The sequence below is a fragment of the Humibacter albus DSM 18994 genome, from assembly GCF_000421825.1.
In the GTDB taxonomy this organism is placed as follows: Bacteria; Actinomycetota; Actinomycetes; order Actinomycetales; family Microbacteriaceae; genus Humibacter; species Humibacter albus.
On sequence record NZ_ATXT01000011.1, the window covers coordinates 340,773 to 456,115 of the forward strand.

Here is a 115,343-nt window from a genome sequence, read left to right on the forward strand (position 1 = left end):
CGACACCAAGACCCTCACGGGCATCCTGGAAGACCTCCTCCTCGCCGCCGACCCCCGCCAAGACGCCGAGCGCACCAACGTCGACCTCACCGCTGCCGCACGCGACGCCGCCGCCACGCTGCGCCCAGAAGCCGACGCGCGCGGCGTGAGCATCCGCGTCGAAGGAGACGGTCCGGTGCCCGTCCATGGCGTGCGGGTCTCGCTGTCCCGCGCGATCCTCGCCCTGATCTCCAACGCGCTGGACCACGCCCGCACCACCGTCACGATCACGACCCGGACCGAAAGTGGCTGGGCGGTCCTGGACGTGTGCGACGACGGGCCCGGCTTCCCTCCAGGAACCACCCAGCGGGCCTTCGAGCGCTTCGCCAGCAGCCGGGCCGAGAGCGCGGACGAGACCGGGCGGCGCCACTACGGCCTCGGCCTGGCCCTAGTCGCCGAGGTCGCCCACCGACACGGTGGCACCGTGTCCATCGCCACCACCGGCCCCACCGGTGCCGTGCTGCGCCTGCGCCTTGCCGCCGCAACCCGCTGACCCTAACCACCAATGCGGGCGCAGAGCTCGCCTACAGCAGGACGGCTCCGAAGATGTCGACGACCCCGGTGTTCGCGCTCATGAGGGCATGCCTGGCCTCCTGAAGACCGGCGGGCCTCACGCGGCGCGAGGTGTCGTCTAGCTATCGGGATGGTCTTCCGTCCTCCGCTGTGGGGCGATGAAGACCAGGGCGGGGTAGGTGACGGCGGCGACCGCCACGTGCATCACCGCGAGCACCAAGACGGCCGGCGCGCTCTGGCCCTTCATGAGGATCCGCACATCCGGGGCGAAGGAGACCACGGTGACAACGACCGCCGCCCACAGGAACAAAGGGCGCGCCGCCCGCGAGCTCGCCAGGGTGGCCACCGGCCAGGCGATCCAGGCGATGACGACGCCGATCACTGTCAGCTTCGTGTAGTCGCCGAAGCGGAAGTGCACGTATCCGGCCGTGGAGGGGAAGACGAGGGGTCCGAGCTTCGCCAGGATCGCGCAGGCCAGCACCGAGCCGACCACCGCGACCACCAGCGCGGCACCCAGCCGCCACCACGACGACTGCCGCCTACCGAGGGGCCAGTCCAACATGAAGTAGCGCATCACGGCCTCGATTGGGCCGGCCTGTTCCGCCGTCACGGCTCTCCGCCCTTCTGCGCGCGCATGAACGCACCGCTGCCGGTATAGAGGATCCCGGCGCGGCTCTAAGACGCCTCTGAGCTTCCCGCGACCCAGCCCGCTGCCGCGCACCTCAGCTCAGGCGCAGCAGCGCAGACGGCCTGCCACGGCGGCGTGGAGCCTAATCATCCCCGACCGCATCGCTCGTTCAGGCCGCAGCGATCCGGGGCGCCAGATCCTCGACCCGCCGTGCAAGCAGCCGGTACGCGTCCTCGAACGCCTGCGTGGTCCCGGCCGCTACCGGGTCCGGGATCGACCAGTGCAGGCCGGACTGAGCGCCGAGCTCCTCGTGGGCGTGGTCGCACACGGTGATGACCAGGTCACCCGGCTCCACGACGCCATCCAGGCTGCGCGGGGCGGCATCGGGGAGGTCCAGGCCGTGCCGGCGGGCCGCCGCGATCGCCCCGCGGGCAATCCGGTCCGCGGGGCGCGTTCCGGCAGAGGTGGAAGGCACCCGGCTTGCCTGTCTCCACAGGGCGTCGGCGAGGTGGGATCGGGCGGTGTTGGCGGTGCACACGAACACCACCCGCGGCGCCACCACCGCAGCCCCCGGCACGATGCCGGTGAGGGCCTCCCGCTCGAGGTTCAGGTAGCTGCGCCGCCGGTCGGCCTCGGAGCGGTGCCGGCTGATCAGGCCCGCGTCTTTGAGGATCTTCAGGTGGTGGGCGATCAGGTTGGAGGGCATCCCGAGCGCGAGCTGCAGCTCCACCGGGGAACGGTCGCCTACGGTGAGCAGGTCCACGATCTGCAGCCTGGCGGCATCGCCCAGGGCGGCGTGCACCGCCGCCCGCCGCGACAACCCTGTTTGCTCAGTGTTCATTGAGTCAAGGTTGACTGAGTGAGCATCAACCGGTCAAGCTGTTGCGCGTGATCTCCTCCCTGTGGCGCCGCGCGGCCGCCGAGCTGCTCGGCACCGGGCTGCTGGTGACCGTCGTCGTCGGCTCCGGGATCGCGGCCGCGCAGCTGTCCCCGGACGACGTGGGGGTGCAGCTGCTAGAGAACTCGATTGCCACCGCCTTGGGGCTCGGAGTGCTGATCCTGATGCTCAGGCCGATCTCGGGGGCGCACTTCAATCCCGTCGTCACCCTCGCCGATGCTCTCCTGCGCGGCCGCAGCTGGCGGGAGGTTCCCGTCTACGTGGCCGCGCAGCTGGTCGGGGCGGTCGGCGGCACCGAGCTCGCGAATGCCATGTTCGCCGTGCCGCCGGCCTGGTCGGTGAAACACCGTGCCACGACTCCACATCTGCTGGGTGAGGCGGTGGCCACCGCGGTCCTCATCCTGCTGATCTTCCTGCTCGCCAGGACCGGCCAGACCTATGCGGCGCCGGCGGCGATCGGGGCGTACATCGGCGCCGCCTACTGGTTCACCAGCAGCACGTCCTTCGCGAACCCCGCCGTCACGGTCGGGCGGATGTTCACGAACACCTTCGCCGGTATCGCCCCAGCCTCCACCCCCGGCTTCATCGCCGCACAGCTTGCAGGCGCTGCGATCGGGCTCGGCCTGCCCGTCGTTCTCGTCCCGGCGTCGCGCGCCCGAGCCGCGGATGCCGTCATCCCCGAAAGGACACTCTCGTGACTCACCTGATCGCCATCGGCGGCAGCGACGCCGGTATCTCCGCCGCGTTGCGCGCCCGCGAACTCGACCCGTCCGTGAATGTCACGGTCGTGGTGGCCGATCGGTACCCGAACTTCTCCATCTGCGGCATCCCCTACTACTTCTCCGGCGACGTCACCCCCTGGCAGTCCCTCGCCCACCGCACCACAGCCGACCTCGAAGCCACCGGAATGCGACTGCGCCTCGACACGCTCGCCACCGGCATCGACGTCGCTGGCCGGAAACTGCAGCTCCGCAACCCGGACGGGTCTGTGGAGGACCTCGGCTACGACGAGCTGGTCGTCGGCATCGGCGCGCTGCCCTCCCACGCGGGCATTGTCGGCCTCGACCAGCTCGGAGCGGAGGACGGAGTGCATGTCATCCACTCGATGGGAGATACCTTCGCCCTCGACCGTCACCTCACCGAGCGCGCGCCGAGGTCGGCGATCATCGTCGGCGCCGGCTACGTGGGCCTGGAGATGGCCGAGGCGTTCACCGTCCGCGGCATCCGCACCACGCAACTGCAGCGCGGCCCCGAGGTCCTCTCCACCCTCGACCCCGAACTCGGCGCCCTCGTCCACACCGAGCTGGATCAGCACGGCGTCGAGGTCGTCGTGAACTCCACCGTGAAGACCATCCGGAAAACAGCCGCTGGGCTCACCGTCACCGGCATCCACGAGGACGCCCCCTTCGAGCGCACCGCCGATCTCGTCCTGGTCGTCGTCGGTGTCAGGCCCAACACCGCGCTGCTCGAGAAGGCCGGCGCCACCCTCGGCCCAGGCGGCGCGGTCGTGGTCGACGAGGGCATGAGGACCGGGCTTCCGCACGTCTACTCCGCCGGAGACGGCACCATCACCCACCACCGCCTCCTCGGCCCCACCTACCTGCCGCTGGGAACCACGGCGCACAAGCAGGGCCGCGTGGCCGGCGAGAACGCCCTCGGCGGTGATGCGAAGTTCGCCGGCTCCGTCGGCACCCAGGTCGTCAAGGTCTTCGACCTCGTCGCCGCCCGCACCGGACTGCGCCACCACGAAGCCGCCGCCGCCGGCTACCGGCCCCTCACCACCGGCTCCTCAGCGGACGACCACTTGCGGTACTACCCGGGCGCCCACCCCATCAGCTTCCGCATCACCGGCGATCACCGCGACGCACGTCTCCTCGGCGCGCAGCTCGTCGGCAGGCTCGGTACCGAGGTCGCCAAACGCGTCGACACTTTCGCCACCGCCCTCTACGCCGGACTCACCGTTCCACAGATCTCCGAGCTCGACCTGGCCTATACGCCACCGCTCGGCTCCCCGTGGGACGCCGTCCAAGCCGCCACCCAGGCTTGGGAAGCTGCCGCCCCAGGCCGGAGGGCGTCGGCTCGCAACGCATCTGGAGCCAAGCCGCAGACGAAGCCGCCGATGCTCGCGCAGCGCGACCCCTCACGCACGCAGGATCCCCGCATCGACAACGCATAGCTTTCCTGCGGCCTCTTCTCAGCCGGAGTAAGAATTCGGAGAGAATCCCGCCTCACGCTGGAGATGTCAGCATCAGCGAGAGGACCCTTATGGACACCCGCCCCCGAAGGCCGCGCCCGACCGGCGCCCCCGCGCAGACGAGAGCGGCCCGCGCATGAGGAGCCGGATCGTCACGCTTGCCGTCATCCTCGGCGGCGTCGCGGTGGTGGCTTTGTGGTGGCCGAGCGCGGTCGTCTCGCTGAGCCCGTCGACGCTGTCCACGGCGATCGCCGAGCTGGTCGGGATGGTCGGCTCGTACCTGGTGTGCGTGCAGGTGCTGCTGATCGCCCGGATCCCGTGGTTCGAGCGGATGGTGGGCCTGGATCGCCTGGTGGCCTGGCACCGCATCGTGGGGACCACCACCTTGTTTCTGATCCTGGCGCACGTGTCCTTCATGACCCTCGGCCAGTGGGTCACCGCTGGAGGCGGCCCGGTGCACGCGTACCTCGGCCTGTTCGGCCTATACCCGGACATGCTAACCGCGACCATCGGCACCGCGATCATGCTGGGGGCCGGTCTGCTGAGCGCGGGAGCGCTGCGCCGGCTGTTGCCGTACGAGCTGTGGTACTGGACGCACGTCACGTTCTACCTCGCGATCTTCCTGACGTTCCTGCACCAGATCAGCGCCGGCCCGGTCTTCGCCGGCCACCCCGGGCACCGGGCGATCTGGATGGCCCTGTATGGTGGCACGGCCGCCTGCGTGGTGTGGTGGCGGGCCGTGGCGCCTCTGCGGCACTTCTCCGTCCACCGCTTCCAGGTCGTCGCCGTCGTCCCGGAATCCCGGCGGATGACCAGCGTGTGGATCCGCTCCAACCGTCCCGAGCTGCTGAAGGCGAAGGCCGGGCAGTTCATGCTCTTCCGATTCTTGGCCTGGGGCCACCTGCTGACCGCGCACCCGTATTCGATCTCCAACGTCCCGCAGGACGGTCTGCTGCGCATCACCGTCGCCGACCTCGGCGACCACTCCGGGGCGCTCAAACACGTGCAGCCGGGCACGAAGGTGATCGTCGAGGGGCCTTTCGGCGGCTTCTTCGGCCGGCGCCGCCGGGCCGCCGCGGTGCTGCTGATCGCCGGCGGCGCCGGGATCGGCCCCATCCGGGGCCTGGCCGAACAGTTCGCGCGCATGGGCCGCAACGTGGTGGTCGTATACCGAGCCAGCGCACTCGACGACCTCGCCCTGTACCACGAGGTCGCAGCCCTGCCCGGGGTGCACCTCATCCCGCTCGTCGGACGCCGCGCCGAGCTGGGCTACGACCCGCTGGAGGCTGCACGCCTCGCCCGGGCGGTGCCGGACATCCAGCACCGGGAGACCCTCATCTGCGGCCCCGAGCCCATGATCGCCCGCGTGCGAGAGAGTCTGACCGATCTCGGGATCCCTGACCGCAAGATCCACTCCGAGGAACTGAGCTTCGCATGAGACGCAAATGGCAGGGAACCACCCTCTTCGCCCTGATCATGGCCGGGGCCGCCGCAACCATCGGCGGACGCCTCGCCACCGCCAGCACACCGACCCTCGGCACCGCCCAGGCGCCACAGAGCAGCATCGGAACCGCCACCGGCTCAACGCCCGCGAGCACCCCGGCGCCCAGCAGCACCGCCAGCCCGGCCACCGCCGGCACCCCTTCGGCCTCCAGCACGACCGTGACCGGACAGACCGAGCAGACCCCCTACGGGCCCGTCCAGGTCGAGGTCACCTTCACCGGCACGAAGATCACCGCCATCAAAGTCCTGCAAGTCCCGGACCGCAGAGGCCGTGACGCCGAGATCGCCAGCTACGCCGTCCCCCAGCTGGAACAAGAGGTCCTCGCCTCCCAATCCGCCCAGGTCGACACCGTCTCCGGCGCCACTTACACCTCCGGCGGCTACCTCGCCAGCGTCCAATCCGCGATCGACGCACACGGATGAGACGCATCCGCCAGCTGATGGGCACCGCCTTCTCCCTCGACGTGCGTGGTGAGATCCCGGACGAACTGATTGAGCAGGCCTTCGACGCCATCGAGCAGGCCGAGGCGCGCTTCAGCGCCTTTCTGCCGGGCAGCGAGCTATCGCGCCTGAACCGGGGCGAGCTCGGCCTAGCTGAGACCAGCGACGACATGCGCGAGGTGCTACGCCTAGCCGACGCTTTCCAACAGGCCAGCGGCGGTGCGTTCTCCGCCCGCCGCGACGGCAAGATCGACACCGACGGGATCGTCAAAGGCTGGGCCGCCCAACGCGCCGCCGACCTCCTCGCTAACGGCGGGGCGACGGACTTCTGCCTGAATGCCGGCGGTGACATCATCACTCGCGGCGCCCCCGAGCCCGGCCGCCACTGGCAGGCCGGCATCCGCGACCCCTTCGAGGCCAGCAAGCTCCTCGGCGTGCTCGTGCTCGGACAAGGTGCCCTCGCCACCTCCGGCGCCTACGAACGCGGCAACCACATCGACGACCCCCGCACCAGCGCCACGCCGCGCACCTGGGCCTCCGTCAGCGTGCTCGATCCCGACCTCACCATCGCCGACACCCTCGCCACCGCCGTCTACGCCATGGGAGCCGACGGACCACACTGGGCCCAGGAAGAGTTCGGAGTCTCCGTCATCACCGTCGACCACGCCGGACACCTCACCATCACCGGACCCGTGCGCTGGGCGCACCCGACAACAGCCAGAGCGCGTTCCGCGCCGTAGCCAGTTGCGAACTGGCCTGCACCGTCGCGGAGGTCGAGGGCTTCCCGCCCCGTCGGCCCGCACCCAGATCAGTCGCCCATGGCTGTGATGTGAGCGGACCTCCCTCCTTTGCTCGGATGCGGGGCCAAGTGCTGGCATCCCCGCCAGAACCGCGCCCCATCTGGCGAATATCGCCGTACGTCTGCGCCGACGGCGGAGCTGCATCCGCCACATTGTCTACGGCATTGGCCAGCAACTTTCCTCCTGAATGTGTTATGTCTCAGGACTTCGGTGACGCGCGTGCATCAGGACTTCGGTGACGGTTCTGGTGTTCTTGGTGGTGACGCTTCTCCCGCTGTGATGGAGGGTGCCGAAGCCGAATGATCCTGTTGATGCCCGTGTCCGTCTCGCGATCGCCCGGTGGCCGGATGATGCGCCGCGTGGCAGCGTGTCCACGTTGTGCGCTGAGCATGGCATCGCTCGGAAGACGTTCTACGCCCTTCGTGCCCGCGCCCGAGAGGAGGGGCAGGCGGCGGTTCTGGAGCCGCGCTCGCGCCGCCCGAGGACGAGCCCGGGGAAGGTCACCGACGAGGTATCGCGGCAGGCGATTCAGGTGCGGGCAGCGCTGGAAGCATCGGGTCTGGATCACGGGCCGATCAGCGTGCACGACAAGATGGTGGCGCTCGGTCTGACCACACCCTCGGTCGCGTCGCTCGCGCGGATCTTCCGGCAGGCAGGGGTCGCTCGGAAGGAACCGCGGAAGAAGCCGCGGTCCTCGTATCGTCGGTTCGTCTACCCGGCGCCGAACGCGTGCTGGCAGCTGGATGCGACCGAGTACGTCCTCCAAGGCGGCCGGAAGTGCGTGATCTTCCAGCTCGAAGACGACCACTCCCGCCTCGCGGTCGCGTCCCACGTTGCCACCGGTGAGACCAGCGAGGCGGCAGTGGCCGTATTCCAGAAGGGTGTGGCCACCCACGGCGTCCCGCAACGGCTGCTCACCGACAACGGTGCCGCGTTGAACCCGGCCCGCCGCGGGTGGATCGGACAGCTCACCGCCTACGCCACCTCGCTCGGCGTTCAGGCGATCACGGGCAAGCCGGGCAAGCCGACCACGCAGGGCAAGAACGAACGCTTCCACCAGACCCTGTTCCGGTACCTCGACAAGCAGCCCATCGCTGCGACGATCGCCGAGCTGCAGGAGCAGGTCGACCGGTTCGACGTCATCTACAACACCCAGCGCCCACACCAAGGACTGCCCGGCCGCATCACCCCGCAAGCCGCATGGGACGCGACCGAGGCTGCCGAGCCGCCCCGACCCCGACCGGCACCTCCTCGCTCCGTCCTCCTCGATCCAGCCGCAGGAGCGCCGGGCGCGCTGCTGGATATCGAGGACATGCACCCGATATGGGTGCAGTCAAGCGGCGCGATCGCCGTCCGTGGCGTGACGTACCAGATCGCCCGCGAACTCGCCGGCGAGACCGTCTACGTGGCCAAGCTCGAAGAGGGCATCAAGTTCTACGACCACAGCGGGATGCTCCTCCTCGAACACCCCTGGCCGAAGCCGGGAACCAAACACGTCAGCACCGGCAGACCCCGCGGCGCGGGCACCACCCGCCCCAAGGACATCCGCGACGTCATTCACAGCACCGGCACCAGCACCGCCACTCCAACCGGAGAATACGACCGCATCGTCCGCCGCGATGGGCGAGTGAGCATCCGCAACGTCGTCTACGGCATCGGCAAAGACCACGCCGGACAGACCCTCCACGCCGTCATCGGCACCAACACCATCGTGTTCTGCGACCCCGCAACCGGCGAGGTCATCGCCGAACACCCCATCCCCGACCCCGGCATCAAACACGTCGGCTACGTCCGCTACAACCGGAAGCTCCCCACCTTCGAGCCCACCGGCCCAGGCCCCGAACTGTCACCGATGTCCTGAGACATGAAGTGTTACCGATGTCCAGATACAGAACCGTCACCTATCTCCTGAGACATCACAAGCTCGATTGAATGGACGTATGCTACCTTCGATAGTTGCAGGTACATGACTTACTGGGGTGGGCTGATGCATGGCGGCGTGATTCTGTTCCGGGGCTCCGGCACGGACGCGCGCCGTTACCTGGAGTCAGACCGCTCGCGGGCCGACGACTACTACTTGGAGGGTGGGACCGCGCTCGCGGAGTTCTCCGCTGTCGACGGAGAAGGCCGGGTGGTCGGCGAAGTCGGATTGACCCCGGACGAGTACGCCCAGTGGGTGGATTGGGTGAACCCGCTGACCGGCGAGTCGATGGGGACCCCACGTCTGCCAGGTAAAGGTCGTCGAGGGAGCCCCCGGTTCGCGGAGATGGTCGTGAACGTGCCGAAGTCGCTGTCGATCGCTGCCGCGCTGCACTCAGAGGTCTCTGAGGCATTGGATGCGGCGCAGCGTGACGCGGTGGTAGAGATCAGGTGGTGGCTCGGCAGGCATTCGGTCACGCGTGTCGGCCCGCGCGGAAAGCAAGAGGTCGTGCCCGTCGAGCAGTTGGAGACGGTCGCCGTCTCGCACAAGACTTCCCGCGCTGGTGATCCGCACCGGCACATCCACTTCCAGGTCGGCACCCGCGTATGGGCAGCGGGCGCCTGGCGCGGGCTGGACACGGGGGCGCTGTTCCGCCAGCAGGGCGCGATCCGCGCTCTCGGTACGGCGGTCGTCGCCGCGCACCCGCAGCTGGCCGCGGTGCTCGACGCGCACGGCCTCACCCTCGATCCGGTGAGCGGTGAGGTCGCGGAGTTGGTGCCGTGGAATGCCATGATGTCCAAGCGCGGCGAGCAGGTGGCGCGCAACCTGGCCCGGTTTCGCGCGGAATGGGAGGAGGCGCATCCGGGCCAGGAGCCCGGCGCTGTCGTCAGCGCGCGGTTGCAGGCGAAGGCGTGGGATCACGAGCGGCCGAACAAGAAGCCATCGACCCTCGGCTCGGAGGCCGGCTGGCTGCGCGAGCTCCAGGACGCCGGCTACAGCCCGAACCTGCCACGCGCCATCGTGGAGGTGGCACGCAACCTCGATGACCTGAGCGTGCAACGGGTGGCATCGCGTGCGCTGGACCGTTGCGCGGCCGCCGCATCGACGTGGACGGTGCATGACGTTCAGGAGCACGTCACCAGGATCATCACCGAGGCCGGCGTGCGCGCAACCCCGGGGACGTTGCGTGACATGGTTGCGATCACGACCCGACTGGCGGCGGAGGATTGCCTGTCCGTGCTGACGCCCGCGAGCGTGCAACCAGAGCATGTCGCGCACCTCACGTCGTTGCACGTCGTCGCGGTCGAGACGAGCCTGCGCGATCGGCTGACCGCCCGCGCAACCAGTGATGTTCGCCGGGTACCGGAGGTGACCAGCTTGGCGGATCGGCGCGGACTGGACCCGGACCAGGCGCAGGCCGCAGCCGCGGTCGCCGGGACCGATCCGCTCGTGGTGATCGAGGGTGCGGCCGGTGCGGGCAAGACCACCATGCTCGGCGCCGCGATCGAAGCGGCCACCGCCCGAGGCCAGCGCACGCGGGTCGTGACCCCGACAAAGAAGGCCGCGGACGTGGCAGCCCAGGAACTCGGCGTCCCGGCCGATAGTGTGGCGAAGCTCGTCCACGAACACGGCTGGCGCTGGAACGCCGACGGCGTATGGACCCGCCTCGCGCCCGGCGACACCAACCCGGAGAACGGCAGCACTTACACCGGCCCCTCGGCCGCCGCACGGCTCGTTCGGGGCGAGCGCATCGTTGTGGACGAGGCGGGGATGCTCGATCAGGACACGGCCCTCGCGCTGCTGACCGTGGCGGACGAGCGCGGTGCGACCCTCGCGCTCGTCGGGGACCGGGCGCAGCTCCCCGCGGTCGGTAGGGGCGGCGTGCTCGACATGGCCACGCAACTCGCGCCGCGCGTCTACGAGATGACCACCGTGCATCGCTTCACGGACCCCGAGTACGCGGACCTTACCGTGCAGATGCGCCGCGGGGAGCACCCGCCCCGGCTGTTCGACCGGCTGCACGCCCTCGGGCTCGTGGTACTGCACGAGAGCACCGAGGCGATGCAGGATGCGATAGCCCGCGACGCCCGAGACGGGGACGTGATCACGACCGCGACCAACGAGGAAGCGAGCGAACTGAACGAACGCATCCGCGACGACCGCGTGCATGCTGGCCTGGTCGACGACACTCGCACGACAACGGGCAGCGACGGCCTGAGCATCGGCGCCGGCGACGTGATCCAGACCCGGCGCAACGACGCCGACGTGCAGGTGGCGAACCGGCAGACCTGGACCGTCCAAGCCGTCGGGCAGGACGGGACGGTATGGGCGAAGGAGAATGCGACCGGGCGGAAGCGGCAGCGCACCACCAGGCTCCCCGCCGAGTACGTCGCCGAACACACACACCTCGCCTACGCCTCCACCGCCTACGGGGTGCAGGGCGCGACCGTGCCCGCCTCGCACACGGTGCTGTCGGACGCGCTGGACGCCTCCGGCGTCTATGTCGGCATGACCCGAGGCCAGGAGACGAACCGGCTGCACGTCGTCGCGGCCGGCGTGGAGGACGCGCGGGAGCAGTTCGTGTCCGCGCTCGAGCGGGACCGTGCCGACCGCGGCCTGGTCGCCGGGACCCAGGCCGCACAAGCGGCTGTCGCCGGACTCGACGCCGATGGTCCGGTGCGTCAGGTGAACGCGGAGCGCGCCCACCTGACGCAGCGGATCGAGCGCGCCGAGCGCGAGGCGGGCAAGTGGGAGCGAGCCGTGGTGTCGCTGGACCGGCAGCACGAGACGCACCGGGCCGAGTCCGACGAACAGCAGGAGGCCGTCGCCGCTGTGGAGGCCCGCGCCGCGCAGGTGCGCGCCGAGGTCGCGGCCCCGCTGATCGAGCAGGCTGCCGCGGATGGCACCGCCTACCTCACCAGTCGGGACCGGCTGTGGGAGGCGCAGACAGCGCACGGCCAGGCCGGGCGGCTGCGGAAGCGCACCGCCGGCCGCGTGGCGATGGAGGCGGCAAGCGAGCATCGTGCGACGGAGGACGCAGTGCGGCGGCGCTGGGGTGGCCTGCCGACTGGAGACGACGGCGTCGAGCCTTGGGCCGAGGTGGTCGCCGGCAAGCAGGCCGACGCCGACCCGCGCGTGACCGTGATGCGAAAGGAGGCGGAGCAGGCCCACCGCGAGCAGGGGCGCCTCGCCGAGCGGCATCTACGAGAGTCCGCCGTCCTGCGCGGGAAGGCGCTCGGCTCCACGACCCCGAGCACCGCAATCACGCGCGCTGCCGGGTGGCGCGCTCGCGCGGAGCAGGCCCGGCAGGACCTCGCGCAGATCGAAGCCCTGCCCGTCACCGAGGCCGTCCAGCTCGTCCGCGAACTCGCCGCACGCGACGAGGCAGAGCGGCAAGCCGCCGAGCGCGCCCAAGTCGCACGCGAGGCGCGCGCCGCCCAGCTCAGTCGATATCGGCTGTCGAGCGACCACGGCAGGACGACACCGGAGCACGATGCTCCAAGTCTGTAGCCGAGACTCGGCAGCGGCGACTCGGAACTTTCGCCGACGGCTCCGGGAGAACGGGAAACGAGGGAAGGATGTGGTCGTGGTTTTCCAGGGCGAAGTGCTGTCGATCGGTGCGCTACTGGAGCGCGCCCAGACCACCCCTGCCAACGTGCCGGGCGTGGGCGTCGATGTGCGCCACGCAGCCGCCGACAATGCCGCGCGCTGCGCTGCGCTCATGACCACTGGTGACACCGCCGAGACGTGCTGGCGGTTCGGCATCCTCCAGACCCTCGACGACTACACCTCCACCCTTCGCCGTGGCGGTGCATCGCTGGCCTCCGTGGTGTTCGCAGACGAGCCCGAGCCCACGGGTTCCACACAACTCGACGCAGCCTTTGCGGCACTAGCCGATCACCTCGCCGAGCGCGACGCCTGGGAGCCGCCGGCCTGGACGCTCGACCCGGCGCGCCGCACGACCGGATGGTTCCCGGCCGTGCCCGCGATCTTCCGCAGCGAGGCCGAGCAGGACAGCCCCCGCGCCTTCCAGCAGCGAGGCATCTTCATCACCCGACGGTCGCTAGACCGGGCATGAGCGCACATCAGGCACACACAGCGCATGTGGATCGCCCTGGATTCCCGCTGAAAGCCGGCGGTCGGCGATAGACTTGGGTATCCAGTTCAGAGATCAGCGGGAGATAGATCATGGCAGTTCGGTCAACGGTTTCTCCGGCACGCGTCGAGCGCGACGTGGCAGCCGTCATTGCCGGCTCCCGCATGGCCGCCGCCGAGCCTGCCGTCGAAGACATTGAAGCCGGCCGTCGTATCCTCTCTGGCGAGACTACCGCGAGTGAGGTCGTACGAGAGCGTCTGGCGCAGATCGACGCACAGTTCGGCATCACCCGCTGACGCGCTGTTCCTCATGCCGGACCGGTACACGTACCCGGGCACCGAAGTTCTCATCAACCTCCCCGGCTACACCCGTCCGGAAGCGTGGAAGGCCGCCGAGACCGCGACTGTTGCTGCGCACATGTTCGAGCTGTACCGTGACCCGCTTCCCGGCGACTTCGACCTCGATCACCTCCGGGCGATCCACCAGCACCTGACCCAGGACATGTACTCCTGGGGCGGCAGCCTGCGCGAGACGGACACCGGCCCCGGCGGCACCGGCATCGCGCACTGCCGTCCCGAGTTCATCCCCGCCGAAGCCGAGCGCATCTTCACCGCTCTCTCCAAGATGGATCTCCTGAGCGGCCGCGACCTCGATAGCTTCTCCGCGGGCTTGGCCTGGGTATGGGGCGAGACGACCGTGCTGCACCCCTTCCGGGACGTGAACACGCGCAGCCAGTTCGTCTTCTTCAACCAGCTCGCCACCCACGCAGGCTGGACGATCGACTGGACGTCCATCGACCCCTACGTCTTCGCGCATGCCCGTACCGTTGCGATCGTGCGCGACGAGACCGGCATCGAGGCGCTACTACACCCTGCGCTGATCCCGCTCGATGAAGCAACCCGACACGACGAGCTCCGCGACCGCCTCGCCCGCAGCCGCGAGACCTTCTTCACCCCGCGACAGCCGCGGAGCCCGACCGAACTCGACGCCGAACTGGACTCGGCCATGCACCGTCGAAGCGAGCATCTGCCACAAGTAGACTCGCGGCTAGCCGAAGCGCTGGAAGAACGCCGGTCCAAGCTTCCCCCACCGGAGTCATTCGGCCTCGGCTCAGGGCGCTCGAACGGGCGCCAACCACCCTCGCTCGGGCGCTGAACTGCTCACCCCAAAATCACCCCGAGGACGGATTCAGGGGTTCGTGAGGCACCCGAAGGCCCCGTAGAATCAAGAGAACCCGCGCTCCAAGCACCTTCACACGGAAGAGGTCATCAGTTCGAGTCTGGTATCGCCCACCGAAATCACGGGACGGGAACAGGCGACATGGCCTGTTCCCGTCCCGTGTCTGTGGGCTATGCCGCGAGCAAGCTCCGCCGCGCGACGCAGTGACGGAGCGCGTTCACACGTTCTCGAGCGCGTAGCCCTCTTCCCCGTGCACGAACGTGTCGACACCGGCGATCTCGTCCTCCGTCTTGATGCGGAACCCCATCGTCTTCTGGATGATCCAGCCGATGGCATACGCCATCGCGAAGGAATAGATCAGCACGCTGAACGCGCCGATCGCTTGAGCACCGAGCTGGGTGAGACTGCCGCCGTACAGGAGGCTCGAGTACGGCTTCGACGCGTCACCGTCGATGTGCGTCAGGCCGAACACGCCGATGTAGAGCGTTCCGATCAGCCCTCCGATCAGGTGGATGCCGACCACATCCAGCGAGTCATCGAACCCGAGCTTGAACTTGAGATCGATGGCCACGGCGCAGACGGCACCGACGAGAAGGCCGAGCACGATCGCCCAGAACGGCGTCAACGTGTTGCACGCAGGGGTGATGGCGACGAGGCCTGCGACAGCCCCGGACGCCGCTCCGATGGAGGTCGGCTTGCCGTCCTTGATCCGCTCCACCACGAGCCAGCCGATGGTGGCAGCGGCGGGGGCGGCGAGCGTGTTGATCCAAGCCAGCGCCGCCACGCCGTCGACGGCGGCCTCAGAGCCGGCGTTGAAGCCGAACCAGCCGAACCAGAGGAGTGCAGCGCCGAGGAGCGTGAGGGGCACGTTGTGCGGCTTGTTCATTCCCTTCTGGAATCCGACACGCTTGCCGAGCACGAGAGCGAGAGCGAGGCCGGCCGCACCGGCGTTGATGTGTACCGCCGTGCCGCCCGCGAAGTCGTTCACGTGCAGGGTGTGCACGATCCAGCCGTCGCCGAGGTTGAACACCCAGTACGCCACAGGGAAGTACACGACCGTGACCCAGATGCCGGCGAACACCATCCAGGACCCGAACCGGGCGCGGTCGGCGATCGCGCCCGAGATCAGCGCGACGGTGATGATCGCGAACGTGGCCTGGAACCCGGCGAACGCGAGGCCGCCGAGATCGGGGGTGGCGCCGTCCTTGCCGAGCAGGCTGCTCAGTCCCCAGTCGGGCGTGCCGAGCACGCCGGGGATCAGGGGATGCCCGAAGACCAAGCCGTAACCGTAGAGCACCCAGAGCACACCGACGATGGCTATCGCGCCGAAACTCATCATCATCATGCTGATGACGCTCTTCGCCTTCACCATCCCGCCGTAGAAGAACGCCACGCCGGGCGTCATGAGCAGGACGAGCGCCGCTGCGACGAGGAGCCACAGCGAGTTCACGCTGCTCTCGGCGTCATACGCGGCCGCGGTGTGCAACAACATGGGGTCTCCCTCTCGATGTCTGCCTGAGTCGCCGTCACGGCCCGCGTTGCGGCGGGGCGTTCAGATGAGGCGTCGTCAGTCTGCTGTCGACAGATTTCGAGCGAGAGATTCGGTTGTTTCGCCGCGGTTACACGGACCCGCGGGATGTAAACATCGTGTTTCCGGCCCTGAAGGGCCGCGCAGGTGTCGCCACGGATCAGTCGTGCGGCGGGATCTCCCCCGACGTGAGCGCGATGAGGCGCGAAAGAGCACGCAGATACTTCTTGCGGTAGCCGCCCTGGAGCATCTCGGCGTCGAAGACGTCGCTGAGCGGTACCCCTGTCGCGACGATCGGGATCTCCGCGTCGTACACGCGATCCACGAACGCCACGAAGCGCAGCGCCTCCATCTGGTCGTGGAGCTGCTCGACGTCGGCGAGAGCGATCGCATCGAGGCCGGCGACCAACTTGACGTATTTCGACGGATGCACGGTGGCGAGGTGTTCGATCACGTCGCGGAACCGGTCGGCGGACACCCGCTCGCCGCGTACGCTCATGGCCGACACGACGCCGTCGAAGGTGCCGTCGTCGACTGTCGTTGCAGTTCCCGAGACGTCGCGCCGCCGATAGTCGAGGCCGTCGATGCGCACCGTCTCGAAGTGAGACGACAGCGACTGGATCTCGCGAAGGAAGTCCGAAGCGGCGAAGCGGCCCTCCCCCAGCGCCTGAGGCGGAGTGTTGGACGTCGCGGCGATCCGCGTGCCGCTGCCGACGAGCGCGCCGAGGAGCCGCGTCATCATCATGGTGTCGCCCGGATCGTCGAGCTCGAACTCGTCGATGCAGATGAGCTTCGACCCGCGCAGCAGCTCGATCGTGGGCTGGAACCCGAGCGCGCCGACGAGCGCCGTGTACTCGATGAACGTTCCGAAATACTTCGGGCCGGGGGCTTCGTGCCAGAGCGCCGCGAGAAGGTGGGTCTTGCCGACGCCGAAACCGCCGTCGAGATAGACGCCGGGCTTGTGCTCGACGGCCTTCTTGCGGCCCCAGCCGAAGAAGCCGCTCGGTCGTGGCGGCTCCCACGAGTTCGCGAACGAGCGCAGGGTTGCCACGGCCTGGGCCTGCGACGGGAAATCCTTGTCGGGACGATACGAGTCGAACGTGGCAGTGTGGAACTGCGGCGGCGGAACGAGCTCGGCAGCGATCTCGCGACCCGTTATCGACGGCGTCACCTCGGTGAGGTGGGCGGCTGCAGGAAGCGCGTGCGCGGACATCTGTTCCTTTGTGTCGAAGTCTTACAGGGCCCCAGCAGCGCACCTCGCGACCTGCGTAAGTTCACCTGAGGGACAGGCGTCAAGCCTAACCGGCCGGCAACCCCCGCCGACCGCAGCCACAGACCGAGGAGGAAGACATGACCGTGGGATTCGACGATGCCGCGAAGTTCGCCGAGTACGCGCATCCGGAGAGGCTCGTGAGCACCGAATGGCTCGCGGCTCATCTCGGCGACGAGGGACTCGTGGTGGTGGAATCCGACGAGGACGTTCTGCTGTACGAGACGGGTCACATTCCCACCGCGGTCAAGATCGACTGGCACACCGACCTCAACGACCCGGTGCTGCGCGACTTCGTCTCCGGCGAGCGTTTCGCCCAATTGCTCGGCGAGAAGGGTATCGGCCGCGACACCACCGTCGTCATCTACGGCGACAAGAACAACTGGTGGGCCGCGTACGCGCTCTGGATCTTCACTCTCTTCGGCCACGAGGACGTCCGTCTGCTGGACGGCGGCCGTGACAAGTGGATCGCAGAGGGCCGCGAGCTGACCACCGACGTGCCCACGCCCGCCGCCGTGGAGTACCCGGTCGTCGCCCGCGACGACAGCAAGGTGCGCGCGTTCAAGGAGGACGTGCTCGCCCGCCTCGGCAAGGGCCCGCTGATCGACGTTCGGTCACCCGAGGAATACAGCGGTGAGCGCACGGAGATCCCCGGCTATCCGACGGAGAGCGCGCTGCGCCCCGGGCACATCCCCTCCGCCGCGTCCGTCCCGTGGGCTCGCGCAGCGGCGCCGGATGCCACCTTCCGCACTCGCGAAGAGCTCGAGGCCATCTACAAGGGCGAGGCAGGTCTCGCCGACGGCGACGACGTGATCGCGTACTGCCGCATCGGCGAGCGCTCTAGCCACACATGGTTCGTCCTGACGCACCTTCTCGGCTTCGAGAACGTGCGCAACTACGACGGTTCCTGGACCGAGTGGGGCAGCGCCGTGCGCGTTCCGATCGTCAAGGGCGCCGACCGCGGCGAGGTCCCCGCGGCGTGATGTGAAACACCAGGGCGGGCGCGGATGTCCCGCGCCCGCTCTGGTGCGCCTCGCCCCGCGACACCGGGGCTCGGATGCGACAATGGATGCCTGATGACGATCACCGCTCTCCCCACCGCCCTCCAGGAGATCAAGGACGAGTTCCTCGCTCTCGAACTGCGTGAACGGCTGCAGCTTCTGCTCGAGTTCGCGAACGAGTTGCCGGAACTCCCGGAGCGGTACCGCGATCATCCCGATCTCTTCGAGCGGGTGGTCGAGTGCCAGTCGCCGGTGTACCTCTTCGTCGAAGTCGGCGACGATGACGTCGTGCAGCTCTTCGCCACCGCTCCGCGCGAGTCGCCGACGACGCGGGGCTTCGCCGCGATTCTCGTGGAGGGCTTGGCGGGCCTGACGGTCGACGAGGTCCTCGCCGTGCCGGACGACTTCCCTCAGACCCTCGGGCTCGCGGAGGCCGTCTCTCCGCTCCGCGTGCGTGGCATGACGGCCATGCTCGGCAGGACCAAGCACCAGGTCCAGCTCAAGCGCCACTCCTGACGCCGACGGAATCGAGCCCGTCCAACCAGCCGTCGATCGCCGCGTTCCATCGCTCGGCGTCGTAGTTCCACAGCTTGGTGTGCTTGGCGCTCACGAACGGCACGAAGGTGACGATGTCGGGACGGAGTTCCGCCAAGCGACGCGATGATCCCGAAGGCACATACCCGTCGTCGTCGCTGTGCATCAGCAGTACGGGAACGGTGAGCTCGTTCGCTCTCATCGTGAAGTCGAGCGACGCGAGACCGACGGGAGCGCGTTGGCCCACGATCGTGTTCGCCCAGGTCGAGTCGAGCAGCGCCAGCGCGCCGCGGGTGACGGGCTGAGGGAGCCTCATCTCGTCGGCCTGGAATTCGAGCGTCTCGAACCAGTTGATTACCGGGGAGTCGAGCATGATCGCTCGCACGCGGTCGGCTCGCGGCGACCGCACGGCGGTCTGCAGCACTATCGCGCCTCCCATCGACCATCCGACGAGCACGATGTCTTCGGCACCGTGGGCGAGTGCGTAGGCGATCGCCGCATCCACGTCGTGCCACTCGGTCGCGCCGAGGCCGTACCTCCGGTCGTCGCTGTCCGGTGCGTCGGTGTCGTTGCGGTAACTGATCGCGAGGCTCGTGTAACCGTGACGGTGAAACGCGGGAATAGCACGGAGCGTCTCCTGGCGGCGCGCACCCCTTCCGTGAACATGGATCGCCCAGTGCGCGCTGCGCTCCGCGCCCGGGAAGAGCCAGGCCGGTGCCGAGCCGTCGTCGACCGCGATGTCGACACTGTGCACCGGGAGGCCGAGCTCCTCCGGCGACGTGAAGTACCACCCCGTGATGCGCCCCTGGCGCGCGACGGCGAGATCGCCCCACCGCACCTCGTCCACAGCGCGCACGACGCTGTCCCCGTCGTCGCTGAGCACGTCGCCGACCAGGGCGTATCCGCGGTCTCCTGAGAACCACAAGCCGTACCGTCCGTTCACGTGGAGCGAGTCGGCGGCGCCCGAGAGCGTGACTGTCGAAAGATCAGGTGCGATCGAACGGATGACGACGTCCTGCTTCCAGCGTCGAACGGGGGTCACGACCGTGCGCGCCGTCATCGTCGCGGCGATCGCATATGCGGCCGCCGTGGTGATGGCCAGCGCGGCCCCCGCGGCCAGCGGAACCAGCGCGGCTCCCAGACGACGACCCACCGCGGCTCCCCTCGTCATTCAGCAGTGCCACCGTGCAAGCCGACGGCGCGACGCGGCGTGCCTGCTGCGAACTCCTGAGGCGAAACTCTAGTCTGCTGGCGTGTCTCCTTTCTCCGCCCACCCGGGAATCCCCACGGAGTTCGGTGCCGCCGCCGATTCGATCCGGCGGTTCGACGCGCGGAAAGAGCTGACGATCAGTGAGATTCCCGCACCGACCGGTCTGGCTCCCCACGCCGTGGCCTTCGCCGCGGACGTGTCTCCGGTCCACCACGGGCGCGACTCCGACCTGGGCACGGGCCGTTTCGTCCTGCTCTACGACGCGGCCGCTCCGGAGGAATGGGGCGGTCGCTTCCGAGTCGTGTGCTTCGCGCAAGCGCCTTTGGAGACGGACATCGGGCTCGACCCGTTTCTCGCGGACGTCACCTGGTCTTGGCTGATCGACGCACTCGATCAACGCAGTGCCGACTACACGGCGGCGTCGGGGACGGCGACCAAGATCATCTCGACGGGCTTCGGAGAGCTCGCTCGGCAAGGAGACGGGGCTCAGATCGAGTTGCGCGCGTCATGGACGCCCGGCGGGTCCGACCTGCACGCGCACGTCGAGGCGTGGGGTGATCTGCTCTGCATGCTCGCCGGCATCCCGCCGCTCCCGGACGGCGTGCGCCTGCTGACTCAGCGGAGAGCACGTGACTGAATACGACGTCGTCGACACCCCGGAGAAGTACCGCGAGGCGGTCGACGCACTGCGATCCGGTACCGGGCCGGTGGGTGTCGACGCGGAGCGCGCGTCGGGTTTCCGGTACTCTCAGCGCGCCTATCTGATTCAGATGTACCGACGAGACTCGGGCGTGTACCTATTCGATCCCCCGGCCATCGGCGATTTCACGGGACTGCAGGATGCCATCGGCGACATCCCCTGGATCCTCCACGCCGCCAGCCAAGACCTCGCCTGCTTGCGCGAAGTGGGGCTGAACCCGTCGACGATCTTCGATACCGAGCTCGGCGCACGTCTGCTCGGCTTCCCGAAGGTGGGGCTGGGCACGATCGTCGAGGAGTTGCTCGGCGTCCACCTGGCCAAAGAGCACTCCGCTGCCGACTGGTCGACGAGGCCGCTCCCCCAGCCGTGGCTCACGTATGCCGCGCTCGATGTCGAGCTGCTCGTCGACCTGATGGAGGCCGAACAGGAGCTGCTGGCCGAGAACGAGAAAGGCGACATCGCCGCCCAGGAGTTCCAGTACGAGCTCGACCGGGAACCCAAGCCACCTCGCGCCGAACCCTGGCGCCGGTTGTCAGGAGTGCATTCGATCCGGGGGCTGCGCAATCTCGCGGTGGCCCGTGAACTCTGGCTGGCACGCGACGAACTGGCGAGCACGCGAGACACCGCGCCCGGTCGCCTGCTGCCCGACGCGTCGATCACGGTGGCCGCGAAGGCCCTCCCCGGCTCGAAACGCGAGTTGGCGGCCATGAAGGATTTCACCGGACGCGCGAGCAGGGCTGAGCTCGACCGCTGGTGGGATGCCATCAGCCGGGGACGTACGACGGAGGATCTGCCTGTGCTGCGAGCGAGCAGCGAGAGCATTCCGCCGCCTCGCGCGTGGGCCGACCGCAACCCGGAGGCGCACCGACGGCTGCGCACGGCGCGTGAAGCACTGACGAAGCTCGCGATCTCCTTGCACATGCCCACCGAGAATCTGCTCGCTCCCGACACGTTGCGCCAGCTCGCGTGGGCACCGCCGGAGCCCATCGGCACCGAGACGATCGCGAACGCGATGAGGGGTGCGCACGTGCGGCCGTGGCAGGTGGCGGCGACCGCGGCGACGGTGTCCGCAGCGTTTGTCGAAGCGGGCCAATCGGCCGAGGAACGGCCCGAAAAAGGTTCGTAGGTTCGCTCAATCGATTCCCCGCGCCCCGGCGTCGTTCCTAGGATCGACGAAGACCTGATCATGGGAGGCGAAGTGGCCGAAACGACCGACGTCTTGTTCGTCGACGGGGTGCGGACCCCGTTCGGACGCGCGGGCGACAAGGGCATCTACTGGAACACGCGGGCCGACGATCTCGCCGTCAAGACGATCGTCGGGCTGCTGGAACGGAATCCGTCGCTCCCGAAGGAGCGCGTGGACGACGTCGCCATCGCGGCGACCACGCAGCAGGGCGATCAGGGGCTCACGCTGGGACGCACCGCGGCGATCCTCGCCGGACTCCCGACCACCGTCCCGGGCTTCGCGATCGATCGGATGTGCGCAGGCGGCATGACCGCTGTCACCACGACGGGCTCGGGCATCGCGTTCGGACAATACGACGTCGTGATCGCGGGCGGCGTGGAGCACATGGGGCACCACCCGATGGGGCAGGGCGTCGATCCCAACCCGCGCTTCCTGACCGAGAAGCTGGTGGATCCCGCAGCCCTGAACATGGGCAACACGGCCGAGCGACTGCACGACCGCTTCCCCGATCTCACGAAGGAGCGTTCCGACCGGTTCGGGATGCGCAGCCAGCAGAAGGTCGCGGCCGCATACGCGGAAGGCAACATCCAGTCCGACCTCATCCCGGTCTCGTATCGCACCGAGACCGGCTGGGGCCTGGCGACCGAAGACCAGGGCATGCGCCCGGAGACCACCATGGAGGGGCTTGCGGCACTGAAGACCCCCTTCCGGCCGCACGGCCGGGTCACCGCCGGCAACGCCTCCCCGTTGACAGACGGTGCGACCGCGGCGCTGCTGACATCCTCGCGTGCCGCGAAGGAATTCGGACTGAGCCCGAAGATGCGCATGGTGTCGTTCGGCTTCGCCGGCGTCGAGCCCGAGGTGATGGGCATCGGCCCCATCCCGTCGACGGAGCGCGCGCTGAAGAACGCCGGGCTCTCGATCGACGACATCGGATTGTTCGAGCTCAATGAAGCGTTCGCGGTGCAGGTGCTCAGCTTCCTCGACCACTTCGGCATGGATGACGACGATCCGCGAGTGAATCTCTGGGGCGGAGCGATCGCGATCGGACACCCGCTGGCTGCGAGCGGCGTACGGCTGATGACCCAGCTTGCACGTCAGTTCGAGCAGCACCCCGAGGTGCGCTACGGGCTGACCGCCATGTGCGTCGGGCTCGGTCAGGGCGGCTCGGTCGTCTGGGAGAACCCGCACCACGCGAAGTATGGAAAGTGAGCACTGAGGTGACCGACTACTCCACGATCGACTTCTCCGACCTCCTCGCCTTCGCCGACGACGAGGTCGTCACGCACAGTTACGTGCGCGACGTGCCACTGGCATCCGGCAAGACGCTCGCTCTCGTCACACTCGACAACGGCCGCGACCACACCCGTCCGAACACGTTCGGGCCCGTCGGCCTGCTCGAGCTGTCGAAGACCTACGACGAGCTGACCGGGCGTGCCGCTCGCGGCGAGATCCACGCCGTGGCCACGACGGGCAAACCGTTCATCCTCGCCGCCGGTGCCGACCTGTCGAAGGTGGCGGAGGTGCCGAGCCGCGCGATCGCCAAGAAGCTCGCCCAGCTCGGACACTTCGTGCTGAGCAAGCAGGCGCGCTTCGGCGTGCCGAGCTTCGTGTTCATCAACGGCCTCGCGCTGGGGGGCGGTCTCGAGCTGCCGCTCAATGCCGATTACCGCACGATCGATTCCACGGTGCCGGCGCTGGGCCTGCCCGAGGTCTTCCTCGGCCTCGTCCCCGGTTGGGGCGGCACGTTCCTGCTGCCGAACCTGATCGGCATCGAGAACGCGCTCAAGGTGATCATCGAGAACCCGCTCAAGCAGAACCGCATGCTGAAGGCGAAGGATGCCTTCGCGCTCGGCATCGCGGATCGCATGTTCTCCTCGGTGAACTTCCTCGAAGACTCGGTCCGCTTCGTCGACGGCGTTCTGAGCGGTACCTCGAAGGTCGAGCGCAAGAACGCTCCGGGCAAGATCGAGCGGCTGGCCAAGTGGGACATCGCGATCAAGATCGCCCGCGACACCGTGTCGTCCCGGCTCGGCACCGTTCCGTTGTCGCCGTTCAAGGCGCTGGAGCTCCTGAAGGCGGCCAAGGGCGGTGACAAGGAGGCGTGCTTCGCCCTCGAGGACGACGCGCTGGCCGACCTGATCTCCGGAGACCAGCTGCAGGCATCCATCTACGCGTTCAACCTCGTGCAGAAGCGCGCAAAGCGGCCAGCGGGCGCGCCCGAGAAGGAGCTCGCGAAGAAGGTCACCAAGGTCGGTGTCCTGGGCGCAGGTTACATGGCGAGCCAGTTCGCGCTGTTGTTCCTGCGTCGCCTGCAGGTGCCGGTGGTCATCACCGACATCGATCAGGAGCGCGTCGACAAGGGGGTCGCATACATCACCGACGAGGTCGGAAAGCTGTTCGAGAAGGGTCGCATCTCCTCCGACGAGGCCAACCGGCTCCGTGCGCTCATCCGCGGCACGACCGACAAGGGCGAGTTCGCGGACTGCGACTGGGTGATCGAAGCGGTCTTCGAGGAGCTCGGCGTGAAGCAGGATGTCTTTGCCGAGATCGAGAAGGTCGTCTCGCCCGAAGCTGTGCTCGCCACGAACACGTCGAGTCTGTCCGTCGACAAGATCGGGGCGAAGCTGCAACATCCGGAGCGCCTCGTGGGCTTCCACTTCTTCACCCCGGTCGCCGTGATGCCGCTGATCGAGGTGGTCAAGGCGCCGAAGACCGACGACGCCACGCTGTCGACAGCGATGGTCACAGCCTCGAAGCTCAAGAAGAATGCCGTGATCACCGCGGACACGCCCGGGTTCGTCGTCAATCGTGTTCTCGCGAAGCTGCTCGGCGAGGCGATGTATGCGGTGGACCAGGGCACACCATTCGAGACCGTCGACAAGGCGATCGCGCCGCTCGGGCTCCCGATGGCGCCCTCCGTGCTGCTCGACCTCGTCGGGCTCAAGGTCGGCGCGCATGTTCTCGACACCCACCACGAGGCGTTCCCGGATCGCTTCTACCGCAGCGAGAACCTTCACAAGCTGGCCGACTACGGCAAGCTCCTCGAAAAGGACTCGAAGGGCAACGTCAAGGGATTCGACAAGGGGGCCCTGAAGGCGATCACGGTCGGGAGCAGCCCGCTGACCGCCGAGCAGATCCTCACCAGGGTGCAGGACGGCCTGGCCGACGAGGTGCACCGGATGCTGACGGACGACCAAGTCGTCGCGGCGCCGGAGGACATCGACCTCTGCATGATCCTGGGAGCGGGATTCCCGTTCCAGATGGGTGGGGTGACACCGTACCTGGACCGCGTCGGCGCGAGCGAGCGCGTGTTCGGCGACACGTTCCATCACCCGGCGATCGTGGGGGTCGGTGCCTGACATCAGGCAGGCACCACGCGGGCCCTCGACAGTGCTGGCTCGGCTGTCGGGGGCCCGCTGTGGGTTCTGAGAATGACGCGCTTCTGCTCGCACGTCGTTCGGTGAAGACCACGCCCGAGCCGCGCTCGGTCTACTCCTTCGCGCGCACCACTATCGGTTGCGCTCCCGTGTCTCCGCTGACGCCGCGTGCATACGGGAGCTTCGAACCGAGCACCATGCCCATCACGTCGCTCGCGATGTGCTGCGGTGTCATGCCCGTTCGCTCCATGATGTCCGCCCGGGCGCCGTGTGCGAGGAATTCGTCGGGCAATCCCATCTCTGTGACGGCGGTGTCGACACCGGACTCGCGCAGATCCTGACGGATGCGCGTGCCCACTCCGCCCACGCGGACGCCGTCTTCGACGCACACGAGGAGGCGGTACCGCGCGGCGAGCTCGACCACGCTGCGCGGGACGGGCACGACCCACCTCGGATCGACGACGGAGCATCCGATCCCCTGCGCGTTCAATCGCTCCGCCACGTCGAGCGCAGTGGTCGCCATCCCGCCCACGGAGACGATCAGAACATCGCGAGAAGGGTCCTCCCGCAGCACGTCGACGCCGTCGGTCGTGCGGCGCACCGCCTCGATCGGCGCGGGCACCAATCCCTTCGGATACCGTACGACGGTGGGCCCGTCCTTCACAGCAACCGCCTCTTCGAGCTCCTCACGAAGCCGATCGCCGTCTCGTGGGGCGGCGATCCGGATGCCGGGAACGACCTGAAGCGTCGCCAGATCCCAGATGCCGTGATGGCTCGGGCCGTCGGGCCCGGTCACCCCGGCACTGCTCAGTACGAACGTGACCCCGGCCTTGTGCAGGCCGACATCCATCAGCACCTGATCGAACGCCCGGTTCATGAACGTGGCGTAGAGCGCGACGACCGGGTGCATGCCACCGAAGGCCATGCCGGCGGCGCTCGTGGCGGCGTGCTGCTCGGCGATGCCGACGTCGATGACCCGCTCGGGGAATCGCTCGGCGAAGAGGTGCAGTCCGACGGGACGGAGCATCGCAGCGGTGATGCCGACGATGGTCGGATCCTTCTCCGCCAGCGCGACGATCTCGTCTGCGAACACGGCGGGCCAGGAGATCCCTGAGGCCTTGTGGATGGGTTTCCCGGTCTCCGGGTCGATCGGACTCACGCTGTGGAACTGATCCGCATCGTCGAGTCGGGCGGGCTCGTAGCCGCGTCCCTTCTCGGTGATGGCGTGCACGATGACGGGCGCGTCGTACGACTTGGCCTGCTCCAGCGCCTGCGTCAGCGCCGCGATGTCGTGCCCGTGAACCGGACCGATGTATTTGATGTCGAGGTTCGAGTAGAGCGCCTCGTTGTTCGAGAACCGGGAGAGGAAGCCGTGCACGCCGCCACGGATGCCCCGATACATGGCGCGTCCGGGCGCGCCAAGGCGGTTGAAGACCGCCCGTGAGCTCAGATAGAGGTGCTTGTATCCGCGCCGCGTGCGCACCCCGTTGAGGAACCGGGCCATGCCGCCGATCGTGGGGGCGTACGACCGGCCGTTGTCGTTGACGACGATGATCAGGCGCCGGTCGTTGTCGTCACTGATGTTGTTCAGTGCTTCCCAGGTCATTCCGCCGGTGAGGGCGCCGTCGCCCACCACTGCGATGACATACCGGTCACGCTGTCCGGTCATGGAGAACGCGCGCGAAATCCCGTCCGCCCACGACAGCGAGCTCGACGCGTGGGATGACTCGACGATGTCGTGCTCGGACTCGGCGCGCTGCGGATATCCGGCGAGCCCGTCCGTCATGCGCAGGTCGGAGAAGTCCTGCCGGCCCGTGAGGAGCTTGTGAACGTACGACTGGTGCCCGGTGTCGAAGACGATCGCGTCGCGCGGTGAGTCGAACACGCGATGCAGGGCGATCGTCAGTTCGACCACGCCGAGGTTCGGTCCGAGGTGGCCGCCCGTCTTGGCGACGTTGGCGACCAGGAAATCCCTGACCTCGCCTGCCAGAACATCGAGCTGTTCCTTCGAGAGAGCGTCGAGATCGCGTGGACCTCGGATCGTCTCGAGAAGGGTCATTCCCGCCGCCTTTCGCTCCTGCCCCACGAGTCTACGCATCGGCACCGGCCGCGACGCGCCGGTTGTCTTCGCATGCCCGAACGGCGCGGTCACCGTGGGGCCGGGAGCGACGCGCGCTTCCGGCCCCACGGCATCCGATGTTCCCCTCAGGCCACCAGGCTGCGCAGCACGTACTGCAGGATGCCGCCGTTGCGGTAGTAGTCGGCCTCTCCCGGCGTGTCGATGCGCACCACGGCGTCGAACTCGACAGGCTCCTTGCCTTCCGACGAGTGCTCGGTCGGAGTCGCTGTCACGTGAACGGTTTTCGGCGTGCCGCCCTCGTTCATCGCGGTCAGACCCGTGATCGAGAACGCCTCGGTGCCGTCGAGCCCGAGGCTGCCCGCGGACTCGCCCGCGGGGAACTGCAGTGGGACTACGCCCATCCCGATGAGGTTCGACCGGTGGATGCGCTCGAAGCTCTCCGCGATCACGGCCTGCACGCCGAGCAGTGTCGTGCCCTTGGCCGCCCAGTCGCGGGACGAGCCGGAGCCGTATTCCTTTCCGGCCAGGATCACCAGCGGAGTCCCGGCGGCCTGGTAGTTCTCGGATGCGTCGAAGATGAACGTCTGCGGCCCGTCCGGCTGCGTGAAGTCGCGCGTGTAGCCGCCCTCGACGCCGTGCAGGAGCTGGTTCTTCAGACGGATGTTCGCGAACGTTCCGCGGATCATCACCTCGTGGTTGCCGCGACGAGAGCCGTAGGAGTTGAAGTCCTTGCGCTGCACGCCGTGCTCGGTGAGGTAACGGCCGGCCGGGCTGTCGCCCTTGATCGAGCCCGCGGGACTGATGTGGTCGGTGGTGACCGAGTCGCCGAGCTTGGCGAGCACGCGGGCACCGTCGATGTCGACCACCGGGGTGGTCTCGAGCGTCATTCCCTCGAAGTACGGAGGCTTGCGCACGTAGGTGGACTCGGCTGACCATTCGAACGTGGAACCGGTCGGCGTCGGGATCGACCGCCACCGGTCATCGCCGTCGAACACGCTCGCGTACTCGCGGGTGAACATCTCCTGGTCGATGGAGTCGTCGATCGTGTGCTGCACCTCGGCGGCGTCCGGCCAGATGTCCTTCAGGTACACCGCGTTGCCGTCGCCGTCATGGCCGAGGGCGTCCGCGTCGAAGTCGAAGTTCATCGACCCCGCGAGTGCATAGGCGATCACGAGCGGCGGGCTCGCGAGGTAGTTCATCTTCACGTCGGGATTGATGCGTCCCTCGAAGTTGCGGTTGCCGGAGAGCACCGCCGTGACCGCGAGGTCGCTGTCGTTGACCGCAGCCGAGATCTCGTCGGGAAGCGGTCCGGAGTTGCCGATGCAGGTCGTGCACCCGTAGCCGACGAGGTAGAACCCGAGGTCCTCGAGGTATCCGGTCAGTCCGGCCTTCTCGTAGTACTCCGTGACGACCTTCGACCCCGGAGCGAGCGTGGTCTTGACCCACGGCTTGACCTTGAGACCCTTGCGTGCCGCGTTGCGGGCCAAGAGGCCGGCGGCGAGCATGACCTCGGGATTGGAGGTGTTCGTGCACGACGTGATCGCCGCGATGGCGACCGCGCCGTGGTCGATGGTGAACGAGCCGTCCTTGGTGCGCACCTCCGTCGGCTTCGACGCCTCGTACGGCGCGTGGCTGACCGGATGGGTCTCGTCGTAGTGCTCGTTCTCGTCCTCCGGGGTGAACGCGTTCGGGTCCGAAGCCGGGAACGAGTCGGAGTTGGCGAGGTCGACCATGTCGTGGTGCTCGGGTGCGAAGTCGTTCAGGTCGGTGTTGAACTGGTTCTTCGCATTCGTGAGCTCGATGCGGTCCTGGGGACGGCGCGGCCCCGCGATCGAGGGGACGACCGTGCCGAGGTCGAGCTCGAGGTACTCGCTGTATACGGGCTCCGTCGACGGGTCGTGCCAGAGATGCTGAGTCTTCGAGTACTCCTCGACGAGCCGGACCTGCTCCTCGGAACGACCGGTCAGGCGCAGATAGTCGAGCGTGACATCGTCGATCGGGAAGATGGCGGCGGTCGAGCCGAACTCGGGGCTCATGTTTCCGATGGTGGCGCGGTTCGCGAGCGGCACCTGGGCGACGCCGGCGCCGTAGAACTCGACGAACTTGCCGACGACGCCCTGGCGGCGGAGCATCTGCGTGATCGTGAGCACGACGTCCGTGGCGGTCACTCCTGCGGGAATGGATCCGGTCAGCTTGAATCCGACTACCTTCGGGATGAGCATCGACACGGGCTGGCCGAGCATGGCCGCCTCGGCCTCGATGCCGCCGACGCCCCAGCCGAGCACGCCCAGACCGTTGACCATCGTCGTGTGCGAGTCGGTCCCCACCAGGGTGTCGGGGTACGCCTGCAGCGTGCCGTCCGTCTCGCGAGTGAACGTCACGCGCGCCAGGTGCTCGATGTTCACCTGGTGGACGATGCCGGTTCCCGGGGGCACCACCTTGAAGTCATCGAACGCGGTCTGTCCCCAGCGGAGGAACTGGTACCGCTCACCGTTGCGCTGATACTCCAGCTCGACATTGCGCTCGAACGAATCGACGGTGCCGAAGACGTCGGCGATGACGGAGTGGTCGATGACGAGCTCGGCAGGCGCCAGCGGGTTGATCTTGTCGGGGTCGCCGCCGAGGTCGCTGACAGCCTCACGCATGGTGGCGAGGTCGACGATGCACGGAACTCCCGTGAAGTCCTGCATCACGACGCGGGCAGGAGTGAACTGGATCTCGGTGTCCGGCTCGGCGGACGGCTGCCAGTTGCCGAGAGCCTGGATCTGCTCGCGCGTGACGTTCGCACCGTCCTCCGTGCGCAGCAGGTTCTCCAGCAGCACCTTCAGGCTGTACGGAAGCTTCTCGTAGCCCGCGACCGCGTCGATCCGGAAGATCTCGTAGTCCTTCGCACCCACCGTGATGGTGTCTCGAGCTCCAAAGCTGTTGGTTGTAGAAACGTTGTCCGCAGACACGCTGCCCTCTCCTTCGTCGGCACCGGGAGCGACAAGTCCCGTGTTCCTCATTCTGGCGACCGCTGCTGCGTTCTCTCTAGCAAGGCGGGCCTTACCCGCCGCGTGAGGACGGCATTCGCGATCACGGGGAATTTATCTTGATGTCGAGATAACTGTAACACTGTGGCGAGTCGGCACGGCAGCGGCGGGGGTCAGCTCTCGGGGTCTTCATCCGCTTTCCGAGCAGGGTAGACGGCGCGCGCGACGAGCCACGAGACGAGCACCAGAGACGCGTAGAGCGGCAGCCCCATCAGAAGCTTCGTGAACCCGAGGGCGACCGTCAGACCCGCGAAGTAGAGAGGGAGCTGCACGGCGAGTCTCACGACGAACAGCCCGAGCCAGCAGGCCGTCAGTGCTTGCATGACCCGGCGTCTGCCTGAGTCCTCGCGCCAGGCGACACCGTCGCCCATCAGGTAGCCGATCACGAGACCGAGCAGCGGCCACCTCACCAGCATGGAGACGAGAATCGCCAGACCGTAGCCGGCGTCGATCAGAAAGCCGAGAAGAAAGTTGTTCGCGGCGTTCCCGGTGAGGAGAGCGAGTATCGCGGAGGCCGCGACGCCGATGAGTCCCGCGATGGCCTGAGTGACCTGACTCTTGCCGATCACCCTCACGACAGTGAAGACGAGCGCGATGAGCACGGAGGCTCCGAGCGAAATCGGCATGGCCGACTGTTGCGCCCATGGCTGCTGGATGCTCGTCAGCACGGTGAACGGGACGAGGAAGACGAGTCCGGGCAGAACGGTCTCGCAGAGTCCGCGGATGCCGCCCATGGCGGCGAACAGCGCCTTTCCGGTCGGCGCTCCGTGCGCAGCGATCGCGCCGAGCCCTGACTGCCCCGCTGCCTCCGCGATGGCCTTGCCGAGCGCCGGGGCCTCCTCGCCCTCGCGCTCGCGATCGTCAGCGGTCACGCGTCGCTCGGCGTCGCGGGCATGCGCAGCGGAATGAGGTCGCGTGGCGGCATCGGCTGAGTCCCGCGCACCACGACGATGCTCCGGAACAGGTCCTCGACCTGTTCCGCGGCAGCGGCATCCACCGCGGCGTCCCCCGCGATGACGCCGCGAAGGAACCAGCGAGGTCCATCGACCCCGATGAAGCGCGCGATGCGCGTCTCTCCGGGGACTCCGGGTTGCGCGACCGGGATCTCGGCAACGAGTTCGGGACCGAAGGTGCCGCTCCGCTCGCTCGTTCGGCCGCCCTGACGCTGGATCTGATCGGCGATCTGAGCGCGGATCTCGTGCCACAGTCCTGTCGATCGTGGGGCGGCGAACGGCTGCACCTGCAGCGTCGAACCCGCGTAGTCGAGTCCGACGGCGACCACGCGGCCGGACTCCTCTTCGACCTCGAGGCGCAACTGCAACCCTTCGCGCGGGAGCACTTTGACGCCGCCGAGGTCGATGTAGGGACGGACCGGGTTGGCCTCACTGTCGTCGAACGGCCCGTCGGTCTCCCGATCGTCGGGTGCCGACTTCTCCCAGTCCTCGTCGGCGGTGTCGCCTGTGTCGCTCACGCGTTCTCTCCTGATCGACGTTCCGTGTATCCGGTAGACCCGAATCCGTTCTCTCCGCGCACGCTCTCCGGCAGGGTATCGACCGAGAGAAACCGCGCACGTGTCACCGGCATCACGACGAGTTGGGCGATGCGGTCACCGGCGCTCACCGCGTATGGCACGCGGGTGTCGGTGTTGAGCAGCGTGACGCGGATCTCGCCGCGGTAGCCGGCATCCACCGTCCCCGGCGAGTTGACGACGGTGATGCCATGACGGGCGGCCAGCCCGCTGCGAGGCACCACGAACGCCGCGAAACCCTCGGGCAGAGCGATCGCGACCCCGGTGCCCACGGTCGCACGTTCGCCGGGCGCCAGCGTCACCGTCTGCGTGGAGCAGAGATCCGCGCCGGCGTCGTCGTGATGGGCGTACAGCGGCGGTGCAGAGGCCGTGGTCAGCACATCGACGGATTCGGTCACGTGTCGAGGGTAGTGCAGAAGTCTGGTCGAATAGTCTCATGACCGTGTACCGCGAGCGGCTGTGGGCCGCCCCCTGGATGTTCATCGGATCCGCGCTGATCATCCCGGCCTGCATCATCGTTTTCGCCCCCATCAACATGACAGTCGGGATCGTCAGCGCGGTCGCGCTGTACGCCGCGTGCGTCTTCGGACTGGTCGTCGGCTCCCCCACCATCGAGGTCACCGACGAGGAACTGCACGCGGGCAAGGCGCACATCGAACGCCGTTACCTCGGCGCAAGCGAAGCGTTCAACGGCAGCGAGGCGAGCCTGCAGCGCGGACGACTCCTGGATGCTCGCGCCTGGCCGCTGATCCGCGGTTCCGCCTCCGGTGTCGTGCGCATCCCGATTCTCGACGTGAACGACCCGGCACCGTACTGGCTGCTGTCGTCGCGGCATCCGTCCGAGCTGGCCCGCGCGCTCAACGATCGGCTCGGCTGAGGCGTCACTCCATCGCACCGGCGTCTGAGCAGCCTCACAGATGCGCGATCAGAGACGACGAAGCCGGCGACCTCGGTCGCCGGCTCCTTGTTTTCGCGTGACGTGACGTCAGGCCGCGCACTCCACGCAGATCGGACCGAGCTTCGTCTCGTGGTCCATCTGCGAGCGATGCTTCACCAGGAAGCAGCTGACACAGGTGAACTCGTCGGCCTGCGGAGGCAGCACGACGACGTCCAGGTCGAGGTCGGAGAGGTCGGCGCCGGGCAGCTCGAAACCGCCCGGGTTGTCGGCATCGTCGACGTCGACCACCCCCGACATCTTGTCGGGTACCCGCTCCTTCAGAGCCTCGATCGACTCCGAATCGTCGTCGGTTTTGCGCGGCGCGTCGTAATCGGTTGCCATTCCCATCCACTTCTCAATTGAATGCCGACCGAAGAAATCGGCGGGCATAGTTTGCACCAGGGAACCTGGAATAGCAAACAAGCCACGGCGCATCTTCAGTCTTGGTGATTTCGCTCCCGTTCAACTGACGGCGCGCCCCGGCTATTCCCGTGTTTTCGGGCCGGTTCGTGGCAAGGTGATGGGCGAACGCAACGAGGTCGAAAGAGGCGTTTCGCATGCAGGATTTGAAAGTCATCGGCGTCGAGAACGGCGCCTTGCTCGCCGCCAACGGCAACGGTGAGCGGTTCCGCATCGCCATCGACGAGATGTTGCAGTCGAGGCTGCGCCAGATCAAGCCGGAACCGGTCACCGGGCCCAAGGTGTCGCCCCGTGAGATCCAGGCGCACATCCGCTCGGGACTGTCGGCCGAGGAGGTGGCGGAGCTCACCGGTGCCGCCATCGGCTACGTCGAACGGTTCGAGAGCCCCATTGTTGCCGAGCGCGAGCACATCGTCGCCTCCGCACTCAGCGTGCCCGTACGCACGGGAGCGGACATCGACCCGTTGAGTGAGGGCGACACTTTCGGCAGCGTCATCCGTGAGCGGCTGGTCTCCGTGGGCGCCACCGGCGAGCGATGGACGAGCTGGAAGGAGCCGGAGGGCGGCTGGATCGTCAAGCTGACGTTCGTGGCGGATGACGTCGACCACGACGCACGCTGGACCTTCGAGCCGCGCAAGCTCGCACTGGCGCCGTCGAACGCGGATGCCCACACGCTGTCCCAGCAGGGCGAGCTGCAGACCGGCCTGATCCCCCGACTGCGCGCTGTGACGCCTGTGCTGCCCGTTCCGGACGACTCGCGCTTCGACAGCGGAGCGTTCACGCTGGACGAGTCGTCCGCAGCGCCCGGTCGCCCCGACGCTTCCGTATCGCGCGCGCCGCAGAACGTGAACAACGCCGTCAGCATTCAGGCGATCAAGCGCGCTGCCGACGACGAACCGCGGGACGTGCACCAGACAGCAGACCTTCTGGAAGCCCTGCGCAAGCGTCGCGGGGAACGCGAGGCCGCCGGGCTTCGCGACTCGGCGCCGCAGGCCGTGGATGTGCCGCTCGACACGTTCGACGACCCGGGCGCTGCAGACGGCGACCCGACCCCGGCGACGTTGCCGCAGGCGTCCGCGGAGCCGGCCGGGAGCGAACGTCAGGCGGCCGAGCGGCCGAACTCGACGGGGCCGGTGCGCGGCCGGCGCGGACGCAAGTCCATGCCGAGCTGGGATGAGATCGTCTTCGGCGCACGCACCGACGACGATCTCGCTTGACGACGATCTCGCCTGACGACAATCCCGCCTGACGGCGTCGATCTCTACTCGAAGGCTCCGAGCCGGACGAGCGGTACCTTCTGCTCCTCCGGAGTGAACGAGCCGTGTTGTCCGACCATCAACCGCGACTTGGCGTGCTCCGGCGCCGAACTGTAGTAGGCGACGCGGCCACGTGCGGCGACGAGAACGTTGCCGATGCGCCCGACGACCTCTTCGTCGACACGAGGTCCGAACCAGCCGGCGTCGATCGCCTCGGATCGCGTCGCGATCCAGGCCCGGTGTCCCTCCGCTTCACGCCACGCCGCGGCCAGCGCCTGCTCTTGGCCGAACGTCGCGTCGGCTCCCAGGTGGAGCTGCAGCAGCCGGGGATCTCCTGCGACCTGCTGTACGCCATCCACGAGTTCGGGCACGGTGTCGTAGAGCACGTGGGAGGACGCGGGAACGTCGAGCACGCCGTGGTCCGCGGTCACGAATGCGCCCTCTCCTTGACGAAGGGACCGCGCGAGGGCCGACATCACGGAATCGAGCTCCTCGAGGGCGATGAGCCAGGAGTTCGAGGCGATGCCCTCGGCGTGCGCCGCAACGTCGAGCTCGGGCACGTACAGGTAGACGAGCCGTTTGCCGCCGCGATCGAAGAGCTCGCGCACGATCTCGATACGACGCTGCATGCTGCTGGCGGCGACGTACTCGGCGCCGCGCAGCACCGCGGCCGTGTATGAGGACGAGCGATAGCGAGCCGGTCCGACCGCGTAGGCCGCCACGCCTTCGCGCAGGGCACGCTCGAAAACCGTCTCATGCCGCTGCCATGTGGCGGGGTCGGGCGTACCCGTCCAGCCGCTGAGGTGGTTGATCACCGTGCCGGTCGCCGGGTTCAGCGCCTTGTAGCCGACGATGCCGTGGTCGCCGGGCATCACGCCAGTGCACAGCGTGGCGATCGCCGAGGCAGTGGTCGTCGGCGATCCGCTGTCGATGGTGGAGGCCTTCGTGAGACGCAGGCCGAGGAAACGTGCATGGCCGGAGCGCGCCTTCAGCGCGTGGGCACCGAGGCCGTCCGCTACGACCACCACAGCGCGCGACACCGCAGGGATCGGGATGGATGCCTGACCGCCCGTGATCGCGGACAGGCAACTCGTCATCACGTCGGCAAGGCTCGTCGTGGACGGAAAGCCGGCCGGTAGCATTGTCCCCACGCAGCCAGTCTGGCACACAGGCGCCGGCTGGGATCCGTAGTCGCACGGCGTGAATCGAAACCGCCGTCACCCCTCGAGATTGCACGAATGAGCGCAGCAGACAACCGCAGATCGGCCCGCACGCCGGCAGCCGAATCCGAGACCCCGGAGCGCATCGAAGACATCGACGTCTCCACCGAGATGCAGAGCTCGTACCTCGAGTACGCCTACTCCGTGATCTACTCGAGGGCCTTGCCCGACGCCCGTGACGGCCTCAAGCCGGTGCAGCGTCGCATCCTCTACCAGATGAGCGAGATGGGTCTGCGCCCCGAGCGCGCGCACGTCAAGTCGGCGCGCGTCACGGGCGAGGTGATGGGCAAGCTGCACCCGCACGGCGACTCGGCGATCTACGACGCGCTCGTGCGCATGGCCCAGGACTTCACGCTGCGCCTGCCGCTCATCGACGGACACGGCAACTTCGGCTCACTCGACGACGGGCCCGCGGCGGCGCGATACACCGAGGTGAGACTCGCGCCGGCGGCGCTCACCATGACGAACGGAACCGACGAGGACGAGGTCGACTTCGTCCCCAATTACGACAACCAGCTCATGCAGCCCGACGTGCTCCCGTCGGCCATCCCGAACCTCCTGGTGAACGGCGCGAGCGGCATCGCGGTCGGCATGGCCACCAACATGGCCCCGCACAATCTCGTCGAGGTCGTGGGGGCCGCGCGGCACCTGCTCGAGCATCCCGAAGCGTCGCTGGACGAGTTGATGGAGTTCGTGCCGGGGCCCGACCTGCCCGGCGGCGGCATCGTCGTGGGACTGGACGGCGTGAAGGATGCCTACGCCGGTGGTCGAGGCACGTTCCGCACGCGCGCCAAGGTGGCCGTCGAGCCCATCACGGCTCGCAAGACCGGGCTGGTCGTCACCGAGCTTCCCTATCTGGTGGGTCCGGAGAAGGTGATCGAGAAGATCAAGGACGGGGTCAACGCGAAGAAGCTGGCCGGCATCACCGACGTCACCGATCTCTCCGACCGTAGCCGCGGCCTGCGCCTCGTGATCGGCATCAAGACCGGCTTCAGCCCGCAGGCCGTGCTGGAGCAGTTGTACCGCTACACGCCGCTGGAAGACGGCTTCTCGATCAACAACGTCGCGCTCGTCGATGGCAGCCCGCGAACGCTGGGTCTGAGGGAGCTCCTTCGGGTCTACCTGGACCATCGTGTCAGCGTCGTCACCCGGCGGTCGCGCTACCGGCTCGAACGCCGCCGCGAGCGGTTGCACCTCGTCGAGGGGCTGCTGATCGCGATCCTGGACATCGACGAGGTCATCCAGGTCATCCGCAGCAGCGATGACAGCGATCAGGCTCGCACGCGCCTGATGCAGGTCTTCGACCTCAGCCAGGTGCAGTCCGAGTACATCCTCGAGCTCCGTCTGCGCAGACTGACGAAGTTCTCCCGCATCGAACTGGAGGCGGAGCGTGACAACCTGCTCGCCGAGATCGCGGAGCTCGAAGGCATCCTCGCCAGCGATCAGCGGATCAGAGACGTCGTGTCTCAGGAACTGGCAGAGGTGGCGGAGAGGTTCGGTACTCCGCGTCGCACACTGCTCACCTCGGCCAAGCCGTCCAAGGCCGTCTCGGGCGCCAAGGCGCAGGCGGCGCTGGAGGTCGCGGATGTGCCGTGCCGCGTCATCCTGTCGGCCACGGGTCGCCTCGTGCGGGTCGACCTCGAACCGGGCGCGGAGGGCGTCGCGCCCCGCATCACTCCTCCGGCACGACGCAGCAAGCACGACGCGGTGCGCGCCACCCTGGACACCACGACACGGACCGAGATCGGGGCGGTGACCAGCCGCGGCCGCATCGTGCGTCTCACCCCGGTCGATCTCCCCGCGGTGCCGGCGAACTCGGTGCAGCTCGCCGCCGGCGTCAAGGTGGCTGATTATGTCGGCCTCACGGACAGGAGCGAACAGGTTCTCGCTCTCGTGGCCTCGGACTCGAGCATTCCGCTCGCACTCGGGACGGCGCAGGGAGTCGTGAAACGGCTCAGTGTCGGCGATTGGGCGAACAGGCCGGAGTTCGAGGTGATCTCTCTGAAACCCGGCGACAGCGTGGTCGGCGCGAGTGAGGCATCCGACGACGACGAGCTCGTGTTCGTGGCCTCGGATGCCCAGTTGCTGCGGTTCTCGGCCTCGTCGGTGCGTCCGCAGGGTCGTGGCGCCGGCGGCATGGCCGGCATCAAGCTCGGCGCCGGCGCGGCGGCGCTGTTCTTCGGTGTGATCCGGCAGGCGAGTGCCGAGGCGGCCGTGGTCGTGACCATCGCCACCTCAGGCCAGACGCTCGCAGGCACGAACCCGGGCTCCGGCAAGGTGTCGCCGTTCGCTGAGTTCCCGGCCAAGGGCAGGGCGACCGGCGGCGTGCGCGCACAGCGCTTCCTGAAGGGCGAGGACCAGCTCTCGCTGGCATGGGCGGGCGAAGGTCCGGCGCTGGCCGTCTCCGGCGACGGCACGACCCGTGCTCTTCCCGAGCCTTCAGGCAAGCGCGATGCGTCGGGCGCCCCGCTCGACGCCGTGATCGGCGCGGTCGGGACGACGCTGCGCTGATCGCCTGGTGCATGGCCGAACCCGCAGGAATGGGCTGATCGCCTAGGGGCGCATGGCCGCGCCTGCGGGAATGGGCTGACCGCACGCAGGCGTACGGCTGCGACCGCAGGGATGGATGTGCTCAGGCGTCGATGCGCTCGCGGCTCAGCTGGTCACTGCTGGTCACGATGAAATCCTTGCGGGGTGCGACGTCGTTGCCCATCAGCATCTCGAAGACCTGTGCTGCGCGCTCCGCGTCGTCCAGTCGCACGCGGCGCAACAGGCGGTGGGTGCGATCCATCGTGGTCGATGCCAGCTGATCGGCATCCATCTCGCCCAGGCCCTTGTAGCGTTGCGGAGGCTCCTGCCAGCGCTTGCCGGCCTTCTTCAGCCCGGTCAGAACGGTGTGCAACTCCTGATCGGAATAGGTGTAAATGGTCTCGTTCGGCTTCGAGCCCGGGTTGATGGCGATCACGCGGTGCAGCGGCGGCACGGCGGCGAACACACGTCCGGCCTCGATCATCGGCCGCATGTAGCGGAAGAACAGCGTCAGCAGGAGCGTGCGGATGTGAGCACCGTCGACATCCGCGTCGCTCATCACGATGACCTTGCCGTACCGGGCGGCATCGATGTCGAAGCTTCGGCCCGAGCCCGCTCCGATCACTTGGATGATCGCCGCGCACTCGGCGTTGCCGAGCATGTCAGAGACGGATGCCTTCTGCACGTTGAGGATCTTGCCGCGGATCGGCAGAAGCGCCTGGTGCTCGCTGTCCCTGGCGCGCCGTGCCGTGCCCAGCGCCGAGTCTCCCTCGACGATGAAGAGTTCGCTCCGTGCCACGTCGCTCGAGCGGCAGTCGACGAGTTTCGCGGGTAGGGACGAGGTCTCGAGGGCGTTCTTGCGGCGCTGAGTCTCCTTGTGGGCGCGCGCGGAGATGCGCGACTTCATCTCGGAGACGATCTTGTCGAGAAGCAGAGCGGACTGCGTCTTGTCGTCGCGCTTCGAGGAGGAGAAGCGAGCGGAGAGTCCGTCGGTGAGCACCTTCGTCACGATGCCGCGCACGGCCGGTGTGCCCAGCACTTCTTTGGTCTGGCCCTCGAACTGCGGCTCGGGAAGCCGTACGGTGAGCACGCCGGTCAACCCGGCCAGGATGTCGTCCTTCTCGAGCTTCTCGTTCGCCGACACCTTGAGCCGGCGAGCGTTCTGCTCCACCTGCTGGCGGAAGAACTTCATCAGCCCGGCGTCGAACCCCGCTTGGTGGCTACCGCCCTTCGGAGTCGCGATGATGTTCACGAACGTGCGGAACACGGTGTCGTACCCGGTTCCCCAGCGCAGCGCGATGTCGACTTCGCACTCGCGCTGAACCTCGGTGGGCACCATGGCGCCGTGGTCGCTCAGCACGGGCACCGTCTCCGTGAACGTGCCGGTGCCCGCTATGCGCCAGGTGTCGGTGACCGCCGTGTCCGGCGCGAGGTAATCGGCGAACTCGCTGATGCCGCCCTCGTAGAGGAACTCCGTGCGCTCGGGAACGTCGGTGCGGGCATCCGTGATCCCGATGGTCAGGCCCGGGACGAGGAAGGCCGTCTGCCTCGCCCTGCCGACCAGATCGTCGACGCTGAACTCCACGCCCTTGCCGAAGATCTGACGGTCCGCCCAGTATCGGATACGCGTGCCGGCGACGCCCTTGGCGACCTTGCCCACCACGCGCAGTTCGCTGCCCGACTCGAACGGGGTGAACGGCGACAGCGGATCGGGTTCACCCTTGTCGGCGAAGATGCCGGGTTCTCCGCGATGGAACGACATCGCCCAGGTCTTCCCATTGCGGTCGACCTCGACGTCGAGCCGTTCGGATAGGGCGTTGACGACCGACGCGCCGACACCGTGCAGGCCGCCGGAGGAGGAGTAGGAACCCGAGCCGAACTTGCCCCCGGCATGCAGCTTGGTGAAGACCACCTCCACACCGGAGAGCCCCGTCTTCGGCTCGATGTCGACCGGGATGCCTCGTGCCTTGTCGTGCACTTCCACGCTTTCGTCCGCGTGCAGGAGCACCTCGATGTCGGAGCCGAACCCCGCGAGCGCCTCGTCGACCGAGTTGTCGATGATCTCCCAGAGACAGTGCATGAGACCGCGGGCGTCGGTCGATCCGATATACATGCCCGGTCGCTTGCGCACGGCTTCCAGCCCCTCGAGCACCGAAAGGTGTCTGGCCGAATAGTCGTTGGTCGCCACGCAAGTCTCCCGTTGTCGCCGTCTCGTCACCGCTCGTGCGAGAGCGGGCCGCCCACCAGGATAACGAGCGGGAGGAGCGCTCGAGCGCACCGACACCCGTCCTCGGCGCAGGGCGCGCCACGGCCGCGGCCCGAACCTACGCGCACAGCGAAATGCCTCCGGATTCGACGGTGCCGCCGGTGCCGACGTGCTTGTATGGATGCGTGAGGTTCCGATACGGAGCCTTGTTTCACCAGAAGGGAGCCCAGCATGTCGAATTACGCAGGCCATGTCGCCACCCCCGGTACCGACGAGCTTCCTTCCGGCCCGGCACTGACCGCGGCCGACCGCTGCGACGCGTGCGGCGCCCAGGCATACGTGCGGGTCACGGTCAACGGAAGTGATCTGCTGTTCTGCGCACACCACGCGAAGAAGCATCACGAGAAGCTCTCGAGCATCGCCACCAACTGGCATGACGAGACCGCACGGCTGTTCGAGGATCAGCGCGCCTGATCCTTCCCCGGTCTTTCGCACGATGCCCCGCAGCGCATGCTGTGGGGCATCGTGCTGTGCGGGATGCCCGTCAGCGATAGATGCGCGGAATGCGCCGGTCGACGGCGAGCACGATCTCCTCGCCGATGGTGTCGATCGCTTCGGCCCACTCGGTGGCCGTCGGCTCTCCGTCATCGCCGGGGCCGAACAGCACCGCCTCGTCGCCGAGACGGCTGCCCTGCGGCGCGGCCACGGACATCCATTCGCGTTCGATGCGCAGCACGCGGGCTCGGGACCCGTGGATGCCCACGTGCACCTTGCCCGCGGCAATACTCGGTACGCCGTGCCAGGCGCCGAGAGGAAGCACTGCCTCCCCGTCACGGAGGTCGACGACTCGCGTGCGCAGCGAGAGCACCGGGCTGATTCCGAGCTCGGGCTCGTGCGGGCCGCCGGCGGGCGAGATGCCGTAGGCGAACGCGCCCACCCGCACCAGGTCGTATCGGAACTCGGGACGAAGGAATGAGGCGGCACTGGCGGACAGATGCCGCCATGCCGGTGTGAGCGACGCCGCCGCTGTCGCGTCCAGCGCCGACTCGAATCGGGTGCGGGCATGGTCGTCGTCGTCATCCGAGGCTTCGGAGATGTGGCTCCAGATGCCTTCGACCACGATGCGGCCCTCCGATTGGAGGTCGGCCGCGCGCGCGACGAACGGCTCCCAGTCCTCGAGGCGCACGCCGTTGCGGTTGAGGCCGGTGTCGACCTTGAGGTGCACGCGCACAGGACTCGTGGTGCCCGCCGAAGCGACCGCCTCGAGCACGCTCCGATCGCCGACGCCCAGGTCGATCCCTTCGCCGGCGGCTCCGGCGAGGTCGTCGCGGGCGCTGAGGAGCCAGGCGAACACGCGCACGTCGTCCCCGACGAGCGCACGCACGTGCTGCGCCGTCTCGATGTCGAGAGCACCGATCCACTCCACGCCGCGCTGCACCGCTCGGGGCACGAGAACATCGGCACCGTGCGCATACGCGTCGTTCTTGACGACGAACATGTGGCGCGCGGGCGCGACGCGGTCTCGCACCGCATCCAGGTTCGCATCGAACGTCGCCAGATCGACCAGCGCGTGCGTCGGTGGAGGCGTCTCGGTCATCGCTGGTAGCTCCGTATCACGCGGGGACCGATGGTGGCAGCGAGCTCGACGGTGTCGCGTCCCGTGATGCGCGCCCACTCCGCCAGTCCGGGCTCACCCTCGGCAGGATCGCCGAGGAAGACGACCTCGTCGCCCGACTGCGCCGTCACACCGCCCAGGTCGACGACGACGACGTCCATCGCCACGCGGCCGATCACCCGGGCGCGGTGGCCGCCGATGGCGACCTCGGCGTCATTGCCGACGATGCGCGGCACGCCGTCGGCGTACCCGCAGGTGACCAAGGCGATGCGTCCGTCCTTCTCGGCGCGGTAGATGTACCCGTACGAGACGCCCTCCCCCGCAGCGATCCGCTTGGTCAGCACGACGCGCCCGGTGAGGCGTGCGACGACCGATCCGGTCGCGGTGCCGTCGGGATACGGGATGCCATAGAGCCCGCGCCCCACGCGGACGAATTCGTCATCGGCACCACGGCCGGCCAGCACCCCGCGGGTGCCATGCAGGTGGGCAGGGACGCCGGTTCCGATTGTGCCGCGAGCCCGCTGCAAAGCGTCGCCAGCGTGGTCGCGCGCCACCCGCGGGTCTGCGACGCCCATGAGCGCCGCCACCGGCGCGATCGACGCCACGGAGGCCATGCCCGAGGCGTCGTCCGGTGCGAATCCGCGCCGCGCTCCTCCGCAGTCGATCACGGTGTGGATGCCATCGGCTCCGCGATCCAGGGCACGCTCGGCTTCAGCGCGTGTCCCGGCTGCGGCGACCACGCCGAGGCCCGCCACGGACGCGCCGTCGGGGCGAAAGGCCAGCAGCGGGATGCTGACGCCGGCAGCGCGCACCCGCACCGCCTCGTCGAAGTCCGCGACCGCGAGCAGGTCCGCACCCGCATCCGCGCACTCCCTGGCTACTGGGACCAGCCCCAGCCCGAACCCGTCGTGGTCGACCCGGGCGATCAGGCCGTGCGCCGCCTGGCGGTATCGGCGCACATTCGCCGCGAGCCGGTCGAGGCGCACGGCGAGCCGGCGGGAGTCAGCGGTCACGAACGTGCCTTTCGCGTCGTATCTGGCCCTGCGGTGCGCACGGCGATCACTGAATCGTCGTGAACACCGAGGCGACATGGCTGCGCATACGCTCGGTCGCGTGAGCCGCCAGCCGGTCGTAGTGAGCGAGCGAGGCATCCGGAACGTACGTAATGCCGGCATGCCGAGCCGCTGCCCCCGCGAGGTGATCGGCGAGCAGCGGGTTGAGCGGGAGCAGCGGTCCCTGCAAAAGCGTGCCGATGATGGTGGAGGTCCGTACGCCGTCGGGCCGAGAGGCCGGCCCTGTCACGTCGCGCACGATCGTGGCGAACCGTGTCTGAACGCCCGTCAGCTCCGTGGCCTGATCCTCGAACCCGGTGATCGTCCCCTCGTCCGTCTCGGCGATCGCGTAGCCGACCCGCCGACGGCGGCCGCGGTGCGCCTCCGCGCCCAGCACGCCGAGACCATCGAGATCGCCCGAGGAATCGTGGATGCGCGCACACAGCAATTCGAGACCCGCACCGACAGCGAAGAACGGGACCCGCTGGGCCCACTCCGCGATCGTCAGGCGGTGGCGGAGCGCATCGGGAAGCACACGCCGCAGAGCGGAGAGCGGGCCGTTGCCGATCACGACGAGATCCGGCTCCGTACCGAGGGAGGCTCCTGGCCGGTGCGTCTCGATCGCGACAGTGTGACCTGATCGCTCCAGTCTGATGCGGAGCACGTCGACGTTTCCGGCGTCACCGGTCACGCCGAGCTCATCGGGGTACAGCTGCAGAATGCGGATGGTCCCGCCCGATGAGGGCCCAGCCTTCCGCGCGTTCTCGTCGGTCGCGTCGTTCACAGGCGGGTCTCCAGATCGGGGAATCCGAGGAACTTGCGCGCCAGCATCATCTGTTCGTAGTTGACGAACCAGAGCTTGCGGTCCTCGGTGGGCGACGGCATCCGGCGCATCAGCTCGATGGCCTTCTCGAGGTCCGGTTCGACGCTGCCGACCGGCACGCCGGCGTATTCCAGGCGGAGGGCGACCTGCCAGGCCTTCTCCCCCGTGACGACATCCACGTGGTCGAGCGAGTCGAACGACACGTCGTAGATCCAGGAGATGTCCGGAGTCCCCTCGTCGAGCGCGAACATGACCTGCTGCGGCGGCGTCAGCAGGGAATCGAGGTTCAGCTGCAGGCTCGGCCCGTTCTTGAACATGACGAACTCGACACTCTCGTCGCCGAACGGGATGACCTCGCCGCGGCCGTACGCGGGACGCATCGTGGCGAACGCCTCGATCACGCTCGCCGAGTCGAACGTGCTCCCGAGCACGAGCGACGCGGTCGCCGAGGCCGCCGCGGCATCGACCGCGTAGTGAAGCCCCCGGGCAGGCAACTCGACAGTGATCGATTCGTCACCCACGGCGATGGTTGCATCCCGTCCGCCGAACGAGCGCACCTCGCCGAGCGCGACGGGGCGGGATTCCGCCGTCTCGTCGCGGAAGTCCGGTGCTCCCAGGAGCCCGTGCTTGCTCGCGCGGAGCACGTCGTCGCTCGCGCCGAAGTACGAGACCCTCGGTGTCGAACGGCTCCCGAGGCGCGACCCGACCTGGCTGAGCAACGGGTCCTCTCGGTTGGTGACGATGTTCTCGCTCGCCAGCACCGAGGCATCCAGCATCATGTCGGCGACGCGCTCGGTCTCATAGAAGCGGTACAGCTGGTCGACCTGACAGTTCAGCATGAGCACCGTGCGGGGGCGCAACAGCTGCGCGAGGTCAACGGAGAACGCCTCGTCCACTTCGAGAACGGCGACGTCGGCCGGCAGACGGCCGGACACGGTCACCTCCGAGAGCATCGCCGAGGCGATACCCTGCGGCAGGTTGGCGCCCGTGGGGTTCGTGAACACCTTCAGGCCGTGCGCGCGCAGCAGCTCGGAGACCATGTGCGTGGTGGTGGACTTGCCGTTCGAACCCAGCACGAAGATGACACCATGGCTCCACTGAGCCGAGACGTCTTCGATGAAGCGGGGCCAGATCTTGCGCACCAGGTAGCCGGGGAAGGCGGAGCCGCCTCCCCTCAGGCGCGTCGCGAACCGCGCGAGGCGGCCGAGCAGGATCGCGAGAGAACGTCGCACCCGGCGCGCCTACTCGAGGTAGTCGCGCAGCGACTGCGAGCGGGACGGGTGGCGCAGCTTGGCCATCGTCTTCGACTCGATCTGACGGATGCGCTCGCGCGTCACGCCGAACGTGTCTCCGATCTGGTCGAGTGTCTTCGGCATGCCGTCGCCCAGGCCGAAGCGCATGCGGATCACGCCTGCTTCGCGCTCGGAAAGGGAGTCCAGCAGGCTCTCGAGCTGCTTCTGCAGCATGGTGAAGCCCACCGCGTCGGCCGGCACCACGGCCTCCGTGTCTTCGATCAGATCGCCGAACTCGCTGTCGCCGTCCTCGCCCAGCGGGGTGTGCAGCGAGATGGGCTCGCGGCCGTACTTCTGCACCTCGACGACCTTCTCGGGCGTCATGTCGAGCTCCTTGGAGAGCTCTTCGGGAGTCGGTTCGCGTCCGAGGTCCTGCAGCATCTGGCGCTGCACGCGGGCGAGCTTGTTGATGACCTCGACCATGTGCACCGGGATGCGGATGGTGCGCGCCTGGTCGGCCATCGCCCGCGTGATCGCCTGGCGAATCCACCACGTGGCGTACGTGGAGAACTTGAAGCCCTTGGTGTAGTCGAACTTCTCGACCGCGCGGATCAGACCGAGGTTGCCCTCCTGGATCAGGTCCAGGAACTGCATGCCGCGACCCGTGTACCGCTTGGCGAGCGAGACCACCAGACGCAGGTTCGCGCCCAGCAGGTGGCTCTTCGCGCGCTGTCCGTCGCGGGCGACCCAGCCGAGATCGCGACCCAGCTGCGTGCGCTTCTCCTGGTCGGTCATCGCGCCGAGCTTCTCCTCGGCGAACAGACCCGCCTCGATCCGCATGGCCAGCTCGACCTCTTCGGCCGCGTTCAGCAGCGCGACCTTACCGATCTGCTTCAGGTAGTCCTTGACCGGGTCGGCCGTGGCGCCGGTGATCTGAGCGGAATAGACCGGGACGTCGTCGTCCTCGTCCGCTGCCCTCAACACCAGCGCGCCGGTCGGCAGCTCTTCCTTACCTTCGTCGCCCTTGCCCTTCGCCGCGGTGGAGCCGTCGGTCTCGACCAGGTCGGCGTCGTCGTTCTCGTCGCCGTGGTCTTCGTCCGCCTTGGCGGGGGAAGCCTTCGAGGATGCCTTGCTAGGCGAGGCCTTGCTGCTCGCTTTGGCTTTGCCGGCATCCTTCGTCGTCGTGGACTTGCTCGCCGCCTTCTTCGTGGTCGACGTGCTCGTGGTCTTCGACGCGGCACGCGTCGTCGGGGCCTTGGCCTCGCCGGTGGGCTCCTCTACGGTGCGGGGGTCAGCCGTTTTGGTTGCCATGGAGTTCACCTTCCAGCCCTCTCGTCGAACACGCGCAGCGGGGTTGATCGAGGGGGTTCGGGTCGCTTGCGGACACTATGAGGACCCATGTCAAGTCCGCAACTCTTCGCACTTCTTCTTCCTGCGTCCTGACTCACGGCCCTGACGCGGTTGATCGTTGTGCTGTTACGGACATGAACGGGTCCGATCATCGATTATTGCACGTACTGGACGTCCGGCCGCGCAGCGCCGCTCAGTGTCGGCCCCGGTTCCAACGTGCAACCAATGCAACCCACAGAGGCCCCACTTCTATTCCCTCATCATCCAGAAGGCGTCGGCGTGTTCGCCGCCGCGCCGAGATCAGGAACAGCACTCCCGCGCCGACGACGACGTACTGCACGGCGAATGCCATCCGGAAGCCATTCAGCGTGTACAGCCCGGTACCGGTGAGCCTGTTGTGCCAGTCCAGGATCACGCCGACGAGATAGATCATGACGAAGCTCGCGGCGAACCCTCCCACGTTCACGAAACCATTGGCCGAGCCGAGAGCGTGCATCGGATTCGAGGTGCGCGCGAAGTCGAATCCGATCAACGACCCCGGCCCGCCGGCGCCGATCACGACGAGCAGGATCACGACGAGCCAGACCGGCGGAGTTCCCGGCCAGAGCAGCAGCACGGTCCACACCACAGCCATGCACGCGACGATGGAGAGAACGATGTTGCTGCGGCGCAACGGGAATCGCGCCGTCAAGATTCCCAGGATCGGACCGACGACCAATGCCGCGCCGACGATGACCGTGAGCATCCAGGACGCAGCCGCCGGACTGTAGCCCAGCGCGTACACCATGAACGGCACGCCCCACATCAGCGCGAAGACCGTCCCGGACGACTGGGTGACGAAGTGCGACCAGAATCCGAGCTGCGTCCCCGGACGCGCGATGGCGACCCCGAGCTGCCGGAGCGACTGGGGCCAGCTCGCGGGCCGCGGTCCCTCGAGCGAGCCGGCGGGCCGATTGCGCACGACGGCGAAGATCCCGGCGAACGCGACGAGCGAGACGCCGGCCGAGGAGAGGAAGGCCACGCTCCATCCGGACTGGTGGAGAAGCAGGGCGAACGGCACGGCGGAGACGACCTGGCCGAGCTGGCCGATGTTGCCCACCCACTGCGACAGCTGGGGAACGGCACGACCGGAGAACCAGGAGTTCACGAGCCGGATGAGACAGGTGAAGATCATGGCGTCGCCCGCCCCCACCAGAACCCGACCGAGCACCGCGACACCGATCACGGCGGAGATGCCGACGGTCGCCTGACCGATCGCCATCAGCGCTGTGCCGGTGAGCATGAGCGCGCGCGGACCGACTCGATCGATGAGGACTCCGACGGGGATCTGCAGGCAGGCGTAGACGATCAACTGCAGGACAGCGAGCGTCGAGAGCAGCGACGCCGTGGTGTGGAACCGATCGGTGGCCGCGACGCCGGCCACGCCGATGGTCGTGCGCTCCATCACCGCGATCAGATATCCGAAGACGCCCGCGGCGAAGATCAGCCACGAGCGTACCGAATTCACTCCTTCAACGTTACGCGGTGCGCGGAACAGCGCCGTTCAGCGGCCGAGGGTCAGAGGCCGAGCCCGTCGTCATCACCCTTGCGCCGATAGGCGAGGAAGTTCTCCAGCTCCGTCGCGATCTCGTCCGCGGAAGGCACGGCACCGTCGAGGTGCGTCAGTGGCGACTTCAGCGGCGAGTCCTGCATGTAAGCGTCGTGTCGCTGCTCGAGAGCGCCTACGAGTCTTTCCAGCTCCGCATTCCCCGCGACCTGCTCGTCGATGTTGGAGACGAACTCCCGATCTTCCTCGCGCAGTCGATCCGTGGGGAAGATCAGGCCGGTCACAGTGCTGATGTTCTCGATCGCGGCGACCGCCACCGCCGGATACTCGGTATCGCCCAGATAATGCGGCACCAGCAGCACGAGCCCGGTCACCGATGCGCCCATCTCCTGCAGCCGGTATTCGATGAGGTGCATCGCGGTTCCCGGCGCCTGCGTGGTCGGGCGCCATACCGACAACTTGTCGGCCAAACCCTCCTGATTGCCGCTCACCGTGACACCGATGGGACGCGTGTGCGGCACCGGCATCGGGATCGACTGCACCCAGACGGTCGACCGAACCTTCAGGAGCGAGACGAGATCCAGCACGGCGGCGCTGAAGCGCTCCCATTGGAAGTCGGGTTCATAGCCGTTGAGAAAGAGGAACTGGCGACCCAGCTCATCGCGCATCAGATAGAGGCTCAGCTGTACCGGGCGGTAATCGCTGAGGTGATCCTGATCAAACGTGATCACGGGCCGGCGCGCCCGATAGTCGAGAAGGGTGTCGTTGTCGAAACGCAGGACCTCTTCCGCTTCGAGCGAGTCGAGAAGGTAGCTGCCGAGTTGCGAGACGGCACCACCGGCATCCGCGAATCCGGTGAGGCCCGCGATGAGGTAGAGGCCCGTTGGCAGGCGATCCAGTGCCGTGCGGACGTCGTAAAGGTCGCGGGGGTCCTGCATGGTTTCAATGCTAGTCAGCGCGCCCCGCGTCACCGGGGCCGCCGAAAGCGCCCACAGCGAACACCGGGACGGGCGTCACGACGACGCGAGACATACGATCGGCGACATGCCTACTCCCTCTCTCGCGTTGTCTCCCACTCGCCCCGAGGTCGCCGACGGCGATGTGCTCGTGCTCTTCGTGCAGGCGGGTGCTGATGGTCCGACGGTCATCGGACGCGACGTTGACCGGACGCTGCTCTCCCAGGTCCGCGCGAGCGGGGCAACGGACCAGGTGGTGAGACTGCCGGCGGGACTCGTCGACGAGGGCCCTGTCATGCTCACGGGCGTTGGATCGGCGCCGACCGAGACGGCATTGCGCTCCGCGGCCGGAGCGGCGGTTCGCGCTTCCGGCGGCGACGTCCGGTTGATCTTGGATGCCCTGCCTGCCGGCCCTGAACAACTGGCCGCTCTGCTCGAAGGCGCGGCGCTCGGCGGCTACGTCTACCCGGGCTCGCCGCGATCGGGCGGCCAGGAGACACCGGCCTCCTCCGTCGTGGTACTCGGGGACGCCGCGAATGCCGACGCCCTCGTGCGACACGCGCAAGCCGTCGGCGACGCCGTGGCGTTGACGCGCCGGCTCGTCGACACTCCTCCGTCGCAACAGGGTCCGGCCGACCTCGCGCGCGCCGCCTCGACGGCGGTGTCAGATCTTCCCATCGACGTGCGGGAGTGGGACGAGGCGGCGCTGCACGCGGACGGGTTCGGCGGCATCCTGGGGGTCGGAAAGGGCTCCGTGCGGCCGCCCCGGCTCGTTCGGCTCGACTACGCCCCCACCGGCGCGCAACGACACCTCGCACTGGTCGGCAAGGGAATCACGTTCGATTCCGGTGGTCTGTCGCTGAAGCCGCCGGCGTCGATGGTCGGGATGAAGTACGACATGGCGGGAGCGGCATCTGTTCTGGCCGTCGTCGTCGCCGCGGCGCGTCTCGGCCTGCCGGTGCGGGTGACGGCGTGGATGTGCATCGCGGAGAACCTGCCGTCGGGCTCGGCGATTCGTCCGAACGACGTGCTGACAATTCGTGGCGGCACCCGGGTGGAAGTGCTGAACACGGATGCCGAGGGTCGCCTCGTGCTCGCGGACGGCCTTCGCGCGGCGCTCGAGGAGAAGCCCGATCTGGTGATCGACATCGCAACGTTGACAGGTGCGCAGATCGTCGCGCTGGGCACGCGGTACTCCGCGGTGATGGGTGACGACGAAGCGGTGTCCACCGTGCGGAATGCGGCCGAGCACGTCGGAGAGCTCGTCTGGCCGATGCCCCTTCCTTCCGAGCTCCGTTCACGCCTGAACTCCGAGGTCGCGGACCTGGCGAATGCGACGCCGGGGAACCGCTCCGCCGGCATGCTTCTGGCGGGAGTGTTCCTTCGCGAGTTCGTGTCCGCCGGGCCGGACTCTCCCGACGCTCCGGCCGTCCCCTGGGCGCATCTCGACATCGCAGGAACCGCGCAGAACAACGGTTCTCCCTACGGTTTCACGGGCAAAGGCGCGACCGGTGTGCTCGTACGCACGCTCATTCGGGTGGCCGAGGAGTTCGGCGCTCGGTAGTAGGGTCTTATGGGCAGGAATCGCCTGCTCATCGACGGCCGTCTGCAGTCGAGAACAACGCCCGCAGACGGTATCGTCCACCATCCCGACCCGAGGAGTGAATGGGTGTCTGAGCAGAACTTCGACATCGTTGTTCTGGGAGGCGGGAGCGGAGGTTACGCGGCAGCACTGCGCGCGAGCGAACTCGGCTTCTCCGTCGCCCTGATCGAGAAGGACAAGGTCGGAGGGACCTGTCTGCACCGCGGGTGCATCCCCACGAAGGCGCTTCTCCATTCCGCTGAGGTGGCGGACTCGGCGAGGGAATCCGCGAAGTACGGGGTGGTCGCACAGCTCGAGGGCATCGACCTCGCAGCGGTCACCAAGTACCGCGAGGGCGTCGTCGCCAAGAAGTACAAGGGCCTGCAGGGTCTCGTGAAGGCGCGTGGCATCACGGTCGTCGAGGGCGAGGGGCGCCTCGTCGCACCCAAGACCGTGCGTGTCGGTGACGTCGATTATGTCGGTCAGAACGTGGTCCTGGCCACCGGATCGTACTCGCGCTCGCTTCCCGGGCTCGAGATCGGCGGACGCGTCATCACCAGCGAGCAGGCGTTGCAGCTCGATTTCGTGCCGAAGAAGGTCGCCGTGCTCGGCGGCGGTGTGATCGGCGTGGAGTTCGCGAGCGTCTGGAAGTCCTTCGGAGCCGAGGTCTCGATCATCGAGGCGCTCCCCCACCTCGTGCCGAACGAGGATGAGTCGATCAGCAAGTCCCTCGAGCGTGCATTCCGTCGTCGCGGCATCGACTTCCGCCTGGGCATCCGGTTCCAGGGCGTGACACAGAACGACGACGGCGTCGTGGTCTCCCTCGAGAACGGCGACACAGTGGATGCCGACCTGCTGCTCGTCGCGGTCGGCCGCGGCCCCGTGACCACTGGTCTCGGATTCGAAGAGGCGGGTGTGACGATCGATCGCGGCTTCGTGATCACCGACGAGCGTTTGCGCACGGGAGTGGACGGCGTCTACGCGGTCGGAGACATCGTGCCCGGCCTGCAGCTCGCCCATCGCGGATTCCAGCAGGGCATTTTCGTCGCCGAGGAGATCGCGGGGCTGAACCCGATCATCGTCGAGGACGTGAACGTGCCGAAGGTGACCTATTGCGAGCCGGAGGTGGCATCCATTGGACTGAGCCAGGCCAAGGCCGAGGCGCAGTACGGCGCGGAGAACGTCACGTCGTACGACTACAGCCTCGCCGGAAACGGCAAGAGCGAGATTCTCGGCACCACCGGCTCCGTGAAGGTCGTGCGGGTGAACGACGGTCCCGTAGTCGGCGTGCACATGATCGGTGCCCGTGTCGGCGAGCTGATCGGAGAGGCGCAGCTCGCGGTGAACTGGGAGGCCTACCCCGAGGACATCGCGCCGTTCATCCACGCGCACCCGACGCAGAACGAGTCGCTCGGTGAGGCGTTCCTGTACCTCGCCGGAAAGCCGCTGCACACGCTGTGATCCACAGCGCAGCAGACAGCACTGCAATAAGCTTTCGTAACGAATCGCATTCTTGAAGGAGACAAGGTCATGAGCGAATCCGTCAGCCTCCCGGCACTCGGTGAGAGTGTCACGGAAGGCACGGTTACCCGCTGGCTGAAGCAGGTCGGCGACCGCGTCGAGGTCGACGAGCCGTTGCTCGAGGTGTCCACTGACAAGGTCGACACGGAGATCCCGTCTCCCGTAGCGGGCGTCGTCGAGCAGATCCTCGTGCAAGAGGACGAGACCGTCGAGGTCGGCACTGCGCTCGTGATGATCGGAGACGGCTCGGCCCCCGCCGGAGCCCCGGCGCAGCCCGCCGCTGCGGAGGCGCCGGCGGCAGGCGAGACGACCCCGGCGGAAGCCGAAGAAGCCCCCGCGGAAGCCGAGGAAGCCCCGGCGCAGCAGGAACAAGCACCGGAACAGCCGGCGGCGGCGCCGGCCCCATCGTCCGCTCCAGAGCCCACCCCCGCAGAGCCCGCCCAGGCGTCGCCGGACGCGGAAGTGCCTTCTACAGCGGCCGAGAGCCCGGCGCAGGCGCCCGCGCCTGCCACCGCTGTCGATGAGGCTCCCGCATCATCGGCGCAGTCGGCTCCTGCCGCGTCGGCGCCAGAGCCGGCACCCGCTGCGTCGTCCGCGCCGGCCGCACAGGCGCCCGCCGCAGCAGCAGCGCCCGCCGCGTCCGAACCCGCACCCGCCGCACCATCTTCCGGCTCTCACGCCGGAACCGGGTACGTCACGCCGATCGTCCGCAAGCTCGCGAATGAGCAAGGTGTCGACCTTTCCACGCTCACGGGTACGGGCGTCGGTGGACGCATCCGCAAGGAGGACGTGCTGAACGCGGGCACGCCCGCCACCGCACCTGCCGAGGCCGCGGCCTCGACCAAGCTCGAGACCTCGGTGTTGCGCGGCACGGTGCAGCCGATGTCCCGCCTGCGCAAGGTCGTCGCAGATCGTGCGGTCGTCTCCATGCAGAACTCGGCGCAGCTCACGACGGTCGTCGAGGTGGACGTGACCAAGGTGGCCGCGCTTCGGGCCCAGGTGAAGGGCGACTTCGAGAAGGCCACCGGCACGAAGCTTTCGTTCCTTCCGTTCTTCACGCTCGCTGCGGCAGAGGCGTTGAAGGCCTACCCGGTGATCAATGCGACGGTGGATGGTGAAAACATCGTCTATCCCGATCACGAGCACATCTCGATCGCAGTAGACACGGAGCGAGGGCTTCTCACCCCGGTGGTGCGCGATGCGAGCGCGCAGAACATCGCGCAGCTGTCGCAGCAGATCGCCGATCTCGCGCAGCGCACGCGGGACAACAAGCTGAAGCCCGACGAGTTGGCGGGTGGCACGTTCACGGTGACGAACACCGGTTCACGTGGCGCCCTGTTCGACACTCCGCTCGTGTTCCTGCCGCAGGTGGCGATCCTCGGAACCGGAATCGTGACCAAGAAGCCCGTCGTCGTCTCCGCCGACGGAGCGGACGCGATCGCCGTGCGCTCGACGGTCTACCTCGCACTTTCGTACGACCACCGGATCGTCGACGGCGCTGACGCGGCGCGTTTCCTCGTCGCAGTGAAGAACCGCCTGGAGGAAGGCGCGTTCGAGCGCGACCTCGGCATCTGACTCGAGAATCCCCCGGCGCACCGCGGCTTCCCGCCCCGGTCAGTTCTCGAACAAGGCGCGAAGACGCCAGCCGGCCTCGGTCCTCACCAGGAGGAGCGAGGCCGGCTTCGTCGTCTGCAGCGATTCGGGCGCGATGGCGACGACGGCAGCATCGCCGAGGGTCTCGACCAGGGACAGGCGCGACGCCGCGGGAACCGCGGGAGCATCTCCCCCGCCCGTGATGAGCACCGAGTCCGCCGATGCGATCGGCGAGTCCAGCTGATCGACGCCCGACAAGCACTGCAGGGCGCCGCGTGCGATGCACCGGCTTCGTTCGGCGAGGAGGCGCGACGCGGCGCGTACCGCGCCCTCGTCCACGGCACCACCCGCGATCGGCGCCGGCTTCGATCGAGCAGACGTTGAAGTCGGTGCAGCCGATGCGCGAGGCGTTCCCGTCGCTGCCGTCCACGGTGCGGACGTCCCGACGGGTGTCGTCGGTGGGCGCGCGGTTTCGGCGCGGCCCGATGGATGATCGGGGACGACGACCAAGAGGGCGCAGGTGATCGCGGCGGCGGCGGAAACGGCGATGAGTATCGGGCGCCGCCTCGCCCGTGCGAACACGCGAATGCGCTCGCCCGCGCGCGAAGCCACCCCGTGCTCCATGGCGGTCACGAGCGCGGCGCCCAGCGCGGAGGAGGTGGGCCGCCGGCCGCGCACGGCGGCATGAGCGACGGAACGGCCAGGATCCTCGCCGAGCTCGTTCCGTTCGACCGGCCTTGCGCTATGCACGTGGTGAGCCCGGTCATCGGGTGAATCCGCCCGCTCACCGGCCGGCGCGATGGGCGCGACGGGGCCCAGCGCGAAAAGGGCTTCTTCGAGTGCCGCAACGGCCTTCAGCTCCGCGCCGATCCCTGCCGTCGGATCGCCGGATGCTTCGAGCCGGGCGAACGCAGCAGTCACGCGCTCGAGCGACCCGCGTTCGACACCCCCGAGCACGACGGTGCCAAGCACGCGCTGCGCGATCGTGGAGACGGCAGCCCAGTCCTCGGTGAGGCCGGCCGCCGTCGCACGCCTCGCGCGTCCGAATCCGAGCAGGACCGGGCATCCTGCCGCATCGAACCGCACCCGCGCGGCGGACAGCGAACCGTGCGACCAGCCGGCCTCGTGAACCGCGGAGACCGCTCTCACGAGTCCCACACAGACCGTCACCGCCTCACCCGCGTCGATGTCGTCGCGAAGCCGCAGCCACTCGCTGAGCAGTGCGCCCTCCAGCCGCTCGAGGATGACGCAGACCGGTCTCCGCTCGGCCACCGCCACGTCCAGGACCCGTACGACGTGCGGAGAACTGACCGCGCAGAGGCATTCGACGAGTGCAGCAGCGCAGTCCGAGGCTCGTTCCGGGTAGGCCTTCACGACGACGGGTCCATCGTCGCCTCTCGCCAGGTGCACCCAGGCGTGTTCGCCAGTGCCGATCGAGCGCAGCAACCGATAGCCGCCGAGCTCCGACCATACCGGTGTCTCCTCGTCTTTCGGCGCGGCACGCAGAGGCGGTTCCTCCGCGGAGAGGTCCGCAGGAGCAGGTCGTGGATGTCGTCTGCCGGGCATGGCACTCAGGCTCCCGCTTTCGTGCGGACCAGAAATGACCACGGCCGGCGAATGTGGACTCCACGCGACCGAAGCACCAGGGGACGAGAAGACTGCGCGCCGCCGTGCGGCCCAACTCCCGAACCGATCAGAACGAAAGTCACCACTCGAGCCGGTTGGCAGGCATTAGGTTGGTAGGCGTGTTGACATATATCGACACGGGGCTAAGCGCCAACTCCGTGCCGTATCTCGACGCCCTCGAGCAGCAGCGTGCCGTGCACGCGGCTGTCGTCGACGGGCGGGCGCCTGACACTGTTCTCCTGCTCGAGCACGAGCCCGTGTACACCGCGGGCAAACGCACGGCCGACGACGAACGTCCCACCGACGGCACGCCGGTGATCGACGTCGACCGTGGCGGCAAGATCACGTGGCACGGACCGGGCCAGCTGGTCGGATATCCGATCCTGCGCCTGGCCGAGCCGATCGATGTCGTCGGTTATGTGCGGCGGTTGGAGGGCATGCTCATCGACGTGCTCTCCGATCTCGGCGTGGACAGCCACCGGGTGCAGGGCCGAAGCGGAGTGTGGGTCTCGACGGAGGGGCCCGACGCGAAGATCGCGGCCATCGGCATCCGTGTCGCCTCCGGTGTGACCATGCACGGGTTCGCCCTGAACTGTTCGAATGACCTGGAGCCGTACGACCGCATCGTGGCCTGCGGCATCCGTGATGCCGGTGTGACGACGATCTCGCGCGAACTCGGCCGCACGGTGACGCCGCAGGATGCTGCGCCTCTGGTTCGTGCTCGCTTCGACTCGGTGATCGGGGTCGCCGCGTGACCGCCGCGCCCGAGGGCCGCAGAATGCTGCGGCTGGAGGCTCGGAACGCCCAGGTGCCGATCGAGCGTAAACCGGAGTGGATCAAGACGCGCGCGAAGATGGGCCCGGAGTACACGCAGCTGCAGAATCTGGTGAAGTCCGAGCAACTCCACACGGTCTGCCAAGAAGCCGGCTGCCCGAACATCTACGAGTGCTGGGAGGACCGCGAGGCGACCTTCCTCATCGGCGGGAGCCAGTGCACCCGCCGATGCGACTTCTGCCAGATCGACACGGGGAAGCCCGCGGCTCTGGATGTGGACGAGCCGCGACGGGTCGGAGAGAGCGTCGCTCGCATGGGTCTGCGCTACGCCACCGTCACGGGCGTGACCCGGGACGATCTGCGCGACGAGGGTGCGTGGCTCTACGCTCAGACGATCCGTGAGATCAAGCGACAGGCGCCGGGCACGGGTGTAGAGATCCTCGTGCCCGACTTCTCCGGCAAGCACGAGCTTCTGAAGCAGGTCTTCGATGCCGCACCGGAGGTGTTCGCCCACAACGTGGAGACGGTGCCGCGCATGTTCAAGCGGGTGCGTCCGGCGTTCAGCTACGAACGATCGCTGAATGTCATCACGCAGGCCCGGGACGAGGGCATGATCACCAAGTCCAACCTGATCCTCGGCATGGGTGAGGAGCGCTCCGAGGTGAGTGAGGCGCTGCGTGATCTGCGGGACGCCGGCACGGACATCCTCACCATCACCCAGTACCTGCGACCCAGTCCTCGGCACCTTCCTGTCGCGAAGTGGGTGAAGCCCGAGGAGTTCGTCGAGCTGAAGGCTGAGGCCGACGCGCTCGGCTTTCTGGGCGTGCTCGCCGGGCCGTTGGTGCGCTCGTCCTACCGTGCCGGGCGTCTCTGGGCTCAGTCGATGACGGCGAAGGGCCGGGCGATCCCCGAGAGGCTCGGCGCCCTCGCCGATGCCTCCCTCGGTTTCGCCCAAGCCGTCGGCTGACAGAAGGACGGATCGATCCCGATCGGCTCGGGGCGCCGCCATCGCGGGCGCCCCGAGCCGGTATTCTGGACGGCATGGCACGTAAGGACTCCGCAGCGACGAAGGAACCAGGCCGCATCAAGCAGATGTGGCAGGTGTTCCAGATGACCCGCCGTTACGACTCGCGAGCAACGTGGTACATGCTCGCCACGGTCCTGCTCGGCGTCGCGCTGGGTGTCGTGCTCTCGCTCACACTCACCGGAGGCAACATCTTCTCGATGGTCCTCTGGATCGTCTCGGGTCTGCTTCTCGGTGTGCTGGGCGCCATCATCGTGCTGGGCCGACGCGCGGAACGCGCGGCCTACTCTCAGATCGAGGGACAGCCCGGGGCGGTCGGCGCGGTGCTGCGCAGTTCGCTGAAGCGCTCGTGGCGCGGCAGCGAGATGCCGATCGCCGTGAACGGACGAACCAGGGACGCCGTGTACCGCGCGGTGGGTCGCGGCGGTGTGGTGCTGATCGCCGAGGGGCCGGGGTCGCGCACGCGCAAAATGGTCGAGGATGAGCGGCGCAAGACCGCGCGTATCGTTCCGAACGTTCCGATCAACGTCTTCACCGTCGGTCCCGACACCGACGCGGTCCCTCTGCACAAGCTGGCCGGACGCATGGCGAAGATCAAGGTCGCCTTGACGAAGCCCGAGGTCCTCGCGGTCGACAACCGACTGACTTCGCTCGGTTCGCAGATGCCGATCCCGAAGGGCGTCGATCCTTTGAAGGTCCGCCCGCAGCGCGCCCGTTAGGACCGCGCCCTTGTCGAGACCGAGCATCCGTTAGGGCAAGCCGCGCGCGTCGCAGGGGTGGCCAGCAGGGTGCCAAGACGTAGCACGTCACGCCCGCAGCAGGACCGTGCCGACCACCTTGTCGTGGAATCCCCGCTGATCCGAGTCCCAGACCACCGCCGGGATCACGATGCAGAGAAGCACCGTGCGTACGAGAGGCTTCCAGAGGCCGACCCAGGTGCCGTTCAACGCCACGAGCCGCAGACCGACGATGCGGTGCCCGATGCCTCCCCCGATGGTGGGAATGAAGACGTACTGCATCACCGCGAAGATGCCCAGCGTGGCCCAGCCGTCGTAGTGGAAGAACGCGAACGAGAGCAGCGAGGCGATCGCCCAGTCGATCACGATGGCCAGGATGCGACGTCCAGGCCGGCCGACGGACCCCGGCCCGGATTGCGGGCATCCGAGCCGCTCCCCGGGGTACGTACTGGGAGCGAGATCGCCGAAGCGCTGAGGTGTGGTCGGGCTGGGCACGCCGCGAGTCTAGTGATGCAGCCTGCGTAACATCCCCGAAACAATCGCGATACGGTGGAGAAACCGGCGCCCCCTAGCCTGTCACCGGCTGCTCGCGCAGCCCGAAACGACCCTCCCCGTCACCCTCTTGGAGCAACCACATGTTCAGTGATTCTTCCGAGGTGCTCAAGTTCATCAAGGACACGGACGTCAAGTTCCTCGACATCCGGTTCACCGATCTCCCCGGTGTTCAGCAGCACTTCAACATTCCCGCCTCCACTGTCGACGAGGAGTTCTTCTCCATCGGCCAGCTGTTCGACGGCTCGTCGATCCGCGGCTTCGCGTCGATCCATGAGTCGGACATGCAGTTGATCCCGGATGTCTCGACGGCGTACGTCGACCCGTTCCGTGCCGAGCGCACGCTTGTCATGGTCTTCGACATCTTCAACCCACGCAACGGCGAGGTGTACAGCAAGGACCCGCGTCAGGTCGCGAAGAAGGCCGAGAAGTACCTCGCATCCACCGGGATCGCCGACACGGCCTTCTTCGCGCCGGAAGCCGAGTTCTACATCTTCGACGACGTGCGCTACGAGGTGAAGCAGAACGGTGCCTTCCACGTGGTGGACTCCGAGGAGGGCGCGTGGAACTCGGGCCGTGCCGAAGAAGGCGGCAACCTGGGCAACAAGACCGCATACAAGGGCGGCTACTTCCCCGTCTCGCCGGTCGACAAGACCGCCGATCTGCGCGACGACATCTCGCTGAAGCTGATCGAGGCGGGTCTGGAGCTCGAGCGTGCACACCACGAGGTCGGCACGGGTGGTCAGCAGGAGATCAACTACCGCTTCGACACGATGGTGCACTCGGCGGACGACATCCTGAAGTTCAAGTACATCGTGAAGAACACGGCCGAGCAGTGGGGCAAGACCGCCACGTTCATGCCGAAGCCGCTGTTCGGCGACAACGGGTCGGGCATGCACACGCACCAGTCGCTGTGGAACAACGGAAGCCCGCTGTTCTACGATGAAGCCGGCTACGGCGGGCTGTCCGACATCGCCCGCTGGTACATCGGCGGTCTGCTCAAGCACGCGGCGAGCGTTCTGGCGTTCACCAACCCGACGGTCAACTCGTATCACCGTCTCGTGCCCGGCTTCGAAGCGCCGGTCAACCTCGTCTACTCCGCCGGCAACCGTTCCGCCGCGATCCGCATCCCGATCACGGGGACGAACCCGAAGGCCAAGCGCATCGAGTTCCGCGCTCCGGATGCGTCCGGCAACCCCTATCTGGCCTTCGCGGCACAGCTGATGGCCGGCATCGACGGCATCCGCAACCGCATCGAGCCGCACGAGCCCGTCGACAAGGACCTGTACGAGCTCCCGCCCGAGGAGGCCAAGTCGATCCCGCAGGTGCCGGGAACGCTCGAGGCCGTGCTGAACGCGCTGGAGGCCGACCACGACTTCCTCACGGCCGGCGGAGTCTTCACCGCCGAGCTGATCGAGACCTGGATCGACTACAAGCGGGAGCAGGAGATCAAGCCTCTTGCACAGCGTCCGCACCCCTTCGAGTTCGAGCTGTACTACGGCGTCTGACACTCGCTCTCATTGGCGAAGCGGGCCGCTCCTGCGGGGCGGCCCGCTTCGTCGTCACGCAGGCCGACGCACGGGCGTGGACCGCGTCAGGCGTCGTAGAACTTGTGCTCGAACACGGCGCGCGCCCGGCGCGTCACGGCGAGATACTCCTCTTCGAGGAGCGACGCGGATCCGCTCGGGTACCCGAGCAGCCGCGCGACGCCCTCCAGCGCGTTGCGCTCGACGGGGAGCACATCCGAGGTCTTGTTCGTCCACAACGTGACCGCACTGCGGGCCCGGGAGGCGAGGATCCAGGCCTCGCGCAGCCGCGTGGCATCCGTCTCCTCGAGCAGCCCGAGCGTCACGCAGGCGGTGAGAGCATCCAGCGTCGACGTGGTGCGCAGGGACGCAGAATGGGCCCCGTTCTCGAGCTGTTTCAGCTGCACGAGCCACTCCACGTCGCTGAGAGACCCGCGGCCGAGCTTGAGGTGCCTGGTCGGATCCGCGCCCTGAGGCAGCCGCTCGTTCTCGACACGGGCCTTGATGCGTTTGACCTCGCGCACGTCGCGCTCGGAGATCGCGGCCGGATAGCGCACCGAATCCGCCAGCGCCTCGAAGTCCGCGAGCAACGCCGCATCCCCGGCCACCCCGCGCGCGCGCAGCAGCGCTTGCGCCTCCCACGTGAGCGACCAGCGCTCGTAGTACGCGCGATACGACGCGAGCGAGCGGACAGGCGTGCCGTTCTTCCCCTCCGGGCGCAGCCCCATGTCGAGGTCGAGCGGCAGCTGCGCGTCCTCCGTGAGGCGGCCGAGCTCGGCGACGATGGCGAGCGCCGCCCGGTGTGCGCTGCCGGTGTCCTCGTCAGGTCCCGGCCTGAAGACGTAGAGCACATCCGCGTCGGATCCGAAACCGAGCTCGCGGCCGCCGAATCGTCCCATCGCGATCACCGCGAACTCGAAGTCTGCCCGCTGCCGTCGAATGGCGCTCAGCACTCCTGAGATCGTCACCTCGGTGATGTCGGTGAGCCCGCGCGCGAGCTGCGCCACCGTGGCGATGCCGAGGATGCCCGCGAATGCCAGCCGAAGCACCTCACGACGTCGCACCGCACGGATGGCGCGTGCGGCGGCATCCGGTGTCGCGTGGCGTTCCAGGATCGCCGCGACTTCCTCATCGAGCGCGGCGCGCGGCCGTGCGGCCAGGTCCGCGTCGTCGTCGAGCCAGGCGACGCTCTCCGGGATGACGCCGAGCAGCTCCCCGGCGAACCGTGAGCCGGACAAGACTCGGGTGAGTCGCTCGGCGGCGCCGGACGAGTCGCGGAGCATGCGCAGGAACCAGTGCGTGCTGCCCAGATCCTCGCTGAGCCGCCGGAACGTCAGCAGACCGTAGTCCGGATCGGCGCCGTCGGCGAACCACTGCAGCATGACCGGAAGCAGGGTGCGTTGGATCGATGCGCGCCTGGACACTCCTGCCGTCAGCGCGCCGATGTGCCGAAGGGCGCCGTGCGGGTCGACGAAGCCGATCGCGGCGAGGCGTGCCGCTGCCTGGTCCCCCGTCAGCACGCTCTCCTCACCGGGCAGCGCGGCGACGGCGGCCAGCAGCGGACGATAGAACAGGCGCTCGTGGAGCCCGCGCACCCGGCGTTTCACGTCGTTCCACAGCGTTGTCAGGCCGGCTGCGTTCGGTGCCAGGCCTGTCGCTCTCGCGAGGACGCGCAGCTTGTGCTCATCACGCGGCATGAGGTGGGTGCGGCGCAGGTCGGCCAGCTGGATGCGGTGTTCGAGGATTCGCAGCACCCGGTAGTCGCGCGCGAACTCCGCCGCCTCCGCACGGCCGATGTACCCACCCGCTGCCAACGCCTCCAGCGCGGGAAGCGTGCCCGCCACCCGCACGGTCTCGTCGGTGTGCCCGTGCACGAGCTCGAGGAGCTGCACGGTGAACTCGATGTCGCGCAGACCGCCCGGGCCCAGCTTGAGCTGCTGGTCGACCTCGTCCGGCGGGATGTTGTCGGTCACACGTTCGCGCATGCGCTGTACCGAGGCCACGAAGCTCTCGCCGCTCGCGCTCGCCCAGATGTACGGGGTGATCGCCTCGATGTAGCGGGCACCGAGTTCGACGTCCCCGGCGATGGGCCGAGCCTTCAGGAGCGCCTGGAACTCCCATCCGTGCGCCCAGCGATCGTAATACGCGACGTGCGACTCCAGCGTGCGCACCAGCGCGCCGTCCTTGCCCTCCGGACGGAGATTCGCGTCGACCTCCCACAAGGGAGGCTCGATCCCGAACTCATCGATGCCACGCATGGTGAGCGCGGCCAGCCGCGTGCCGATGTCGACCGCACGTCCCGACGACACACCGGCCTCCTCGGCACCGTCGACGACGAAGATCACGTCGACGTCGCTGAGGTAGTTCAGTTCGCGGGCACCGGTCTTCCCCATGCCGATCACCGTCAGCTTCGTGGCCGCGACCTCGTCCGCGGGGAACGTGCCCGGTCCGCCCGCGCTCGTCATGGCCCTGGCGACGGCCAGCGAGGCGTCGAGCGCGGCGCCCGCCAGCGCGGCGAGCGTGCGTGCGACCTCGCCGAGCCCGCCCACCGGGTCACTCTGCTGCAGATCGAAGACGGCGATCTCGGTGAGCCGCGTGCGATAGCGAACGCGAAGCGCCCGCCACGCGTCCTCGCCCGAAACGGATGCCACGCCGTCGCGCTCCCCCACCGCCTCCAGCAGGTCGGCGTGCAGCCGGCTCTCGCTCGGCAACGAGCCCACAGGATCACGGAACACGGCGAGTGCCGTCGGTGCTCGCAGCAGGAACTCGGCAAGCCCTCCCGAAGCGCCGAGCACGAGGAGCAGGCGCTGCAGCGCAGGCATGTCTGTCAGCAAGGCCGACATGCGCTGGTCGCCGCGTCGAAGCAGGTCGAGCACGCGGGACAACGCCGCGTCGGGGTCCGCCACCCGCACGAACAGCTCGAGCGCATCAGCGGCGGCGGGCCCGCCCAGGGAGGCGAACTCGTCGAGTCGAGCACGGGCATCCGACAGTTCGACGAAGCCCGCTCGGGCCAGCGTGGTGAGAGTGATCTGCGGCTGAGATCTCATCGGGTCAGCGGCACCGCACCCTCAGAGCAACTCGAGGTTCGTGCGCCATTCGAACGGCGTCACCTGCGCGCGATATTCGCGGAAGTCACGCTGTTTGTTCGCCAGCACGTAGTTGAACACCTGCTCGCCCAAGGTCTCGGCGACGAGCTCGGAGTCCTCCATGCACTGCACCGCCTGTTCGAGGCTCGCGGGCAGGGCGCCGAACCCGAGCGCGCGACGCTCGGCGTCGCTGAGCGCCCAGACGTCGTCCTCGGCCTCCGCCGGAAGCTCGTACTCCTGCTCGATGCCCTTCAGGCCCGCCGCGAGCACGAGGGAGAACGCGAGGTACGGGTTCGTCGCCGAGTCGATGCCGCGATACTCGATGCGCGCACTCTGGCCCTTGCCCGGCTTGTACAGCGGAACACGCACCAGGGCCGAACGGTTGTTGTGCCCCCAGCACACGTAGCTCGGTGCCTCGTCGCCGCCCCAGAGCCGCTTGTACGAGTTCACGAACTGGTTCGTGACCGCCGTGATCTCGGCCGCGTGGTGCAGGATGCCCGCGATGAACCGGCGTGCGATCTTCGAGAGCTGATATTGCGCCCCGGCTTCGAAGAACGCGTTCGTGTCGCCCTCGAAGAGCGACAGGTGCGTGTGCATTCCGCTGCCCGGCTGACCGACCAAAGGCTTGGGCATGAACGTCGCGTAGACGCCCTGCTCGATCGCCACCTCCTTCACGACGGTACGGAACGTCATGATGTTGTCGGCAGTGGTGAGCGCGTCCGCGTAGCGGAGGTCGATCTCGTTCTGCCCGGGGCCTGCCTCGTGGTGGCTGAACTCCACCGAGATTCCGAGGTCTTCGAGCATGCGCACGGACCGCCGGCGGAAGTCGTGTGCGGTTCCTCCGGGAACATTGTCGAAATAGCCCGCCGAGTCCGCGGGCTCGGGTCCGTTCTCGCCGAACTTCGACGACTTGAGCAGATAGAACTCGATCTCGGGATGCGTGTAGAACGTGAATCCGCGATCCGCCGCCTTTTCGAGCGTGCGCTTGAGCACGTTGCGGGGATCGGCGACAGCGGGCTCCCCATCGGGCGTGGTGATGTCGCAGAACATGCGCGCCGTCGGGTCGACGTCGCCGCGCCACGGCAGAATCTGGAACGTCGTCGGATCGGGATGGGCCAGCAGATCGGACTCGAACGTGCGGGTGAGGCCCTCGATCGCCGACCCGTCGAATCCGAGGCCCTCCGTGAACGCGCCTTCGACCTCGGCGGGAGCGAGAGCGACGGACTTCAGGGTGCCGACGACGTCGGTGAACCACAGGCGCACGAACTTGACGCCGCGTTCCTCGATGGTGCGGAGCACGAAGTCACGCTGCTTGTCCATCTGGCCCCTTTCCTCGTGTTCTAAGGGTAGTGGTTGGCGGTGTGCCGCGCGGCCCGCCGCGGCCGCCGGATGCGTCTGCGTGATCGCCGGGCGCGCATGCGCCGGCGGATAGACTGACGCGCATGTCCGAGCAGGAGACCGCCGCCCCGAACACCCCGAGCGAAGAGCGCCCCTACGGCGGAACGCCGGCCGGACCGAAACGCGTGCGCACACGGCACTTCCAGAACGCGAAGGCTAACGGCATCAAGATCACCGGGCTCACGAGCTATGACATGCTCAGCGCGACGATCTTCGACGAGGCGGGCATCGACTTCCTCCTGGTGGGCGACTCAGCCGGAAACAACGTCTTCGGCTATGACACCACGCTGCCCGTTCGCGTCGACGATCTCATTCCCCTGACGCGCGCGGTCGCCCAGGCTGCGAAGCGCGCTTTCGTAGTGGCGGACATGCCCTTCGGTTCCTATGAGACCGACGTGCAAGACGCGCTGCACACCGCGGTGCGCTTCATGAAAGAGACCGGTGCGCATGCGGTCAAGCTCGAGGGCGGGCGGCGCAGCGCGAAGCAGATCCGTCGCATCGTCGACGCCGGCATCCCGGTCATGGCTCACATCGGCTACACCCCGCAGAGCGAGCACCAGCTCGGCGGTCACATCATTCAAGGCAGGGGCGACTCGGGTATCGAGAACCTCCTCGCCGACGCGCATGCGATCGAAGACGCCGGCGCGTTCGCTGTCGTGCTCGAGATGGTGCCGACGGATGCCGCGGCGCAGGTCACCGAGGAGCTCGCGATCCCGACGATCGGAGTCGGCGCCGGCCCGCATGTGGACGGGCAGCTTCTGGTGTGGACGGACTGGGCGGGTTTCACCACGGGACGCGTTCCGCGGTTCGTTCGGCAGTACGCCGATCTCAAGGGCGTTCTCGGCGATGCCGCGCGACGGTACAAGGACGACGTCGAGCAGGGCGAGTACCCGGGACCCGAGCACAGCTACTGAGCAGCTGCCACGGTTACTGAGCACGGCTGCCACAGCTACCGACTACGACCACTGAGCGCCATCGTCGACCGACGCGTCACCGACCGACGAGTCAGCGATCTTCTTCGGCGTCGTCCTCGGCCCAGCGGGCGCTGTTCTCGCGGAGCTTCTCGAGCGCGTGCTCGGCCTCCTCGTGCGTGTCGAACGGGCCCACGCGATTCGGCGCGGGAGACAAGAACCCCTGTTCGACCGCACCGGTCTTCACGTTGTACCAGTACTTCTGCTCGATGTCGTTCTCGAACGGCTCCGCCATAAGCTTGATCCTATGCCCAAGGACTCCGACGGCCACCTGATCCCCGGCCGCATCTCCCCCCGTCGTTCCGTGCCCGCTTCCATTCTCCGTCCGGAATACGTCGGCAAGCCGGGGCCGGCGCGCGATGAACGAGGTGACGTCTACACCGCTGACGAGATCGAGTTGATCCGGCAATCGGGTCGCATCGCGGCACAGGCGATCGCGCTAGTCGGCGAGCACGTCGCTCCCGGGGTCACGACCGAGCATCTGGATGCTCTGGCTCACGACTTCCTCGTCGCACACGACGCCTATCCGTCGACGCTCGGCTACCGCGGCTATCCGAAGTCGATCTGCACCTCGGTGAACGAGGTGATCTGTCACGGCATTCCGGACGACACCGTGCTCGAAGACGGCGACATCGTCAACATCGACATCACGGCGTTCGCGAACGGTGTGCACGGTGACAGCAACCAGACATTCATCGTCGGAGCGGCATCCGATGAGGTGTCCTTGCTCGTGGAACGCACGAGAGAAGCGCTGAACCGGGGCATCAAGGCCGTCGCCCCCGGGCGCCAGGTGAACGTGATCGGCCGGGCGATCGAGTCCTACGCCAAACGTTTCGGCTACGGCGTCGTGCGCGATTTCACCGGCCACGGCGTCGGGCGCTCGTTCCACTCCGGCCTGATCATTCCGCACTACGACTCGGCGCCCGCGTACGACACGGAGATGGTGCCGGGCATGGTGTTCACGATCGAGCCGATGCTCACGCTCGGTGGCACGGACTGGGACATGTGGGCCGACGACTGGACCGTGACCACCAAGGACAAGTCGATCACGGCTCAGTTCGAGCACACGCTCGTCGTGACCGAGCGCGCGGCGGAGATCCTCACCCTTCCGTGAACCCTCCGCGTCGATGCGAGGCTCGAGCCAGGTAGATTCTCCTCATGACCTCCAGCACGGCAATCGGGATCGACATCGGCGGCACGGGGATCAAGGGGGGTGTCGTCGATCTGAAGACGGGTGAGCTGATCAGCGACCGCGTGAAGCTGGCGACCCCCAAGGGCGGAAAGCCGGACGACGTCGTCGAGACGACGCGGGAGGTCCTCGACAGGCTGGCCGATGAGGATCCGCACGCGCCGGTCGGTGTCTGCTTCCCCGCGATCATCAAGGACGGCCGCACCATGTCGGCGGCGAACGTCTCGAAGAAGTGGGTCGGTCTGGAAGCCGAGAAGATTTTCGAGAAGGCGCTGGAGCGCGACATCCTGTTCGTCAACGATGCGGATGCCGCCGGTTATGCCGAGACCGAGTTCGGCGCCGCCAAAGACGTCGGCGGGCTCGTCATTCTGACCACCCTCGGCACCGGAATCGGGTCGGCGCTGATCTATGACGGCGTTCTCGTGCCGAACGCGGAGCTGGGGCACCTGGAGATCGACGGTCATGACGCCGAGAGCAAGGCGGCGTACTCCGCCAAGGAGCGCGACGACCTGGACTGGCGTCAGTGGTGCAAGCGGCTCACCAAGTACTACCGCACTGTCGAGTTCCTCTTCTCCCCCGACCTCTTCGTCGTCGGCGGCGGCGTCTCGAAGCACTGGGACGAGTTCGGCGAGCTGATCGACATCGACACGAAGATCGTGCCCGCCGTGCACCGCAACAACGCGGGCATTCTCGGGGCGGCGGCGCTGGCATCCCGCGGTCATCACCGCCGGCCGATCGCGACCGCCTGAGCCGCCGACCGCCTGAGTCGCCGGCCGCCTGAGCCGCCGGCCGGCGGTCATCGGGCTGAATCATCATCACGAAGCGTCAGCGTCGAGACTTGCCTCAGCACCATCACGAAGGGGAACGGGCCGGCTGATACGCCGGGTTCTGTTCGGACGCTCGCGCGCCCTGGACGGCCATCTCTCTCGGGGACGTGTTGCCACGGCCCTCCAGCGGTCTACCCGGAAACGAGACGAGCAGCCTCGTGGTTTCCTGTCTGACCTTGCTCCGGACGAGGTTTGCCTAGCCGGCCGGGTCACCCCGGCCGCTGGTGGTCTCTTACACCGCCGTTTCACCCTTACCTTCGCTACACCAGGTGCACCGAAGGCGGTCTGTTCTCTGTGGCACTGTCTCGCGGGTTACCCCGGGTGGGCGTTACCCACCGTCCTGCTCTGCGGAGCCCGGACGTTCCTCGGCGGCCCCTCACGAGGAGGATGCCGACGCGACCGTCTTGCCGACCCGTTCCGTTCTCAGCTTATCCGAGTCGCAGGTCGTGGCCGTGCGTTCCGCAACGCTTCGCGCGACCTCAGGAGTTCTCGTCCCTGACCAGGATCGCGCCGCTGTCCGGACAGAGCACGACCTCGTCATCGGCGGAGGCCGTGACGCTCGCAAGATCCGACGGCGAAAGCTTCATGTTCGAGCCGAGCGACACCCCGCCGACGAGGCGTGCCGCACCCACACCATACCGATCGCGCTGTTTCTCGTAGAGCGACACGAGCTCGGCCGGCAGGGCGTCCGACACTGCCCTTCTGTCGGAAATGGCGTCGGCCTTCTTGCGTTCCCAGTCGGCCACTTCGGCGTCGCGCGCCGCCTCGATGCGTTCGACGTCGGCCGTGCTCTGCGCGCTCTCCGCGTCGATGGCGGCGACCTGTTCCTCGAGGCCTTCGATCCGCTCCATGATCGCGAGCTCGATGTCTTCGAGATCGCTTCGCCGCTTGCGCAACGCGACGAGCTCGGCTTCGAGAGCCTCGACATCCTTGACGGACGAGGTGGCCTGAACTCGCTCGTCATCGCGAGCCATCCTCGCCTCGACTACCCGCACGTCGGCCTCGAGCCGCTTCAGCTCGGCGCGAGCGTCGTCCAGCTCCCCGGAGACCGCGAGACGGCGACTGCGCACCTCCGCGACCACGGGCTCGAGCTCGGCCAGAGCCTTCTCCTGCGACGGATGCGCGATCGCGCGGGCGGCCTGCGCGAGGAGATTGTCGAGTTCCTGGACGCGCAAGAGTTCGCGTTGGTCGCGCGGGTCAGCCTTCACAGTTCTACGTTATTGCACGCACGCCGCGACGTGGACCCGAAAGCTGTGGTCGCAGAGCCGTTCACTGCACGACGACGAAGTCCCAGGGATCCGTCCGCAGGTCGCTGACGACGAACTCGACGTCGGAGAGCGCCGAGCGCAACTGCTCTGCCGCGACGTCGAGCCAGAGCCACTCTGCCGCCCAGTGCGAGATGTCGATGAGAGCGGGACCGCCGGCCACCAGCGACTGCTCGAGCGCTTCGGACGCGGGATGATGGCGCAGGTCGGAGGTGATGTAGACGTCCGCAGCGCGTACGGCGGATTCGCCGAGGAACGCATCGCCCGCGCCGCCGCAGAGCGCGATCGTGGTGATCGGGCGGGCGTAGTCGCCGCCGACGCGCACGCCGGTCGCCGTCGGCGGAAGGAGGTCGGCCAGGGCGCGCGCGAGGTCGCCGAGCGTCGTGGGCTCGCGGAGCCGCCCGACGCGGCCCAGTCCGGAGCCGGAGTCAGTGCCTGGGACGATCGGTCCGGCATCCACGAGTCCGAGGCGCGAGGCGAGAACGTCGGAGACGCCGTCCGGCACGACGTCGGCATTCGTATGCGCGGTCAGGAGGCCGCAGCCCGCCCGGATCAGACGCGCGACGAGAGCCCCCTTGTAACGGTCTTCGGCGACGCTCGTCACCCCGCGAAGCAAGAGCGGGTGGTGGGCGAGGACGAGGTCGAAGGCGCCGTCGACCGCCTCGTTGATCGTGCCGGAAACGGCATCGACGGTGAGCAGCACACGGGTCACGGTCGCCGCGGGGTCGCCGGTGACCAGACCGGGCGCATCCCACGACTCCGCTCCGGAAGCAGGCCACAGACGCTCCGTGACGGTGAGGACTTCGGCGATCGTCGGCATCCGTCGAGCCTACCGACCCCGCCGCGCGTCGCGGCCGTTCACCTGCTCGCTGCCTCTTGCCTCGCGACCGCCTGCCGGCCGGCGAGGAGTCCGAGCCCCGCGCCGAGCACGAGCGCGATCAGCACGCCGAGATCGGAACCGGCGAGCGTTCCGTGCGGGTCGACGCCGAGGAGCGCGAAGAGATAGCCCTCCCAGCGCAGGCCCGTGGCGCCTGCTCGCATGAAGCCCAGCCCGACGACGGTGATGACGACGAGGCCCGCCACGTTCCACCAACGCCAGTCCGGGTAGACCGCGCCGCGACGAAGCAAAGAGTCCGTGGCGATGCGCCGACGGCGCAGCAGGAAGTCTCCGAGGAAGATCCCTGCCCAGGCCGCGACCGGGACGGCGAGTGTCGTCGGGTAGGCGAGCAGAAGCGTTCGAACATCCGGAACGCCGGAGGCGAGCCCGGCCGCCGCGGCTGCCGTGACGACGCCGAGCGCAGCGACCGATACGCCGCGCGGGAGACGGATGCCCACGGCCTGCACCGCGAACCCACCGGAGTAGAGGCTGATGACGAGGGCAGAAAGCAGCCCGACCGCGATGGCGGCGACCACGAAGAACGCGAACCACGTCGGTGTCGAGTCCACGAGCAGCTTCACCGGATCCGCCTGAAACCCGTTGCCGACCGCCGGGCGGGCGAGCACCACGAGCGCGCCGAACACCACGAGGACGAGCATCGGAAGGGATGCTCCGAAGCCGCTCCAGAGGGCCGTCGCCGTTCCCGCGGAACGCGCTCGCTGATACCGCGCGAGATCGCCACCGGCACTGGCCCACGCGAGGCCGAGAACGCTGAACACGAGCACGGCGCCTTCGACGACCAGAATCCACTCGCCGAACGGTGCTGAGACCACTCCATCCCAGCCCTCGCGGGGCCAGGCGACTACGATGATCGCCAGCGCGAGCACCGCCGTGGCCACGGTCGCCACCGCCTGCACCGCAGCGACGAGTGCATAGCCGAACACGGCCACCACGATGCAGATCCCCGCTCCGACCCCGAGCACCGACCACAGCACGAGCGCGCGATCCGACGTCCAGCCGGCCGCGGCGGCGGTATCGGACACCGTCACGGCGAGAAGCCACAGCAGCGCTGCGCTCCAGAAGACCCGCACGATCAGGATGAGGGTTGCAGGAACCACGTTTCCCACCACACCGAACGTCGCTCTCGAGACGACCACGGTGGGTTGCCCGGTCCACGCTCCGGTCAGGGCGCCGAGGCCCAGCGGGATGAACGAGAGAGCGATGCCGAGCACCGCGGCCACGACCACCTGCACGATGTTCAGCCCGGCCGCCACGAGAACGGCCCCCAGGCCGATGACGAGAACCGAGGCACCCGTGGCGAACCAGAGCCAGAACAACCGGGACGCACGGCCGATGCGGTACTCATACGGCGTCGGCTCCATGCCGCTCTGCTCGATCGAGAAGACCGGCATGGAACGAGGCCGGCCGACCGTCAGAACGCTCGCGGTGCGTACGCGCGGCGTCGCGATCGGGGCGAGATCGGCGACCTCCGTCTCGACATCGTCCGCGTCATCGCTCACGTCGGTGTCGAGATCCTCATCGGCGGGAAGGAGCATCTCCGCCGTTGCGGGGCCCGGATCACTCTCCGAGACGATCGCAACCGGCGCACCGGGCGCGTGCGGTTCCTCCTTCGGCGTCTCATCCGCGAATGCCTCGGGTTCCGCGACCTCGCGGACGTTCGACGCCGTCTCACCGCCGGCCGCCGGCCCCCGCCCGGCGATCAGAGCCTCCAACCGCTCGATGGCCGCCAGCGTGTCGCCGTGCTCCGCCTGCTGGGCGATGTCCCGCTCCTCGTCGGTCGTGGGCTCGTAGATCGGCGGCGTCGGAGCCACCGGGGTGAACAACGACTCGGGCCGGATGATCGGGAGGGATGCCGTGAGCAGGCTCACCTCGTTCTGCAGTGCGTCCGCAAGCTCATCGTCATCGTGCACAACCGCCGTGGCCGTAGGCCCGGTGGCCGGCACATCATCAGATCGAGTCTTTGCGGGCGACACGGGGTGTTCCGGCCCGACGTCCGGCGGCTCCGGCTCTGCAGCGCCGGCCTGAGCCGTTCGAGGCTCCGTCTCTGGCGCGTGCGGCCGCGGCGGAGGCACATAGCTCGTCCGCCTTCTGATGGGCTCAAGACCATCGGTCCCGTCCGGCTCCCCCGCGTCGGTCCCCATAGCGTGAGCCTATCGGCCGGGCCGGACACCGATACCCTGACCACACCGGCAAATCGACGCATCGTGCAACCGCTGCGTGCTTCGTCTTGCCGCGGAGAGGCATGCACTTCTCGCCGCGGGGAGCCCGTACGATCGTCAATCATGGACGACGCGATTGCGACCCCCTACGAAGACCTGCTGCGCGATGTGCTGGCCAACGGCACTGCGAAGTCGGACCGCACCGGAACGGGGACCCGCAGTGTCTTCGGACGGCAGCTGCGATTCGATCTCGGTGCGGGTTTCCCGCTCATCACCACCAAGCGCGTGCACTTCAGGTCGATCGCCTACGAACTGCTGTGGTTCCTGCGCGGCGACTCCAACGTGCGTTGGCTTCAGGAGCACGGCGTGTCGATCTGGGACGAATGGGCCGACCCTTCCGGGGATCTCGGGCCGGTCTACGGGGTGCAGTGGCGCTCGTGGCCGACCCCCGACGGAGAACACTTGGACCAGATCTCGGCCGTGCTCGAGACACTGCGCACCGATCCCGACTCGCGGCGCATGATCGTGTCGGCCTGGAACGTGGGCGAACTGTCGAAGATGGCGCTGGCCCCGTGCCACGCCCTATTCCAGTTCTACGTGGCGAACGGCAAGCTCTCCTGCCAGCTGTACCAGCGCAGCGCCGACCTCTTCCTCGGCGTGCCGTTCAACATCGCCAGCTACGCCCTGCTCACCCGCCTCGTGGCCGACCAGGTCGGCCTCGCCGTCGGCGACTTCGTGTGGACCGGCGGCGATTGTCACATCTACGACAATCACGTCGAGCAGGTTCGCGAGCAGCTCTCGCGCGATCCGTACCCGGCACCGCAGTTGAGGATCACACGGCATCCGCAGAGCCTGTTCGAGTACGACTACGACGACCTCGAGGTGGTCGGCTATCAGCACCACCCGACCATTCGCGCAGCGGTGGCCGTGTGAGCGTCGCGCTCATCTGGGCGCAGGCGCGCGGCGGTGTGATCGGTGCCGATGGCGGCATCCCGTGGCGGCTGCCCGAGGACAGCCGCCGCTTCCGCGAGCTGACGAGCGGCGGTGTGGTCGTCATGGGCCGCAAGACCTGGGACTCGCTCCCAGAACGGTTCCGGCCGTTGCCGAACCGTCGCAACATCGTGATCAGCCGGGATGGCGGTTGGTCGGGCGAGGGCGCCGAGCGTGCGGACGACATCTCGGAGGCGCTGGCGCACGACGATGTCTGGGTCATCGGCGGGGCACAGCTCTACGCCGCCACGATCGATGTCGCCGAACGCCTGGAGGTCACAGAGATCGACCTCGAAGTGCCTGGCGATGCCCTCGCACCGATCGTCGACGGCTCATGGATGCTTGCTGCCAGCGAACCCGACGACGGTTGGTCGACGTCGAGCACCGGGCTGCGCTATCGCTTCCTCACCTACACCCGGCGATAGAGCGGCGCGGTTCCCGCAGCCACGCTCCGAGCGCGACGGGTGTCAGTGCTCGCGGTACCCTGTGCGACCCATCGCCAGCGCTCCGAGCACGCCCAGCACCACACCCACGAGTGCGATGGTGCCGATGATTCCCCACAGGATCGCTTCAACCATGGTGCTCATTATCCCATCATTCACGGCCGCACCATTTGCGTCACCACGATGATCGTCGCGCTCACGGCGGCCCTCGCCCGTTGTCGGGCCATGGCGAGCGTGCGAGACTCGAGAAGACAGGGCCGTCGATGGCGGCGCAGGGAACATTCAGTTGGCTCGCACGACGATGATTCGAACACCTCAACGACCGCAGGTGCTGCGGTCGCGCGCGTCCGGTCGAACCACCGCTGCCCTGTGCGCGGTGCTCCTCACGGCGTCACTCAGCGGGCTCGGTGCCGCACGTGTGGACGGCTGCACCACGGACTGCGGGACGACCGCCGCGACGCCAGCGCCAACCGCGACGTCCGCGCCGGATCCGACGGACAGCGGAACCGCGACGCCCACGCCTACTCCCACAGAGACGCCGACCGCGACCCCGACACCCACCCCGACGGGTACCGGTACGCCCACCCCCACCGCGACGCCGACCTCGCCCGTTCCGTCGCCCACGGCGACGAGCGCGCCCTTGCCCGCCGCCGGCTCCGACTCGGATTCGGTGACGGCGTCCGACGGGGCGGGCGGCCTGAGCGCGGACGCTTTCGAGTCGCTTCAGAAGACCGTGACCGCGGCGCGTGCCTCCGTCGACACCTCGTCGAAGGCGCTCAGGGCGGCGAAGGCGCAGTACACCGCGGCGAAGGCGGCATACACGAACGCGAAGGCGCTCGCGAAGTCGAACAACCGCTACGCGAAGCAGGCGGACAGCGCCGCGCATGCGGCCGCGGCGAAGCTGATGCTCGCGCTGCACGAGACGCACACCGATCAGGCGACGACGACGCTGGGTGCCGTGCTCGGCACCGGCAGCGGCGGCGCGCCCACCGGACAGAGCCTTCTGGAGCGTCTGACCGCTGCGCACGAACTCGGCGATCTTCACGGCCCGGTCAGCACACTGACCGCGCGCGCGACGACGACGGCGAAACGCGCCGACGAGGCAACGAAAGAGGCCGCGCAGGCGCGGCAGGCATTGGCTGCCATTCCGCTCGCCGCGAAGAAGGCCGCGAAGGAGGCCGCGAAGTCCGCGTACGACGCGGCGAAGGCATCCCTCGACGCGGCGATCGACGCGATGGTGGCAGCGACCGGAACAGGCGCCTCCAGCTCGTACGACGACGACTTCCGACTCGCGGCCGGCTCTTGGGTCGACCCCGTGGCGGGCCCGATCACGGATGTCTTCGGTCCTCGCCCCTCACAGCCTGCCGGCACCCCCGTGTTCCACCCGGGCGTCGACATCGGTGCGGCGTGCATGACGGTGATCGTCGCTGCCGCGGACGGCACGGTCGACTTCGCCGGCCCGTACAGCGGGTACGGCAACTTCATCCTGATCGATCACGGCGACGGCGTGCAGACCGCCTACGGGCACATCTCCGACGGCACCATCATGGTCGCCCCGGGGGATCACGTCACGGCGGGCGAACCGATCGCACGCGTCGGCAGCACGGGCGAGTCGACCGGATGCCACCTGCACATCGAGGTGCGCATCGACGGCACCGCGGTGGACCCCATGCCGTTCTTCGCGAACCGTGGTGTCACCCTCGGGCAGTGAGCCCGCTTCCACTCCTGGCTTTCAGCCTTGGTGCGCGTGCGCCTTGGCGACGGCGACAGCCTTCTGGAACGGTCGCATCGGATGCCGGACCGCGCTGGTCGACGTCAGGTCACGTCGTGCGAGGGCGTTGGCGATCCACCCGAGCACGAGCCGGATTCGGCGACTCATGCTCGGCATCGCCAGCGCATGGTACGCCTTGTCGACCAGCCAGGCCGGCGTGCCGTGCAGCTGAACACCCTTGACCACCGCTGCGCCCTCATGGCCGCCGTAGCTGGCGAGCGTGCCGAGCGATTCATGCTGGTACTCCACCGGGGGTTGGCCCTGCAGGTCCCGGCGGATGTTGTCCGCGAGCTGTCGCGCCTGCCGAAGGGCGTTCTGCGCGTTCGGCGGGTAGTACGAAGGCTTGGAGCCCGAGGACGGCTTGGGAACCTGGGCGTCGTCGCCCAGAGCCCACGCGCCCGAAACGATGGATCCGTCATCGCGCACCAGGCGCAGACATCCATCCGCCTGTGCGTGCCCCTTCGCTCCGGTGGGCACGTTCATGCGCTGAAGGACCGGAGCCGGAGCCACACCCGCGGACCACACGATGGTGTCGGCCGGATGCTTCTGGCCGTTGCTGAGTTCGACCACACCGCCTTCGCAGGTCTTCATCTCTGTCTTCAGGAGCACGGTGATGCCCCGCTTGCGCAGGGTGTCGAGCGTCCATTGCGAGAGGCCCTTGCTGAGCTCGGCCGCAATGCGATCCGCTGCTTCGACGAGGAGCCACGTCATCGGCTGGCCGCGCAAGGACGGAAACGTCGAATGCTGTCGTTTGGCGAGCTCCTGAAGCTCGGCGATCGCTTCGACTCCGGTGTACCCGCCGCCCACGAAGACGAACGTGAGCGCGCGCTCGCGCTCGGCGGAATCGGCGGCAGTCGCCGCGAAACGAATGCGATCGAGCACGTGATCACGCAGGTACACCGCTTCCTCGAGCGTGTTGAACCCGACGGCGTTGTCCTCGAGCCCGGGAATGGGCAGCGCCTTCGTCTCGGATCCCATCGCGAACACGACCTGGTCGTAGGAGACCGCGCGTTCGACGCCGTCTTCGGAGCGCACGACCGCCGTGCGCGCGTCGCAGTCCACCGAGAGCGCCTCGCCTGCGACGAGCGCGACGTGGTGCAGGGCGCTGCGCAGAGCCACGGTCGCGTCGCGGGGCGCGGTCTCACCCCCGGCGACCTCGGGGAGAAGCGGTTTGTAGGTGAGGTACGGCGCGGGTTCGACGACGGTGACGCGCATGCGCCCCTCTCGAACGTCGCGGCGGAGCCCCTTCGCGACGTGGAAGCCTGCGTATCCGCCGCCGAGAATCAGGATGTGAGGTGGTTGAGTCATCGGTCGTTCCTTCCGTGAGCCGGGATGCTGATGGGTTGATCGCTGTGCACCGATTCGTCGGCGAGCAGGAGGAATCCGCTTCGCACCAGCGCGAAGTGGCTGAACGCCTGAGGGGTGTTACCCAGCTGGCGCGCGTGTGCGGTGTCCCATTCCTCGCTGAGCAGACCGACATCGTTCCGGAGCGTCAGCAGTCGCTCGAACAGCTCCGCCCCCTCCTTGCGTCGGCCGGCGCCGACGAGCGCGTCGACGAGCCAGAACGAGCACGCCAAGAACACTCCCTCGCCTCCGGGTAGGCCGTCGTCGGCTGCTTGCGGCCGGTAGCGCAGGATGAATCCGTCTTGCGTGAGCTCTCGTTGGATCGCATCGATCGTTCCGAGTACGCGCGGGTCATCGCCCGGCAAGAAGCCGACGCGCGGGATCTGCAGGAGCGCGGCATCCAGCTCCGTGCTGCCGTAAGACTGCACGAACGAGTTCTTGTCGGCGTTGTAGCCGTTCGCGAGGATGTCTTCGCGCACTTCCGTACGCAGCCGCTTCCAGTCCTCGACCGGCCCGTCGAGTCCGAATCGCTCGACGGCGCGCACCATGCGATCGGCAGCGACCCAGACCATGAGCTTCGAGTGCGTGAAGTGACGGCGCGGACCGCGCATCTCCCAGAGGCCGTTGTCGGGTTCCCGCCAGATCTTGCGCACATGCTCGACGAGTGCGCGCTGCAGGTTCCATGACGCGTCGTCGCCGTTCTTGAGTGTGGCGCGCGTCAGCGCGAGTCCATCGAGGACCTCGCCCCAGACATCCAGCTGCAGTTGATCGGCGGCAGCGTTGCCGACCCGAACGGGTTGCGAGTCGGCGTACCCGGCCAGCCAGTCGAGCGGTTCTTCGGGGAGTCGACGCCTTCCGTCCAGGTCGTACATGATCTGCAACTGGGAGGGATCGCCGGCAACGGCCCGCAGAAGCCAGTCCCGCCATGCCTTGGCCTCCATGGTGTACCCGGCCGTGAGAAGCGACTGCAGCGCCAGTGTGGCGTCACGGAGCCAGCAATAGCGGTAGTCCCAATTGCGCGGTCCGCCGAGCTGTTCCGGGAGGGACGTGGTGGCCGCCGCGACGATCCCACCGGTGGGCACGTACGTGAGCGCCTTCAGCGTGATCAGAGAACGCTGTATGGCATCCCGGTAGGGGCCGCGCGCCTTGCTCGCCCGGGACCACGTGTCCCAGAAGCTGTCGGTTCTCTCGAGTGCCTCGAGTGCATCGACCGGCGCCGGCGGGCGAGTGTGGCTGGCGTACCAGGTCATGACGAACGGGATGCGCTCACCCTCGTCGACCGTGAACTCGCTGACCGTGCGCATGTCCTTGCCGTGCAGTGGAGCCGGGGTGCTGATGAGTACGGCGTCCGGTCCGGCGACCGCGCGGATGCCTCGCTCAGTGTGCGTGACCCACGGCACCACATGTCCGTAGTCGAACCGTAGGGCCAGCTCGGACTTCATGCGCACCGTGCCGCTGAGGCCCTCGACCACGCGCACCAGGTCCGCCGCGTCATCGCGCACCGGCATGAAGTCCGTCACCCGCACCCGGCCGGACTGCGACTCCCACTCGGTCTCGAGGACGAGCGTGTCCGGGCGATACCTGCGGCGCGTCGATCGCTCTGCATCGGCCGGAGCGAGGCGCCAGAACCCGTTGTCCGCCGTGCCGACGAGGTTGGCGAAGCACGCGGGAGAATCGAAGCGCGGCAGACAGAGCCAGTCGATCGATCCATCGGTGCCCACGAGCGCCGCCGTGTGCAGATCGCCGATGATCGCGTAGTCCTCGATGCGGGACGTGGTCACAGACCGACACTGCCTTGCATGATTCCACCGTCCACGAACACGGTGGTCGCGGTGAGATAGCGCCCCGCGTCCGAAGCGACGAAGAGAACGGCATCGCCGATCGCCGAAGGATCCGCGACCTTCCGCAACGGAATGGCGCTCTCCAGCTTCTCCCGCTGTTCCGGATCGTTCATCGTTGCGTCGTTGATGGGCGTGGCGACGGCGCCCGGCGCAACGTTCACGACCCGCACACCCTGCGGGCCGAGCTCGACGCCCGCCGTACGGGTGAGCATCCGCATACCGCCCTTGGCGACGCAATAGGAGATGTTGCCGGGCATCGGCCAGTCCTCGTGGACTGACGAGACATTGACGACGACTCCCCCGCCGCCCTGCGTGATGAACTGCTTCGCCGCCAGCTGCGTGCCGAAGAACGCGCTCTTGAGGTCGACGGAGATGATGGTCTCGAAGGTCTCCTCATCGGCCTCCAGAAGGCTGTGCCGCTTCTCGATGCCCGCGTTGTTCACCATCACGTCGAGGCGGCCGAATTCGCGCACTGCCGTGTCGATCAGCAGCCGCAGACCGTCCAGGCTCGAAACGTCGGCCTCGACGCCGACCGCCTTCCCGCCCGCAGAAGTGATGTCTTTGACCAGATCCGCCGTGTCGTCCGGTCTCGCGACGTAGTCGATCACCACATTGGCACCGTCTTGAGCGAGTCTGCGTACGATCGCCTCACCGATTCCGCTGTTGCCACCCGTCACGATGGCGGTCTTGTTCTCGAGTTGCATCTGGGCTTCCCGTCTGATCGCGTTCTGGACATTGACCATTCAACGCGTTCTGGTGATGGCCGCAATCCTGTGCGGAAGAGTCACGGGAGTGGTATAGAGCCGACTCTCGCAGCGCGCGGGTCCCTACGCCGCGGGGGCGCACCGTCGGTCCGATGCTCGCCACATACAGACGGCGAGAGGGACGCCCCTGACGGGACGTCCCTCTTGCCGTGGGCCCTGCCGGGATCGAACCGACGACATCCACGGTGTAAACGTGGCGCTCTACCGACTGAGCTAAAGGCCCGCTCGTGCAGTCTAACGACCACACAGCGGCCGACCGACGGCCGCCCTCACGTGCCAGGTCAGGCGGCCTTCAACTCCTCGAGAGCGATGCGGTACGCCTCGATGCTGCGCGCCTCGCCCGGAGCGGTGATGAAGCTCTCGCGGATGATCCCCTCCGAGTCGATCAAGAACGTCGCCCGGTTCGCGAAGCCCTTCTCCTCGAGGAATACTCCGTACTGTTTCGCCGTGTCGCCATGAGGCCAGAAGTCGCTGAGCAGTGTGAAGTCGTAGCCCTCCTGCTCGGCCCACGCGCGCAGCGAGAACTTGGAGTCGACGGACACCCCCACCAGCTCGACGCCATCGGACCGGAACAGCTCGAGATTGTCGCGCAGGGCACACAACTCCCCCGTGCAGGTGCCCGAGAACGCGAGCGGGAAGAACACGAGTGCCACCGCGCTGCGGCCGCGATAGTCGCTCAAGCGCACCTGTTCGCCGAACTGGTTCGGCAACTCGAAGTCGGGTGCCTGAGTGTCGTTCTCGAGAGCCACCATCGCTCCTTCCGCACCGTCGCTAACAGTGCCTCGTCGCTGGGGCGCACCCCCTGGCGCGCATGGTAGGCAAGCATAGACCGCGGGTCACGCGGACGGCCCATTGAGCGCGACAAGTGTCGCTAGGCTGACCTACGGTGCATCCCCTGTCGCAACCCCACAGCGTTTGATGCTGCCCAGGACAAGATCCACACAAAGAAAGAGGTCGCGGTGACTGTCAACGACCAGGACCCGTATTCGATGAACGACATCGACTCGGACCCTGAGGAGACCGCGGAATGGCGCGAGTCCCTCGACGCACTCGTGGCGGCCGAAGGGTCGCAGCGCGGGCGCGAGATCATGCTCAGCCTGCTCAAGCGGTCGAAGCAACTCCGTTTGGGCGTGCCGATGGTCCCCACCACCGATTACGTCAACACCATCGCGCCCGAGGACGAACCCGACTTTCCGGGCGATGAGGAGATCGAGCGCCGCTATCGCCGATGGATTCGCTGGAACGCGGCCATCCTGGTGCACCGGGCGCAGCGACCCGGTATCGCTGTCGGCGGTCACATCTCCACCTACGCGTCGAGTGCAGCCCTCTACGAGGTCGGCTTCAACCATTTCTTCCGCGGACAGAATCATCCCGGCGGCGGCGACCAGATCTTCATCCAGGGCCACGCCTCCCCCGGTCCGTACGCCCGCGCCTTCCTCGAGGGACGGCTTTCCGCCGACCAGCTCGACGGCTTCCGTCAGGAGAAGTCGCACGCGCCGAACGGGCTCTCGTCGTATCCGCACCCGAGGCTGATGCCGGACTTCTGGCAGTTCCCCACGGTCTCCATGGGGATCGGTCCGATCAACGCGATCTACCAAGCTCAGGTGAACCGTTACCTGACCAACCGCGGCATCAAGGACGCCTCCGATCAGCACGTGTGGGCATTCCTCGGCGACGGCGAGATGGATGAGGTCGAGAGCCGCGGCCAACTCCAGGTCGCGGCCAACGAGGGGCTCGACAACCTCACCTTCGTGATCAACGCCAATCTTCAGCGCCTCGACGGCCCCGTGCGGGGCAACGGCAAGATCATCCAGGAGCTCGAGAGCTTCTTCCGCGGCGCCGGCTGGAACGTCATCAAGGTCATCTGGGGTCGCGAATGGGACGACCTGCTCGCCCGCGACACCGACGGCGCATTGCTCAACGTGATGAACACGACGCCCGACGGCGATTACCAGACATACAAGGCGGAGAGCGGCGCCTACGTGCGGGAGCACTTCTTCGGCAAGGACCCTCGCGCTCTCGAACTCGTCAAGGACTACAGCGACGAGCAGATCTGGAACCTGAAGCGCGGAGGCCACGACTACCGCAAGGTCTATGCGGCGTTCAAGGCTGCGCTCGAGCACAAGGGCCAGCCGACCGTCATCATCGCCAAGACCATCAAGGGGTATGGACTCGGTCCGCACTTCGAGGGTCGCAACGCGACGCATCAGATGAAGAAGATGACGCTGGACGACCTGAAGAAGTTTCGCGACTCGATGCACATCCCGGTCACCGACGACCAGCTGGCCGAGAACCCGTACCTTCCGCCGTACTACAACCCCGGCGAGAACGATGAGACGATCCAATATCTGATGGAGCGCCGCCGCGAGCTCGGTGGCTTCGTTCCCGAGCGGCGCTCCAAGTACACGCAGATCCCGCTGCCCGAGGAATCCTCGTACGCCATCGCGAAGAAGGGCTCCGGCACGCAGGAGGTCGCTACGACCATGGCGTTCGTGCGGCTGCTCAAGGACCTGCTGCGATCGAAGGGGTTCGGCCACCGAATCGTGCCGATCATTCCCGACGAGGCGCGCACGTTCGGCATCGACGCGTTCTTCCCGAACGCGAAGATCTACAACCCGAACGGACAGCACTACACCTCCGTCGACCGGGAGCTGCTGCTCTCCTACAAGGAGAGCCCGCAGGGACAAATCCTCCACGTCGGCATCAACGAGGCCGGCGCGATGGCCGCTTTCACCAACGTCGGCACCTCGTACGCGACCCACGGGGAACCGTTGATCCCGGTCTACATGTTCTATTCGATGTTCGGGTTCCAGCGCACCGGGGATGCGATGTGGGCCGCCGGCGACCAGATGGCCCGCGGCTTCATCATGGGCGCGACGGCCGGGCGTACGACGCTCACCGGCGAGGGCCTGCAGCACGCGGACGGTCACTCGCCCATGCTCGCCGCCACCAACCCTGCGGTCGTCAGCTACGACCCGGCCTACGGCTACGAGATCGGCCACATCGTGGCATCCGGTCTGGACCGCATGTACGGGGGCAGCCACCCCGACCCGAACGTCATGTACTACCTCACGGTGTACAACGAGCCGATGGTGCAGCCTGCTGAACCGGAGAACCTCGACGTCGAGGGCGTGGTGCGAGGCATCTACAAGCTGCGTGACGCGGAGGGCGACGGTCCTCGAGCGCAGCTGCTGGCATCCGGTGTCGCCGTTCCCTGGGCGCTGGAGGCACAGGAACTGCTGGCCGAGGACTGGGGCGTTCGTGCGGATGTCTGGAGCGTCACCAGCTGGACCGAGCTGCGCCGCGACGGCCTGCGTGCCGAGGAGCACAACTTCTTGCACCCGGACGAGGAGAAGCAGGTGCCGTACGTGACGGCGAAGCTCTCGGGGGCCGATGGCCCGTTCGTGGCCACGACCGACTACATGCACGCGGTGCCCGATCAGATTCGCGCCTACGTGCCCGGGGAGTTCGCCACCCTCGGTGCGGACGACTTCGGATTCTCGGACACTCGCGCTGCAGCACGGCGATTCTTCACGATCGACGGGCCCTCCATGGTGGTGCGCACCCTTCAGATGCTTGCCGCACGCGGTCAGGTCGACGCGTCGGCCCCCGCTCGGGCCATCGAACGCTATCGGCTCCACGACGTCAATGCCGGCACCACCGGCGTTGCCGGCGGCGAGAGCTAGGCCGCGCGTGCCCAAGCCGAGAACCAAGGAGGAGACGCTCGCCTGGCTGCGCAAGCTCTCCGGAGAACTCGCCACGGCGACGCTGAAGCGGCTCGAAGACACCCTGCCCTGGTACAGCGAGATGCCGCCGGGCAGGCGTTCGGCCGTCGGGCTCGTCGCCCAGGCCGGCATCACCTCGTTCATCTCGTGGTTCGACGATCCGAGGTCGACGCCGTGGATCGCCGCCGACGTGTTCGGGGCGGCTCCGCGTGAGCTGCTGCGCTCCGTCTCGCTGCAGCAGACGCTCCAGCTCATCCGGGTGACGGTCGAGGTGGTCGAGGACCGGGTGCGCAACGCAGGCAACGAGGCGGTAAGCGAAGCGATCCTGCTGTACTCCCGCGAGATCGCGTTCGCGGCGGCGGATGTCTACGCCCGGGCCGCCGAGGCTCGCGGGCTCTGGGATGCTCGCCTCGAAGCACTCGTGGTCGATTCCATCCTGACCGGCGAGTACGACGACGAGCTGCCCAGCAGGATCGCCGCGCTCGGATGGCACGGCCACGGCGAGGTGAGCGTGCTCGTCGGCACAGCGCCCCAGCAGCTCGACGTCGACCAGCTGCGCCGGATCGCGCGGCACATGAGCGCTGACGTGTTGATCGGCGTGCAAGGTTCCCGACTCGTGCTCGTGATCGGGCGGGCGCAGCCGCGCTCTGAAGACACGGACGAGGTGGGCCCCTCGCACGAGATCACCTTCCTGGAGATCGCGCAGCAGTTGGAACCCGGTTTCGGGGCCGGCCATCTGGTCCTCGGGCACGAGGTGCCGGGCCTGGTCGACGCGTCCAAGAGCGCGCGCGCTGCTCTGGCCGGATTCGCCGTGGCGAAGGCCTGGCGCAACTGCCCGCGCCCGGTGCACGCCGACGACCTGCTTCCGGAGCGTGCCTTCGCGGGCGACTCGCTCGCCCGCAGCACGCTCGTCAACCGCATCTACCGTCCCCTGCAGGCGCACTCCCCCGAGCTGCTCAACACGCTGTGGAGCTACCTCGACAACGGGCGCTCGCTCGAAGCCACGGCTCGGGAGCTCTTCGTCCATCCCAACACGGTGCGGTACCGCCTCAAACGCGTCACGGATGTGATCGGCTGGGACGCCACCGGCGCGAGGGAAGCGCTCATCCTCCAGGCCGCGCTCATCGTCGGGTCGATCAACGAGCCCGACGCGAATCGACGCCGGTGAAGGCGCATCGCGGGGCGGGGACGATGTACGACACCGACAAACGATTTCGCGCTAGTTCATCGAAGATCGACACGGAACCGAGCGCAGTGATGGGCAGACTGGAACAGTGATTGTCATCGCCTGCCCTGGTCAGGGCTCGCAAACCCCCGGATTTCTCAACCCTTGGCTCGTCGATGACGAGTCGCGGACTCTGCTGGAACGGTACTCGGAGGCATCCGAGGTCGATCTCGTGCGCCACGGCACCATCTCCGACGCCGAGACCATCCGTGACACGGCACTCGCCCAGCCGCTCATCGTGGCCGCGAGCCTGCTCGCGCTCCGAGCGCTGCGCGCAGCGGCCCCGGAGGCCGTCTTCGGCGGGATCGCTGGACACTCCGTCGGGGAGGCCGCGGCGGCGGCCGGGGCGGGCATCCTGAGCGAAGACGACGCGTTGCGCTTCGTCCGCGCTCGTGCACTGCTCATGGCCGAGGCGGCAGCAGCCGCACCCACGGGCATGAGCGCTGTTCTCGGCGGCGACCCGGATGCCGTGATCGCCCACGTCGAGTCGTTCGGCCTGGAGCCGGCGAACTTCAACGGCGGAGGCCAGATCGTGGTGGGCGGCGCACTGGATGCCCTCGCCCGGCTCGCCGAGAACCCGTTGCGCGGAACGCGCGTCGTTCCGCTGCAGGTCGCCGGGGCGTTCCACAGCCACTACATGCAGCCGGCACGCGACGGCCTGGAGACGGCCGCGAAGGACTTCACGGCGAACGACCCGACACTGCGCGTCTGGAGCAACCGAGACGGGTCGATCGTCGACTCCGGTGCCCACTTCGTCGAGCTGATGGTGGGGCAGGTGGCATCGCCCGTGCGCTGGGACCTGTGCATGGCATCCTTCGCCGACGCCGGCATCACCGGCTTGATCGAGCTGACGCCCGGCGGTGCCTTGACGGGCCTGGCCAAGCGCGGGCTCAAAGGCGTGCCCGCGGTGGCGATCAAGACGCCCGAAGACATCTCGGCCGCTGTCGAGCTTCTCACGGCGCAGACGGCAGAAAGCGAAGCCTGATTCCATGACGACCCCGACCCTCAAGCAGGCGGCCGGAGCGCAGTACACGCGCGTTCTCGGCTACGGCGCCGCTCGTGGCACCCTCGTCGTGCGCAACGACGACATCGTCGAGCCGATCAACTCCTCGGATGAGTGGATCCGGCAGCGCACCGGTGTCATCACGCGCACACGGGCCCCGAAGGGTGTTCTCGCCGTGGACCTCGCCACGGATGCCGCACGCGAGGCCATCGAAGTGTCCGGCGTCTCACCGGAGCAGATCGACGCGGTCATCATCGCGACGATCAGCAACGTGCAGCAGACGCCGTCGATGGCTGCGGTCGTCGCGGACCGCGTCGGCGCCAACCCGGCGGCCGCCTACGACATGAACGCCGCTTGTGCCGGCTTCGCATACGCGACAGCCCAAGCGGACGCGCTGATCCGCGCGGGCGCCGCGCACTACGCCCTCGTGATCGGCGCGGAGAAGCTCTCCGACCTGATAGATCCGACGGACCGTTCGATCTCGTTCCTTCTCGGCGATGGCGCGGGAGCCGCCGTCGTGGGCCCCAGCGACACGCCGGGGATCGGTCCCGTCTCCTGGGGCTCCGACGGATCCAAGGCCGGCCTCGTCGGCATGGACGGCACGCTCGTGGATTTCCGGGACGGTGAGACCACCTGGCCGGTCATCCGGCAGGAGGGCCCCTCCGTGTTCCGCTGGGCGGTGTGGGACATGGCGAAGGTGGCCAAGCGAGCTCTCGAAGAGTCCGGCATCACGTCCGCCGATCTCGGCGCCTTCGTGCCGCACCAGGCCAACATGCGCATCATCGATGAACTTGCGAAGCAGCTCAAGCTCCCGCAGAGCGTCGTCATCGCCCGCGACATCGAGACGACGGGGAACACGTCGGCCGCCTCAATTCCGCTCGCAACGCACCGGCTGTTGAAGGAGCATCCGGAGCTGAGCGGCACACTCTCACTTCAAATCGGCTTCGGCGCCGGCCTCGTGTTCGGGGCGCAGGTCGTCGTCCTCCCCTGAACGGTCCACCTAGACTGTTCTGCTGTTAAGAAAAACTCCAAGGAGATACACACCCATGGCACTTTCCCGCGAAGAGATCCTCGCCGGCCTCGCCGAGCTGATCAACGACGAGACCGGCATCGCGACCGACACCGTCGAGCCCGACAAGTCGTTCACGGACGACCTCGACATCGACTCGATCTCGATGATGACCATCGTGGTCAACGCCGAGGACAAGTTCGACGTGAAGATCCCCGACGAAGAGGTCAAGAACCTCAAGACCGTCGGCGACGCCGTCGACTTCATCACCAACGCCCAGGCGTAATCGTCACGCCGGCGCGGCGCAGGATGCCGCGCCGGCGCTGCACCATCGTCACTTCTCCACTGCACGTCACGGCGCTTCAGCGCGCCCGAGGTTCGGATACTCATGAGCAAGAAGATCGTTGTCACCGGTATCGGCGCGAGCACCCCGCTGGGCGGCACCGCGGCCGAGAGCTGGCAAGCGCTGCTGGCCGGTGAGTCGGGCACGCACACGCTGGCGCACGAGTGGGTGACGGAGTACGAACTGCCCGTCACCTTCGCTGCAGAGGCCAAGGTGCGTCCCGAGGAGGTGCTCGAACGACCGGTGGCCAAGCGCCTCGATCCGGCGTCGCAGTTCGCTCTCGTGGCGGCGAAGGAGGCGTGGGCGGATGCCGGTGCACCCGAGGTCGCGCCCGAGCGCCTCGGCGTGGACTTCGCGACGGGCATCGGCGGGGTGTGGACGCTGCTGAACGCATGGGACACGCTCCGCGAGCGCGGCCCGCGTCGCGTGATGCCGCTCACCGTGCCGATGCTCATGCCGAACGCGCCGGCCGCCGCGATCTCGATGCACTTCGAGGGACGCGCCTATGCCCGCACCGTCGCGTCCGCCTGCGCCTCGAGCACCGAGTCGATCGTGAACGCTTACGAGCACCTGCAGCTCGGCCTTGCCGACGTCGTGCTCGCCGGCGGTACCGAGTCAGCCGTGCATCCGATCACAATGGCGGCGTTCGCATCGGCACAGGCCCTTTCGAAGCGGAACGATGACCCGGAGCACGCGTCGCGTCCCTACAGCGTCGACCGCGACGGGTTCGTGATGGGTGAGGGGGCCGCCGTTCTGGTGCTGGAGACCGAGGAGCACGCGCTCGCCCGTGGCGCGCGCATCTACGCCGAGGTCGCGGGCGGCGGTGTCACGGCGGATGCCTATCACATCACGGCGAACGACCCAGAGGGTCACGGTGCTCGTCGCGCTCTCGCTCTGGCGCTCGAGCAGGCCGGTGCAACGCCCGACGAGGTGACCCACATCAACGCTCACGCCACCAGCACCCCGGTGGGCGACATCGCCGAGTATGTCGCCCTCAAGTCGGTCTTCGGTGACCGCGTCGACTCGATCCCGACCTCGGCGACCAAGGCGTCCACGGGACACCTCCTCGGTGGCACGGGTGCGCTCGAGGGCATGTTCACCGTGCTCGCTCTCCGGGACCGCATCGCTCCGCCGACGATCAACATCACGACGCAGGATCCTGAGATCCCGTTGTCCGTTTCCGGCGACTCCCAGCCCCTGGGCGACGGCCCGCAACTCGCCGTGTCGAACTCGTTCGGGTTCGGCGGTCACAACGCCGTCGTCGCCTTCCGCAGCGTCGACTGAGGCCCTCGGTTCACCCGACCTTGTGCAGCCAGATGACGGGTGCGTCATCGCTGGCGTGGCGGAACGGCTCCAATTCGTCGTCCCATGCCTGTCCGAGAGCGAGACGAAGCTCCTTCTGGAGCTCGAGCACGTTGCTGCCGGCGAGTTCCATCGCGTAGCGCACCCGGTCTTCGGGGACGACCGTGTTGCCCGCGGTGTCGGTCTGTGCGTGGAAGATGCCGAGCGAGGGCGTGTGGATCCAGCGACCGCCGTCTGTGCCGAGTCCGGCATCCTCGGTCACCTCGAATCTGAGGTGCTGCCACCCGAGCAGGGCGGACGCGACGCGCGCTGCGCTCCCCCGCTCGCCCTCCCAGTAGAACTCCGTGCGATGTGCGCCGGGCAGCACCGGCTGGTCCTGCCACTGGAAGTTGACCGGACGTCCGAGTGCTCGCCCGACCGACCATTCGACATGGGGGCAGAGCGCGCGAGGAGAGGAGTGCACGTAAAGCACTCCCCGAGCCTGTATTGACGCCATGGTGTCCTCCGATCGGTGTGGTGCGTCTTCCCCTACGACCACACGACGGTTCCGCCATGAAACGGACGGCGCTGAACGCCGACGTCAGCATTATCTCCCGATCAGCTGTCGAATCACAAGGATGTCGTTCGCGTGCCCGGCGAGGGACGTTGACGCGGCGCTCGTTACAGGTATATGAATGCCGGGTAGTTGCATACCGGGCATGCGTTTTTATGCGTTTCCGGTTCGAACCGAAGGAGTGTCATGTCGGTGCGGCAGAGCCTGCTCGCGATCCTCGATCAGGGACCCTGCTACGGGTATCAGCTGCGAGCCGAATTCGAACGACGCACCGGCGGCGGGTGGTCGTTGAACGTCGGTCAGGTCTACAACACGCTCGACCGGCTCGAGCGCGACGGGCTGGTATCGAAGGGCGGCTCCGATGACCAGGGGCACGTGTTCTATCGGATCACGGATGCCGGACGCCGCGAGGTGCACAACTGGCTGGCCTCGCCCGTGGTTCACGCCGCCCATGCCGTGCGCGACGAGCTGATCGTGAAGCTCGCTCTGGGCGCCACCCTTCCGGAAGCCGACCTCGAAGCCATGCTGGCGGCGCAGCACGAGGTGGCATCCGCCACACTCGCGAGGGCGACGGCGGCTCTTCACGACCTTTCCCGTCCCGTGGATGCCATCTCCTGGGCGAAGCAGATCACCCTTCAGGCCGAGCAGTCCCGGGCGCGCGCAGAGCTGAGCTGGATCGAGACCGTCGAGCGGTCGTGGCGCGCGGCTCCGGAGGATGTGCGGCAGGGCACCGCTCTCGACGACACCCCAGTCCGTCGGGGGCGGCCGGCCCGGGCCGAGGCGCTCGACTCCCCTCTCGGCTGACGGGAGCGACTACTCAGCCGACACTCTGCAGGCGTTTGTCTACCATTCTGAAAGAGCGTTGCAGATCTGCATGGGCCGTTTTATTCTGAAACGGTCTTTCAGAATGGAGTCGGCATGAATGAGCGACGCGTCGTCCTCAGCGATCCTCGTGCCGTGGCGGCGTTGGCGCATCCCGTGCGCCTCGACCTGCTCGGGCGGCTGATGAACGACGGGCCGGCAACCGCGTCCCAGTGCGCACGAGCTATCGGCGACAACCCGTCGAACTGCAGCTACCATCTGCGTGTCCTGGCCAAGCTCGGCCTGGTCGAAGACGACCCTTCCTCGGACGGGCGCGAACGGCGCTGGCGCGCGACGATCACCGGGTTCAGCACGGACGTCGAGGCGGAGGGCTCCGAGGAGCTCTTCGCCGCGTCGGTGCAGTTGGACTACCAGGCCGCGCGAGAGTACCTGCGCCGGCGTGGATCGTTCGCTGCGCAGTGGCGCGACCGCGACGCCCACGCGCACTACGGGCTCAAGGTGACGCCCGAGGAGCTCGATCTCCTCGCCGAGCGCATCGACGCGCTCGTGCGCCCCTACATCGCCGCAGTGCGGACCGACGTGCCCGAGAGCGCCGAGACCGTCGATCTGTCGATCCTCGCCCTGCCGCGCCCCTCCGGCCACGACCCGATTGCCGGCCCCGCATGAACTCCGCCCTGAGCTCCCCGGCGTTCCGGCGTGTGCTCGTGGCCGGTTTCGTGTCCGACAGCGGCGACTGGATGCTGTTCGTCGCCTTGCCTCTCGTCGTCTACCGGCTCAGCGGATCGGCCCTGGGCACCTCCTTCGCATTCCTGCTCGAGTTGGTTCCCGCTGTGGCGCTCGCTCCGGTCGTCGCCAGGCTCGTCGCCCGCTTCGACCGACGAAGACTGCTCGTCACCGTGACGCTGGTGCAGGCCGTCGCTGTCGTGCCGCTGCTGGTGGTGCAGAGCGAAGACACGCTCGACGTGCTGTACGTCGTGATCGTGGTGCAGGCATCCTGCTCGGCGATCTTCGAGCCGGCGAAGGACTCGTGGATGCCCGACCTCGTCGACCGCGACCGCCTGGTCAGCGCGAACGCGCTCATCGGACTGGCACAGAACGTAGGCCGGCTCGTGGGCGGCCCGCTCGGCGGAGCACTGCTCGCATTCGGGCAGCTCGAGCTCGTCGTGGCGGCGGACGCGGCGAGCTTCGTGCTCGCCGCCGTGCTGCTCTGGAGCGCGCCGCGTGATCGTGCCGGTGCCACGGGCACGGCAGCGTCCGAACACGGAAACGCAGCCGCGGTGCGGCACGGGGTGCTTCCGGCGCTGCGCCAACGCGGGATGCGTGCCGCGTTCGTCTCGGTCGGGCTCGCGGGTGCGGCTCAGGGCTTGTTCCTCGTGCTCTTCGTGCTGTTCGTGACCGACACCCTCGGCGGATCGGACGCCGAAGTGGGACTGCTGCGGGGCATCCAGGCGGTCGGGTCGATCGCCGCCGGAGCGGCGCTCGGACTGTTCGCGGTGGCGGTGAGACCTCGACGACTGATCGTGGTCGGGGCGCTCGCGTTCGGTGCGATCTCCCTGGCGGTGTGGAACTTGCCCGTGCTCACGACCACGCTGTGGCCCTATGTCGTGCTGTTCATCCTGGTCGGTGCGCCGGGGGTGCTGCTCTCGACGGGGTACGTCAGCCTGATCCAGACCACGGCTCCAGACCGCGGTGCCGCGTTCGCGGCGTACGGCCTCGTCGCGGCGGTAGGCCAGGGCGCCGGGCTCGTCACGGCAGGGCTGATCCAGCCGGCATCGGGGCTGCTGCCGCTCCTGGAGGCGCAGGGCGTGCTCTATGTGTTCGCCGGTGTCACGATGATGCTCCGGCACCGATCCGCTTCATCGGACCGGCCAGAGCGGAGCGCAGACAGCCCGACCCGCAGCGCTGCGTTCACTCCTCGTGGAGAAGCGAGCCGCTCTTCGTGAGCACGTTCTTCTCGCCGGCCTCGATCGGCACGGTGAACCGGTTCTGCCTCGGCGGCATCGGGCAGTTGAAGGCGTAGCTGAACGCGCACGGCGGCAGGATGGCGCGGTTGAAGTCGAGTGTGATGGAACCGTCGGGGCTCGGGGCGACGAAGAGGAATCGGCCCACAGAGTACGACGAGTTCCCGCTCGTGGCGTCGGAGAACACCAGTTGCAGGGCACGACCGGCTTTGAACGCCACCAGGTTGTAGTCCACGCCGTCCTTGCTGAACGTGATCTCACCGGGGATCGCCTTCTCGCGCGACGCCCCCTCGTCCTTCAGGTGTTCGAACCCGACGGAAAGCCCTTCCACGGGCGTGAACGATGCCCGGATGACCCACTCGGGGTTGTAGTCGAACGTGTCGATCGAGCCGAACTCCCGGATGCCCTCGGACTGCGTGTCCCAGACCCGCAGTCCGTACTCGCCGGCCTCGTTGACGATCACGGTTCCGGTCGCGGTGTCGCCGAAGGAGATCGCGCTCGGGTCGTCGCTGTCTCTGCCGCGCACGATGGCCTCGCCCTCGACGATGCGGCCGTCGATCACGACGGCGTCCTCCGCCGACGCGATCACGCGCAGGCCCTTCCCCCCGTCGGGGAGGGCGGACCACCGACCCGCTACCGGCCAGACGGCCTGCGGTTCCGCGTCCGTGATCCATTGCGTGTTGACGAGCGCGAGGTTGCCGTTCGGCTGCACGACGGAGTATTCGCGGCGCGCGTGGAAGTTGGCCAGCAGTTCCGCGGGGTCGGTGGGGGTGCTGGTGTCGGTCGATGCGGCGGTGTCGGTCATGGTTCCATCCTCGTCGGTATCTCGGCGGCCCAGGCGCAGGCCGCCCCGGCGTGACGCGAACTATGCAACCGGCGGTCCTTCGCGATTATTGCCGGCCTCGGACGTCCGGTCACTTGGCGCGATCATAACTGTCCACGACGGCCACGCTGAGCGGGAACGTCACGGGGAAGCTGCCGAAGAGCAGCCGACCTGCCTCCGTCGCGGAGTCGCGGATCGCGTCGGCGGCACGCTCCGCCACGGACTCCGGTGCGTGCACGACCACCTCGTCGTGCAAGAAGTACACCAGATGAGGGCTCGAGCCGAACGGTGCCGCGGCGCGCCCGCGCTCGTCGGTGTGAAGGGCGACCAGCCGGTTCCGTAGCGTCGCCATCCAGCACAGTGCCCACTCCGCAGCCGTGCCCTGCACGACGAAGTTGCGCGTGAATCGCCCCCAGTCTCGTGCCTGCGAGCGGGCGCGGCGTTCGTGCTCGGTCGTGGCGCTCGGCAGCGAGGCCTGCCGCTGCTCGGCGATCCACTGCTCCGACGGCAAGGGAGAGGTGCGCCCGAGGAGCGTGCTCACCTGCTCGCCGCGCTCCCCCGCCTGCGCGGCGGCCGTGACGAGCGCGATCGCACGTGGGAACGCGCGAGTGAGCCGGGGCAAGACGCGGGCGCCGTCACCGGTGGTCCCGCCGTACATCGCCGCGAGCATGCCGACCTTGGCGTGCTGTCTGCTGTCGACGACACCGGATGCCACCAGGCCGTCATACAGATCGCGTCCTGCACCTGCCTGCGCCATGCTCGCGTCGTGTGCGAGGCCGGCGAGGATACGCGGTTCCAGCTGGGCGGCATCCGCCACGACGAGCTTCCAGCCCGGATCGGCGACGACGGCCGCACGCACCTGTTTCGGCAGCTGCAGCGCACCGCCACCGCTCGTGGCCCATCGTCCGGTGACGACCCCGCCCGGAACGTAGTCGGGCCGGAACCGTCCGTCGTGCACCCACGTCGACAGCCAGGTCCAGCCGTTCGCGGCGTGCAGGCGCGAGAGCTTCTTGTACTCCAGGAGCGCGGGTATGGCCGGATGCTTCACCTCACGCAGCTCCCACGCCCGAGTGCTCGCGGTGTTGATTCCGGCCCGCCGCAGCGCCTTCACCAGGTCACCGGGCGAGTCCGGATTCAGGCTCGGCGCACCGAGACCGTCCCTGATCTGCGCCACGAGATCCTCCATGCGCGCCGGACGGCCGCCGAGAGCGTTGCGGGCACCGAGCGCCTCGGTGAGCAGCCGGTCATGCACGTCTTCCCGCCAAGGGATGCCCGCGTGCTGCATCTCGGCGGCGGCGAGGGCACCGGCGGACTCCGCCGCGAGCAGGAGCCGCAGGCGAGAGGACGCGACCGGATCGGCGACCGAGGCGATGGCATCCAGCTGACCCCGCAGCTCCTCCACTTCGTCGGGCTCATTCTGCGGCGCTTCCTCCAAGGCGAAGAGCGCCTGGTCGACGGCGGGAACGTCGAGGACGACCTTCCAGGCCGGGCCTGCGCCGTGCAGGGCGGTGCCGGAGGTGACAGCGGCACCGCGCACGATGGTGCCGCACAGCGCGAGGTCCACGCAGCGTTCGACACGGATGCCGCGGTGCAGCAGCTCCGGATACCACGCCCGCGTGCTGCGCCACGCCCAGCGCGGATGCGTGCGCTCGGCAGCGGCAGCCCACTCCGGCCACTGAGCGGCCGGCATCCTTCGAACCTCGAGCAGGCTGCCGTCGGCCGACACCGACGAGACCTGAACCGCTTCGCCCGCGCGTTGCAGCACGAGGTATGCAACGCTCGGGTCCGCAGACATGCCCGTGACGACTCCTCGTGCAATCGCGCGGCGGGATCCCCGCACCTCGAAACTGTCTTCGATACTATCGAAAAATGTCGGCCGAGGAGAATCGAGCACCGCGGTGACGTGCACCGACGGACTTCCGTCGGCGACCCGCTGCCTGCGAGATCGCTCAGACGCGGCACGGAACATCCGCTGGATGGACCCCTAGCATTCAATCGATATGCCGTCGATCGCCACTGCCTTGACCACGTTCCAGGTGGACTGGGTCGCCCTCGTGACCATCGTGGTGCTCGGCACCGCCTACGTCGCCGGAATCATTGCCGCGAGGCGGAAGGGCACGAGCTGGCCGGCGCTGCCGACACTGGGCTTCTTCGTGCTCGGACTCGGGTCGTATGCGGCGGTGTCCTTCGGCTTTCTCGGCGCGTTCACCTACGAGCTCCGTTGGGCCGAGATCACCCGGTGGGCGCTTCTGCTCTTCCTCGTGCCCTGGCTGCTCGCGCTGGGACGTCCCGTGGCGCTGGCGCAGGCGGCCTTGGGCGATCGCGGTCGCGCGCGTCTGGACAGGTTCCTGCAGAGCCGCTTTCTGCGCACGATCGGGAATGCGATCTTCGAGCCGATCTTCACGATGGTGATCTTCCTGCTCTTCGTCACTCCACTCGCCGCCTGGCTACGGCTGAGTCCCGTTCCGCAGAACATCGCGACCGTGTTCGTGCCGCTCTTCGGGCTGCTGACCATCGTGCCGATCGCCGAGTCGACCAGGAAGCACCTGAGCCTGTCGCTCATGTTCGAGTTCATGATCGCGATGGCGGCGCTCGTCTTCGACGCGATTCCGGGCATCCTGCTGCGATTGCACACTGTCGTGATCGACTCAGTGACGACGATGCAGACCGGAATGCCGGCCTGGTTCCCGAACCCGCTGCACGACCAGCATCTCGCCGGCGACTTCATCTGGTTCATCGCCGAGATCGCGGACATCCCGATCATCATCATCCTGTTCCTGCGCTGGGCGAGAACCGACGACAAAGAGGCGAAGGCGATCGACGAGCTCAGCGACGAGGAGATGGAACGGCTGACGCAGGCTCACCTCAACAGCTGGCGGCGGTAGCGTCGCTCCCCCTGTCGTGAGCAAACGTGGGTGCGGCCCCGCGGCTCACGCCAACCCGAGCTGATCCGTGACGAGGCGGCCATCGAGTACGACCGATCGGGCCCGGCGTTCATCCCACACCACGGAGAGGTCCTCGAGCGGATTGCCGTCCCACACCACCAGGTCTGCCACCGCCCCGGGAGCCATCAACGGGAGCTCGGCGTGCGGGCCGCAAAGTTCCCTGTTGGTGTGCATGATCGATCGAAGCGCTCCCAGCGCGCCCATCACCTCGCCCTGCAGTCGGATGCCGACGAGCTGATCGTCTTCGAGCTCGCCCATCAAGTCGGTGCCGAATCCCACAGGCACTCCCGCTGCCGCTGCGCACTCGATAGCGTGCCGGCCCGCATCGAGCACCTCGGCGTTCTTCGCTCGCGACACGTCGGAGAGTCCGATCGCGGTCCCTCGGCGTCGCAGCGAGTCGTACGTGGCCAACGTCGGAACGAGAACCGCGTCGCGATCGGCCATGAGCCTCGCCGTGGGCGGATCGAGCAGATTTCCGTGCTCGATGCTGTGGACACCGTTCAGCACCGAGTGCGCGATCGCCTCCGACGAGTACGCATGCGCGGCAACATAGCTCCCGTGCCGTTCGGCCTCCGCAGCCACCGCGCGGACTTCCTCGGCGCTGAACTGCGGCGCGCGCAGAGGATCGTGTGGGGAGATGACTCCGCCGGAGGCGAACATCTTGATCGCGTGGGCTCCGCCGCGGAACCGCTCGCGAACCGCCCCGACCAGCGAATCGATGCCGTCGACGACCTCGACGGTGTGGCCACCGGTCGGCGGTGCGCAGGCATCCAACGGCCCTCTCGGGTCACCGTGACCACCTGTCTGGCTCAGAGCAGCACCTGTGTAGAGGTAACGCGGGGAGAGGAGCTGCCCGCGTTCGATGGCGAGTTCGAGGCCTGCGTCCCCACCGGCCACATCGCGCACCGTCGTGAACCCGCGGGCGAGCGCAGCACGCAGCCGGTGCTGGGCCGCCAGTGCGAGATAGCTCAGGGGAAGTCCGTCGGGATCGAGGCCGACAGCGTAGGCGTGGAAATGCGCGTCCACGAGTCCCGGGGAGACGACACGGCCCGCCGCACGCCACTCGGGCGGGCCGTGTGAACGAACGTGCTTCCCCATCTCGACGATACGACCGGCCTCGACGCGAATGTCCGCTTCGACCAGTTCGGATGCTTGGCCGTCGAATACTCGTGCGTCCCGGATGACGAACGTCCTGTCGTCGTGCGGCTCCGCAGCCCTGATCCTCGTTCGCATCACGCGGCCGGGCGCCCCGTGTGCGATCGCGGGATCCACACGCGCATGGTGCTCGGACCCCGGTTCGCCCAGGTGTGGTAGGGCACCAAGGGAAGCCGGAACGGTTCGCTCTCCGGCACGGCGGGGCGGCTCGCTTCGTCGGCCACGGACCGGTACGGCCACATCGCGTCCTCGTATCCGACCAGCCGACCGGATGCCTCCACTCCGGAACGCGTCGAGGCGAGGGCGCCCGCGGCGTCGATACGCACGCTCTCGAGGTCGACGCCGACGGGGAGGTCGACGGACTCCACGCACATCACCAGCGGGCCACGTGCCACGGCGACAGTGCCGCGCACGGAGTCGATCCGCGGATCGGGCTCCATGATGCGTGGCTCCATCGGCAGATGGAGCACGATCCGGTGGCCGGATCCGGTCATCGGAATGGTGCAGCGGGCGCCGACCACGGGGACCTCCGCGTCGTCCACCGTTACCACCGCCGATTCGGCCCATTCCGGGATCCGCAGCGTCAGCGTCCACGGCGCATCCGGTGCACTGTCGACGTCTATGGTCACGACACCGTCATCGGGATACCCGGTCGTCATGCGGAGCTCGACGACGCCGACGTCCAACTCGGCACGGATGTCACCGGTCATGTACTGGATGATCTGAACGCCCGTCGCATTCTGGGTCGCCACGTAGCTGGCCAGCTGAGCGAAGGTGCGCGCCACATTCGGCGGACAGCACGAAACCTCGAACCACGGAGCGCGCAACTGGGACTGGGCACGGAGGCTCAGCTCGTCAGCCGGAGCCGCCGCTGCGGCGACGCGTTGCTGAAGAGGGTTCGTATAGAAGAAGGCCCGTCCGCTGTCGCTCGGGGAAGCGGCGATCACGTTGTACAGCGTGCGCTCGATCACATCGCCGTACCTCAGGTCACCGGTCGCCAAGAGCAAGCGCCAGGCCACCATGACCGACGCGACCCCCGCGCATGTCTCGCAGTAGGCGCGGTCCGGCGGCAGCTCGAAGTCGTCACCGAATGCCTCGTCCTGGTGGTGAGAACCCATCCCTCCGGTGATGTACGTGCGCCGTGCGAGTGTGCGATCGTACTGAGCTCTGAGCAGATCCACGTAGCGCACGTCGTGCTCCTCGATGCCGGCATCGATCGCACCGGCGGTCAGGTAAAGGGCACGCACGGCGTGCCCGCGCAAGACCTCGTTGTCACGAATCGGCACATCGTCCTGGAAATAGGAGCGGCCGAACTCGATATCGCCCAGCGTGCCGTGACCGCGTCGATCCAGGAAGACCCGCGCTTGGCGCAGATAACGCTCGTCGCCGGTCACGCGAGAGAGCTCGACCAGCGCCGTCTCTATCTCCGGGTGTCCGCACACTCTCTGAAGCCCGTCGGGTCCGAACACCTCGCAGACGTGGTCTGCCGCTTTGATCGCGACGTCCACCAGCTGGTCCCGATGCCCCGTGCGAAGCCGCGCCACGGCCGCTTGGATGAGGTGGCCGAAGCAGTACAGCTCGTGTCCCCACTCCAGGTCCGAATATCGCGGCGGCTGTCCGGCATTTCCGAAACGCGTGTTGAGATATCCGTCCGGCTTCTGTGCAGCGGCGACGCGCGCGACGATCCTGTCGAACCGGGTTTGCAGGCCGGCATCCCCAGAACGTGCGATCTCCCATGCCATGGCTTCGAGCGTCTTGTAGATCTCGGAGTCGGCGAACTTCTGCCCCGTGCGGACGTCGGCGACGGTCCCATCCACGACGGCGTCGAAGTTCTTCAGCCACCCGGCACGTTCTTCCCAATACTCGAGGTGCGGGATGATCGACTCCTGGTTCAGGCGCTGCCTGGCGCCCCAGAAGCCGTCGTCGATCCGGATCCGCTCGATCCCGAGCGGACGCACGGCACCGACGGTGGGAACCACGGGCGCGACAGGTTGAGCCGGGCGCCCTGTTCGGTCCTGCGCGTCAATCGTCATGGACATGTTTCGAACCACTCCTTCTCGGCGGCTGCCGCGTGCACGAAGTTCTGAGTCTTCTCGTCATTTGATGGCGCCGCCGAGGGCGCCGGCTGCGATGTACTTCTGCGCGAGGATGAGCAGCAGTCCCGCGGGGACGGAGGCGATCACCGCGGTCGCCATCACCGGTCCCCACTGCTGCACGTTGGCGCCGAGGTAGTTGTAGATGCCGAGCGTGATCGGGCGCACCTGCGGTGTGCTGGTCAGCGTCAGCGCGAACAGGAAGTCTCCCCACGCGCCGAGGAACGTGAACAAGGCTGCGGTGATGATCGCGTTCTTGCTGATCGGCACCACGATCGAGACGAACGCCCGGAAGTTGTTCGCACCGTCCACCAGCGCCGCCTCCACCAACGTCTGCGGCAGGGATGCCATGAACGCCCGCATCAGAATGATCGCGAACGGAATCTGCGCCGCACTATCGGCCAGAATCAGCCCGAGGTACGAGTTCAACAGGCCCCAATCGTTGAACAACGCGTACAGCGCGTTCGCGATCACGATCGTGGGGATCATCTGCGTGATCAGCAGAACGAAGACGAACGCCGTCATCCCCTTCATCTTGAACCGCGCAAGACCGTAGGCGGCAGGCGTCGCGATCACGAGCGTGAGCACGACCGTGCCGATCGCGATGATCAGGCTCGTGACGAGGTTGCCGCCTTGTTGCTGGATCGCCGCCTCGTAGCCGGAGAACGTCAGGTCCACCGGGAACCAGGCCGTGGTCGCCGCACCGGAGTTCGCCTGCAGGCTGGAGTTGATCATCCAGTAGATGGGGAACACCATGATCGCCAAGAAAATGATGCCGAGCACCGTCATCGGCCAGGTGCGTGAAGGCCGGTGATGCGTCTTGCCCGTTCCGCGTGGCACCACGAGCGCCTGTGTCGCGGTCATTCGTCGACCTCCTTGCGGGTCATGTACAGGTAGGCCAGCGAGAAGACGAGCGAGACCGCGATGAGCACGTTGCTGATCGCGGCACCCTGGCCGAACAGGAACTGCACGAACGAGTTCTGGTACGCCCAGGTCGCCAGCGTCTGCGTCGAGTTCGCCGGCCCACCGCCGGTCAGACCCAGGATGATGTCCACCACCTTGAGCGTGTAGACCACGCCGAGCACGATCACCACGCTGACCACCGAGCGGATGCTCGGCCACGTGATGTGCCAGAACGCCTTCCACCCCACAGCGCCGTCCAACGCCGCCGCCTCATAGAGCTCACCGGGCACGGCCTGCAGGCCGCTGTAAAGGATGGTCGTGTTGAACGGGATGCCCAACCAGATGTTCACCCCGATCACGGCGATCAACGCCAGGCTCGGGCTGACCAGCCACGGCACCGGCTGCACCCCGAACAGTCCGAGGAACTGGTTCAACGCTCCGCTGCCCTGATCGAGGATCCACTTCCACACCGCCGCCGACGCGATCAGCGGCAGCAGCCACGGCAGCAACAGCAACGAGCGCAAGAACCCGCTCAGCGGGAAATGCCGCTTGAAGAACAGGGCCAACGCCATGCCGATGCCGAACTGGAACACGATCGAACCCACCGTGAACAACAACGTGTTGATCACGGTCGTCCAGAACAACGGGTTGCCGAACACCTTCGCGTAGTTCTCGAAGCCGACCCACGGTGCGATGCCGGTGTAGAACGTGGCCGTCGTGTAGTCCTGCAGCGACATCACCACGTTCTGCACGATCGGGTAGCCGAAGAACACCAGCACGAAGATGATCGCCGGCGCCACGAACAACCATCTCGTGAGATAGTGCAGCGTCCTGTTCCGAGAACGCGACCTTCCCCCGCCGGGACGAGGTCGGGAGCGCGCCTCTGCGGCCTCGACGTGCAGTGAAGTCATTCCGTGCTCCTTCGATACACGGTTGCACCGACTGCCGTCACTTCTCCTGCGCCTGTGCCTGCTTCAACGCTGCGCTCGGGCTGGCCTTTCCCGTCAGCGAGAGCTGCACCGCGGTGTAGATCGCCGTCGCGGCCTTGGGCCAGTCCGGACCGAGCTCCGCGGTACGTGCGCGTGCGGTCTTCACCACTTCGGCGAATGACGCGATCTGGTCATGCGATTTCACGAACGATGCCGCGACCTTCTCGCTCGAGGGCACATCGCCCACGGCCCCCGCCATCTTCTTCTGGATGGCCGGTGTGTTCAGGCACTGCACGAACTTGCCCGCCAGCGCCATCTTCGTCTTGTCACCGGTACGCGGCACGTTGAACGTCTCGCCGCCCAACGGGGAGACCACCTTCTCATCGGCGGACGGGGTCGGGATCGGCACGCTCGCGAAATGCAGCCCCTTCTTCGCGTTCAGTGCGGGCAACTGCCACGGCCCGTTGACCATCATGGCCGCCTTGCCCGCGACGAACTGGTTGTTCACATCGGCCTGCGACCAGTTCAGTGCGCTCTTCGACATGGATCCGTCGTTCTGCAGATCGGTCACGAACTGCAACGCCTTCGCCGCGTCGGGTGTGGCGATGTTCTTCTCGTCGCCGCCCGCGGTCCAGAAGAACGGAAGGAACTGCCACGTGCCCTCGTAGGTGTTGATGTTGCTCATCGCGAAGCCGTACACACCCTTGCTCTTGTCGGTGAGCTTGAGCGCGGCTGCCTTGAGTTCGGCCCACGTCGTCGGCGGCGTGACGCCGGCCGCCTTCAACATGTCCACGTTGTAGTAGAGACCGATCGAATTGATCGCCGGGGCAAGCCCGTAGAGCTGACCCTTATAAGTTCCTGCCTTCACGACCGCCGGCACGTAGTCCTTCGGCACACTGACACCGACGGTCTTGAGCGGGGCCAGCGCGCCCGAGGCGGCGATCTGCTGCACGTCGGGGTTATCGAGCATGAGCACGTCCGGCAGCGTCTTCGAGGATGCCTGCTGCAGCACCTTCGAGATCAGCGATGCGCCGGCGACGTGGTTGGATTTCACCGTCGCGCCGATCTGACTGCCGCACTGTTTGTAGATCGCGTCGTACACCTTTCCGGTGTCGGTGAAGTAGTCCTCGATCGTGAGGGTCTGCTTGCCCCCCGATGATGAACCGGACGAACAGGCCGTCAGTGTGAGCGCCATCGCGGCGACGGACACCATGGCGACGACAAGACGTGATTTCTTCACGACGAGCTCCTTTGCTTGTGTTCGACACTCGATGCCGTTGCTATGACCTCGTGACTCGGGCTGTGCCGCATCGCACGGCCGCGCCGTCCGTCCCGCAACTGCACGATCGAGCGGAATCGACTGCTTTCGAGTGTAATATGTCACACGTCACAGTACAAGAGTCGACGCCGCTCTCCCGCTGTCGCACGCCCGCCAGCGAGGATCAGAACGTGAAGCCCGTGGGATACGGATCAGAAGGGTCGAGCAGGTACTGACCGAGTCCCGTGAGCCAGGCACGTCCGCTGATCGTGGGGATGACCGCGGGGACGGCATCGCCCTCAGCCCCGACCGTGGTCTCCCTGACCAGCCGCCCGACGAAGCGCGAGCCGATGAACGACTCGTTGACGAACTCCTGGTCCAGTGGCAACAATCCCCGGGCCCAGAGTTCCGCCATCCGCGCTGAGGTTCCCGTGCCGCACGGTGAGCGATCGAACCAGCCAGGGTGGATCGCCATCGCGTGGCGTGAGTGACGTGCGGTCGAGCCGGGGGCGATGAACTCCACGTGATGGACGAGATCAACGCCTTTGATGGTGGGGTGATGAGGAGGTGCGGCGAGATTGATGGCATCCATGATCTTCAGGCCGGCAGACAGGATGTCGTGCTGACGTGCCCGATCGAACGGCAGCCCGACGGCGTCGAGGTCGACCATCGCGTAGAAGTTGCCGCCGAAAGCCAGGCTGTACGACACCTCCCCCAGCGTCGGAACCGAGACCGAGGCATCCAGCCGCACGCAGAATGAGGGCACGTTCTCGATCGTCACGGACTCGGCGTGTCCGTCCTGCACAGCCACTCGCGCGACGACCAGCCCAGCAGGGGTGTCGAGGCGGATGATCGTCTCGGGCTCGACCACGGGAACCATGCCCGTCTCCACCAGCACCGTCGCGACGCCGATGGTGCCGTGACCGCACATCGGCAGGCATCCGGAGACCTCGATGTACACGACGCCCCAGTCGGCATCGTGCCTTATCGCGGGTTGCAGGATCGCACCGCTCATCGCGGCGTGACCACGCGGCTCCGTCATGAGCAGCAGTCGGATGTCATCCATGTGCTTCATGAAGTAGAGCCGCCGGTCGTTCATGGTCTCGCCGGGAATCGCGCCCACCCCGCCGGTGACGACGCGCGTGGGCATGCCCTCCGTGTGCGAGTCGACCGCCGTGAACATCCTGGAAGAACGCATCAGCCCTGCCTCCCGCGACTACGCCGTCACTGCTTCTCGCGAGCCCAAGTACTCCCGGGCCCGTGCCAGATCGGCGCGCAATCGGCGCTCGTGCTCGGCCGAGAGCGGGCCGCGCGGAGGCCTGGTCGGACCGCCATAACTGCCGCCCACGATGTCGATCGAGAGCTTGATCGCCTGCACGAACTCGGTGCGCGAGTCCCACCGAAAGGCGGCGACCAGATGCGAATACAGCTCGCGGGCCTCACTGATGCTTCCCGCCTTCACGAGATCGTAGATCTCGACGGCTTCGCTCGGAAATGCGTTCGGGAATCCGGCGAACCAGCCGTCGGCCCCTGCGACCAATGCTTCGAAGAGCAGGTCGTCGGCGCCCGCGATGACGTCGAGGTCGCAGAGCTCTTTGATCTCGAGAATGCGGCGAACGTCACCGGAGAACTCCTTCACGGCGACCACCTCGGGAATCTCGGCGAGCTTCGCGAGGATGTCCGGTGTGAGATCGACCTTCGTATCGATCGGATTGTTGTACGCCATGATCGGAAGCCCGACCTCCGCAACCCGGCGGTAGTGCTCGATGAGTTCCGACTCGTTGGCACGATAGACGATCGGCGGCAGCAGGAGCACGGCATCCGCGCCGTCCTCCTTCGCGTAACGGGCCCACTGCTGCGCCTGGTGCCAGCCCACGCCGTGCACGCCGGCAATGACAAGGCCCCGCCCACCGACGGCGTCGACCGCCACCTTCACGACCTTGCGCCGTTCTTCGTCGGTCAGCGAGGAATACTCACCGAGGGATCCGTTGGGACCGACGCCGCGGCATCCGTTGTCGATCAGCCAGTCGCAATGCGCCGCGAACCGGTCGTAGTCGACGGCCAGCCCAGCCGGCGCATCCGCGTCGGCTGCATAGGCGAGCGTGGTGGCGACGACGACGCCGCCCAGATCGAATCCGTCAGTCATGGTTCTTCCCTTCCACTGCCCTGGGGCAGGCATTCGTTCGGGTCGTGCGATCGTGCCGACCCGGCGTTCGTAGCGAGCTCGCCGAGCCGGATCGGCATGGCGATCGGTCGTCGATCCGTCACCGCGGTGTCGTCGGTGCTCAACAGCTGTTCGACAGTGCGGCCGCAGACCCGGCCCTGACACATTCCCAGCCCGGCGCGAGTGGTCAGCTTGAGGGATCGCAGTGAACGGGACCCGGTTGCCGCGCGCGCCTCTCTCAGTGCGCCGAAGCGTACCGACTCGCATCGGCAGATGATCGTGTCGTCATCAAGCCACGACGTCCACCCAGGCCGAATCGAATGAGCAGCATCGATGCGTTGCGCGAAGCCGGCGTACACGGCACGTTTGCGCGATGCGGTGCGGCGCTCGGATGCCGACATGCCGCCGCCCGCAGCCGCCGCTCCCGCGATGCCACCCTCGACGAGCGCGAGATCCGCTCCGCCGATGCCGGTCAGCTCGCCCGCTGCGTAGACGCCGCGAACGCTGGTGTGCTGATCGGAGTCCACCTCGACGAACCGTTCGCCCGAGGGCGCCGAGATCAACCGGCAGCCGGCGGCGACGGCAAGCTCCAATCGGGGAGTGAAACCGTGGCTGATGCAGACCGCGTCGACGGCGATCCGCTTCTCAGTCCCGGCGATCGGTCGCCACTCCGGATCGACCACTGCGACGGTCACCGCCTCGACCCTGTCGATGCCGTGCGCGGACACCACAGCGCGCCCGGTGCGGTACGGAATGCCGAACCGCACTTGCCCGCCGACGTAGCCCGCCAGTTCGGCGATCTTGGCCGGCGTGCGCAGCAACTGCCACGGACGTGGCAGCCACCCCGCGGCCACGCGTCTCAACCGATTCGCCTCGAACACCCCGACGACCTTGGCATTCGTGCGCGCCAGTGACGAAGCCACCGGCAGAAGGAACGGCCCCGCGCCGGCGACGACGACTCGACGTCCGATCGCCAGCCGTTCGCCTTTCGCGAAGGCCTGGGCTGCTCCCCCTGTCACGACTCCCGGCAAGTCCCAGCCCGGAAAGGGCAGCATGCGGTCATGCGCGCCGGTGGCGAGAACGACGGCGTCGGGAGTGAGAGCGATCCGTTCTCGTCCGACACCGTCGGGCGGCCCCAGAACGACGTTCACGATCCCGGCCGCATCATGGCGGCTCTCCAGCGACCAGACGTGCGCGTTCATCAGGATGCGGCAATCGCCGTCTTCGAGCAGACCCGCACGCAGACGTTGGAACGCGGACCATTCGTGATGGAGTGCGCCCTCGTTCTCAGCAGGTCGCGCATCGGGAAGATGCCGCCAATACTGGCCACCGAGCCGGTCGGAGGAATCGAGCAGAGTGACGCGCGCGCCCCGCATGCGTGCTGCCCGAGCCGCAGCGAGACCGGCAGGACCTGCACCGATCACCACGACGTGCCTCATGACTCCACGTCCCCTTGCTCGGAACGCCCTCGCCCGACCGACGTCGCGTCCTCCCCGACGAAGCCCATCGGAGCATCGACTCCCGTCAGCACCTCATCACCCTCGACCGCCGCGCGTTGGCATGCACGGACATCCGACACCCCGTTCACGGTGACGAGACAGTCGAAGCACACGCCGATGCCGCAGAACACGCCCCTTGGTCGTGCTTCGCGGGAGTCGCGCAGGCGCAGGACGTCCTGGGCCATGATGATTCCCGCGATGGTCTGGCCGAGAATCCCGCTGACGCGTTCGCCATCGACGACGATCGCGACCGGCGTCGCGGCGCCCGGGTGCACCGCATCCCCTGCGGGAGGCATGACCACAGGACTCACACGATCACCCTCTCGGGAACGTCATCGAGATGCGGTAGCAGAGACGGCCTTTCGGTCGAGAACGGGGCGGCGTCGAGGGCCGGAGGAACGCCGAGCATCAGATCGCGCACCAGCTCGGCGGTTGCGAGGCTGAGCCCCACACCGGCCCCCTCATGACCGACGGCTTGCCAAAGCCCGGGCAAACGGTGATCTGCCGAGATGACCGGAAGATGATCGGGCATATACGGGCGGAACCCGCCGTAGCTGCGAAGAACCGCGACGTCGCGGAGAAACGGAAAGAGGTGCACAGCCTTGGCGGCGATCTGCTGCAAGACATCCACGCGAAGTCGCTCGTCGAACCCCACCCGCTGGCGTGAAGAGCCGAGGAGCATCGTGCCGCCCCGAGTGGACTCCACCACGCTGGATGTCTGCAGGCCGCCATCGTCGGACTCGACCGCGCCCACGTAGTCCGCGCCGTACACCTTGTGGAACACTCGCTGTCTGAGGGGAGCCGTCACCAGCAACTCACCGCGACGCGGCAACACGGGCATCGACACACCGAGCTTCGCGTTGAGGGCTGCCGACCACGGCCCAGCCGCCACGACCACTCGCCGCGCGTGCAGGGTTCTGGAACCCGATCTGACACCAGCGAGACCGCCGTCTCGATCGAGGACGGGTCCTGTCACTGGAAACCCTGTCATCACGCGCGCACCATAGGCGCGCGCTGAAGCGAGCAACGCCTCCGCGGCGACCGTCGGTTGTACTTGAGCATCGTCAGGATAGTAGACAGCGGCACTCACTTCGGACGTGAGCTCCGGCTCGTAGGCATAAGGATCACCCACCTCGCGTGCATCGACGCCCGCGTCACGCTGAGCGGCAGCGAATCTCGAGAGCGCCGAGGCGCCTGCCTCGGTCGTGGCCACGACCAAACCGCCTTTGCGCTCGTATTCGATCGCGGGGAAGGAAGGCCCCAACTGATCCGACAACTCTCCGGCCGTTACACGCCAGAGGCGGGACGCATACTGAGCGAGCACGAGTTCGTGCCCGGGAGGCTTGTCGGAGACCAGCAGGTTCCCCTCGCACGATGCGGAGGTTCCGCTTGCCGGCTGGCCACGATCGACGATCACGACATCCATGCCCGCGCGAGCAAGTGCGCGTGCAATGGCGGCGCCGACGATGCCGGCGCCGACGACGATCGCATCGTGTCCCACCCCTTCACCTCCCAACGCAGCCCTCAGAGTACTAATATGTAACATATTACAGCATGGTCGTGCCGATGAGGCCGTGAAACAGGTCCCGGATCGTGGGTGACTTACACGCTAATCTCGACGACGGCGGCGGCGCGCGATGCCGCTACTATGGCACACACCACAGAGAGGGACGTTGTGACCAAACGCGAAGGGGGTTTCGATCCGTTGCCTCCTGCGGCCAGCCTCCGTGAAGGGGTGGAGTCGACGTTGTCGGCAGCAATAGTGTCGGGCGAACTCGCCCCCGGCACACTGGTGTCGGTGCCCACCCTCGCGGCGCAGTTCAGCGTGTCCGCCACTCCCGTGCGCGAGGCGATGCTCGACCTCGAGAAGCGCGGTTTCGTTCGATCAGTGCGGAACAAGGGCTTTCGTGTCACCGAGGTCAGCGAGAGCGAGCTCCGCAACCTCGTACAGGTGCGGAGATGGTTGGAGGGGCCGGCGATGCGGATCGTCGCCGAACGGATCCACGATGGCCCGATCGCCGAGTTGCGTGAGATCGCTCACGAGATCACGGTCACGGCCGGCAAGTCCGAGTTCACCGCATACCTCGCTGCAGACAGCCGTTTCCATCTGGGCCTTCTCCGACTGACCGGCAACGATCGCCTGGTCGACATGGTCGCCGAACTGCGCAAGCAGACTCGCCTCGTCGGCCTCGTCTCGATGAGTCAGACGGCCGAGCTCCAGGAGTCCGCCGCCGAGCACGACGAGCTGCTGGACCTCTTGCTGGCAGGCAGAGGCGAAGATGCCGAGCGGCTCATGATGCATCACATCGGCCACGTGGTCGGATGGTGGGCGGGGCGAAGGGAAGAGGAACTGGCGGCACAGGGCTGACCCTCGCCGCTCCGCCGAAGCACGCGACTCTGCCGGAGTCTCTCACGATGTAGGGCGGACGGGACTTGAACCCGTGACCGACGGATTATGAGTCCGCTGCTCTAACCAGCTGAGCTACCGCCCCGTGACCGATCAGTCGGCCGTGGTGGGCGCGGACTGGTCGACGACCGGGTCCGGCACCGCCTCACCACGATACAGGCACTCGAACGTGTTCAGAGTGCGCTGAATGTCGTGCGCGGCGATGAGCTTCAGCGACTCGTGCTTCATCGCTGCGAACTCGTCGTCGGGAAGCCGGAGCACGCGCTCGAGCTTCGCTGCGAGGTCGTGCACGTCGTCGGGCGCGAACAGATAGCCGTTCTCCCCGTCATGCACCAGATGCGGAAGCGCCATGGCGTCCGCCGCCACGATCGGCAGGGCGGATGCCATGGCCTCCATCGTCACGATCGACTGCAGTTCCGCGGTCGACGGCATCGCGAGCACCGTCGAGCGTGTGTACGCCTGGCGCAGTTCGATGTCGCTCACGTAACCCGTGAAGTGCACTCGATCGCGGATGCCGAGCTGCTCCGCGAGCTGTTCGAGGTTCTTCAGCTGGTCACCGTCACCGACGATCTCGAGCGTGGCCTCCAGATCGTCGGGGAGCTGCGCCACGGCCTTCACGAGAACGTCGATGTGCTTCTCTCCGGTGACACGTCCGACGAACGTGATCCGGTTGCTCGTGCGCGGCTCGAAGCTCGGCGTGTACTCGTCGGCGTTGATGCCGCAAGAGACCGCGTAGACGCGCGTCAACCCGGTCTTCTGCTCCAGGAACTCGGCGGCCCGCTTCGTCGGCGTGGTCACGGCCTCGGCTCGGGCGAGGATGCGCGCGGCATCCTTCCACTCGGCGTCGATCGCGAGCTGGCGCAGACCGTGCGGGATGTGTGCGAAATCGATGAGGTTCTCGGGCATGAAGTGGTTCGTCGCGATGACGCGGATGCCGCGCTTGCGCGCCTCGATCGACAGGCCGCGCCCGACCACGAAATGGGACTGGAAGTGCACGACGTCGGGTTTCACCTCGTCGAGCACACGAGCGCTCTTGCCCTTGATCGCCCACGGCAACGTGAAACGTAACCAGTGACCCCACCAGCGCCAGCTGGGCAGCCGGTGCATGAGCATCCGCGCTCCCTCATGCTCCTCATACCAGGTGCCGTGCCTTCGCGACGCCGCGGGAGCCATGATGTGCACCTCGTGGCCGCGCTCCACCAGGCCGGCCGCGAGCCGTTCGGCGAAGCGTGCCGCACCGTTGACGTTGGGAGCGAACGTGTCTGCACCGATCAGAATCTTCAGAGGCGGCCGCTGCGTCGCCGGCGTCGGCACGGGCGAAGCCTCGGGTGAGGAATCCGTCCGAGGCCCAGCGGCATCTCGTGAGTCCGTCAAGGAGCCGTCCTTTTCTTACGTGCTGTGAGGGGGTCTGGGCACGTGCGTGGTGCCGGGTGGGATGCATCCGCGGCTGATTCAAGCCCCTAGTCTATGCAGCGCCGTTCTCGCCCGGCGCTTTCGCCGCGGCCGCGTCGCCGTGCGACTTCATGCCGGGATGCACACGGGCCAGCAGGAAGACGCCGATGATCGCGACGACTCCGAAGAGCACGAACGACACCATCTGCCATGCCGTGGCGCCGGCCGCCTCGTTGAGGATGACGATGCCGATCGTGACGGCCACGAGCGGGTCGATCACGGTCAGACCGGCGATGACGAGGTCGGGCGGTCCCGACGCGTACGCGTTCTGCACGAAGTAGGCGCCGAGTCCTACCGCGGCCAGCAGCGCGACAACGCAACAGATGGTCAGGATGTCGAACTCCCGTTGCTCGACGCGCGAGATCACGGACTTCGCCAGCGTGGCCACGAAGCCGTACAGGATGCCGGCGCCCAGCACGTATCCGATGGCATGGAACCGCTTGCGGAACAGCACGAACGCCGCGCCCAGCAATACCAGGACGACGCCGAGCACGATCAGGATCTCGACGAGGTCGCGTTCCGTGACAGGGACCTCCCGTGCGGCGAACGCAGCGATCAGCACGAACGCGCCGACCCCTCCGACACACAGCACGATCGCGAGGATCGAGCGCTTGTTGAGGCGGGTTCCGCTCACCCGGGCGTTGATGATCGCGGTGATGACGAGCGAGACCGCTCCCAGCGGTTGCACGACGATCAGGGGCGAGAACGCCAGGCTGGTCAGCTGCAGCACAATGGCGAGTCCGAGCAGAACAGTGCCGATCACCCACGACGGCCTGGCCAGCAGGAGCTTCAGCTGAGCGAACTGCAGGCCGCCCTGACCGTTGTGATCGGTATGCCGTTCCACCTTCGTCACACCGCGATGCTGGAACTGGGCGCCGAGCGACAGAAAGACCGCACCGACGAGAGCGATCGGGATGCCGATGAACTGCCGGGGCTGCAGGGCGGCGAGGTCGGTCGACGAGGCCGCCAAGTCGAACATCACCCCACGACCCTAACGGCTATCGCGAAGATACCCTTGTCGAATGGCCGTTCTTCCCCTCCGCATCTGCGGCGATCCCGTGCTGCACTCCCCCGCCACCGAGGTCTCCGACTTCGACGACGACCTCGCCTCGCTCGTGCAGGACATGTACGAGACGATGGCAGCCGCCCCTGGCGTCGGCCTCGCCGGACCGCAGGTGGGGGTCGCGAAGCGGCTGTTCGTGTACGACTGGACCGACGACGCCGACGTGCGGCACCGCGGCGCGGCGATCAACCCCACGCTCTGGATCGCGCCCGTTCCGGCCGGCGACGCCGATCCGGAGACCGAATCCGAGGGATGCCTGTCGTTTCCCGGAGAGCGATTCCCGCTTCGCCGCTCCCCGCGAGCCATTCTGCAAGCCGTGGACGCCGCCGGCGAAAGCTTCGAGGTGCGGGCGGACGGCTGGCTGGCCCGCATATTCCAGCACGAGTACGACCATCTCGACGGCCTGCTGTACGTCGATCGCCTCACCGACGGGCACGCCCGCACCGCCGCGAAAGTCGAACGCAAACGCGGCTGGGGCGTGCCCGGACTCACGTGGCTTCCCGGAGTCGACCACCTGGAGGACTGAGCCGAGGATGCCGGTCAGCGGCCGCCCGGACCCGGCCGGTTCGCGCGCAGCACCTCGAGTCGCTTGCGGTACTCCACCTCGTCGATGTCGCCCTGCGCGAAGCGCTCGGCGAGGGTGGACTCCGCGCTCCGGGAGGCCGACCAGGGCCCGTACGCGCCCTGATCGTGCCAGATGGCGCGTCGCCTCCGGGTCACCAGGAACACGATCAGCCCGATCACGAGAATCCAGAAGATCGGAATGATGAAGAAGAACGGGAAGAATCCGCCGGCCCACGGTCCGAACCCGTGGAGGGCGTGAGCTGCGCCCGCCGTTGATGCGCTGAACATGATGGGAGAACCTCTCTGACTGTCTGATGTCCCGGCCCGCGGATCGGGCCGACGGGGCCCGACCTACCGAGCCGACTCCAGACTTCCGGGCCTGTGAGGCGGCGTCATCGGCCGGCTGGAGGCACCGCGCTCCTCCCCTCGGAGCAGGCCGGAGCGCGCTCAGAGCAGACCGGAGCGCACTCGGGGCCGGCCGGAACGCACTCGGGGCCCGCCGGAGCGCACTCGGGGCCCGCCGGAGCGCACGCGAAGCCCGCCCGAGCGCACTCAGAGTCGACCGGGCCCGACCAGCCCAGACTCGTAGGCGATCACGACGAGATGAACACGGTCGCGGGCATCCAGCTTCGTCAGAATGCGGGACACGTGCGTCTTCGCCGTCAGCGGGCTCATGAAGAGCCGCAGCCCGATCTCGGTGTTGTTGAGGCCCTCGGCGACCAGCGTGAGCACCTCCCGTTCCCGTTCCGTGAGCGGCGCTAGTGTCGCGGCCGTCGCCTCGGGCTTCGGCGCGCTAGCCAGACGAGACAGCAGCCGGCGCGTGACGCTCGGCGACAGAAGCGCATCACCCGCCGCCGCCACACGCACCGACCGGATCAGCTCCGTGGGCTCGGTGTCTTTGACGAGGAACCCGCTCGCTCCCGCCCTGATGGCCTCTGCCACATACTCGTCGATCTCGAACGTCGTCACGATCACGACGTGCGATGCCGCCGAAGCCGGATCCCGCACGATCTGCTCGGTCGCCCAGAGGCCGTCCCCCTCGGGCATGCGGATGTCCATGAGAACCACGTCGGGCCGGCTCGAGCGCACCCGTTGGACGACCTCGCGACCGGTGGATGCCTCCCCCACCACTTCGATGTCACTCTCGTGATCGAGCAGGGCGCGAAAGCCCGCCCGCACCAGAGCCTGATCGTCCGCCAGCACGACCCTGATCACGAGTTCGCCCCTCTGCTCGCTGCGGCCCCTTCCGACGCCGATGACGGCGGTGCGCGAAACGGCAGCCTTGCCTCCACCACGAAGCCTGCTCCGAGCGGACGCGCCTCGATGGTGCCCCCGAGCGCGGCGGCGCGCTCACGCATGCCGAGGATGCCGCGACCGCCGTGCGCACCCTCGCCCTGCGGCGCTCCGCCCCGGCCGTTCCGGACCCGTATCGTTACGGCATCGCCGGTGACGCGCACGTCCACTTCGACGCGTGCGCGCGGCGCGTGCCGGCGCACGTTGGTGAGCGCCTCCTGTGTGATGCGATACGCGGCGGACTGCGTGCCGGCGGGCACCAGGGCGATGTTCGCATCACCTTCCGCCTGGAACGCGACGATCAGACCGGAGGCGCGAGCATCGTCGATCAGGGCGGCGATGCCGCTCAGGGCGGGACCGGGTCGACGCGCGTCCGCGGCGGCAGGGGCCTGGTCGGCGGCCTCGGGCTCGTCGCCATCGCGCAGCACGCCGAGCACCGCGCGTACCTCGTCGAGGGCCGTCACGCTCGTCGAACGGATCGACCGGAGGGTCTCGCGTGCCGCCCGGGGATCGTCGTCGAAGAGGTGCAGACCGACGCCGGCCTGCACGCTGATCTGCGAGAGCGAGTGGGCGAGCACGTCGTGCAGCTCGCGCGCGATCCGGAGCCGTTCCTCCTCGGCTGCCGATCGACGCCGGGCGCTCTCCTCCCGCGCCGCTATCCGGAAGCGTTCACGACGCGCGCCCATCCCGGTGACGACGCCGGCGAGCACGCACAGCGCGATCGTCACGACCAGGGCGCGCACACTGGCCTGCGATGGGCCGAAGACGATGGTCCACGTGACGCCCGCGAGGCCCATCCCCGCCAGCGTGCACCAGGCCCAGAGCGAGTCCCCGGCGAAGACGGTGCGGGCGACGACGAACGCCACCGCCAGAGCCGCCGCCGGAGGGCCCGGCGCGTAGGCGATCGAGGGCAGAGCAAGCGCGGCCACCACGATGACGGCCGGTCGCCGCCACGGCGGCACGAGGGCCGCGGCGGCAAGGATGCCGATCGTGACGACGACCGCGCGGGCGGGATCGTGCACGGCGAGCGGATGCCGTGCGAGCGCGATCACGATGGCCAGCCCTGGCAATTGCACGGCCGCGCTCAGGATCGCCGAAAACCAGCGGGCCCGCTGCCTGCGCCGAGCGCGTTCGTGCGGCGTCGGCTCGGGGCCGGTACGCAGCCACGGCGGGTACGGCATCCCCTCATCGTAATGAGAGGGCGTCGACCACACCTCCGCCCGTGGACGACGGGCCGCTACTCCCTGCGGAGTACCCCGCGCGGGCGGGTTCTATTCGAGCTCGTCGGAGGAGATCAGCTGCACGCTGTGCACCCCTTCGATGCCACTGAGACGCTGCATGAGGTCGGCGGCGTTCTCCGCACCGGTCAGCTCGAGCGTCACCGCGGCGGCCCCTTCGGGTGCGGGGTGCGGCTCGGTTCTGCTGACCGCCCAGCCGCCGTGGGTGATGGCCGCGAGCACGGATCGCAACAGGCCCTCGCCGTCCCGGTAGACCACCTCGAGTTCCAGTTGTGATTCACGGCCTCGCGGCAGCACTCGGATCAGAGCGCTGAGGCCGTACACGATGATGAAGTGCAGTGCGGTGACGACGATGGCGAGCAGCCAGAGCCCGGCTCCGGCCGCCATACCGATCGCCGCCGTCTCCCAGACCGATGCCGCCGTCGTCAGGCCGTGCACCGCGCCGCGACGGGTCAGGATGAGGCCCGCACCGAGGAACCCGATGCCGGTCACCACCTGCGCCGCCACTCGAGATGGGTCCAGCGTCACATGCTCCGAGAGCACATCCATGAAGCCGTACTTGCTCACGAGCAGGAACAGGGCCGACGCCGTGCCGACGATGGCCTGCGTTCGCAGCCCCGCGCTCTTGCCGCGCAACTGCCGCTCGAGCCCGATCAACGAGCTCAGCACGAACGCCAACAGAATCTCGCCGATCTGCAGCCAGCCTTGACCCTCGAACAGTGGAATCGACGTCGTCATCACTGTCACGCTAGCGAGCGCCGCGTCGCACGGCACCCCTTGCGTCACGCAGCGGTCGGTGCAATACGGATTCCATGCCACAGTGGGTGGGTCGGCGCGCCACCGGAACGACGAAGGCTCCGTCGCCATCGCGACCGGAGCCTCCTGATCATTGCTCCCCCACTTGGACTCGAACCAAGAACCTGCCGGTTAACAGCCGGCTGCTCTGCCAATTGAGCTATGGAGGAATGCCCCCTGGCGGGGCTTCACTACTTTACCAAAGCCGGGACGGTGGACAAATCCGCGTCGACGCCCGCGCGCGTCGGGGCGGAGGAACATCACTCGCTCAACCGGAGCGCCTCCGCGAGCTGCGACACATACGGATGAATCGGTGCCGTGAAGACCTCTTCCATCGTCCCGTATCCCACCAGCGAGCCCGATTGCAGCACCGCCACCGTGGCCGTCGCGTTGCGCAGCACGCGGGCGTCGTGGCTGACGATGACAGCAGCGAAATCGTGCATGCCGTGCAGTTGAGCGAGCAGGTCGACGACCGAGTCGCGCACCGTCACATCGATTCCGGCAGTCGGCTCGTCGGCCACGAGCAGACTCGGGCCGAGCACGAGCGCCTGGGCGATCGCCACCCTCTGCTGCTGGCCGCTGCTCAGCTCGTAGGGATACTTCTGCAGCACCCCGAGCGACAGCTGAACCGAATCCAGCATGGATGCCACGCGCACGCCGGCCTCGCGCCGGCTGAAGTGCTTGTCGCGCTCGTAGATGGGGGCCGCGACCAGGTCGGCGACCGTGGATCCGCGATCGAGGCGGGCGCCGGCATCCTGCTGCAGGTATCCGACATGGAACGTCAGCCGGGTGCGCTCGCGGCCCTTGAGACGCCGCATCGAATACCCCATGACGGTGGCGTCGCCGCCGGTGATGCGCGGCACGGGGCCTGCTCCCGCCGCTCGGGCGGAGATGATGCGTGCCAAGGTGCTCTTGCCGGAGCCGCTCTCTCCGAGAACACCGAGCACCTCATCCGGGCGCACTCGCAGGCTGATGCCGCGCAGGGCGACGCACCCACTGGAGGCTCCCCGCGGCGGGTACTCCGCGGAGAGGTCGCTCAGCACGATCGGGTCGCGGTACTGCGGTGCGGTCATTCGTCGACTCCGTGGTGCATGACGTTCAGCCTATTAGCGACGGCCCGCCTCGGCTTCTCCGCACGCCGATCACTCCGACCGGAGCGCGGTGCGCTCGGAGTCGATCGCGACGAGCTCCCTCTGGAGCGCGGCTCGGGCCGCAGAGTCCGTGGGATCGGTGCGCTGCAGTCGGCCCAGGGCATCCGCCTTGCGTCGCAGCAGTTCCCGATCGGCGAGGTTCGCCGTCACCGACGCGGCGTACACGGCCGCGCCCGCCTCATCGCGCGCGGGCACGGGAGCCACGCTCAGCTGCCGCACGAGGCCCGCGAAGGAAGCGGGGACCTCGACCGCCACGCGCTCCACCCATCCGGTGGCTCCGTAAGCCTCGAAGCTCGTAGCGATGGCGTCGCGGACGACCGCCAGGGAGGGATTCGCGAACGCCGCCTGCACCACGATGCGGGCACGTTCGGGCGGCACGTGCTGCGGATACTGCAGAAGCGCCATGAGAGCACCCTGTTCGAGTCGGGTCGATGGATCGCTGCCGAGGCTCGCGAGCGACACGTCGGGGACGTGGACCGGCGACTCGGGCTCGACGTCGGCCCGTCCCCTGTGCTGCGGCGCGCTCGAGCGATCGGCCGCCGGGGAACCACCACGCGACTGCCCGGCACGGCGTACAGCCTGTTGCACCTCGCTCAGCTCCGTGCCGAGCATACGCGCCAGTTCGTGCGTGTAGCCGGGCCGCAGGGCGGGGTCACGAATTCCGGCGACGATCGGGGCGCACTCGCGCAGTGCGGCGGCGCGGCCCTCGACCGTCTCGAGGTCGTACTTGCCGAGAGCCTGACGGATGACGAACTCGAAGAGCGGACGCTTGGCATCCACCATGCGGCGTACCGCGGCGTCACCCTGCGCCAGTCGCAGGTCGCACGGATCGAGGCCCTCGGGCCCGACGGCCACGTACGTCTGCGCGGTGAATCGCTGCTCCTCGCCGAAGGCGCGCAGGGCGGCCTTCTGGCCTGCGGCGTCCGGGTCGAAGGTGAAGACCACCTCGCCGAGTCCGCTGTCGTCGCCGAGCACCCGGCGCAG

At 67.8% G+C, this 115,343-nt stretch carries 96 protein-coding genes, 3 tRNA genes, 1 other RNA gene and 2 pseudogenes (2 of these 102 cut by a window edge); 45 read left to right on the plus strand and 57 right to left on the minus strand.

Annotated elements, in window-relative coordinates; translation table 11 throughout:
- Positions 1–532: the 3' end of a sensor histidine kinase gene (locus H623_RS0102990; RefSeq protein ID WP_022899463.1), read on the plus strand. It extends 689 nt beyond the left edge of the window; only the last 532 of its 1,221 coding nucleotides appear in the window; its start codon lies beyond the left edge, outside the window; the stop codon is at positions 530–532.
- Between the two features lie 138 nt (positions 533–670).
- Here the strand turns inward: H623_RS0102990 and H623_RS17445 are convergent, their stop codons facing one another.
- Together H623_RS17445 and H623_RS0103005 are read right to left on the minus strand one after the other, a co-directional pair.
- Positions 671–1,162 carry a DUF6069 family protein gene (locus H623_RS17445; RefSeq protein WP_022899465.1) on the minus strand — a complete coding sequence of 164 codons (492 nt, stop codon included), beginning with the start codon at positions 1,160–1,162 and terminating at the stop codon, positions 671–673.
- A 187-nt stretch (positions 1,163–1,349) separates the two neighbouring features.
- A complete protein-coding gene (locus tag H623_RS0103005) occupies positions 1,350–2,021 on the minus strand; it encodes an arsenate reductase/protein-tyrosine-phosphatase family protein (protein WP_022899466.1) in 672 nt (223 codons plus the stop codon).
- A gap of 47 nt (positions 2,022–2,068) precedes the next feature.
- On the opposite strand from H623_RS0103005, the gene H623_RS0103010 reads away from it, so the two are divergent.
- The 9 genes and pseudogenes from H623_RS0103010 to H623_RS20835 all read left to right on the plus strand — a co-directional run bounded on the left by H623_RS0103010 (position 2,069) and on the right by H623_RS20835 (position 14,188).
- Complete coding sequence (locus tag H623_RS0103010; RefSeq protein ID WP_022899467.1) at positions 2,069–2,776, plus strand: aquaporin; 708 nt, start codon at positions 2,069–2,071, stop codon at positions 2,774–2,776.
- Positions 2,773–4,254: an FAD-dependent oxidoreductase gene (locus H623_RS17450; protein ID WP_022899468.1), complete on the plus strand. Its 1,482-nt coding sequence runs from the start codon at positions 2,773–2,775 to the stop codon at positions 4,252–4,254. Before H623_RS0103010 ends, H623_RS17450 begins: the two co-directional genes overlap by 4 nt.
- Before the next feature lie 154 nt (positions 4,255–4,408).
- Entirely contained in the window at positions 4,409–5,710 is a 1,302-nt protein-coding gene (locus tag H623_RS17455) for a ferredoxin reductase family protein (RefSeq protein ID WP_022899469.1), read from the plus strand.
- Positions 5,707–6,198: an FMN-binding protein gene (locus H623_RS0103025; RefSeq protein ID WP_022899470.1), complete on the plus strand. Its 492-nt coding sequence runs from the start codon at positions 5,707–5,709 to the stop codon at positions 6,196–6,198. Before H623_RS17455 ends, H623_RS0103025 begins: the two co-directional genes overlap by 4 nt.
- Positions 6,195–6,956 carry an FAD:protein FMN transferase gene (locus H623_RS0103030; RefSeq protein ID WP_022899471.1) on the plus strand — a complete coding sequence of 254 codons (762 nt, stop codon included), beginning with the start codon at positions 6,195–6,197 and terminating at the stop codon, positions 6,954–6,956. The genes H623_RS0103025 and H623_RS0103030 overlap by 4 nt, the downstream gene beginning before the upstream one ends.
- Positions 6,957–7,302: 346 nt before the next feature.
- Positions 7,303–8,244, plus strand: a pseudogene (locus tag H623_RS17460) (integrase core domain-containing protein); the annotation flags it as partial.
- 738 nt (positions 8,245–8,982) lie between these two features.
- Positions 8,983–12,447 (plus strand): MobF family relaxase, encoded by a 3,465-nt coding sequence (mobF, locus tag H623_RS17465; RefSeq protein ID WP_245558865.1) that lies wholly within the window; start codon positions 8,983–8,985, stop codon positions 12,445–12,447.
- A 76-nt stretch (positions 12,448–12,523) separates the two neighbouring features.
- Positions 12,524–13,015, plus strand: a complete 492-nt coding sequence (locus H623_RS0103045; protein WP_026939848.1) for a hypothetical protein — start codon at positions 12,524–12,526, stop codon at positions 13,013–13,015.
- Between the two features lie 255 nt (positions 13,016–13,270).
- Positions 13,271–14,188 carry a Fic/DOC family protein gene (locus H623_RS20835; protein WP_157560864.1) on the plus strand — a complete coding sequence of 306 codons (918 nt, stop codon included), beginning with the start codon at positions 13,271–13,273 and terminating at the stop codon, positions 14,186–14,188.
- 241 nt (positions 14,189–14,429) lie between these two features.
- Here the strand turns inward: H623_RS20835 and H623_RS0103060 are convergent, their stop codons facing one another.
- Both H623_RS0103060 and zapE read right to left on the minus strand, forming a co-directional pair.
- Positions 14,430–15,704: an ammonium transporter gene (locus tag H623_RS0103060; protein ID WP_022899477.1), complete on the minus strand. Its 1,275-nt coding sequence runs from the start codon at positions 15,702–15,704 to the stop codon at positions 14,430–14,432.
- A 196-nt stretch (positions 15,705–15,900) separates the two neighbouring features.
- Positions 15,901–16,953 carry a cell division protein ZapE gene (gene zapE / locus H623_RS0103065; protein WP_022899478.1) on the minus strand — a complete coding sequence of 351 codons (1,053 nt, stop codon included), beginning with the start codon at positions 16,951–16,953 and terminating at the stop codon, positions 15,901–15,903.
- A gap of 137 nt (positions 16,954–17,090) precedes the next feature.
- Here zapE and H623_RS0103070 point away from each other — a divergent pair, with 137 nt between their 5' ends.
- Both H623_RS0103070 and H623_RS0103075 read left to right on the plus strand, forming a co-directional pair.
- Complete coding sequence (locus tag H623_RS0103070; protein WP_022899479.1) at positions 17,091–17,993, plus strand: sulfurtransferase; 903 nt, start codon at positions 17,091–17,093, stop codon at positions 17,991–17,993.
- Positions 17,994–18,086: 93 nt separating this feature from the next.
- A complete protein-coding gene (locus H623_RS0103075) occupies positions 18,087–18,527 on the plus strand; it encodes a SufE family protein (RefSeq protein ID WP_022899480.1) in 441 nt (146 codons plus the stop codon).
- On the opposite strand, the gene H623_RS0103080 is transcribed toward H623_RS0103075, so the two are convergent.
- Positions 18,511–19,698 carry an alpha/beta hydrolase family protein gene (locus tag H623_RS0103080; protein ID WP_022899481.1) on the minus strand — a complete coding sequence of 396 codons (1,188 nt, stop codon included), beginning with the start codon at positions 19,696–19,698 and terminating at the stop codon, positions 18,511–18,513. The two genes, H623_RS0103075 and H623_RS0103080, sit on opposite strands and share 17 nt — an antisense overlap.
- Positions 19,699–19,798: 100 nt before the next feature.
- On the opposite strand from H623_RS0103080, the gene H623_RS0103085 reads away from it, so the two are divergent.
- From H623_RS0103085 to H623_RS0103100, 4 genes are read left to right on the plus strand one after another with little or no spacing between them, the layout of a single operon-like run.
- Entirely contained in the window at positions 19,799–20,392 is a 594-nt protein-coding gene (locus tag H623_RS0103085; protein WP_022899482.1) for a DUF3000 domain-containing protein, read from the plus strand.
- A complete protein-coding gene (locus tag H623_RS0103090) occupies positions 20,385–21,581 on the plus strand; it encodes an HRDC domain-containing protein (RefSeq protein WP_022899483.1) in 1,197 nt (398 codons plus the stop codon). Before H623_RS0103085 ends, H623_RS0103090 begins: the two co-directional genes overlap by 8 nt.
- A 60-nt stretch (positions 21,582–21,641) precedes the next feature.
- On the plus strand, positions 21,642–22,853 hold the full coding sequence (locus tag H623_RS0103095; RefSeq protein ID WP_022899484.1) for a thiolase family protein: 1,212 nt from the start codon (positions 21,642–21,644) through the stop codon (positions 22,851–22,853).
- An 8-nt stretch (positions 22,854–22,861) separates the two neighbouring features.
- A complete protein-coding gene (locus tag H623_RS0103100) occupies positions 22,862–25,003 on the plus strand; it encodes a 3-hydroxyacyl-CoA dehydrogenase NAD-binding domain-containing protein (RefSeq protein WP_026939854.1) in 2,142 nt (713 codons plus the stop codon).
- A gap of 130 nt (positions 25,004–25,133) precedes the next feature.
- Here H623_RS0103100 and dxs read toward each other — a convergent pair whose 3' ends face one another.
- The 5 genes from dxs to dut form a co-directional block, all read right to left on the minus strand.
- Complete coding sequence (gene dxs, locus H623_RS0103105) at positions 25,134–27,080, minus strand: 1-deoxy-D-xylulose-5-phosphate synthase (protein ID WP_022899486.1); 1,947 nt, start codon at positions 27,078–27,080, stop codon at positions 25,134–25,136.
- Positions 27,081–27,226: 146 nt separating this feature from the next.
- The gene (gene acnA, locus H623_RS0103110; RefSeq protein WP_084485532.1) at positions 27,227–30,106 is read right to left on the minus strand and encodes an aconitate hydratase AcnA; all 2,880 of its coding nucleotides are present in this window, start codon (positions 30,104–30,106) and stop codon (positions 27,227–27,229) included.
- A 140-nt stretch (positions 30,107–30,246) separates the two neighbouring features.
- A complete protein-coding gene (locus H623_RS0103115; protein WP_022899488.1) occupies positions 30,247–31,005 on the minus strand; it encodes a DUF3159 domain-containing protein in 759 nt (252 codons plus the stop codon).
- On the minus strand, positions 31,002–31,604 hold the full coding sequence (locus H623_RS0103120; protein WP_022899489.1) for a DUF3710 domain-containing protein: 603 nt from the start codon (positions 31,602–31,604) through the stop codon (positions 31,002–31,004). Before H623_RS0103120 ends, H623_RS0103115 begins: the two co-directional genes overlap by 4 nt.
- Complete coding sequence (dut, locus tag H623_RS0103125) at positions 31,601–32,059, minus strand: dUTP diphosphatase (protein WP_022899490.1); 459 nt, start codon at positions 32,057–32,059, stop codon at positions 31,601–31,603. The genes H623_RS0103120 and dut overlap by 4 nt, the downstream gene beginning before the upstream one ends.
- A 38-nt stretch (positions 32,060–32,097) precedes the next feature.
- On the opposite strand from dut, the gene H623_RS0103130 reads away from it, so the two are divergent.
- Entirely contained in the window at positions 32,098–32,538 is a 441-nt protein-coding gene (locus tag H623_RS0103130; RefSeq protein WP_022899491.1) for a DUF3093 domain-containing protein, read from the plus strand.
- Positions 32,539–32,646: 108 nt separating this feature from the next.
- Here H623_RS0103130 and H623_RS0103135 read toward each other — a convergent pair whose 3' ends face one another.
- Positions 32,647–32,940, minus strand: a complete 294-nt coding sequence (locus H623_RS0103135; protein ID WP_026939855.1) for a DUF4193 domain-containing protein — start codon at positions 32,938–32,940, stop codon at positions 32,647–32,649.
- 215 nt (positions 32,941–33,155) lie between these two features.
- Here H623_RS0103135 and sepH point away from each other — a divergent pair, with 215 nt between their 5' ends.
- Entirely contained in the window at positions 33,156–34,235 is a 1,080-nt protein-coding gene (sepH, locus tag H623_RS0103140) for a septation protein SepH (protein ID WP_022899493.1), read from the plus strand.
- A 44-nt stretch (positions 34,236–34,279) separates the two neighbouring features.
- On the opposite strand, the gene H623_RS0103145 is transcribed toward sepH, so the two are convergent.
- The gene (locus H623_RS0103145; protein ID WP_022899494.1) at positions 34,280–35,416 is read right to left on the minus strand and encodes an alkaline phosphatase family protein; all 1,137 of its coding nucleotides are present in this window, start codon (positions 35,414–35,416) and stop codon (positions 34,280–34,282) included.
- Between the two features lie 96 nt (positions 35,417–35,512).
- On the opposite strand from H623_RS0103145, the gene H623_RS0103150 reads away from it, so the two are divergent.
- Positions 35,513–38,005 carry a DNA gyrase/topoisomerase IV subunit A gene (locus tag H623_RS0103150; RefSeq protein ID WP_022899495.1) on the plus strand — a complete coding sequence of 831 codons (2,493 nt, stop codon included), beginning with the start codon at positions 35,513–35,515 and terminating at the stop codon, positions 38,003–38,005.
- A gap of 121 nt (positions 38,006–38,126) precedes the next feature.
- Here H623_RS0103150 and H623_RS0103155 read toward each other — a convergent pair whose 3' ends face one another.
- Complete coding sequence (locus H623_RS0103155; protein WP_022899496.1) at positions 38,127–40,211, minus strand: DNA gyrase/topoisomerase IV subunit B; 2,085 nt, start codon at positions 40,209–40,211, stop codon at positions 38,127–38,129.
- Positions 40,212–40,460: 249 nt separating this feature from the next.
- Here H623_RS0103155 and H623_RS17480 point away from each other — a divergent pair, with 249 nt between their 5' ends.
- A complete protein-coding gene (locus H623_RS17480) occupies positions 40,461–40,703 on the plus strand; it encodes a DUF7455 domain-containing protein (RefSeq protein WP_022899497.1) in 243 nt (80 codons plus the stop codon).
- A 70-nt stretch (positions 40,704–40,773) separates the two neighbouring features.
- On the opposite strand, the gene H623_RS0103165 is transcribed toward H623_RS17480, so the two are convergent.
- From H623_RS0103165 to H623_RS0103195, 7 genes are all read right to left on the minus strand, one after another.
- Positions 40,774–41,826 carry an alanine racemase gene (locus H623_RS0103165; RefSeq protein ID WP_022899498.1) on the minus strand — a complete coding sequence of 351 codons (1,053 nt, stop codon included), beginning with the start codon at positions 41,824–41,826 and terminating at the stop codon, positions 40,774–40,776.
- A complete protein-coding gene (locus H623_RS0103170; protein WP_022899499.1) occupies positions 41,823–42,857 on the minus strand; it encodes an alanine racemase in 1,035 nt (344 codons plus the stop codon). Before H623_RS0103170 ends, H623_RS0103165 begins: the two co-directional genes overlap by 4 nt.
- A gap of 46 nt (positions 42,858–42,903) precedes the next feature.
- Positions 42,904–43,680 carry a glutamine amidotransferase gene (locus H623_RS17485; protein ID WP_022899500.1) on the minus strand — a complete coding sequence of 259 codons (777 nt, stop codon included), beginning with the start codon at positions 43,678–43,680 and terminating at the stop codon, positions 42,904–42,906.
- On the minus strand, positions 43,677–44,951 hold the full coding sequence (locus tag H623_RS0103180; protein ID WP_022899501.1) for a MurT ligase domain-containing protein: 1,275 nt from the start codon (positions 44,949–44,951) through the stop codon (positions 43,677–43,679). The genes H623_RS17485 and H623_RS0103180 overlap by 4 nt, the downstream gene beginning before the upstream one ends.
- Positions 44,952–44,960: 9 nt before the next feature.
- Entirely contained in the window at positions 44,961–46,262 is a 1,302-nt protein-coding gene (locus H623_RS17490) for an RNA polymerase sigma factor (protein ID WP_022899502.1), read from the minus strand.
- A gap of 232 nt (positions 46,263–46,494) precedes the next feature.
- A complete protein-coding gene (locus tag H623_RS0103190; protein WP_022899503.1) occupies positions 46,495–47,808 on the minus strand; it encodes an MFS transporter in 1,314 nt (437 codons plus the stop codon).
- 50 nt (positions 47,809–47,858) lie between these two features.
- On the minus strand, positions 47,859–48,785 hold the full coding sequence (locus H623_RS0103195; RefSeq protein WP_022899504.1) for a proteasome assembly chaperone family protein: 927 nt from the start codon (positions 48,783–48,785) through the stop codon (positions 47,859–47,861).
- Between the two features lie 106 nt (positions 48,786–48,891).
- On the opposite strand from H623_RS0103195, the gene H623_RS0103200 reads away from it, so the two are divergent.
- From H623_RS0103200 to sucB, 3 genes are all read left to right on the plus strand, one after another.
- Complete coding sequence (locus H623_RS0103200; RefSeq protein WP_026939857.1) at positions 48,892–50,367, plus strand: leucyl aminopeptidase; 1,476 nt, start codon at positions 48,892–48,894, stop codon at positions 50,365–50,367.
- 105 nt (positions 50,368–50,472) lie between these two features.
- Positions 50,473–51,846: a dihydrolipoyl dehydrogenase gene (gene lpdA, locus H623_RS0103205; RefSeq protein ID WP_026939858.1), complete on the plus strand. Its 1,374-nt coding sequence runs from the start codon at positions 50,473–50,475 to the stop codon at positions 51,844–51,846.
- A gap of 69 nt (positions 51,847–51,915) precedes the next feature.
- Positions 51,916–53,481 carry a 2-oxoglutarate dehydrogenase, E2 component, dihydrolipoamide succinyltransferase gene (sucB, locus tag H623_RS0103210; RefSeq protein WP_022899507.1) on the plus strand — a complete coding sequence of 522 codons (1,566 nt, stop codon included), beginning with the start codon at positions 51,916–51,918 and terminating at the stop codon, positions 53,479–53,481.
- Positions 53,482–53,520: 39 nt separating this feature from the next.
- On the opposite strand, the gene H623_RS17495 is transcribed toward sucB, so the two are convergent.
- Positions 53,521–55,065: a protein kinase gene (locus H623_RS17495; protein ID WP_022899508.1), complete on the minus strand. Its 1,545-nt coding sequence runs from the start codon at positions 55,063–55,065 to the stop codon at positions 53,521–53,523.
- A 179-nt stretch (positions 55,066–55,244) separates the two neighbouring features.
- On the opposite strand from H623_RS17495, the gene lipB reads away from it, so the two are divergent.
- The 3 genes from lipB to H623_RS0103230 all read left to right on the plus strand — a co-directional run bounded on the left by lipB (position 55,245) and on the right by H623_RS0103230 (position 57,642).
- Complete coding sequence (lipB, locus tag H623_RS0103220; RefSeq protein ID WP_026939859.1) at positions 55,245–55,880, plus strand: lipoyl(octanoyl) transferase LipB; 636 nt, start codon at positions 55,245–55,247, stop codon at positions 55,878–55,880.
- Entirely contained in the window at positions 55,877–56,866 is a 990-nt protein-coding gene (lipA, locus tag H623_RS0103225; RefSeq protein WP_022899510.1) for a lipoyl synthase, read from the plus strand. The genes lipB and lipA overlap by 4 nt, the downstream gene beginning before the upstream one ends.
- 74 nt (positions 56,867–56,940) lie before the next feature.
- The gene (locus H623_RS0103230) at positions 56,941–57,642 is read left to right on the plus strand and encodes a DUF4191 domain-containing protein (protein ID WP_022899511.1); all 702 of its coding nucleotides are present in this window, start codon (positions 56,941–56,943) and stop codon (positions 57,640–57,642) included.
- An 87-nt stretch (positions 57,643–57,729) separates the two neighbouring features.
- Here the strand turns inward: H623_RS0103230 and H623_RS0103235 are convergent, their stop codons facing one another.
- The gene (locus H623_RS0103235) at positions 57,730–58,155 is read right to left on the minus strand and encodes an RDD family protein (RefSeq protein ID WP_022899512.1); all 426 of its coding nucleotides are present in this window, start codon (positions 58,153–58,155) and stop codon (positions 57,730–57,732) included.
- Between the two features lie 140 nt (positions 58,156–58,295).
- Here H623_RS0103235 and glnA (H623_RS0103240) point away from each other — a divergent pair, with 140 nt between their 5' ends.
- The gene (glnA, locus tag H623_RS0103240) at positions 58,296–59,720 is read left to right on the plus strand and encodes a type I glutamate--ammonia ligase (protein WP_022899513.1); all 1,425 of its coding nucleotides are present in this window, start codon (positions 58,296–58,298) and stop codon (positions 59,718–59,720) included.
- Positions 59,721–59,806: 86 nt separating this feature from the next.
- Here glnA (H623_RS0103240) and H623_RS0103245 read toward each other — a convergent pair whose 3' ends face one another.
- Both H623_RS0103245 and glnA (H623_RS0103250) read right to left on the minus strand, forming a co-directional pair.
- Positions 59,807–62,785 (minus strand): bifunctional [glutamine synthetase] adenylyltransferase/[glutamine synthetase]-adenylyl-L-tyrosine phosphorylase, encoded by a 2,979-nt coding sequence (locus H623_RS0103245; RefSeq protein WP_022899514.1) that lies wholly within the window; start codon positions 62,783–62,785, stop codon positions 59,807–59,809.
- Positions 62,786–62,806: 21 nt separating this feature from the next.
- On the minus strand, positions 62,807–64,144 hold the full coding sequence (gene glnA, locus H623_RS0103250; RefSeq protein WP_022899515.1) for a type I glutamate--ammonia ligase: 1,338 nt from the start codon (positions 64,142–64,144) through the stop codon (positions 62,807–62,809).
- A 122-nt stretch (positions 64,145–64,266) separates the two neighbouring features.
- Between glnA (H623_RS0103250) and panB the strand changes: the two genes are divergently transcribed.
- Positions 64,267–65,136, plus strand: coding sequence for a 3-methyl-2-oxobutanoate hydroxymethyltransferase (gene panB / locus H623_RS0103255; protein WP_022899516.1), 870 nt, complete (start codon positions 64,267–64,269; stop codon positions 65,134–65,136).
- A gap of 91 nt (positions 65,137–65,227) precedes the next feature.
- Here panB and H623_RS0103260 read toward each other — a convergent pair whose 3' ends face one another.
- Positions 65,228–65,428: a hypothetical protein gene (locus H623_RS0103260; protein WP_022899517.1), complete on the minus strand. Its 201-nt coding sequence runs from the start codon at positions 65,426–65,428 to the stop codon at positions 65,228–65,230.
- Between the two features lie 12 nt (positions 65,429–65,440).
- Between H623_RS0103260 and map the strand changes: the two genes are divergently transcribed.
- Both map and ppgK read left to right on the plus strand, forming a co-directional pair.
- On the plus strand, positions 65,441–66,307 hold the full coding sequence (gene map, locus H623_RS0103265; protein WP_022899518.1) for a type I methionyl aminopeptidase: 867 nt from the start codon (positions 65,441–65,443) through the stop codon (positions 66,305–66,307).
- 44 nt (positions 66,308–66,351) lie between these two features.
- Positions 66,352–67,131: a polyphosphate--glucose phosphotransferase gene (gene ppgK, locus H623_RS0103270; RefSeq protein WP_022899519.1), complete on the plus strand. Its 780-nt coding sequence runs from the start codon at positions 66,352–66,354 to the stop codon at positions 67,129–67,131.
- 112 nt (positions 67,132–67,243) lie between these two features.
- On the opposite strand, the gene rnpB is transcribed toward ppgK, so the two are convergent.
- From rnpB to H623_RS17500, 4 genes are all read right to left on the minus strand, one after another.
- An RNA gene (gene rnpB, locus H623_RS20875) (RNase P RNA component class A) lies at positions 67,244–67,624 on the minus strand.
- A 64-nt stretch (positions 67,625–67,688) separates the two neighbouring features.
- Positions 67,689–68,417: a zinc ribbon domain-containing protein gene (locus H623_RS0103275; RefSeq protein ID WP_026939860.1), complete on the minus strand. Its 729-nt coding sequence runs from the start codon at positions 68,415–68,417 to the stop codon at positions 67,689–67,691.
- Positions 68,418–68,478: 61 nt separating this feature from the next.
- Positions 68,479–69,294, minus strand: coding sequence for a Nif3-like dinuclear metal center hexameric protein (locus H623_RS0103280; RefSeq protein WP_022899520.1), 816 nt, complete (start codon positions 69,292–69,294; stop codon positions 68,479–68,481).
- A gap of 38 nt (positions 69,295–69,332) precedes the next feature.
- The gene (locus tag H623_RS17500; protein ID WP_022899521.1) at positions 69,333–71,282 is read right to left on the minus strand and encodes a purine-cytosine permease family protein; all 1,950 of its coding nucleotides are present in this window, start codon (positions 71,280–71,282) and stop codon (positions 69,333–69,335) included.
- 372 nt (positions 71,283–71,654) lie between these two features.
- Here H623_RS17500 and H623_RS0103290 point away from each other — a divergent pair, with 372 nt between their 5' ends.
- From H623_RS0103290 to H623_RS17510, 3 genes are all read left to right on the plus strand, one after another.
- Positions 71,655–72,464 (plus strand): thymidylate synthase, encoded by an 810-nt coding sequence (locus H623_RS0103290; RefSeq protein WP_022899522.1) that lies wholly within the window; start codon positions 71,655–71,657, stop codon positions 72,462–72,464.
- Positions 72,461–72,946, plus strand: coding sequence for a dihydrofolate reductase (locus H623_RS0103295; protein WP_022899523.1), 486 nt, complete (start codon positions 72,461–72,463; stop codon positions 72,944–72,946). Before H623_RS0103290 ends, H623_RS0103295 begins: the two co-directional genes overlap by 4 nt.
- Positions 72,947–73,604: 658 nt before the next feature.
- Positions 73,605–74,675 carry a M23 family metallopeptidase gene (locus H623_RS17510; protein WP_022899526.1) on the plus strand — a complete coding sequence of 357 codons (1,071 nt, stop codon included), beginning with the start codon at positions 73,605–73,607 and terminating at the stop codon, positions 74,673–74,675.
- A 21-nt stretch (positions 74,676–74,696) separates the two neighbouring features.
- On the opposite strand, the gene H623_RS0103315 is transcribed toward H623_RS17510, so the two are convergent.
- The 5 genes from H623_RS0103315 to H623_RS0103335 form a co-directional block, all read right to left on the minus strand.
- On the minus strand, positions 74,697–76,043 hold the full coding sequence (locus H623_RS0103315; protein ID WP_022899527.1) for an NAD(P)/FAD-dependent oxidoreductase: 1,347 nt from the start codon (positions 76,041–76,043) through the stop codon (positions 74,697–74,699).
- The gene (locus H623_RS0103320) at positions 76,040–77,860 is read right to left on the minus strand and encodes a glycoside hydrolase family 15 protein (RefSeq protein WP_022899528.1); all 1,821 of its coding nucleotides are present in this window, start codon (positions 77,858–77,860) and stop codon (positions 76,040–76,042) included. Before H623_RS0103320 ends, H623_RS0103315 begins: the two co-directional genes overlap by 4 nt.
- Positions 77,857–78,663, minus strand: coding sequence for a glucose 1-dehydrogenase (locus H623_RS0103325; protein WP_022899529.1), 807 nt, complete (start codon positions 78,661–78,663; stop codon positions 77,857–77,859). The genes H623_RS0103320 and H623_RS0103325 overlap by 4 nt, the downstream gene beginning before the upstream one ends.
- 171 nt (positions 78,664–78,834) lie before the next feature.
- Positions 78,835–78,907, minus strand: a tRNA-Val gene (locus H623_RS0103330).
- Between the two features lie 58 nt (positions 78,908–78,965).
- The gene (locus H623_RS0103335; protein WP_026939863.1) at positions 78,966–79,433 is read right to left on the minus strand and encodes a peroxiredoxin; all 468 of its coding nucleotides are present in this window, start codon (positions 79,431–79,433) and stop codon (positions 78,966–78,968) included.
- Between the two features lie 210 nt (positions 79,434–79,643).
- Here H623_RS0103335 and aceE point away from each other — a divergent pair, with 210 nt between their 5' ends.
- The 6 genes from aceE (at position 79,644) to H623_RS0103365 (ending at position 87,273) form a co-directional block, all read left to right on the plus strand.
- Positions 79,644–82,370: a pyruvate dehydrogenase (acetyl-transferring), homodimeric type gene (gene aceE, locus H623_RS0103340; RefSeq protein ID WP_022899531.1), complete on the plus strand. Its 2,727-nt coding sequence runs from the start codon at positions 79,644–79,646 to the stop codon at positions 82,368–82,370.
- Positions 82,333–83,577: a PucR family transcriptional regulator gene (locus H623_RS0103345; RefSeq protein WP_051143049.1), complete on the plus strand. Its 1,245-nt coding sequence runs from the start codon at positions 82,333–82,335 to the stop codon at positions 83,575–83,577. Before aceE ends, H623_RS0103345 begins: the two co-directional genes overlap by 38 nt.
- A gap of 106 nt (positions 83,578–83,683) precedes the next feature.
- Entirely contained in the window at positions 83,684–84,619 is a 936-nt protein-coding gene (locus H623_RS0103350; RefSeq protein ID WP_022899533.1) for an ACP S-malonyltransferase, read from the plus strand.
- A 4-nt stretch (positions 84,620–84,623) separates the two neighbouring features.
- Positions 84,624–85,628, plus strand: coding sequence for a beta-ketoacyl-ACP synthase III (locus tag H623_RS0103355; RefSeq protein ID WP_022899534.1), 1,005 nt, complete (start codon positions 84,624–84,626; stop codon positions 85,626–85,628).
- Positions 85,629–85,683: 55 nt separating this feature from the next.
- Positions 85,684–85,932, plus strand: a complete 249-nt coding sequence (locus H623_RS0103360) for an acyl carrier protein (RefSeq protein WP_022899535.1) — start codon at positions 85,684–85,686, stop codon at positions 85,930–85,932.
- A gap of 102 nt (positions 85,933–86,034) precedes the next feature.
- Positions 86,035–87,273 (plus strand): beta-ketoacyl-[acyl-carrier-protein] synthase family protein, encoded by a 1,239-nt coding sequence (locus H623_RS0103365; protein WP_022899536.1) that lies wholly within the window; start codon positions 86,035–86,037, stop codon positions 87,271–87,273.
- Between the two features lie 10 nt (positions 87,274–87,283).
- Here H623_RS0103365 and H623_RS0103370 read toward each other — a convergent pair whose 3' ends face one another.
- Positions 87,284–87,787: a DUF3145 domain-containing protein gene (locus tag H623_RS0103370; RefSeq protein ID WP_022899537.1), complete on the minus strand. Its 504-nt coding sequence runs from the start codon at positions 87,785–87,787 to the stop codon at positions 87,284–87,286.
- A 243-nt stretch (positions 87,788–88,030) separates the two neighbouring features.
- On the opposite strand from H623_RS0103370, the gene H623_RS0103375 reads away from it, so the two are divergent.
- The 3 genes and pseudogenes from H623_RS0103375 (at position 88,031) to H623_RS17520 (ending at position 90,609) form a co-directional block, all read left to right on the plus strand.
- Positions 88,031–88,648, plus strand: a complete 618-nt coding sequence (locus H623_RS0103375; protein WP_022899538.1) for a PadR family transcriptional regulator — start codon at positions 88,031–88,033, stop codon at positions 88,646–88,648.
- Between the two features lie 114 nt (positions 88,649–88,762).
- Positions 88,763–88,945 (plus strand): annotated as a pseudogene (locus H623_RS22305) (winged helix-turn-helix domain-containing protein); the annotation flags it as partial.
- 179 nt (positions 88,946–89,124) lie between these two features.
- Positions 89,125–90,609 (plus strand): MFS transporter, encoded by a 1,485-nt coding sequence (locus H623_RS17520; RefSeq protein ID WP_342664574.1) that lies wholly within the window; start codon positions 89,125–89,127, stop codon positions 90,607–90,609.
- Here the strand turns inward: H623_RS17520 and H623_RS0103390 are convergent.
- Positions 90,575–91,432, minus strand: coding sequence for a DUF1684 domain-containing protein (locus tag H623_RS0103390; RefSeq protein ID WP_022899541.1), 858 nt, complete (start codon positions 91,430–91,432; stop codon positions 90,575–90,577). The two genes, H623_RS17520 and H623_RS0103390, sit on opposite strands and share 35 nt — an antisense overlap.
- A 109-nt stretch (positions 91,433–91,541) precedes the next feature.
- On the minus strand, positions 91,542–93,245 hold the full coding sequence (locus H623_RS0103395) for a bifunctional 3'-5' exonuclease/DNA polymerase (protein WP_026939864.1): 1,704 nt from the start codon (positions 93,243–93,245) through the stop codon (positions 91,542–91,544).
- Positions 93,246–93,450: 205 nt separating this feature from the next.
- Between H623_RS0103395 and H623_RS0103400 the strand changes: the two genes are divergently transcribed.
- Entirely contained in the window at positions 93,451–94,335 is an 885-nt protein-coding gene (locus H623_RS0103400) for a cytochrome c oxidase assembly protein (protein WP_022899543.1), read from the plus strand.
- Between the two features lie 45 nt (positions 94,336–94,380).
- Here the strand turns inward: H623_RS0103400 and H623_RS0103405 are convergent, their stop codons facing one another.
- The 10 genes from H623_RS0103405 to H623_RS0103450 form a co-directional block, all read right to left on the minus strand.
- The gene (locus H623_RS0103405) at positions 94,381–95,667 is read right to left on the minus strand and encodes a metal-dependent hydrolase family protein (RefSeq protein ID WP_022899544.1); all 1,287 of its coding nucleotides are present in this window, start codon (positions 95,665–95,667) and stop codon (positions 94,381–94,383) included.
- The gene (locus tag H623_RS0103410; RefSeq protein ID WP_022899545.1) at positions 95,628–97,589 is read right to left on the minus strand and encodes a glycoside hydrolase family 127 protein; all 1,962 of its coding nucleotides are present in this window, start codon (positions 97,587–97,589) and stop codon (positions 95,628–95,630) included. The genes H623_RS0103405 and H623_RS0103410 overlap by 40 nt, the downstream gene beginning before the upstream one ends.
- Before the next feature lie 57 nt (positions 97,590–97,646).
- Positions 97,647–98,507 carry a carbohydrate ABC transporter permease gene (locus H623_RS0103415; RefSeq protein WP_022899546.1) on the minus strand — a complete coding sequence of 287 codons (861 nt, stop codon included), beginning with the start codon at positions 98,505–98,507 and terminating at the stop codon, positions 97,647–97,649.
- Positions 98,504–99,457, minus strand: coding sequence for a carbohydrate ABC transporter permease (locus H623_RS17525; protein ID WP_084485547.1), 954 nt, complete (start codon positions 99,455–99,457; stop codon positions 98,504–98,506). The genes H623_RS0103415 and H623_RS17525 overlap by 4 nt, the downstream gene beginning before the upstream one ends.
- A 37-nt stretch (positions 99,458–99,494) precedes the next feature.
- A complete protein-coding gene (locus tag H623_RS0103425; RefSeq protein ID WP_026939868.1) occupies positions 99,495–100,715 on the minus strand; it encodes a sugar ABC transporter substrate-binding protein in 1,221 nt (406 codons plus the stop codon).
- 202 nt (positions 100,716–100,917) lie between these two features.
- Positions 100,918–101,931 carry a proline racemase family protein gene (locus H623_RS0103430; protein ID WP_022899549.1) on the minus strand — a complete coding sequence of 338 codons (1,014 nt, stop codon included), beginning with the start codon at positions 101,929–101,931 and terminating at the stop codon, positions 100,918–100,920.
- Between the two features lie 18 nt (positions 101,932–101,949).
- Positions 101,950–102,879 carry a dihydrodipicolinate synthase family protein gene (locus tag H623_RS0103435; RefSeq protein ID WP_022899550.1) on the minus strand — a complete coding sequence of 310 codons (930 nt, stop codon included), beginning with the start codon at positions 102,877–102,879 and terminating at the stop codon, positions 101,950–101,952.
- Positions 102,876–104,336 carry an NAD(P)/FAD-dependent oxidoreductase gene (locus H623_RS17530; RefSeq protein WP_022899551.1) on the minus strand — a complete coding sequence of 487 codons (1,461 nt, stop codon included), beginning with the start codon at positions 104,334–104,336 and terminating at the stop codon, positions 102,876–102,878. The genes H623_RS0103435 and H623_RS17530 overlap by 4 nt, the downstream gene beginning before the upstream one ends.
- Positions 104,333–104,707: a (2Fe-2S)-binding protein gene (locus tag H623_RS17535; protein ID WP_022899552.1), complete on the minus strand. Its 375-nt coding sequence runs from the start codon at positions 104,705–104,707 to the stop codon at positions 104,333–104,335. The genes H623_RS17530 and H623_RS17535 overlap by 4 nt, the downstream gene beginning before the upstream one ends.
- Positions 104,704–105,897, minus strand: a complete 1,194-nt coding sequence (locus H623_RS0103450; protein WP_022899553.1) for an NAD(P)/FAD-dependent oxidoreductase — start codon at positions 105,895–105,897, stop codon at positions 104,704–104,706. Before H623_RS0103450 ends, H623_RS17535 begins: the two co-directional genes overlap by 4 nt.
- Positions 105,898–106,071: 174 nt before the next feature.
- Between H623_RS0103450 and H623_RS0103455 the strand changes: the two genes are divergently transcribed.
- A complete protein-coding gene (locus H623_RS0103455) occupies positions 106,072–106,764 on the plus strand; it encodes a GntR family transcriptional regulator (protein WP_022899554.1) in 693 nt (230 codons plus the stop codon).
- A 50-nt stretch (positions 106,765–106,814) separates the two neighbouring features.
- On the opposite strand, the gene H623_RS0103460 is transcribed toward H623_RS0103455, so the two are convergent.
- The 3 genes from H623_RS0103460 to H623_RS0103470 all read right to left on the minus strand — a co-directional run bounded on the left by H623_RS0103460 (position 106,815) and on the right by H623_RS0103470 (position 109,234).
- Positions 106,815–106,888 (minus strand) — tRNA-Ile (locus tag H623_RS0103460).
- Positions 106,889–106,896: 8 nt separating this feature from the next.
- The gene (locus tag H623_RS0103465) at positions 106,897–108,117 is read right to left on the minus strand and encodes a glycosyltransferase (protein WP_022899555.1); all 1,221 of its coding nucleotides are present in this window, start codon (positions 108,115–108,117) and stop codon (positions 106,897–106,899) included.
- Positions 108,118–108,268: 151 nt separating this feature from the next.
- Positions 108,269–109,234, minus strand: coding sequence for a DMT family transporter (locus tag H623_RS0103470; RefSeq protein WP_022899556.1), 966 nt, complete (start codon positions 109,232–109,234; stop codon positions 108,269–108,271).
- A 43-nt stretch (positions 109,235–109,277) separates the two neighbouring features.
- On the opposite strand from H623_RS0103470, the gene def reads away from it, so the two are divergent.
- Entirely contained in the window at positions 109,278–109,844 is a 567-nt protein-coding gene (gene def, locus H623_RS0103475) for a peptide deformylase (RefSeq protein ID WP_022899557.1), read from the plus strand.
- Positions 109,845–109,858: 14 nt separating this feature from the next.
- On the opposite strand, the gene H623_RS17540 is transcribed toward def, so the two are convergent.
- The 7 genes from H623_RS17540 to dnaG form a co-directional block, all read right to left on the minus strand.
- Positions 109,859–110,170: an SHOCT domain-containing protein gene (locus tag H623_RS17540; protein ID WP_022899558.1), complete on the minus strand. Its 312-nt coding sequence runs from the start codon at positions 110,168–110,170 to the stop codon at positions 109,859–109,861.
- 264 nt (positions 110,171–110,434) lie between these two features.
- Positions 110,435–111,097 carry a response regulator gene (locus H623_RS0103485; protein WP_022899559.1) on the minus strand — a complete coding sequence of 221 codons (663 nt, stop codon included), beginning with the start codon at positions 111,095–111,097 and terminating at the stop codon, positions 110,435–110,437.
- Positions 111,094–112,356: a sensor histidine kinase gene (locus H623_RS17545; protein ID WP_022899560.1), complete on the minus strand. Its 1,263-nt coding sequence runs from the start codon at positions 112,354–112,356 to the stop codon at positions 111,094–111,096. Before H623_RS17545 ends, H623_RS0103485 begins: the two co-directional genes overlap by 4 nt.
- Positions 112,357–112,446: 90 nt before the next feature.
- On the minus strand, positions 112,447–113,151 hold the full coding sequence (locus H623_RS0103495) for an MgtC/SapB family protein (protein WP_211217962.1): 705 nt from the start codon (positions 113,149–113,151) through the stop codon (positions 112,447–112,449).
- Between the two features lie 154 nt (positions 113,152–113,305).
- Positions 113,306–113,378: transfer RNA gene (locus tag H623_RS0103500), tRNA-Asn, on the minus strand.
- Positions 113,379–113,468: 90 nt separating this feature from the next.
- On the minus strand, positions 113,469–114,281 hold the full coding sequence (locus H623_RS0103505) for an ATP-binding cassette domain-containing protein (protein WP_022899562.1): 813 nt from the start codon (positions 114,279–114,281) through the stop codon (positions 113,469–113,471).
- A gap of 69 nt (positions 114,282–114,350) precedes the next feature.
- On the minus strand, positions 114,351–115,343 hold the 3' portion of the coding sequence (dnaG, locus tag H623_RS0103510; RefSeq protein WP_022899563.1) for a DNA primase. The gene runs 894 nt beyond the window's last position; 993 of the gene's 1,887 nt are visible here — the last part of the coding sequence; the start codon falls outside the window, past its right edge; its stop codon occupies positions 114,351–114,353.

Excerpts from the sequence above, each read along its gene's own strand:
- H623_RS0103005 (WP_022899466.1), bottom strand. The coding sequence starts at position 2,021 with ATGAACACTGAGCAAACAGGGTTGTCGCGGCGGGCGGCGGTGCACGCC.
- H623_RS17455 (WP_022899469.1), top strand. The coding sequence starts at position 4,409 with ATGAGGAGCCGGATCGTCACGCTTGCCGTCATCCTCGGCGGCGTCGCG.
- H623_RS0103025 (WP_022899470.1), top strand. The coding sequence starts at position 5,707 with ATGAGACGCAAATGGCAGGGAACCACCCTCTTCGCCCTGATCATGGCC.
- H623_RS0103030 (WP_022899471.1), top strand. The coding sequence starts at position 6,195 with ATGAGACGCATCCGCCAGCTGATGGGCACCGCCTTCTCCCTCGACGTG.
- mobF (WP_245558865.1), top strand. The coding sequence starts at position 8,983 with ATGACTTACTGGGGTGGGCTGATGCATGGCGGCGTGATTCTGTTCCGG.
- H623_RS0103060 (WP_022899477.1), bottom strand. The coding sequence starts at position 15,704 with ATGTTGTTGCACACCGCGGCCGCGTATGACGCCGAGAGCAGCGTGAAC.
- zapE (WP_022899478.1), bottom strand. The coding sequence starts at position 16,953 with ATGTCCGCGCACGCGCTTCCTGCAGCCGCCCACCTCACCGAGGTGACG.
- H623_RS0103070 (WP_022899479.1), top strand. The coding sequence starts at position 17,091 with ATGACCGTGGGATTCGACGATGCCGCGAAGTTCGCCGAGTACGCGCAT.
- H623_RS0103075 (WP_022899480.1), top strand. The coding sequence starts at position 18,087 with ATGACGATCACCGCTCTCCCCACCGCCCTCCAGGAGATCAAGGACGAG.
- H623_RS0103095 (WP_022899484.1), top strand. The coding sequence starts at position 21,642 with ATGGGAGGCGAAGTGGCCGAAACGACCGACGTCTTGTTCGTCGACGGG.
- dxs (WP_022899486.1), bottom strand. The coding sequence starts at position 27,080 with ATGACCCTTCTCGAGACGATCCGAGGTCCACGCGATCTCGACGCTCTC.
- acnA (WP_084485532.1), bottom strand. The coding sequence starts at position 30,106 with ATGAGGAACACGGGACTTGTCGCTCCCGGTGCCGACGAAGGAGAGGGC.
- H623_RS0103130 (WP_022899491.1), top strand. The coding sequence starts at position 32,098 with ATGACCGTGTACCGCGAGCGGCTGTGGGCCGCCCCCTGGATGTTCATC.
- H623_RS0103135 (WP_026939855.1), bottom strand. The coding sequence starts at position 32,940 with ATGGCAACCGATTACGACGCGCCGCGCAAAACCGACGACGATTCGGAG.
- sepH (WP_022899493.1), top strand. The coding sequence starts at position 33,156 with ATGCAGGATTTGAAAGTCATCGGCGTCGAGAACGGCGCCTTGCTCGCC.
- H623_RS0103145 (WP_022899494.1), bottom strand. The coding sequence starts at position 35,416 with ATGCTACCGGCCGGCTTTCCGTCCACGACGAGCCTTGCCGACGTGATG.
- H623_RS0103150 (WP_022899495.1), top strand. The coding sequence starts at position 35,513 with ATGAGCGCAGCAGACAACCGCAGATCGGCCCGCACGCCGGCAGCCGAA.
- H623_RS17480 (WP_022899497.1), top strand. The coding sequence starts at position 40,461 with ATGTCGAATTACGCAGGCCATGTCGCCACCCCCGGTACCGACGAGCTT.
- H623_RS0103165 (WP_022899498.1), bottom strand. The coding sequence starts at position 41,826 with ATGACCGAGACGCCTCCACCGACGCACGCGCTGGTCGATCTGGCGACG.
- H623_RS17490 (WP_022899502.1), bottom strand. The coding sequence starts at position 46,262 with ATGGCAACCAAAACGGCTGACCCCCGCACCGTAGAGGAGCCCACCGGC.
- H623_RS0103195 (WP_022899504.1), bottom strand. The coding sequence starts at position 48,785 with ATGCAGGACCCCCGCGACCTTTACGACGTCCGCACGGCACTGGATCGC.
- H623_RS0103200 (WP_026939857.1), top strand. The coding sequence starts at position 48,892 with ATGCCTACTCCCTCTCTCGCGTTGTCTCCCACTCGCCCCGAGGTCGCC.
- sucB (WP_022899507.1), top strand. The coding sequence starts at position 51,916 with ATGAGCGAATCCGTCAGCCTCCCGGCACTCGGTGAGAGTGTCACGGAA.
- H623_RS17495 (WP_022899508.1), bottom strand. The coding sequence starts at position 55,065 with ATGCCCGGCAGACGACATCCACGACCTGCTCCTGCGGACCTCTCCGCG.
- H623_RS0103230 (WP_022899511.1), top strand. The coding sequence starts at position 56,941 with ATGGCACGTAAGGACTCCGCAGCGACGAAGGAACCAGGCCGCATCAAG.
- glnA (WP_022899513.1), top strand. The coding sequence starts at position 58,296 with ATGTTCAGTGATTCTTCCGAGGTGCTCAAGTTCATCAAGGACACGGAC.
- H623_RS0103245 (WP_022899514.1), bottom strand. The coding sequence starts at position 62,785 with ATGAGATCTCAGCCGCAGATCACTCTCACCACGCTGGCCCGAGCGGGC.
- glnA (WP_022899515.1), bottom strand. The coding sequence starts at position 64,144 with ATGGACAAGCAGCGTGACTTCGTGCTCCGCACCATCGAGGAACGCGGC.
- panB (WP_022899516.1), top strand. The coding sequence starts at position 64,267 with ATGTCCGAGCAGGAGACCGCCGCCCCGAACACCCCGAGCGAAGAGCGC.
- H623_RS0103260 (WP_022899517.1), bottom strand. The coding sequence starts at position 65,428 with ATGGCGGAGCCGTTCGAGAACGACATCGAGCAGAAGTACTGGTACAAC.
- map (WP_022899518.1), top strand. The coding sequence starts at position 65,441 with ATGCCCAAGGACTCCGACGGCCACCTGATCCCCGGCCGCATCTCCCCC.
- ppgK (WP_022899519.1), top strand. The coding sequence starts at position 66,352 with ATGACCTCCAGCACGGCAATCGGGATCGACATCGGCGGCACGGGGATC.
- H623_RS0103280 (WP_022899520.1), bottom strand. The coding sequence starts at position 69,294 with ATGCCGACGATCGCCGAAGTCCTCACCGTCACGGAGCGTCTGTGGCCT.
- H623_RS0103290 (WP_022899522.1), top strand. The coding sequence starts at position 71,655 with ATGGACGACGCGATTGCGACCCCCTACGAAGACCTGCTGCGCGATGTG.
- H623_RS0103315 (WP_022899527.1), bottom strand. The coding sequence starts at position 76,043 with ATGACTCAACCACCTCACATCCTGATTCTCGGCGGCGGATACGCAGGC.
- H623_RS0103325 (WP_022899529.1), bottom strand. The coding sequence starts at position 78,663 with ATGGTCAATGTCCAGAACGCGATCAGACGGGAAGCCCAGATGCAACTC.
- H623_RS0103345 (WP_051143049.1), top strand. The coding sequence starts at position 82,333 with ATGCCGGCACCACCGGCGTTGCCGGCGGCGAGAGCTAGGCCGCGCGTG.
- H623_RS0103355 (WP_022899534.1), top strand. The coding sequence starts at position 84,624 with ATGACGACCCCGACCCTCAAGCAGGCGGCCGGAGCGCAGTACACGCGC.
- H623_RS0103360 (WP_022899535.1), top strand. The coding sequence starts at position 85,684 with ATGGCACTTTCCCGCGAAGAGATCCTCGCCGGCCTCGCCGAGCTGATC.
- H623_RS0103365 (WP_022899536.1), top strand. The coding sequence starts at position 86,035 with ATGAGCAAGAAGATCGTTGTCACCGGTATCGGCGCGAGCACCCCGCTG.
- H623_RS0103370 (WP_022899537.1), bottom strand. The coding sequence starts at position 87,787 with ATGGCGTCAATACAGGCTCGGGGAGTGCTTTACGTGCACTCCTCTCCT.
- H623_RS0103375 (WP_022899538.1), top strand. The coding sequence starts at position 88,031 with ATGTCGGTGCGGCAGAGCCTGCTCGCGATCCTCGATCAGGGACCCTGC.
- H623_RS0103390 (WP_022899541.1), bottom strand. The coding sequence starts at position 91,432 with ATGACCGACACCGCCGCATCGACCGACACCAGCACCCCCACCGACCCC.
- H623_RS0103395 (WP_026939864.1), bottom strand. The coding sequence starts at position 93,245 with ATGTCTGCGGACCCGAGCGTTGCATACCTCGTGCTGCAACGCGCGGGC.
- H623_RS0103400 (WP_022899543.1), top strand. The coding sequence starts at position 93,451 with ATGCCGTCGATCGCCACTGCCTTGACCACGTTCCAGGTGGACTGGGTC.
- H623_RS0103410 (WP_022899545.1), bottom strand. The coding sequence starts at position 97,589 with ATGTCCATGACGATTGACGCGCAGGACCGAACAGGGCGCCCGGCTCAA.
- H623_RS0103415 (WP_022899546.1), bottom strand. The coding sequence starts at position 98,507 with ATGACCGCGACACAGGCGCTCGTGGTGCCACGCGGAACGGGCAAGACG.
- H623_RS17525 (WP_084485547.1), bottom strand. The coding sequence starts at position 99,457 with ATGACTTCACTGCACGTCGAGGCCGCAGAGGCGCGCTCCCGACCTCGT.
- H623_RS0103430 (WP_022899549.1), bottom strand. The coding sequence starts at position 101,931 with ATGCGTTCTTCCAGGATGTTCACGGCGGTCGACTCGCACACGGAGGGC.
- H623_RS0103435 (WP_022899550.1), bottom strand. The coding sequence starts at position 102,879 with ATGACTGACGGATTCGATCTGGGCGGCGTCGTCGTCGCCACCACGCTC.
- H623_RS17530 (WP_022899551.1), bottom strand. The coding sequence starts at position 104,336 with ATGAGGCACGTCGTGGTGATCGGTGCAGGTCCTGCCGGTCTCGCTGCG.
- H623_RS0103470 (WP_022899556.1), bottom strand. The coding sequence starts at position 109,234 with ATGTTCGACTTGGCGGCCTCGTCGACCGACCTCGCCGCCCTGCAGCCC.
- def (WP_022899557.1), top strand. The coding sequence starts at position 109,278 with ATGGCCGTTCTTCCCCTCCGCATCTGCGGCGATCCCGTGCTGCACTCC.
- H623_RS17540 (WP_022899558.1), bottom strand. The coding sequence starts at position 110,170 with ATGTTCAGCGCATCAACGGCGGGCGCAGCTCACGCCCTCCACGGGTTC.
- H623_RS17545 (WP_022899560.1), bottom strand. The coding sequence starts at position 112,356 with ATGCCGTACCCGCCGTGGCTGCGTACCGGCCCCGAGCCGACGCCGCAC.
- H623_RS0103495 (WP_211217962.1), bottom strand. The coding sequence starts at position 113,151 with ATGACGACGTCGATTCCACTGTTCGAGGGTCAAGGCTGGCTGCAGATC.
- H623_RS0103505 (WP_022899562.1), bottom strand. The coding sequence starts at position 114,281 with ATGACCGCACCGCAGTACCGCGACCCGATCGTGCTGAGCGACCTCTCC.